Source organism: Martinezella sp. CNPSo 3732 (assembly GCF_057784515.1).
In genome coordinates, this window is the sequence record NZ_JBXSOO010000007.1 from 57,672 (window position 1) to 171,246 (window position 113,575).

A 113,575-nucleotide genomic window follows, 5' to 3' on the forward strand; every position below is an offset into this window, starting at 1 on the left:
GGCAAGCGGTCAGCTGCAGGCGATCGACGCGGTGCCGCCGGCAAATTATCGCTCCGTTCAGGGTAACGGCAAGCTGCAGGTGGTGACGCGGGAAAACCCAGGCGTCAACAGCGCCTATTTCCTGAACACCTCGAAGGGACCATTTCAGGACTTGAAGGTGCGGCAGGCTTTCCAGAGCGCCGTCAATGGACCCGCAGCGGTCAAGGCCGCCTTCTTCGGAACCTTGAAGCCGGCCGACAATATCCTCGGCCCGTCGACGCTCTATTATGACCATGACATCTCCCGCTCATGGGGCTTCGATTTGACAAAAGCCAACCGGCTGCTTGATGAGGCAGGATGGTCGCAGAAGGACGCCGATGGTGTCCGCAAGAAGGACGGCGGCCGGCTGACCCTGCATTATGTCTATGACAGCACCTCGCTTGCCGCGACGGAAGTGACCTTGGCGCAGGCCGTTCAATATCAGGTGCGGCAGGCGGGCTTTGACCTTCAGCTCGATCCGGTCGATTCCGGCGGCTTGACCGCGCGCACCAATGCCAATGATTACGATCTGACCTCGTTCTACTATGTGCGTGCGGAGCCCGATATCCTGCGCACGGTATTCCATTCGGCCTATATTCCTCCAGCCGGTCAGAATGTGACTCGTGTCAAAAGCCTCGACGAAAAGCTGACGAAAGCGGTCGGGGCTTCCGATGCCGAACGCAAGAAGCTTTATGCGGAGGTGCAGAAGGAAGTGATCGAGCAGGCCTATGCCGTACCGCTTTTCGTGGCCGCCTATCAGCTCGGGGCCTCGAAGAGCCTGAATGGCATTTCCTGGGCCACCAATGCGAAGCCGAATTTCTATGATGCCTGGTTGGATCGCTAAGCTCTTCCAAACCGCTGTGCGGCGGACCGGGGTGATCGTTGCCGTGCTTTGGGGCGCGGCGACGATTGCCTTTATCGCCGTGAAGCTCATTCCCGGCGATCCAGTCGCAATATTGGCTGGCGGGGAGAATGTCGTCGATGAGGCGGAACGGGCCGCATTGGTGCATCAGTATGGTCTCGACCAGCCGCTCGCGCTGCAATATGCGCATTATATCGGCAAGGCTATGAGCGGCGATTTCGGGCAAAGCTATCAATATCGTCAGCCCGTTTCCGAGGTGATCTATGAAGCCGCCGGACCGACATTGCAGCTTGCCGGAAGCGCGATCGCGCTTGCTCTTCTTCTGGCGATCAGCGTGGCTCTCGCGACAGCCGGCCGTCGTAGAAGCCTGACATTGCTGTCCTCGGGAATAGAATTGATCCTTCTGAGCACGCCCGTCTATTGGATCGGCATCGTCCTGCTGACGGTCTTCAGCTTCAGGCTGGAATGGTTTCCGGTCACAGGCAATGATGGACCATCGGCGCTTGTGCTGCCCGCCATTGCCTTGAGCCTGCCGCTCGCCGCACTCTTGAGCCAGGTATTGCGCGACGGCCTGGAGGAGGCACTGTCCCAGCCGTTTTCTCTGACCGTTCGGACACGCGGCGTCGGCGAGACGGTCTTGCGTGTTAGGCATGGTTTGCGGCACGCCGCACTGGCGGCCTCGACCCTTACCGGCACATTGCTCGCCAGTACCCTCGGGGGTTCGATCCTGACCGAGACGGTATTCGGCCGTTCGGGAATCGGGCAGATCACGCTTCAGGCGATCAAGACCCGCGACATGCCGTTGATCCTCGGTCTGGTGATGTTGTCCGCCCTTGTCTTCGTCATCGTCAATCTGCTGGTCGATGCTTTCTACCTTGTGATCGATCCACGTCTAAGGAGGATAGGCCTTTGAGCGATGTCGTGCTGGCAGAACGCGGGCAGCAGCGCCGCATCACGCGCAGACGCCCCGTCTGGCTGTCTTTCGGACTGCTTGTTCCCTTCACCTTTGTCGTCCTTCTTTGTGTTGCGGTCTGGGCGCCACAATGGCTCTCTACGCTCGATCCTGAGGCAGTCGATCCGAATGTGATCCTGCTGCCGCCTGATGGGCAACATTGGTTTGGAACGGACGAACTGGGGCGGGATCTGTTTTCACGCGTCGTTTACGGAACCTCGCAGTCCCTCACCATCGGCATCGGGGCGACCCTGATTGCCAGCCTCGGCGGTATCGTATTGGGAACGACGGCTGCGCTGGCTCCGAGGCCGATCGGCCGGCTTCTCTTGCGCATCATCGATATCCTGCTTGCCTTTCCGGAAATGCTGCTTGCGCTGCTGGTGATCGCAGTTCTCGGCCGCGGGCCTGGCAACACGCTGTTGGCAGTTGGGCTTGCCAGCATCGCCGGCTATGCCCGGCTGATCCGCTCGCAGGTGCTTCACATCAGGCTGTCGGGCTATGTCGAACATGCTGTGGCACTTGGCGAGCATCCGTGGACGATCATCAGCCGGCATATCGTCCCCAATGCTATCCGGCCGCTTCTCATCCTTGCGACGGTTGGTGTAGGGAGTTCGGTACTGTCCGCTTCGGCCTTGAGCTTCCTTGGCCTGGGCGTCGTACCCCCGGCGGCGGAATGGGGTGCGCTCCTCGCCAATGGCCGCAATTTTCTCGATATCGCGCCCTGGACCAGCCTGTTGCCGGCAACGGTGGTCGCGCTTTCCGTCATTTCGATCACGCTCCTTGGCCGTCGATTGCAGACCCTTCTCGCAACGGGAGATCTGCGATGAATATTCAGTCCGGCCTGCGAAACTTTCAGACCGCCACTTCCGAGCCGTCCCAGCTGCTTGCGATCAAAGGGTTGAATGTGGCCTTTCAGACCCCGCAGGGCCGAGTGGACGCGGTTCGCGACCTGTCGCTGCAAATCGCACCCGGCGAGATCTTCGCATTGGTTGGCGAATCCGGATCTGGAAAATCTGTGACCGCGCGCGCGATTGTCGGTCTTGCCGGGCCACGTTCGACGATAAAGGCCGAGACGATGGAGCTGGCCGCCCATGATGGTGGCCCGTTGAACCTCCTCGGCCTGTCGGAAAAAGCCTGGCGCCATGTGCGTGGGCGGGAAATCGGTTTCATTCTCCAGGATGCGCTCGTATCGCTCGATCCCTTGAGGACCATCGGTCGCGAAATTGCCGAGCCTATCCTCACGCATCGACTGGCACCACGCTCGCTCGTATCGCAACATGTCGTGCAATTGCTGGAACGCGTCGGTGTTCCCGACCCGGATTTGCGGATGGGGCAATATGCGCATCAATTGTCCGGCGGATTGCGGCAAAGGGCATTGATTGCCTCAGCCCTTGCCGGCCAGCCGCGCTTGCTCGTCGCCGACGAACCGACGACGGCGCTGGATGTCAGCGTCCAGAAAAGAGTGCTCGCCATCTTCAAGGAACTGGCCGCTGCCGGCCACGGCATCCTCCTGATCACGCATGATCTCTCCGTTGCGGCGCAGCTCGCCGATCGGGTCGCCGTGATGCAAAAGGGCCGGCTGGTGGAAACAGGCCCGGCGCACAGCGTCCTGTCAGATCCACAACATGACTACACCCGGCAGCTCCTGGCAGCCGTACCGACAGCGGCCAATCGCGGCCGTCGCCTCAGCGCCCCGGATACGCCCTTGCCTCTCCGGAAGCCTGTTCGCTCGGGCGAGCGTCTGCTGGAGATACGCAACGTATCGATGAGCTTCAGGCACGCGGATGGCAGCCTTCTGCGCGCCGTCAGCGACGTATCGCTTCATATCGATAGTGGCGAAACGCTGGGTGTCGTCGGTGAATCCGGTTCGGGCAAGACGACGCTCGGCAAGATCGCGCTGGCGCTGCAGCAGCCGAATGCGGGGGAGGTGTTCTATGAGGGACGACCGTGGAGCGCGCTTTCCGAACGCATGCGCCGCCCCCTCAGAGCGGGAATACAAACGATCAGCCAGGACCCGCTGAGCTCGTTCAATCCACGCTTCACCGTCGAGCGCATCATCGAGCAGCCCCTGCTGCTTCATGGCGGTCTCGGCAGATCGGAGCGCCGCGAGAAGATTATCGGTCTAATGGATCTGGTCGGGTTGCCGCCGGATTTGCTCGCCCGGAGGCCGACTGCGCTTTCCGGCGGCCAGCGCCAGCGCGTATCGATCGCCCAGGCTCTTGCGGCCGCGCCGAAGCTTTTGATTTGTGACGAGCCCGTTTCGGCACTCGACGTCACGACGCAAGCCCAGGTTCTGGATCTATTGGTCGATCTGCAGGCAAGGCTCGGCCTGTCTATGATGTTCATTTCGCATGATCTGGGGGTAATCCAGCATATCAGCCACCGGATCGTCGTCATGAAGCAGGGAGCGGTCGTCGAGGCTGGATCTGTGGAGGAGGTCTTCGAACGGCCTCGCCATGCCTATACGCGCGAACTTATTGCATCCGTGCCGAGGTTTTCGCGCCAATAAAGATCTGGCCGCAATGTGGTCCGTCTCATTCTTTACGTCTCCTTGCCGCCGGCAAAATAGCCGGTTCCGGCCTAACTGCCGTCGGCGCATTACCCTTGAGAAGCTCACGCTATCAACCTGCTCGACATTAGGTTCATAATATCTGCCAGAACGGACTGGAGCTGCGGCTGCCGACATTGCCGCCGGGATCGTTGGCGGCCAGTGTTTTGCCGGAAAGCGATCGTGCTGATCTTGCCGACACGAGGGTGGCAAGAGAGGTCGTCGATGTGCCTTTCTGGGAGCCGTCATTCAAATGACCTCCGGCCAGCCTCGCTCCAGGCCTTCGTTTCCAGTGCGAGATTGCATCGTCTGCCTATTTGATAATCCGAGCTTGTGCATTGCTCGCTCCATTCGTGAGCGACTTTTGCAATATCATGCACACCTATTTTGTCTGTCATTGTTGTTTTTAATATAAGTAAAATTGAAGTAACAATTAATAATACAAATTAAATGACATATTTTTAGGTCATATGTTCTATGTATAATCTGCAAAAATAGCTTGTTAAGGCCGATGGAGGTTATATCAATTGAACATGATGAAAGTGTAATTCTTGTCGCTACATAAAATCTATGATGCGTTGACGTGAAATTTACGCTATTGTTATCGAGATAACCTTAGGTTGTGAGGAGCGAGAGGTAAGGTGGGGCGCATAATGGTGCGGGGAGCGGAGATGAATGGGAGGGCGTTGTTCGCCCTCATAAGGCGAGCCGATAGACGCTTGCCCATATTGGCAAATCGACCGCGCGGAGGATTGTGATGGTTGGCCGGACTACCATCGCCGCCGGTTCGGGTACATTGCAGGAGCGTTACGGCGACTGGACACTGACCATCGTCAATCAGGGAACTGCCGAGCATGCGCGGCCATATTATGCGATTTCTTATACGCTGTATGATCTGCAGACAAACGCGCCAGTGCTTTCGATCGAGCTTACTCCCGACGGCGGGAGTCTGAGGGGCATCCTGGCCTTGCCGCTGGGGCTGCATCTGCGAAGCGGGCGGCTGCCGCGGGGTGACGAAGCTGCTTTGGGTCTGGCTCAGCCGTTCGGTGCGGCTTCTTCGCGCGGCTGTCCGGTCGAGCTGAAGCTCGATGCAGCCATGATTACCAGCCTAAAGCGGCGGCGTAGCCTCCGCGTGATGCTGGCGGCGACCGACACGGGTCGTGATGTAAGCTACGTCATTTCGCTTAATGGGTTTGCCGAGGCTCTCAGCCGGGCGCTTTCCATTGTCGATCCTTATGCCGCAAGAGCCGGCATCAGATCGGGATCGACCCTTCAGTAGCAGGTCGTTGCGTGTGGTAGATGGCGTCTTTTCTCCGAGCTACAACGGCATAGAAGCGGAATCCAATGGCCGCCCCTTTCCATTGCTTTCGCCGTGGTATCGAATATCGCGAACCCGGTTTCGGTCGTGTTGCCGATGGTTGCCGGAGATCGTCTGCCGACAGCTATTCGAGTGGACTTTTTTCAGGTTTCCCGGGTGATGCTTGCAAGCAATGTCCGGCGCGCCTCGCTCAAATGTGCCGTGCAGGTCTGGCTAATTTTCCTCTGGTCTCTTGAGAGAATCGCATCGATATAAGCCAGATGCTGATAGACAGCCGCTTCGTTGCGAATGCGCTCGTCTTTCTTGTTCCATTGATAATGGTAGAAGAAAATCAGCGAGATGACGTGGTAGAACTCGGTGACGAAGCGATTGCTGGAAGCGCTGTTGATCAAGCGATGCAGTTGCTCGTCGAGAAGCGAGAACCGGTGATAGTCGGTCTCGATCGTCTCCAGCAGCTCAAGATGCTCGGTGCGCAGCCTGCGTAGCTCGTTCCAGCTCGGGTCGCTGTCATCGAGCTCCGCAAAGCGCATGACGGACCGCATTTCGAAAATTTCGCGGATATCGGAAAGCTCGTTGGCGAATTCCAACGTCATGCCGCGGAAGACCCATTTGCCGCCGGCTTCGCGCTCCATCAGGCCAAAATGCCGGAAGCTCTGCAGAAACTCGCGAATCGTCGTCGTCGACACGCCGAACTGCCGCGCGAGCTGAAGCGCGTTGATTGCCTGGCCCGGACCGCTGTCGGATTGGAGTATCCATGTCAGGAAAGCGCGTTCGACAATCAATGTCGGCGGGATGGTCTCTGCTTCATCATAGAGCTCGGAAGGTTCCGTCTGCCGCAGCACTATCCTATCCTTGGAAAGAAGGCCGCTCTCCGTCGCAGCCGCCAGGCACTTGCGAACCGTCGTTCTGCTGGTGCCGAGGGTTCGGCCGATCTCGCGTTCCGAGCCAAGAGGGTGGCCGTGACCGACCGATTGTACGTGGCGCAGGAACTCGTTGAACTGCCGTTTGAAGAGGTTTTCAGAACGCATGCAGATTTGGATTCTCTGGTTTTTTAAACAAAAAATACCACTTTAAATCGATCGCCTCAACCGTGTAGATTCCGTCTCAAGCTAGGGAGGATAGCTCGGGAATGAGACCAGCACATCTCGTTGCTCATTGGCGCTGCCGGGAAGATGGCGTCGCATGAGCTACACGTTTGATTTCGAGGGCCTGCTTCCCTATTGGGATCAGTTTGCCGAAGGCGTCTGGTTGACGATTCAGCTTTCGGTGGCGGCAACTATCGCGGGGTTTGTGCTGGGCACGTTCTGTGCGATCGCACGGACCAGCGGCTCGGCGATGCTGAAGACGGTCGTCGGCGCCTATGTCGACGTCATCCGCAATACGCCGCTGCTGGTGCAGCTGTTCATCATCTATTTCGGCATCGCCACGCTTGGCCTGCGCATTCCGGCCAATGTCGCTGCCACCATCGCGCTCGTCATCAACATCGGCGCCTATGTCTGCGAGATCATGCGTGCAGGCATTGAAGCGGTGCCTAAGGCTCAGATCGAAGCAGCCGAATGTCTTGGGCTTTCGCCGGCGCAAACCTACTGGCATGTCATTCTCCAGCCGGCGGTCGAGCGGGTCTATCCGGCGCTCGTCAGCCAGTTCGTGCTGCTCATGCTCGCGTCGTCGATCACGTCACAGATTTCAGCGGAGGAGTTGACGGCAGTCGCCAACCGCATCCAGTCCGACACCTTCCTGTCCTTCGAGACCTACATCGTCGTCGGTGCTCTCTACCTGGCACTGTCCTTCCTCATGCGAGGGGCGCTTCTTGGAGTAGGTTTCGTGGTTTTCAAGCGCCAGCGCAAGCTCGGCACGGCCTTGTGAGGAAGACCCCATGCCCACCTTCGGCCTGACACAGTTCATCTTCCTCCTCGAGGCAGCCGTCTGGACGCTCGCATTGTCGGCGCTCGGTTTCATCGGCGGCGGTTTGGTCGGCTTCGTCTTGGCTCTGGCACGGATCTCGCCGAGCCGCATCATTCGCTGGACTGCGACGATCTATGTGCAACTGATCCAGGGAACGCCTCTGCTGGTATTGCTTTTCATCGTCTATTTCGGGCTCAGCATTGCCGGGTTCAACAATCTTCCGGCCTTGCTGGCGGCCGGTGTCGCGATCACGCTCTACACTTCGGCCTTTCTTGCCGAGATCTGGCGCGGTTCGATCCGGTCGATTGCCAAGACACAATGGGAGGCCGCGGAATGTCTTGGTCTCTCGCGCTGGCAACGCATGGCGCGGGTCATTCTTCCTCAGTCGCTGCGCATTGCGACGCCACCCACGGTGGGCTTCCTCGTTCAGGTGATAAAGAACACATCGCTTGCCTCGGCGATCGGTTTTGTCGAGCTCGCGCAGGCCGGCAAACTGATCAACAATTCCACCTTCCAGCCCTTCAGCATCTTCATGGTGGTCGCCGCAATCTATTTCGCCATCTGCTTCCCGCTCACGCTCGCCAGCCGGAAGCTGGAAAGGAAACTGAATGTCTCCAATCGTTAGATTATCCGATGTCCGCAAGAGCTTTGGCGCGCTGCAGGTCCTGAACGGTGTTTCCTTCTCGGTCGATGCAGGCGAAGTGGTTGCCATCATCGGACAGTCCGGTTCGGGCAAGTCGACCGCTTTGCGATGCATCGATGCGCTGGAGACCATTCAAAGCGGCGAGATCGAGGTTTGCGGGCACAAGATCCACTCGCCGGATCTCGACAAACGCGCACTTCGCCGCGACGTCGGCATTGTCTTCCAAAGCTATAACCTGTTTCCGCATCTGACCGTCCTGGAGAATGCTTCGCTGGCGCTGACCTGCGTCAAGAGGCTGAGCAAGGCCGAAGCGCGGGATATATCGCTCGACTGTCTCGGTCGGGTCGGACTTGCCGAGAAAGCCTCTTTCTACCCCGAGCAATTGTCCGGCGGCCAGCAACAGCGCGCTGCAATCGCCCGGTCGCTGGCCATGCAGCCGCAAGTCATGCTGTTTGACGAGGTGACGTCCGCGCTTGATCCGCAGCTGACCGGCGAGGTGCTGAAGGTCATCGAAAACCTAGCGCGGGGCGGCATGACGATGATCCTCGTCACCCATGAAATGGCTTTTGCCCGGAAGGTGGCGAGCAACGTCCTTTACATGCATCTCGGCCGGGTTTGGGAGCATGGCCCGGCGGCCCTGCTCGATGCCCCTCAGACCGAGGAACTGCGCAGTTTCGTCGGCAACGGGCTTTGAGGACCACGGGCAGCGAAACGCAATCAAAATTAAATCGGAGGAGAACCATGAAGCGCCGTCATATTCTAGCAGCCACCGCACTTGCGATCCTGGGCACATTCGCCAGCCATGCGCAGGCAGACGCCCTTGCGGATATCCAGGCCCGGAAAAAGGTCCTTATCGCCCTCGATCTCGGCTCGCCGCCGTTCGGCATGATCGATGCCAACATGCAACCCTATGGCTCCGATGTTGAAGTTGCCAAGCTTCTTGCCGAACAGCTCGGTCAGCCGCTTGATATCGTCCAGGTGACCAGCCCCAACCGCATTCCCTATCTGCAGACGGGCAAGGCGGATATGGTCATCGCGTCGCTCAGCGTGACGGACGAGCGCAAGCGGGTCATCGACTATTCAAAGCCCTATGGTGTGATCCAATCGGTCGTCGCGGCACCTGCCGGCCAGACCATCAAGACCATGGCCGACCTGAAGGGCAAGCGCATCGGCACCACGCGCGGCAGCGTCAACGACAAGGAAGTCACGAAGGTCAACGACGGATCGGAAATCGTGCGTTATGATGACGACGCCACTCTGGTCACGGCACTCGTCAGCGGCCAGGTCGATGTGATGGCGACGTCGCCGCAAATCATGAAGGCGGCGAACGAGCGCAATCCAGCGTCGAAATTCGAGGTGAAGATGGTGCTCAAGGTATTCCCCTATGCCATAGGCATCCGCAAGGGAGAGGCTGCCTTGAAGCAGCGGCTCGACAAGTTCGTCGACGAGAACCTTGCGACCGGCAAACTCAACGAGATCTACAAGAAATACAACGGCGTCGACCTGCCGGCCGACATCGCTACCCTGAACTGAACTGTTTCCAGCGAACCGGGCGCAAGCGTCCGGTTCACGCCCCCAAACCGGAAAGGTATCGTCCCGTGAAAGCCCTGTTGATCGAAAGTGAAGGTGTCAGCCGTTTCACCGATGTCACTCGCCCGCAGCTCGGGGAAGGCGATGTCCGTATTTCCGTGCGCCATGTCGGCATCTGCGGGAGTGATCTCAACACGTTTCGAGGTCTCAACCCGCTGGTGGAGCTGCCGCGCATTCCCGGGCACGAGATCGGTGGCGAGATCCTCGAGACGGGCTCGGGCGTTTCGTCCGCCTATCAACCGGGAGGGCGCGTCATCGTTCTTCCCTATACCAGTTGCGGCACCTGCTCTTCCTGCCGCAAGGGTCGCGTGAATGCCTGCCGCTACAATCGGACGCTCGGTGTTCAGCAGGATGGCGGGCTTGCCGAAGAGATCGTTCTTCCCGCGGAAAAGGTGATTCTGAATGACACGCTCGATCCTCGTTTTCTTGCCTTGGTCGAGCCGCTATCGGTAGGCTTCCATGCGGTGGCGCGGGGCAGCGTTTCGTCGAGTGATCGCATCGTCGTGCTGGGCTGCGGCATGATCGGCATGGGCGTGGTCATCGGAGCCGTTGCTCGCGGAGCCGAAGTGATCGCCGTCGATCTCAGCTCGGAAAAGACCGCGCTGGCAAAACAGTTCGGAGCCCGTCACACAATCGATGCCGGTACGGAAGATGTCGCCGCGCGCATTGTCGAACTGACTGATGATCAGGGCGTCGATGTGGCCTTCGAGGCGGTCGGCCTCCCGGAAACCTTTCGCCAGGCGATCGATCTGGCCGGCTTTTGCGGGCGCGTCGTCTATGTCGGCTATGCCAAGGCGCCCGTCACCTATCAGACGCAAATGTTCAATCTCAAGGAGTTGGATATCATGGGGTCGCGCAACGCGACCAGGTCCGATTTCGATGCGGTGATCGCTTACCTCGAGACGATCGGCGATCGTGCCGCCTCGCTCATTTCCAAGGTCATACCTTTCGCCGAGGCCGAAGGTGCATTGCCCTTTTGGGACAAGAACCGCGACGTTTTGAAGGTCATTGTCGAAAGATGAATATGCAAGCAAGTATGAAATCTCCAACCGCGCTTCCCGACTGGCATGGCGCGTTCCGACTGGACGGGCAGCGCGCGCTGATAACCGGCGGAGGTAGCGGACTGGGCCTCGCGATCGCGCGTTGCCTCGCGGCCTCGGGTGCTGAGGTGGTGCTGGCAGGCCGCAGGTCGGATCTCCTCGAGGAAGCAGCGACGTCGATTGGCCCCCTGGCAAAAGCCGCACAGCTCGACCTTCGCGATCTTGCCTCGATCAAGGCTTTCGCGGCCGGAGTGGAGGAGGCGCACGGCCCTGTCGATATCGTCGTCAACAATGCCGGGAATACGGTGAAGAAGCCGTTCGAGGAATCCGATATTGCCGACTTCGACGAAGTCATGGATGTCCATGTTCGCGGCGCGCTGGAACTGACCCGGCAATTTCTGCCTGGTCAGATCGCAAGAGGAAGCGGCTGCGTGCTCTTCACCGCGTCCATGACATCCTTCATCGGCCAGCCATTGGTGATGGGCTATACGACGGCGAAGACGGCGCTGACGGGTGCCGTGCGCGGGCTTTCGGCCGAATTCGCCGGCCGAGGAATCCGTGTCAATGCCGTGGCGCCCGGCTGGATCGATACGGATCTCTTTCAGAAGGCTACGGCCAACGATCCGGCTCGCCGCGCCAAAATCATGGGCCGCATCCAGATGAACCGCCTCGGCTCGGCTGAGGAAATCGGCTGGACATGCGCTTTTCTCGCATCGCCTGCCGCCGGCTATATCACCGGCCAGACCATCATCGTAGACGGCGGCGCCGTCGTCGGTTTCTAAAAATTGCAATGAAGGGAGGTTTCCCGATGGATACCATAGCGACCTATTCAACCGATGCCGATCTGTTCCGCGTGTTGAAAGCCGAGCTCTTTACCGCTGTCGTCGGCGATATCCTTGATACGCTTGGCCATCGTCGACAGTTCCTGCCCGCCGGTATCAAGCCTCTGCGCGACGACATGAAGATCGCCGGCCGCGCAATGCCGGTGCTTGAGGCCGATGTCTTCTCGGATGGGAAGGGCTCCTTCGGCCCGCTCGCTGACAAGCCGTTCGGCATCATGTTCGAAGCGCTGGATTCGCTGAAGCCGGGCGACGTCTATATTGCCACGGGTTCGTCGCCTCGTTACGCACTTTGGGGCGGTCTGATGTCGACGAGAGCCGCTCATCTGCAGGCCGCGGGTGCCATTCTCGACGGTTATGTGCGCGATGCCGGCGAAATCGAGCGGCTCGGCTTCCCGGCCTTTTCCCGCGGGATCTATGCGCAGGATCAGGGGCCGCGCGGCAAGGTCATCGACTACAATACGCCGATCGAAATCGAAGGTGTCCGCATCGAACCCGGAGATCTGCTCTATGGCGACCGCGAAGGCATTCTCGTTATCCCGAAGGCGGTCGAAAAGGAAGCGATTTCGCTTGCCCTGGAGAAGGTGCGTACCGAAAACAAGGTGGCGGAGGCAATCCGCAACGGCATGAGCACAGTCGAAGCCTTCGCGACGTTTGGGGTGATGTGAGGTCATGGGCTCTGGCGCGCCGCTAACACATGCCGATGACCCGCGGCTGTTGCTGCTTTCGGAAAAAGACAATGTTTTCGTCTGCCGTGAGGATATTCCCGCAGGGGAACGTGTTCGCGTCGGGGAACGGGAGGTGACGCTCGCAAAGACGATTTCGCGAGGTCACAAGATCGCCCGGCATGAAGTCGCACCGGGCGCCAAAGTCTACAAATACGGCGCTCCGATCGGCTCTGCCATCGCGCCGATCGCGCCCGGTGACCACGTCCACGTGCACAACGTCAAGAGCGACTACACACCGAGCCACTTCTTCGACATCCAGGAGGTTATCAAAAAATGACCTTGCAAGGCTATCTGCGGCCGGATGGCCGCAAAGGCATCCGCAATATCGTCGCCGTCGCCTATCTGGTGGAATGTGCCCACCACGTCGGACGTCAGATCATCTCGGCTTTCGATGGGCAGGAGGTTCATCTCATCGGCTTCCCCGGCTGTTTTCCCAATGCCTACGCGCAAAGGATGATGGAGCGGCTCTGTACCCATCCGAATATCGGTGCGGTTCTGCTGCTGTCGCTCGGCTGTGAAAGCTTCAACAAATACTCGCTATCCAAGATCATCGAGGAGAGCGGCAGGCCGGTGAAGACCCTGACCATCCAGAACGATGGCGGCACGCGCAGCACGATTGCGGCCGGTCGTGTCTGGGTAAGCAAGCAGCTTGAGGCGCTTGCCCAAGATGAGCGCGTCCCGATGGACATCAGCGAGCTGATCGTCGGAACGGTTTGCGGAGGGTCGGACGGAACGAGCGGGATTACCGGCAATCCGGCGGCGGGCCGGGCTTTCGATTCTCTGGTGGCGGCCGGTGCTACCTGCATTTTCGAGGAAACCGGCGAGCTCATCGGCTGCGAGGAGATCATGGCCGATCGCGCGGTCACGCCCGAACTCGCCAATGAGCTTCGTGCGGCGGTTGCCAAGGCGGCACGTTACTATGCCACGCTCGGCTACGGCAGCTTTGCACCGGGCAATGCCGATGGTGGGCTGACGACGATCGAAGAGAAGTCGATGGGCGCTTACGCCAAGTCGGGGGCATCGCCGATCGCCGGCCTGATCAAGCCCGGTGATATTCCGCCGCGTGGCGGTCTTTACCTGATGGACGTGGTGCCTGATGGCGAGGTGCGGTTCGGCTTCCCGAATATTTCCGACAATGCCGAAATTGTCGAGATGATCGCATCCGGCTGTCACATGGTGTTCTTTGTTACCGGTCGCGGCTCGGTCTCAGGCTCGGCCATCTCGCCGGTGATCAAGATCTGCGCCAATCCGGATACCTACCGCCGGCTGGAGGAAGACATGGATGTCGATGCTGGCCGTATCCTCGAGGGACGAGCAAGCCTTGATGAGGTCGGCCAGGAGATCGTCACGCTTCTGCAGGACGTTGCCGGTGGCAAACCGACGAAGTCGGAAAGCCTTGGCCATCAGGAGTTCATCCTGACCTACAAGTCCTTTGAGCCGATCGGGCCGGCATGCCTGCCGGCCTAGAATCTGCCGGATTTAAGCTGAAGCATATGCGGCGCAATGATGTAGCTCGAAGGCCTCAGGAACTTCGTCGACACGGTGCCATTTTGCATTGCGATCCAGCTAAAAGCTGACGGACTCTGGTAGAGGACAGCCGCAGTCTTCAGTGTGCCACGTCCCGCCATGTCGCGGGCTTCTTACCCATGACATAGCCCGAGCTAAGGCTTTTGGCCCGCGCACCGACATTGTCGCGCCCCGTCCAGCTGGTTGCAACGTAGAAAGAGATTTTCCAATTCCCGTGCCTTCAGAGATCGCTGTTTCTTTTAATCTACTATTTTTATGGACAATATTTGCATTATCGAAAATGCATGCGATCTCCGGAAGGGATGAGAATGAGTGTGCCCAAACTCGTCGGCATTGCCGGCAGCTTCAACAGGCCGTCGAAGACCTACGCGCTGGTCCAGACCGTCGCGGATTTGGCAATTGAGCGATATGGCTTCTCAGCCAAGGTCTATGATCTGCACGATGTTGGTCCATCCCTCGGCGCCGCTCAGTGGCGCAAGGATCTCGATGACCAGGCGAAAGGCGTGATCGACGATATCGTCTCATCGGATGCGCTGATTATCGGTTCGCCGACGTTCAAGGGATCCTACCCCGGGCTGTTCAAGCATCTGATCGACCTTATCGATCCACACGAGCTGCGCGCCAAGCCGATCATCATCACCGCGACCGGCGGCGGAGACAGGCACGCGCTGATGGTGGAACATCAGCTGCGGCCGCTCTTCGGCTTCTTCATGGCACACACCCTGCCAACCGCTGTCTATGCGTCGGATCGTGATTTTGCCGACTACAAGGTCTCATCGGAGCCACTGGCCAACCGGATCAATGAGGTCGTCGGTGAGCTCGCGGCTTTCTTCCCGCATTCGATAAGGGTGCTCGCTGCGGCCGAATGACGGGCTGACGGACAACTTGCCTTCAACCGCCTCGGATCTATCAACCAAATGGAGGGTTACATGAAATGGAATGTCATTAGCCGCCTGAAGTCGATTTTCGCTGGGCGTGCGTTGCGGGATGCGGATGGACGCATCCAGTCCGCCGTTGATCGGCCCGAGCCCGGCGAGCGAGAGCTCTCCGCGCGCGACTACGAGATCTACTATTGGTGTACATCCCCCGCGCCTTGGCATTGAAGGGATGCATTTTTGATTTCCTGTCGCAGGTTTGCATTCGATCGCTTTTCCTCGTGAGGCTTCCATGACCAGAGTACTGATCGTGCCCGGCCTTTTCGGCTCCGCCGAGGGGCATTGGCAGCGCTATTGGCTGCAGGATCATTCCGACGTTCGGCTCGTCGAGCAGGATGACTGGGACTTTCCCAATCTCGGCAGCTGGATGGAGAAATTGGAAGCCGCGCTGGAAGAGGCCGGAGAAGCCTATGTCGTCGCCCATAGCCTTGGCTGTGTGTTGACAGCGAAATTGGCTGGCCGCCAGGCCGCACGAAGGGTCAAAGGCGCTCTACTCGTAGCGCCCTGCGATATTCCGGTGACTGAAACCCTGCATGCCGGACATCTGTCCTTCGGCACCATGCCGACGGAAGCGCTGCCTTTCCCAAGCATGACGATCGGGAGCCTGAATGACATCTATATGAGCCTCGACCGGCTCGGCATGTTCGGACGGCTCTGGAATTCGGATGTTCGCAATATCGGCCTTGCCGGACATATCAACATAGCGAGCGGTTACGGACGCTGGGCGAGCGGCTATCGCTTTCTGGATATGCTTAAGATGCGCAGCCGGCATCGCAGGCCGCAAGGGATTTCAGCGGCAATCGCGGCGTCCATTTGAAACAAGGGCTTTTCATATCCGACATTCGACGCCATTGTGCGACGAATTTTTTTCTCGTTCCCTGGCTGTCACAAATGCACGCCGGGCAGGTTTGGAGGTAAGACAATGAGTTTGCGCATCAACGATATCGCGCCGGATTTTACGGCAGAGACGACGCAGGGCGAGATTCAGTTCCATGATTGGATCGGTAATGGCTGGGCAGTGCTCTTCTCGCATCCGAAGAACTTCACGCCGGTCTGCACGACGGAACTCGGTGCGATGGCCGGCCTCGAAGGCGAATTCCGCAAGCGTGGCGTCAAGATCATCGGCATCTCCGTCGATCCTGTGGAGAGCCATGGTCGCTGGAAGAACGATATCAAGACGGCAACCGGTTTCGATGTCGACTACCCGCTGATCGGCGACAAGGAGCTGAAGGTCGCCAAGCTCTATGACATGCTGCCGGCAGGCGCCGGTGAAAGCTCGGAAGGCCGCACGCCCGCCGACAACGCCACGGTTCGCTCCGTCTTCGTCATCGGCCCCGACAAGAAGATCAAGCTGATCCTCACCTATCCGATGACGACAGGCCGCAACTTCGGCGAAATCCTGCGTGCGATCGACTCGATCCAGCTGACATCCAAGCATCAGGTCGCGACGCCGGCAAACTGGCAGCAGGGCGAAGACGTCATCATTACCGCCGCGGTCTCCAACGAAGATGCCATTACCCGCTTCGGCTCGTTCGACACGGTATTGCCCTATCTGCGCAAGACTCGGCAGCCATCGGCCTGATCGGCGTGGTGATTAAGAGTCTTAGCTGACACGATGCGGCCCTGACGGCCGCGTCGCTTTTACAGGTGAACGTTTTCGCGCAAAAAATCCAGCAAGGCGCGCACGCGCGCTGGCAGCGGCCCCCCCTGGCCGATATAGACGGCGTGGAATTCTTCGCTGTCGCCTGGATTGATCTCTTCCAGCACAGGCTGCAGCCGCCCGGCTGCGATATCCGATTTGACGGTGAAGGCGGCAAGCCGCGCCAGGCCGGCACCGGCAAGCGCAAGATGCCGCATGGCTTCGCCGTCGCCCACTTGCAGGCTGCGTGCGGCGGGGATCGTCGCAACCTCGCCATTATCTAGCAAAGGCCAGCCTTCGATCGCCCGGGAATAGGTAAAGCTGATGCGGCAATGTTTTGCCAATTCGGCGGCGGAGTGAGGCGTTCCGTGTGTGCGTAGATAGTCCGGCGAGGCGACAATGATAATTCGCGTCGCTCCAAGCTTGCGAGCCGTGAGGCTTGAGCTCTTCAGCGGCCCAGCGCGGATGGCAACATCGGCACGCTCCTCCATCAGGTCGACGATACGATCGGTATGGAAGATCTCAAGCGAGACATTCGGGTGCAACGCCATGAAGCTTGGAACGAGCGGAGCCAGCACATGATTGCCGAAGGAGCCGCTGGTGTTGATGCGGATATGGCCGGCCACCTGCTCTCCCGCCGATGCATGGCGTTCGGCTTCGGCAATATCGGCAAGAATGGCGACGCTGCGCTCGAAGAAGGCGCATCCCTCTGGGGTGAGCTGCAATCGCCGCGTTGAGCGGTGGATAAGCCGCGCGCCGAGGCGCTTTTCAAGTCTCGTGACGAGTTTGCTGACGGCTGAAGGCGTCATCCGGCAGGCTATGGCTGCAGCGGTGAAGCCGCCGAGTTCCACGGCGCGCACGAAGACTTCCATTTCACCGGAACGGTTGATCTCTTGGCGGCTCATGATGAATTGAAGTCATAAATGAGTTTCTCTCCGGCAATCTATATCATCTCTATCGCCGCGTCTATCTATCTGAAGAACCAACAGGAGACAGACAATGGAATATAGAAATCTCGGTGCCTCGGGCTTACGCGTTCCGGTTCTCAGTTTCGGTGCAGGCACCTTTGCCGGCAGCGGGCCTCTCTTCAGCGCCTGGGGCTCGACGGATGCGGCGGAAGCGCGGCGCTTGGTCGACATCTGCCTGGAGGCGGGCGTCAATCTCTTCGACACGGCTGATGTCTATTCGGCAGGCGCATCGGAGCAGGTGCTTGGTCAGGCGATCCGTGGCAGGCGCGATGCCGTGCTGATCTCGACAAAGACAGCTTTGCCGATGGGCGATGGCCCGGCCGATTGGGGCAGCTCGCGTTCGCGCCTGATCAGATCGGTCGACGCCGTCTTGCAGCGGCTCGGGACCGATTACATCGACCTCTTGCAACTGCATGCTTTCGACGCTTCGACGCCGATCGAAGAAGTGCTTTCCACTCTCGATAACCTCGTGAAGGCGGGAAAGATCCGTTACATCGGTGCCTCAAATTTCGCCGGCTGGGAGTTGATGAAATCGCTCGCCGTCTCCGAGAAGCATGCCTACGTCCGTCATGTCGCCCATCAGGTCTATTATTCGCTCGCCGGTCGCGATTACGAATGGGAACTGATGCCGTTGGGCCACGATCAGAATGTCGGTGCCCTCGTCTGGAGCCCGCTGGCATGGGGCAGGCTGACAGGCAAGATCCGCCGCGGTCAGCCATTGCCCGAAAAGAGCCGGCTTCATGAGACGGCGTCATTCGGTCCTCCTGTCGATGACGAGACGCTGTTCGATATCGTCGATGTACTGGATGAGATCGCCGGCGAGACCGGGAAGAGCGTGCCGCAAATCGCCCTCAACTGGCTGCTCAGTCGGCCGACGGTCGCAAGCGTCATCATCGGCGCGCGCAATGAAGAGCAGCTGCGGCAGAATCTCGGCGCGGTCGGCTGGACTCTTTCGAAAGAGCAGATCGAGAGGCTGGATAAGGTTAGTGAGACGACGGCGCCCTATCCCTATTTTCCCTATCGGCGTCAGGAGGGCTTCGCCAGACTCAACCCGCCCCTGGTCTGACACGGCAGGCGATCTTAACGACGGCGGCGAAGCAGGCAAATGCTCCGCCGCCGCATGAAACTTAACGGCCACCCTCGATCTTGCGATGGCGCTGGTTCCGGCCGCTTTCGCCATAAGGATAGGCGGCGGGTTGGGGTGCGCTCACCTCGTTCAGCCGATCCATCTCCGCCTCCGTAAGTTTCAGCTTGGCGGCGCCGAGATTGTCGGCAAGCTGCTCACGCGTGCGGGCGCCGAGGATGACTGAAGTCACCGCCGGTCGTGCTGCCGTCCAGGCAAGCGCCACCTGCGCCATGGTCACATCTCGTGCCCTAGCAATTTCCTCGACGGTGGCAATGATTGCCCAGGTCCGCTCCTGCGCATTGCGCGGCGCAAAGGATTCGCTGCCACGATTGGGGTTTTCGCCAAGTCTTGTGGCGCCGGTCGGCATTTCGTCACGCTTGTATTTGCCGGTCAGCCAGCCGCCGCCGAGCGGCGACCAGGGAAGCAGGCCCATGCCGGCATCGAGGCAGGCATCGACGATCTCAAGCTCTATGTCGCGAACGAGCAGATTATATTGCGGCTGCAGCGTCACTGGCCGCGTATAGCCCTGCGCCTTGGCAATCTCGGCTGCCTTGGCGATATGCCAGCCGACATAGTTGGAAAAGCCGTAATAGCCGATCTTACCGGCGCGCACGGCGTCGTCGAGAAACCGCAACGTCTCCTCGATCGGGGTCAGGGCATCCCAGGCATGCATCTGGTAAAGATCGATATGCTCGACGCCGAGACGTCGCAGCGAATCATCCAGGGCTTGACCCAGATGCCGGCGTGAAAGACCGATATCATTCGGACCATTGCCCATTGGAAAGCGGCCCTTGGTGGCGATCACGGCCTGGCGTGCTTCTGTCGGACGCGCCTTCAGCCAGCGGCCGATGATCTCTTCCGACTTGCCGGCGCTGTAGACATCGGCGGTGTCGATGAAGTTGCCGCCCCATGCGAAGTAATCGTCGAGAAGCCCGTGCGACGCGGCTTCGTCTGCCTCCGCGCCGAAAGTCATGGTGCCAAGGCAATAGGCCGTGACGACGGCCCCGCTTGGGCCGAGCTTGCGATAATCCATTCCTGCCTCCTCTGAACGGAGTGCCGGTGCCCGATCGGCAAAGCTGTCGGGAAAGCCGCAGGCTCCGTGATCCATAGCAATTTGGTGCTTGAGACGGCCTCCACCGTCGATGGGGTTCGACGCTCGGCGTTTGACCGTCTTGGCCGCGAGAGGAGCATAACCAATCATCCCATGATTACCAAGCGCATTCATTGCCTGAGTGGCCCGGCTTGCGTAAAATTCTCCGTGATGATTCTTCTCTCGCCGAATGCTTCCCTTCATGGATGAAACGCCGACAAGCCGCATGCTTTCCTGGGCACGCAACTCCACCATCTATCGTCTCGAGCGCCGGATGATGACGGAGAAGCAGCTGTTCGATGCGATTTCCAAGAAAGCGAAGCAGAAATTCGAGGATATCAGCGGCGCACAGATCAAGGCGCTTGCCGATTTCGCGGTGAAATTTGCCTATGAACTGAAGGTGCTTGATGACGTCGCCTTCGCCGAGATCAGCACACGCTCGGCTGTTCGTTCCGGCAAATCGAAGAAAGCCATTGCCTTCAAGCTCGCGTCCAAGGGCATAGATGGTGAAACGGTCGTTGCGGCGGTGGAAGAGGTCGATGATCTCCATTCCGCCGTCATCTTTGCCAGGAAACGCGGTTTCGGGCCTTTCCGGCGCGGTGATCTCGACGAGAAGCGCAAGGCAAAGGAATTGTCTGCCTTCGCCCGCAACGGTTTCAGCTTCGCGATTGGAAAAAGGGTCTTCGAGATGGAGCGGGAGGATGCCGAGGAAGTGCTTGAGGAGAACTCGGCATTTTGAAGCACGCTATCCCCGTTGAAATAGCCGGGGCCAACGGATAGCGTCGCGGCGCCCGAGGCCGTGAATATGAGGATGTTGGTGACAGTGAATTTTCGATTGCTCGCAGTGGCGATGTGCATCGCTTCCTTGCCGATGACGGCCCGCGCCGAGTGGCAGGCGGTCGAGAAGGTCAAGACCTATGCGATTACCGGAACCTCGGGACGCGAGCTTTACGACTCCATCGGGGAGCGCGGCCCCTTGCTCGGACCCAAGGTGAGGGCGATCGCCCATACGGACTTCAAGCTGACTTGGACGCGGAAATATGAGCCGCAGCCGGATGGTGCCTGCATGATCACGGCCAACGTACCGAAACTGATCATCACCTACACATTGCCGAAACCTTCGGCGCAATTGCCGCCATCGACCCGCAAAAGCTGGCAGAAGTTCATCGCCGGGGTCGAGGCGCATGAGCGTGTGCACGGTGGGTTCATCAAGGATATGGTCAAAGAGATCGAAGCTGTGAGCGTTGGCTTCTCCATCCCGGACGACCCGAAATGCAGCAAAATTCGCGTGGAGCTGACGAAGCGGCTCGGTGAGATTTCCAACAAGGAACGGCGGCGCAATAGTGACTTCGACAAGGTCGAATTCAGCGATGGCGGTAATCTCCAGCAGCTCGTTTTGAAGCTGGTCAAGGAAGAATAGCCTTGAGAAACGCAGCCAGCCGCGCGTGACCGGCTGCGTCTATTTAATCAAGCCTTAGCGGCCCTTCTGTTTCCGCCATTCCGCGAACTTCTGTTTCGGCGCGTCGCTGGTCGCCGGATAGAGGCCGATGATGGTCGCGCCATTCATGACTTCTTCGGTGACGAAATCCTCATAGGCCGTCATTTCCACGGTCTCTGTGGCGATCTCGTCGGCGAGATGCGCCGGGATGACGATGACGCCCTCATTGTCGCCGACGAGAACGTCACCGGGAAACACCGCGACATCGCCACAGCCGATCGGACCGTTGATTTCGATGGCCTGGTGCAGCGTCAGGTTCGTCGGCGCCGATGGGCGGTGATGATAGGAGGGAATATCGAGGGCGGCGATTTCCGGGCTGTCGCGGAAGCCGCCATCGGTGACGACGCCGGCCACGCCACGCACCTGCAGCCGCGAGACAAGAATGGAGCCGGCCGAAGCGGCGCGCGCATCCTTGCGGCTATCCATGACCAGTACGAAACCGGGAGGGCATTGCTCGACGGCGGCGCGTTGCGGATGCTCGGGGTTGCGGAAGACTTCCAACGTGTTCAGGTCCTCGCGCGCCGGAATGTAGCGTAGCGTGAAAGCCTGGCCGACCATGTTTGCCTTCTTCGACGAAAGAGGGCGCACATCCTGAATGAACTGGTTGCGCAAGCCGCGCCGGAAAAGCGCGGTGGCGATCGTCGGTGTTGCGACGCCCATCAGCTTGTCGCGCGTCTCTTTGCTCAGCACATAGTTGCTCATGCGATATATTCCTCGTGATTAGTAGATGTCGGGTTCGCCCGGCGTCGGGCCGAAGCTGTTTTCCAGGAAATCGAAATCGCAGCCGGTATCGGCCTGCGCCACATGGCGCGAGAACATCCAGCCATAGCCGCGGCCGAATTTTTCCGCCGGCTTGACCCATGCGTCGCGGCGCCGCTGCAATTCGTCCTCGTCGACCAGCATGTCGATGCGCCGCGCCTCGAGATCGAGGCGGACGATATCGCCATTGCGCAATAGCGCCAGCGGTCCACCCACATGCGATTCCGGCGAGACGTGCAGAATGCAGGCGCCGTAGCTCGTGCCGCTCATGCGGGCATCGGAGAGGCGCAGCATATCCCTGTGGCCCTTTTTCAGAAGCGCCTTCGGGATCGGCAGCATGCCCCATTCCGGCATGCCTGGGCCACCCTGCGGGCCGGCGCCGCGCAGCACCATGACGTGGTCGGGCGTGATATCGAGATTTTCATCGTCGACCGCCGCCTTCATCTCCGGATAGCTATCGAAGACGAGCGCCGGTCCCTGGTGCTTGTGAAAGCGCGGATCGCAGGCGGCGGGCTTGATGACGGCGCCGGTCGGCGCAAGATTGCCCTTCAGCACCGCAAGCGACCCCTCGTGATAGACCGGATTGTCGAGCGAACGGATCACGTCGTCATTGTAGCATTTCGCACCTTCCAGCGTTTCGCCGAGGGTGATGCCGGATACGGTGAGCGCCGAGAGGTCGAGCTTGGAAGATAGCTTCGCCATCAGCGCCCGCAGGCCGCCGGCATAATAGAAATCCTCCATCAGATAGGCCTTGCCGGTTGGCCTGATATTGGCGAGCACCGGCGTCGTGCGTCCGGCCTTGTCGAGATCGTCGAGCGAGAGATTGGTGCCGGCGCGGCGTGCCATGGCAATCAGATGGACGACGGCATTGGTGGAACAGCCCGTCGCCATCGCCACCGCCACGGCATTGTTGACGGCGGCTTGCGTGACGATTTTAGAGGGAACGAGATCTTCCCACACCATCTCGACGATACGCCGGCCGACGGCCGACGACATGCGGATATGATTGGCGTCCGGCGCGGGAATCGAGCTTGCGCCGGGCAGCGTTAGCCCCAGTGCCTCCGCGATCGCCGTCATCGTGCTTGCCGTACCCATGGTCATGCAATGACCATAGGAACGCGCGATGCCGGCCTCGACATCGACCCATTCCTTCTCGGAGATGGTGCCGGCGCGGCGTTCATCCCAGAATTTCCAGGCATCGGACCCCGAGCCCAGATATTCGCCGCGATAATTGCCGCGCAGCATCGGGCCGGCCGGCAGATAGATCATCGGCAGCCCCATGGAGAGCGCGCCCATGACGAGGCCAGGTGTGGTCTTGTCGCAGCCGCCCATCAACACGGCGCCATCGACCGGATGCGAACGCAAAAGCTCTTCGGCCTCCATCGCGAGCATGTTGCGATAGAGCATGGTCGTCGGCTTCACGTAGCTTTCCGACAGCGACAGCGCCGGCAACTCCAGCGGAAAGCCGCCGGCCTGCAAGATGCCGCGCTTCACGTCCTCGACGCGATGCTTGAAATGTGCGTGGCACGGATTGGCGTCGGACCAGGTGTTGAGGATCGCGATGACGGGCTTATCTGTCCATTCTTCGGGCGCATAGCCCATCTGCATGGTGCGTGAGCGGTGTCCCGAACTTCTGAGGTCATCGGGCGCGAACCATCGGGCACTGCGCAAGTCCTGGGGCTTCTTCCTGCTGTTCATCGTAGTTGCGCCTTGTATTCGAATGTTGGTCGAAGGGATAAAAGCATGCGCCGCATCATTCCTTCATGCCCCATTTTAGCAGGGTGCGGCGTTCGATCGTCTGGAAAACCAGGTTTTCGACAATAAGCCCGATGACGATCACAGTCAGCAGGCCGGCAAAGACCGAGGGGATGTCGAGAAGATTGCGGTTTTCGAAGATGAACCAGCCGAGGCCGCCCTGACCGGAGGAGACGCCGAAGACGAGTTCGGCGGCAATCAGCGTGCGCCAGGAAAAGGCCCAGCCGATTTTCAGGCCGGTCAGGATCGACGGAAAGGCGGCGGGGATCAGAATACGGAAGACATAGGAAAGACCCGTCAGCCCGTAATTGGCGCCGACCATGCGCAAGGTACGCGAGACGCCGAGAAAGCCGGCATGTGTGTTCAGCGCGACTGCCCACAGGACGGAATGTATGAGCACGAAGACGAGACTTGCCGGTCCCAGGCCGAACCAGATGAGGGCGAGCGGCAAGAGCGATATGGCCGGCAGCGGATTGAACATCGCCGTCATGGTCTCGAGGAAATCGGTGCCGATGCGGGTATTGATCGCAACGACCGTCAGGACGGCAGCAAGGACTGTCCCTGAGATGTAACCCGTCACCAGTATCTTCAGCGTGGTCCAGATGCGAGCCGGCAGCACACCGTCGGCGAAGCGATCATAAAGCGCGGTCAGCGTGTCGCTGAGCGTCGGAAACAGCAGCGGATTGTCGAGATGCCGGGCATAGGTCTCCCATATGACGGCGAGGATAACGATCAGCAATGATTTGCGAAAAAGGCCCGACTGCCAGAGGAGCTCCATCGCGCCGAGCTTCTGCTCGACGGCTGCGATGTGGCCGGCGGCTTCCGTTGTCTGTGGAGCAAGGATGATCTGTGGCGCGCTCATGGTTACTCCCTGTGTCCCTGCTCGGCAAACAACATGTGATGGATCTCCTGTTCCAATTTGGCGGCGGCTGTGGGGTCGTCGCGGACGGCCTCCACATCGCGTACCTCGGCCTTGACCCGACCGGGATGCGGCGACAGCAGCAGGATGCGATTGGAGATCTTGATCGCCTCGGCGATCGAGTGCGTCACGAAGATGACGGTGAAGCGGGTGTCTTCCCAGAGCTGCAGGAGTTCGTCCTGCATCTGCCGGCGGGTGAGGGCATCGAGCGCTGCGAAGGGCTCGTCCATCAGCAGAATATCAGGCTGCATCGCCATGCCGCGGGCAATCGCGACACGCTGCTTCATGCCGCCGGACAGCATGTGCGGATAGGTATCGACCGCGCGGGTGAGCTTGACCTTGTCGATGTAATCGCGGGCGATCGCCTCCGCTTCGGCGCGGGGCAGGCGGCGGGCCGTCGTCAGCGGAAACATGACGTTTTCCAGCACTGTCTTCCAGGGCAGCAACTGGTCGAATTCCTGAAAGACCATCATGCGGTCGGCGCCGGGTTTCCTGACCGGTTGCCCCTTGATTTCGATGCGGCCCGTCGTCGGTGTCATATAGCCGCCGATAGCCTTCAGCAGCGTCGATTTTCCGCAGCCTGAGGGGCCGAGGAGGACGAAGCGATCGGACTGGGCAACGGAGAAGCTGACATTTTCCGTCGCGGTGATCAGCAGGTTCGGCGTCTTGTAGCGAAGCGTTACCCTGTCGACATTCAAGAGCGGTTTTGCGGTCATTGTTTCCGTCATCGGCATGTCAGTACACGTTTTTGCCTGAAGCATGGACCTTCTCCGTGAGGTGGCTTGAAGGCGGCATTCGCGCCGCCCGCAGGCCTCAGTTGCCATTGAGATCGGCGGCTTCCGGCAGGTAATAGTCGGTCCAGGCCTTGGGCATGGTCTTCAGCGTACCGATCTTGTGGAGGTGCGCCGCGAACTTCATGGTTCCCTGTGGATCCATGCGGAACTCCATCATGTGCGGCTCGTTCAGGATCGCCAAAAGATCCTCGACGCTGGTCTTGTCGCCGCTGACGGTCTTGTAGGCTTCCACGGCCGATTTCGGATCCTTCTTGATGAAGTCGATTGCTTCAGCCGTCGCCTCGCGCACGGCCTTGATGATCGTCGGGTTGGCGCTTGCGAACTGCGTCGTGGTGAAGAAGGTGCCTTGCGTCAGCTCACCGCCGATGATGTCGCGAGAATCGATGACTTTGTGAACGCCCGGCTGCTTCAGCTCCAAATATTGGAAGGGCGGGGCGGAGAAGTGGTTTTTGACTTCATGGGTCTGGTTGGCGAGCGCTGCCATCGCATCGGGGTGACCGAGCTGCACCGTATTGGCGTCGAACTTATGCACCTGGTCGTCGCCATACATTTGCGCGGCAGCCATCTGCAGCAGGATTGCCTGCGTGGAGACGCCGACCGTCGGCACGGCGATCTTGTCGCTTGGCTGAATATCCTTCAACGATTGGATGCGCGGGTCGCGCGAGACCATGATGACCGGCTGGGCCGAATTGGTGACGATGCCCTTGACCTTGCCTCTGGTGCGGTCCCAAAGCAGCAGCAGATTGCCCGTGCCGGTATTGACGATGTCGACATTGCCGGACAGCAGCGCGTCGGTCTGCGCGCCGCCACCGCTGAAGGTCCGCCATTCCACTTTGACGCCCTGAAGGCCATCGGCGGCGGCATGTTTCTCGATCAGCTTCTGCGTCTCCATCACATGGCTGGCGAGATAAAGAATGCCCGGCTGACGCGTTATCGAAATATCGGTCTTTTCGGCCGCACCGGCCGAAAAGGTGCCTGCGACCACCATGCCGACCGCGGTCAGACAGCGAAGAAATCCTCTCATTTGCTCCTCCCGATTGGTCCAACTTTGAAAAACGAAGTTGGCTTGGATCGACTAAAGCACTAATGTATCAGTGCATCAAGTCCCGAATTATGTTTAATGGGCAGACGTTCCTGATCAGAAAGGCCGCCAGTGAAGCTCAATCCGAAAGAATTCGCACTTGATCGCTCCCGCCAGGTGGGGCCTCAGATCCTGGAGATCCTGCGATCGCGCATTCTTTCTATGAGCCTGCCGCCAACGACGGTCTTGTCGCGCATCTCGCTGCAAAGCGAATTCAATGTCAGCCAGACTCCCGTGCGCGACGCCCTGATCCGGCTTGAGGAGGAGGGGCTGGTGGAGGTCTATCCGCAATATGCGACCGTCGTGGCGAGAATCGACATCCGCAACGCGACCGAGGCGCATTTTCTGCGATTGTCGATCGAACTGGAGGCGGTTCGCAGGCTGGCCGTAGAATCACCTGCAGAAACCGCAGCAATCCTCGAAGGCATCCTGGCTCGCCAGAAGCATGTGGTGTCACAGGAAACCTATGATCTCTTCGATATGCTCGACAAGGATTTCCATCGCGTTCTCTATGAACGGGCCGGCATTCTCGGCCTATGGTCGACGGTCCGGCGCCAGAGCGTGCATCTTGACCGGCTGCGTATGCTCAACCTGCCGATGCCCGGCAAGTTGGAACAGATCATCATCGATCATCAGGCGGTCGTCGATGCTGTCCGCTCGGCCGATGCGGAGGCCGCCGTCGCTGCTTTGCGCCGGCATTTGTCAGGCACCTTGTCGATCGTCGATCTCATTTGCGAACAGTATCCAGACTATGTGAGCCGCTAGCTTACTGGCTTTCGCACCGACGTGAGATGTGTGGAGCGCGCCAGCACCCGCATTGGCTTGTGCCTCGCTTCATGCGACAAAGTCCCGGGGAAACAATTCATGGAGTTCGCTTGACCATCGGGCTTGCGCATGCGGAGCTGATCGCGGTTCTGACGGCCGTTACGGGTAGTGATCCCCGGGTGATGACGGTACGGTCGGGCGATGCCTTGCCTTCCGGCCCGTTTGAGCTCGGACATCGCACGCTACAAAGCGGATTGCGCGAATGGGTCCAGGAGCAGACGGCCCATCCCGTCGGCTATCTGGAGCAGCTTTATACCTTTGCCGATCGGGACCGGAACAACGAAATTCTTGGCGGCCGCACGATTTCGATCAGCTATCTCGGGCTCGTGCGCGAACAGGCTGCCCCCGGCGGCGGGGTGCCGGGCTGGCACGGCTGGTACGAGTATCTTCCCTGGGAGGATCATCGAGATGGCCGGCCGCCGATCCTCGACGATATCGCCGCTCGGCTTGAATCCTGGGTCGAGGAGGACGCGATGCGCAGCAGCCAGCGCCGCCGGCGGGCCGACTTCGATTTCGGGCTCAATGGTGCGGCGTGGAACGAGGATCTCGTCCTGCAGCGTTATGAATTGCTCTACGAGGCGCGTCTCGTCGCCGAGGCGGGTTGTGACCTCAAGCACAATTTCGGCCGATCGATGTTTGCCGATCATCGTCGCATCCTTGCGACCGGCATGGCGAGGCTCAGGGCCAAGATCAAGTATCGCCCCGTCGTCTTCGAACTCATGCCCGAAAATTTTACGCTGCTGCAATTGCAGAAAACCGTCGAGGCGTTGGCAGGGCTGACATTGCACAAGCAGAATTTCCGCCGGCTGATCGAGCAGCAGGAACTGGTCGAGGAAACCGGCGGCACTGAAAGCGAGACCGGCGGCCGTCCGGCCAAGCTCTTCCGCTTCCGCCGCGCAGTCCTCGAAGAACGCGAATTCGCCGGAACGAAATTACCACTCTCCCGCAATTGACATATGCTCACAACGAGAATATCTATTTGCTCACGATATACTCAAAATGAGTATAATAAGGAGCCGGCCATGAATCTTCCCGTATCCGCATCCTCTCTTTACGACCGTGTCAGCCGCGTCATCCCGAAAGCCGAATGGCTGACGTTTCAAGATGACGTTGAGGCGATCCTCGACTTGAAGCGGCGGCACAATGCCGTCATTCTCGCGCACAACTATCAGACGCCGGAAATCTTCCATGGCGTTGCCGATATCGTCGGCGACAGCCTCGCGCTCGCCCGCAAGGCCGTGGAGGTCGATGCCGATATCATCGTGCTGGCCGGCGTGCATTTCATGGCCGAGACGGCGAAGCTGTTGAACCCGGAAAAGACGGTGTTGATCCCCGACATGGAAGCCGGATGCTCCCTCGCGGAATCGATCACGCCGGAGGATATCGCTTTGCTACGTCAGGCCCATCCCGGTGTTCCCGTCGTCACCTACGTCAATACGTCGGCAGCCGTGAAGGCTGCCTCCGACATCTGCTGCACGTCGGGCAATGCCCGGCAGGTGGTAGAATCGCTCGGCGTGCCGAAGGTATTGATGCTTCCGGACGAATATCTGGCGCGCAATGTCGCGCGTGAAACCAATGTCGAGCTCATCGCCTGGCATGGGCACTGCGAGGTTCACGAGCTCTTCACGGCAGACGATATCCGCCAGCTTCGCGAGAATTATCCCGGCGTAACTGTGCTGGCCCATCCGGAATGCCCGCCCGATGTCGTCGAGGCAGCGGACTTTGCCGGCTCGACGGCCGTCATGTCCGATTATGTCGGCAAAAGGCATCCATCGCGCGTCGTTCTCCTGACCGAATGTTCGATGAGCGACAATGTCGCCGTGCATCATCCGGATGTCGAATTCATCCGGCCCTGCAATCTCTGCCCGCACATGAAACGCATCACGCTTGGCAATATCCGCAAGGCCCTGGAACAGGGGCAGCATGAGGTGACGGTCGACCCGGCAATTGCCGCAGATGCCCGTCGGGCGGTTGAAAGGATGCTGGCGATATGAGCGAGATTCGTGAAGACTTGAGCGGCCGCATCGTCGTCGTTGGCAGCGGCCTCGCCGGATTGATGACGGCGCTGACGCTGGCGCCTCAGCCGACCGTGATCGTCACCCGTGCTTTGATCGGCGCGGAAACGTCGAGCGCCTGGGCGCAGGGTGGCATCGCTGCCGGTATAGGCGAGGGCGACAGTGCGGCCCTGCATCTTGCCGATACGCTTGCGGCTGGCGATGGACTTTGCGATGCAAAGGTCGCGGCAAGGATCGTCGCCGAAGCGCCCGCGGCCATCGCGGCGCTGGAGCGCTTCGGTGTTGAGTTCGACCGCAACGATGCCGGCGAATTGTCCCTCGGCCTTGAAGCTGCCCATTCGCTTCGGCGCATCGTACATTCCAAGGGTGATGGTTCGGGGGCTGCCATCGTCCGCGCGCTTGCCGAGGCGGTCGTCCGCACGCCGTCGATCACGGTGCTCGAGGGCTATCAGGTGCAGAGGCTGCTGCTGGATGGGGATCGCGTCGCCGGCCTTTTGTGCTTGACTGACAAGGGCAATGTCGTCTTGCCGTCCTCCCGTGTCGTCCTTGCCACGGGCGGCATCGGCGGCCTCTTCGATGCCACCACCAATCCAGTCGGCAATTTCGGGCAGGGGATTGCGCTTGCAGCACGGGCAGGGGCGCGGCTTGCCGATATGGAGTTCGTGCAATTCCATCCAACGGCGCTCGATAGCCGCAGGCGTCCGCTGGCGCTTGTCAGCGAGGCGGTTCGCGGCGAGGGCGCGCTCCTCATCAATGAAAGCGGCGAGCGCTTCATGGCCGATGTCGAAGGCGCCGAGCTTGCGCCGCGCGATGTGGTCGCCCGTGCCATCAGCGCGGAAATCGCGCGCGGCGGACGGGTTTTTCTCGATGCGCGAGCTGCGCTCGGCAATCGCTTTGGCAGCCGCTTTCCGGTGATTGAAGCCCTTTGCAACGAGGCAGGCGTCGATCCAGCGAGCGATCTCATCCCGGTGCGTCCGGCCGTTCACTACCACATGGGCGGCGTTGCGACCGACGAGAGCGGCCGCAGTTCGGTTCCCGGCCTATGGGTGGTGGGCGAGGCGGCTTCCACCGGCCTGCACGGCGCCAACCGTCTCGCCAGCAATTCTCTGCTTGAGGCTGCGGTTATGGGCATGCGGGCAGCGCGCGATATCGCCGGCACGGATGGAGGTGCCACAAGGTTGCCGAAGCATCTTCCCGAGACATTCGCGCCAGACCTGACGCTTGTCCGGCCGATCGTGTCGCGCCATCTCGGTGTGCTGCGTAACGCAGGCGCCATCCATGGCTCGATCGCTGCTCTTCTGCCGCTTTGCGAGAGTGAAGGTCCAGCGACAGATCCCGCGGTGGTGGCTTTGCTGATCGCCGTCTTTGCAAGCCTCAGGACGGAGTCGCGCGGCGCCCATGCCCGCACGGATTTTCCGCTGAAACTGCAACATGCGCAGCGCCGCATGATGAACCTTTCCGACGCCTTGGATATTGCCAGGTCCGTCACCCCCTATTCGCTCGCAAGGAGTGCCTGACATGACGCTTGCTCCCCTCCAGCGCCTGACCGTCGAGCCACTGGTGCGCAATGCGTTGGTCGAAGATCTCGGCCTCGCCGGCGACATCACATCTACGGCCGTCATCCCGGCGGAACATCGGTCCCGCGTTGCTATGGTCACCCGCCAGCCGGGCGTGGTCGCCGGTCTCGATGCCTCCGAACTTGCCTTCGAGCTGGTCGATCCCACTATCGTCATGACCCGGCACGTGCCCGATGGTGCGAAGGTTGATGTCGGCGAGGTCATCGCGACGATCGAAGGGCCATCCCGCGGCCTGCTGACGGCGGAACGCACCGCGCTTAATTTCCTCGGCCATCTCTCCGGTATTGCCTCTGTGACCGGCAGCCTCGTCGAGGCGATCGCCGGTACGAAGGCCTCGATCGTCTGCACCCGCAAGACGACACCGGGACTCAGGGCGCTTGAGAAATATGCAGTTCGCGCCGGCGGCGGCATGAACCATCGCTTCGCGCTCTATGACGCGGTGTTGATCAAGGACAATCACGTCGCGATTGCCGGAGGCATCACTGAAGCCATTCGCCGAGCCAAGGCGGGCGTCGGTCATATGGTCAAGATCGAGGTCGAGGTGGATACGCTGGAGCAGCTTCGCGAAGCGATGCAGGAAGGCGTCGATGCCGTGCTGCTCGACAACATGACGCCGGATCAACTGCGCGAGGCGGTCCATATTGTCGGCGGCCGGGCGATCACCGAAGCATCCGGCCGCATCACGCCGGCGACGGCCGCCGCAATCGCCGCTACCGGCGTCGATCTCATCTCCGTCGGCTGGCTGACGCATAGCGCGCCGACGCTCGATATCGGGCTGGACTGGAAGGCTGCGGCCTAGAGCCGCCGATCGCCGGTCAAACGACGACCGGCACCTGCGCGCCGTCCATGCTGATCACGACGCCGGTGACGTAGCCGGCCTTGGCCGAACTCAGGAAAGCAACGACATTGGCGATGTCGCCCGGATCGGCCATACGGCCGATCGGGATGCGCTTCAGGGCATCGGCTAGCGCTTCCTTCTCGGTCGAGCCGGAAGCCTTCGCGGCCGCCTTCAGGCCCTCGGCGACGCGGTTCGTCTCAGTGAGGCCGGGATTGAGGCCGACGACACGCACACCTTTGCCGGCATAGGCGTTGGCAAGGCCAACGCTTGCGAGCATCAGGGCGGCATTGGCCGATCCACCGGCCAGGTGGACGGGCGAGGCGATCTTGCCGCCATTACCGATGATATTGATGACGGCACCTGAGCCGCGCGCGCCCATGTGTTTGATGACGGGATCGATCACGTTGATGTAGGAAAAATACTTCGCATCCATCGCAGCCCGCCAGATGGCAGGCGTCAGCTCATCCGCCGGCGTGCGGGCCGCGGCACCTGCGCTGTTGACGAGGATATCGATCGGGCCGACATCGGACTCGACCTTGTTCACCACGGCAAGTGCCTGCTCGTCGGAGATCAGGTCAGCGGCGTAGCCGCGCGCACCAGGAAGACGCGAAAGTGCAGTATCGATATTCGACTGTGAGCGCGAGCAGATCGCAACGCGCGCGCCTTCCTGCAGGAAGAGTTCAGCGCAGGCAAAACCGATGCCCTTCGAGCCGCCCGTGATCAGAACGACTTTATCCTTGAGGCCGAGGTCCATGGAATATCTCCGGAATGATTTGCTTGGATCACCAAGCTACGTCCCGAAATCACCACCGTACAGGGTCGCGGTCGTCACAGCTTGGTTACCCGATCGCGATCTTATGAAAGACGCTTGGCCTTCAGCACGGAAACGGCCGTCTCGCTATTATGGACATAGTCGTTGGCATCGGGCTGACGCTGCACCAGGAGAATGAACAGCAGATCGGTCAGCATCAGCTGCGCGTCACGGGCGGTGATCGCCGACGAGCGGACGCGATCCTCATCGCCGACGGTATGAAGGCAGATATCGGCGACGCGCGCGAGCGGATTGTCCTGCAGCCCGGTGACGGCAATGACGGTTGCCTGGCGCTGGCTTGCCAATTCCGCAATCCGCAGCGTCTCGATGCTGGCGCCGGAATAGGAAAGCGCAAAGAGCAGGTCGTCCGGCCCGAGCGTCGACGCGTTTGCCATCTGCACGTGGCTGTCGCTGTCATGCAGCACATTGCGACCGAGCTTCATCAGCTTGTAGGAAAAGTCGCGCGCCACTAGCGAAGAGGCGCCGACACCTGCCAGATGGATACGCCGGGCATCATGAAGCGCCTCGAGCGCCTTTTCGATATCGGCTTCGTTGTTGACCGAGATGGTCTGCTGCATGGCCTGCATCTTGCTGCCGAGCAGCTTCTGCAGGATCGTGAGATAGCCGTCGTCCACCTCGATCGTGCCGTGGATCATGCCGGCCGGCGCCTGCCATTCCTGCGCCTTGGCCTCGCTGACGGCCAGCTTCAGCTCTTGATAGCCAGCATAGCCAAGCTTCTGGCTGAATTTCACGACGCTCGACTGGCTGCGACCCGTTTCGACAGCAAGCGCGGCGGAAGAAAGGCGCAGCATCTGGTCGGGATTGTCGATGATGAACTGTCCGATCTGGCGATCGGCAGGGGCCATGGTTTCGAGCTGCGCGCTGATTTTCCTTAAGATCGACATTTGTCCCTTCTAACCATCCAGGCCGCTTTACCCATCGACACGAGCGAACCAAAAATAGCATCCGGTTCAAGCTCGGCAATCTCGCTTCGTGCGATCGGACATTATCACAGCAGCTTGGAATAAAAAATTCCAAATCTGGTTGACACTCTGGAATGGCCGATTAGTCTTTGGAGGAAACGCGTGAAGGACTCGTGGCGTCCTCACCTTTTCCTCGACGGATTTTCATCATGGACAGACTTCGCATCTCCGGCGGCAAAAGGTTGCAGGGCGCGGTGACCATCGCTGGCGCCAAGAACGCCGCCTTGCCGCAGATCGCAGCGGCGCTCTTGAGCCCGCATCCGCTGGAGCTCACGAACCTGCCGGCCGTCAGCGACGTCGAAAACATGCTCGGCGTTATTGCGCTGCACGGCGCCAAGATCGCACGCTGGCCGCATGGCACGACGATCGATGCGAGCGAGATCGTCTCGAAAGAGACGTCCTACGATACGGTCAGGCGCATGCGGGCGACCGTGCTGGTGCTGGCGCCGCTGCTCGCCCGCTTCGGCCATGCGCGTGTTTCCCTTCCTGGCGGCTGTGCCATCGGCGCCCGGCCCGTTGATATGCACATCAAGGCCCTGGCGACTCTGGGCGCCGATATCGCGATCGAAAGCGGTCTGATCGTCGCTTCAGCCTCGAAGGGGCTGAAGGGGGCGCGGATCGTGCTGAGCTCGCCATCCGTCGGTGCGACGGAAACGGCTGTCATGGCTGCCTGCGCGGCCAAGGGCGAAACCGAGATCCTGAATGCGGCACGCGAGCCGGAAGTGGCTGATCTGGCAGCCTGCCTTTGCGCCATGGGGGCGCGGATCGAAGGAGCCGGCACACATCGTATTCTCATCGACGGCGACACCAGCTGGCGCCCTGCCAAGCATCACGGTATTCCCGACCGCATAGAGGCGGGCACTTATGCCGTGGCGGCAGCGATCACCGGCGGGCAGCTCGAGCTCATTCATGCCAGGCTGGAAAATCTGGCCTCCGTCGTCCAGGCTTTGGAAGCCATGGGTGTGAGCGTCTGGCCGAGCGATCGCGGACTGGTCGTCTCCAGGGACGGCCCACTTAGGGGAGCCGATATCACCACCGAACCCTATCCCGGCTTCCCGACGGATCTGCAGGCACAGTTCATGGCTCTGACCTGCTGTGCGGAAGGCGCGTCGCTGATCCGTGAGACGGTATTCGAAAACCGTTTCATGCATGTACCGGAGCTGACGCGGCTTGGTGCAAACATCACCCTGCAGGGCACGACGGCACTGGTGCGCGGTGGTGCGCCGCTCAAGGGCGCGCAGGTGATGGCGACAGATCTCCGAGCCTCCGTGTCGCTGGTTCTCGCCGCCCTCGTGTCTAAGGGCGAAACTATCGTCAACCGCGTCTATCATCTCGACCGCGGCTACGAGCAACTGGATCGCAAGTTGCGCCTATGCGGCGCTGATATCGAACGGCTGACGTCATGACGGCCGCATCGGAAAACGCTCCCTATTTCCTCGGCATTGACGGCGGTGGCACCGGCTGCCGGGCTCGTATCGAGGATGCTGAAGGTACTGTTTTGGGGCATGGATTGTCCGGCCCGGCAACGACCAGGCTCGGGATAGCCGAAGCATGGGCGTCGATTTCGCGTGCCTTTGACGCAGCAATCGAGGAAGCGGGTTTGGCCGGCTCCGATCTTGGGCGCATCCATGTCGGCGTCGGGCTGGCGGGGATCGGCCGCAAGGGCGCGCTTGATGCGTTGAAGGCGATAAAACACCCATTTGCCAGTATCAATTTCATCAGCGACGGGGAGGGCGCCTGCCTCGGCGCGCATTCCGGTCGCGATGGTGCGATCGTCATCGCGGGGACGGGTTCGATCGGTCTCGGTCTCGTCGAAGGACGGCAATTGCGGGTCGGCGGCTACGGTTTTCCGATTTCGGATGAAGGCAGTGGCGCCTATCTCGGGCTGAAGGCAGTTCAGCTTGGGCTGCGTGCCCATGACGGTCGAGAACAGAAGACCGCATTGCTGGCCGAAATCATGCAGCGCTTCCAGAATGATCCGATGGAGGCGGTCGCCTGGATGGACCGGGCTTCGGCCACGGACTATGCCGCTCTTGCACCCATGGTCCTACGCCATGCCGATCAGGGAGATGCTGCCGCACGGCGGATCGTGCAAAGTGCGGCCGGCCATATCGATACGCTGGTGCGCACCTTGTTCGAGAAAGGTGCGCCGCGCGTCTGCCTGCTCGGCGGTCTTGCAAGTCCGCTTGAGCCGTGGCTCTCGCCCGGTGTGCGCCGTCGCTTGAAACCCGTCGACGGTGACGCCGTATCCGGTGCGATCATTCTGGCAAGACGGACTATTTGCGGTTCTCGAACCGAATGACCACGGGATGCAATAAACGTCTTTTCCTTTCCTCTTGATTCCATCAACGGCAACCCCTATTTTGACTACATATGGTCATTTTAGATTGAGGGCTTGATGTCGACAATCAGCGTAGCCGAGGCAAAGGCAGGCTTTGCCAATCTGGTCGATGAAGCCGCCAACGGTGATTTTGTCACCATCACGCGCCACGGGAAGCCCGCTGCCGTGCTTGTGTCCGTCGAAGCAGCTGAGGCCGCAAAGAAGGCTTTGGAGAAACCAAGGCCGAATTTCGGGGATTTCCTGCTCACCTTTCCCGGTGGTGTCGATCCGGATCGAAACTCCTCAAAAATGAGGGACGTTGATCTGTGACGGGGTACCTGCTCGATACGAATATTATCAGCAGGTTTGCGCCGGATAAGGTGTCGCCGTCCGATGCCATCCGGATCTGGTTCCACAGTCAGGGCGAAGCCGATGCGCTCTTTCTATCGGCAATGTCAGTCTCGGAGATCGAAAAGGGAATACGCTCCCTTCATCGTCGTGGCGGGACTGAGCGAGCCAAGCGCCTCTCGGACTGGCTCGATTTCATCACGGACAGTTTTAGTGATCGTATCCTACCGATGGATACGGTGGTCGCGCGGATTGCCGGTGCTCTGGAAGACGACGCCCTGAGCAAGGGCCACAATCCCGGGCTCGGCGACATTATCATTGCAGCGACGGCACGGGCTTATGACCTGACCGTCATCACCGAGAACTTGCGGCATTTCCAGCCGCTCGAAGTATCGGTTGATCTTCCGGCGGTTTTCAGATCGGAATGATCGCTATCTCCATATTGAATAGCAATCAGCACGATGATGCCATCTCTACGATTAAGCTGACCGATCTGGGCCCGCAGCGCTAGCAGGCGTGGTCGGCAAATCACACTTCCTGCCGTGCGCTGCCGTCGCATAATCGCGGTGGTGAAGTTGCGCGGCAGGAGTGGAATATTTTATTCCTTTTTAGATTGACGAAAGGAATAATCAGACATAGTGTTAACCAAGGTAAACAGGGAATGGGCAGGGAGCGAAGCCGAAAAAGGCCGCCTGAGCCTTGGCTGATTTTGATCGGCCGTCTGACTGAAAGCCGATCCTTGCTGCGGGGTGTTCGATATTGAAGTGATCGAACTTACCACTGCGACTTATTCATATCGAAGCGTTATTTCGCGAGCAGGCCCATGACAGAGCAGAAGTTGATATCCGAACTGGAGCAATTGGTTTCCGAGGGGCGCAATCCGAATACGATGCATATCGATCTGCTGCCGACCTTCGATATCCTGCGTGAAATGAACTATGAGGATCAGACGGTGCCGCTCGCCGTCGAGAAGGTGATCCCGGCCATCGCCGCCGCCGTCAATCAGATCGTCGCCGCCTTCCAGAAGGGCGGGCGGCTGATCTATATGGGTGCCGGCACGAGCGGCCGTCTCGGCGTTCTCGACGCATCCGAATGCCCGCCGACTTTCAGTGTGCCGCCGGACATGGTCGTCGGCCTTATTGCCGGCGGTCCGGATGCGCTGCGGCGCTCGATCGAGGGTGCGGAGGACGATCCCACGCAGGGCCGCCAGGCGCTGGAGGGAATCAAGCTGAGCAAGGATGATGTTGTCGTCGGTATCGCGGTCAGCGGCCGCACGCCTTATGTGATCGGTGGCCTGAATTACGCCAAGAGCATCGGTGCCTTTACGGTTGCGCTCTCCTGTAACCCGAACTCAATGATCGCCGGCATTGCCGATCTGGCGATCTCACCTGTTGTCGGTCCGGAAATCCTGACCGGCTCGACTAGGCTGAAGTCGGGTACGGCGCAAAAACTCATTCTCAATATGCTGACGACGGCAAGCATGATCCGCATCGGCAAGAGCTACCAAAACCTGATGGTCGATGTCAGCGCCAGCAACAAGAAGCTCGTGGCGCGCGCCTCGCGCATCGTCATGCAGGCGACCGGTTGTACTCAGCAGGAGGCACGCCGCGTGCTTGATCTCACCGGTAACGACGTCAAGCTTGCCATTCTCATGGAAATTACCGGGATGGGCATTGAAGAAGCCCGCGTGGCATTGCAAAACGCTGATGGATTCCTGCGCAAGGCCATCAACGCCAGAACAGCTTGAGACAATCAATAGGCTAAAATCGGCCGGGGACATTTAAAAAAATTTGGAGGACTGAAAGTGAAAGGGAATTTTGCAAAGACGCTGATTTCGGGAGTAGCGTTGGCCGTGGGGATTGGTCTGGCGACCGTCGCGATTCCGGCGCAGGCAGCGACGCTGCGTATGGCTTGGTCGCAGGACGCGACCGGGCTCGATCCGCATAAGCAGACGGCCTTCTCGTCCATTCGCCTGCTGGAACTGGTCTATGAGCCGCTCGTTCGCCTCGACAGTAATCTGCAGATAGCGCCCGGCGTGGCCGAGAGCTGGCAGTTCTCCTCCGACGGCAAGCAGCTGACCTTTAAGCTCAATGCCAAGGCCAAATTCCAGAACGGCGCAGCTGTCACCTCGGCCGACGTCAAGGCCTCCTTCCAGCGCATTCTCGACCAGGCGACCGGCGCGGTCGCTCGGGCCAACTTCCTGTCGATTGCAAGCATCGACACGCCCGATGCCAATACCGTTGTCTTCAATCTGTCGCAGCCCGACGTTCCCCTTCTGACGGCCATGACGAGCCTCAACGCGGCGATCGTTCCGGCAAGCGAGATCACCGCCGGCACTATCGGCACGAAGGCGATCGGCTCCGGCCCCTTCAAGCTTGACAGCTGGGTTCCGAATTCCAAGGAAGTCTTGAGCGCCAACAAGGATTGGGCCGGTGGCGCCACCGGCGTCGATGGCATCAATATCAGCGTGCTGCCGGACGAAACGGCGATCCTTGCCTCGCTGCGCACGGGCCAGATCGACTTCGCGCTGTTGAACGATCCGCTGGTGGCAACGCTGGTGCCGAAGGAACCGAAGCTGCAGCTCACCCGCACGCCAGTGCTCTCCTACAACGTTCTTCAGCTCAATCCATCGCGTAAGCCCATGGATCAGCTGGCCGTGCGCCAGGCGATTTCCTGTGCTATCGACCGCAAGGACGTGATGGATACGGCCGCCCTCGGCGAAGGCAAGGTGACCGGGCCGCTGACGATGCCGCTCTATGCGACGGATCCCAGCAAACTCTTCTGCTACACGCGCGATGTTGCCAAGGCGAAGAAGCTGATGGCCGATGCCGGCTTTGCCAACGGCTTCTCTGCGACTGTGATTGCCGCAACCGGCGAGCCGCCGACCGCCACGGCCGAAGCGCAGGTCATCCAGTCGCAACTTGCAGAAATCGGCATCAAGCTCGATATCAAGGTGATGGAACTGAACGTCTATGTCGACACCTGGCTCAAGGGCAATTTCGACATGGCCGTTGCGCTGAACGGCGGTAGTGCCGACCCCTATTCGATGTACAACCGTTATTGGACAAAGACCGGCAACCTGCAGAAGGTCGCCAACTATATCGACGACACGCTCGACAGCTTGATGCAGAAGGGCCGCGCGGAGACCGATCCGGGCAAGCGCAAGGAGATCTTCGCCGAATTCGAAAAGCATCTCGCCGAAGTCTCGCCCTGGATCTGGCTCTATACGGCTTATGGCTATACGGCCGAGCAAAAGAACGTCGAAGGTTTCGTCCCTACACCGACCGGCTCGCTGTTCGGCCTCAGCAAGGTTTCGATCAAGTAGCGATGACCGGAACATAGAGCATTTCCCTTCAATCTATGTCATGGAAATGCTCTATCTCTTTGTTTTTAAGCAATTTCAGCTGTCAGTTCACGTCTTGGTTTAGCTGAAGTTGTTCTAGAGGAATTGCAATGTCATATCTGACGCGCCGGCTGATGACATTCCCGCTGATCATGCTGGGCGTTTCCATCTTCGTCTTCGTCGCCATCCGGCTGGTGCCGGGCGATGCGATCACGGCGATGCTCGGAACCAATGCGGGCCTGCTGACGCCGGAGCAGCGAGAGGCTCTAGCCGCCTATTTCGGCATCGACCAGTCCTGGCCGATCCAGTACTGGCACTGGCTGCTCGGTGTATTTCAGGGCAATCTCGGCATATCGGTTACCTATGGCAAGCCGGTGCTCGACATCATCCTGGAACGCTTTCCGCTGACGCTCGAGCTTGCCTTGCTTTCCATGATGATTGCGCTTGCCATCGGCCTGCCGGCGGGAGTCTTCGCCGCTACGCGGAACGAGAAACTGTCCGACCTTGCCGTGCGCATCGTCGCCATGATCGGACAGTCCACGCCGAATTTCGTTCTCGGACTGCTGCTGATCTATGCCTTGTCGGCGGGATTTGGCGTGTTGCCGACCATGGGTGCATTCACACCCCTTTGGGAGAACCCGCTCGAAAATCTCGGCCAGATGATCCTGCCGGCGCTGACGCTCGGTTTTGCCTTTGCCGCTTCCGTGACACGCGTCGTGCGCTCCGCCATGCTCGATGTCCTGAGCGATGATTATGTCCGCACCGCCCGCAGCCGTGGCGTGCCGGCGCGCGGCGTCATCTGGCGGCATGCTTTGCCGAATGCATTGATCCCGGTGGTGACCTTGAGCGGCGTCGAATTTGGCTATCTGCTTGGCGGTGCCGTGTTGGTCGAGCAGATCTATGCCCTCCCCGGGCTGGGGCGCATGGTACTCGATGCCATCCTGCAGCGCGACTATGCGCTGGTGCAGGGCAGCGTGCTGTTCATTGCCTTCAACTTCATGATCGTCAATCTGCTCGTCGATCTCGCCTATGTCGCGCTTGATCCGCGCGTTCGGTTGGGAGAAGGCTGATGCGGATCGTCAAGGCTATTTTCGGGCATATGAGCGGCCGGATCGGCGGCATCATCGTCCTCTTCTATATCCTGCTCGCCATTCTCGGTACGCTCGGCGTCACGCCGCACAATCCCCTGACGCAGAACCGGATTGATCGGCTACATGCGCCGAGCCTCACCTATTGGATGGGCACGGACCTCTTCGGCCGCGACGTGGCGAGCCGTCTGATGCACGGCGTCGGCGAATCCTTCATCGTAGCCTTCTTCTCCGTTGCTTTTGCAACCTTGCTCGGTACGCTGCTTGGCTTGACGGCGGCCTGGTCTGGCAAGCGCTGGGATGGCGTCATCATGCGCGCGATGGATGTGCTTCTAGCCTTCCCGGCGATCCTGCTTGCATTGCTAATCATCGCCATCGTCGGCCCCGGCACCTGGACCAGCGTTGCCGCGATTGCGATCGTCTATACGCCGATTTTTACCCGCGTGGTGCGAGGCCCGGCCCTTTCGCTGAAGGCACGCGATTTCGTCGATGCCGCCCGCACCTTCGGCAGCAGCCGGTCCTACATCCTGACGCGGCATCTCCTGCTCAATCTCGTCGCACCCTTGACTGTGCAGGTAACGCTGGCGCTTGCCTGGTCGTTGCTGACGGAAGCGGGCCTGAGCTTCCTTGGCCTGGGAACGCAGCCGCCGGCCTCGTCATTGGGCTTGATGCTGAGCGACAGCCGCAATCTCATGGAGACGGCACCCTGGCTGCTGATCTTCCCTGGCGTAACCATCATGATCTCTATTCTCGGCTTCAACCTGCTCGGCGATGCCCTGCGCGATATTCTTGATCCGAAGATGCGGAGGGCGACGGTATGACACCGCTTCTTTCTGTCTCTGATCTCAGCGTCGGCTTTGGGCGCAATCCTGAGGCCAATCCCATCGTGCGCGGCGTCAGCTTCGAACTCGAAGCCGGCGAGACGCTGGCAATCGTCGGCGAGAGTGGTTCGGGCAAATCCGTCACGGCGCTTTCGATCAATCGTCTGGTCGATTTCGGCGGCGGTCGCATTACCGGCGGCTCGATCAAGCTTAAGCACGCCGATAACAGCGTTTTGGATCTGACAAAGGCCAGCGAAGCGGAGCTAACGAAGATCCGCGGTGCCGAGATCGGGATGATCTTCCAGGAGCCGATGACCTCCCTCAATCCGGTTCTGACGATTGGGACGCAGATCGAGGAATCCTTCCGGCTGCACCGCGGCCTGACCGGTAAGCAGGCAAAGGCAGCCGCCAAGGATGCCTTGGATCGCGTGCGCATTCCTGATGCCGCGCGCCGTCTGACCTATTGCCCGAACCAGCTTTCCGGCGGCATGTTGCAGCGCGTGATGATCGCAACGGCGCTTGCCTGCAATCCGCGTCTATTGATTGCCGATGAGCCGACGACGGCGCTCGATGTCACCGTGCAGGCGCAGATCATGGCACTTCTTGCCGAATTGAAGCGCGAGACCGGCATGTCGATGATCTTCATCACGCACGATATCGGCCTCGTCGCCGGCATTGCCGACAAGGTGATGGTGATGCAGGCAGGCCAGGCGGTCGAGCAGGGCGAGCTCAATCAGATTCTTGATCATCCCGCGCATCCATACACCCAGCATCTTTTGCACTCGGTGCCGCATTTCGCCTCCGGACAGGCCGCCCGCGCCGATTTCCAACGCGACGATGCTCATTCCGTGCCGGCGCTGAAAGTGGAAGACTTGACCGTCCGTTTTCCGGTCAAGGGCAGTTTCCTGCGTCGACCGACAGGCGCCGTTCATGCCGTAGAAGGCGTTGGTTTCGACCTGATGCCGGGCGAGACGCTGGCGATCGTCGGCGAGAGCGGGTCGGGCAAGTCCACCACTGCCCGCGCGATCCTCGGATTGGTGAAGTCGATCCGCGGCACGTTTACGACCAATGGCGGTAAGGCCGCAGATCGTACGAGCGCGGTGCAGATGGTCTTTCAGAATCCATATGCTTCGCTCAATCCGAGACTGCGCATCGATAGCATCCTTGCCGAACCGGTGATTGCATCGGGTGTGCGCGTTTCGGTGGAGATGCGCGAACGCATGCTGATGCTGCTGAAGCGGGTGGGGTTGCCGGAAAATGCGCTGGAGCGCTATCCGCACGAGTTTTCCGGCGGCCAGCGTCAGCGGCTTTGCATCGCGCGCGCGCTGATGCTGAACCCATCCGTACTCGTGCTCGACGAGGCGGTTTCGGCGCTCGACGTCTCCGTGCAGGCGCAAGTTCTGGAATTGCTGATCGAACTGCAGCGCGAATACGGTCTCGCCTATCTCTTCATCTCGCATGACATGGCTGTCGTGGAGCGGATCGCCCATCGCATCGCGGTGATCTATGCCGGCCAGATCGTCGAGATCGGCGATGCCGCCTCGGTCTTGTCGGAGCCCAAGCATTCCTATACCAGGCGGTTGATCGCGGCGGTTCCGACGGTTGCGCGGCGCAAGGAAAACTTCACGCTCGATACTCGCCAGGTTCCGTCCCTGGTGCGTCCTTTGGGCTTCGAGCCCGCCATTCCCGAGTGGCGTCGCTTTGCGCCGGATCACATCGCGCTGGCGGAAGCTTGAGCGAGGCCGAGGAGAGGCGAGATGGCAAGCAGGGGGATCATGCAGTTTCAAGAGCGTTTTGATCGAGCCTCCGCGCCGATCGAGCAATCGGTTTCGGCGGCGCGCATCCCCGGCGGCGTGCTTGGCATGGTCGATCTCGATGGTATCAGGCAGGTCCGTGCCGTCGGTTCGGCACAGAAGGTGCCTGATATCAGGCCGATGCTGGCCGATACTTGGTTCGATCTTGCCTCGCTCACCAAGGTTATTTTCACCACGCCGCGCATCCTCGCCCTGGCCGAGGCCGGCACGATCGACCTCGACGCACCGTTGACGACACTTCTGCCTGACCTGCGCCAATACAGCGCCGAGGCATGGGAGCGGAAGGTAACGTTCCGCCAATGCCTCGGTCATCAGACACCATTTCCGGCAGTCGAGCCGATCTATACCTATGGCCGCGATCCCGATCTTCTACGCACCTTCATCCTGCAGCGCGAATGGCGCGCCGGCCCGCCGGTCTATTCCGATATCAACTTCATCCTGCTCGGCTTCGCGCTGGAGCGGCTGAACAGAAAGACAATCCGCGCCATGGATCCGGGGCCGGGATTTGCCTTTTCCGCGCCGCCGGAATTGGCCGCCGCAACGGAAGACTGCACCTGGCGCCACCGTGTTCTGTCGGGTGAGGTTCATGACGACAATTGTTCGGCATTGCAGGGAGCCGGCCATGCCGGTCTCTTCGGAACGGCGGACGCGATTCTCGATTTTGCTAAGGGGTTGCTTGACGGTAGCGGCGCGTCGGCGCAGTCAATCGCGCTGATGCGGACACCGCTTTCCGCCACTCGCACCCATGGCTGGGAACGGCCCCATGACGGCTGGCATGGCGGCACTCTCTGCTCGCCCGGCACGATCGGCCATACGGGGTTTACAGGCGTGGCCCTCTGGGTCGATTTCGACCAAGGCAAAGCCTGGACCCTCCTTACGAACCGCATTCATCCGACACGCCACTTCGACAGCGGCATTCTGGCGCTCCGTCAGACCGTCAGCGATCTCGTCAACGCAGCATAGGAGCCTGACCATGGAACCAATCTGGGCAGTCGGTCTGATGACCGGGACCGTCCTCGACGGCAATATCGATGTCGCGATGCTGAAGACGGACGGCGAGCGGATCGAGGAATTTGGCCCCTATGTTCTGGCTCCTTATCCCAGCTGGATTCGGGAGTTGCTGGAAGAGACGCTGCGGCAGGCACGCGCATGGAATTTCGAGGGATCCGAACCGGCGATCTTCAAGGCGGCCGAGGAGGCTTTGACGCGAGCCCAGTCGGAGGCGGTGAGAGAACTGGTTGAAGGAAGCGGCATGACGATGGCCGATATCGGTGTTGTCGGCTTCCACGGCCAGACCGTGCTGCATCGCGCGCCACAGAAGGATCGGCTGGGGCAGACGCGCCAGCTTGGCGATGGCGAGCTGATGCGATCTATTCTCGGCACGAAGGTTGCCTATGACTTCCGCTCGGCCGACATGCGTGCCGGGGGGCAGGGCGCGCCGCTTGCTGCCGCCTACCATACCGCGCTGTTGCGCGGTGCAGGTGCTGCGGGCGAGGTGGCTATTCTCAATCTCGGTGGTGTCGCCAATGTCACCTGGTGGGATGGAGAGGGCAATTTCGTTGCTTTCGATACTGGCCCTGCCAATGCGCCGCTCAATGATTTCATCAAGTCGTGCGGGCTTGGCGAGATGGACCGCGACGGTGCGCTTGGGGCTGCCGGCAAGGTCGATGAGGCCCGGCTCGAGCGGCTGCTGCAGCATCCCTATCTCACGGCGCCCTATCCGAAGTCGCTGGATCGTTTCGATTTCGGTGCCGCCATGGCGGATGGCCTCAGCCCGGAGGATGGTGCCGCAACACTTTCAGCCTTCACCGCAAGCGCCGTCGGCAAGGCGCTGGATCTTTTGCCGCGCAGGCCGAGCAAGGTCGTGGTCAGCGGCGGCGGCCGGCACAATCCGACGATCATGTCGATGCTGAAGAGCCGGGCAGGCGTCGAGCCGATCTTTGCCGAAGACCTCGGCTGGCGCGGCGATGCGGTAGAGGCTGAATGCTTTGCGTTTCTCGCCGTACGCGTTCTGCGTGGCCTGCCGATCAGCTTCCCCGGCACGACGGGCGTGCCTGCACCGATGCGCGGCGGACGCCTCGCGGAGTAACAGCCTTAGCGCTGGCTGTCGCGCGAGAGGTTTTCGCTTTCGTCCATTGATGATATGAAGTGGCCGCGAATTTGCGATCGGTTGGTCTCGGACGGATATCGCTTATATGGCAGGCAGGCAGTATCGGGCAGGCTTCGTTGGCATCATCGTCGCTTTTGCGGTCGCATTTGCCATTAACGGTTCTGCTGTCAGTCCCGCGAGAGCTCAACCGGAATGGAGTGTCGCGCCACTTGTTTGCATTTCCGGACCGCTGACGACGGAGACGGGTCAGACGCTGTGCCTGCGCAAGGACAGCTACAATCGCGATCTCTGCACGGCCATCGAATATTTCGCACATGCCAACCATTTACCACCGGATTATCTGGCACGGTTGGTCTGGCGCGAAAGCCTGTTTCGCTCTGATGCAGTCAGCCCTAAAGGCGCTCGTGGCATCGCGCAATTCATGCCGGGAACAGCCAGGCTGCGTGGCGTGCGTGACAGCTATGATGCGCTCGAAGCGCTCGGCAAGGCGGCCACCTATCTTGATGAATTGCGGGACCGCTTCGGCAATTTGGGATTGGCGGCGGCTGCTTATAATGCCGGCGAGGCTGGGCTTGCCAATTTCCTCAATTCCGGCGGTCTTCCCTATGAGACGCGCAACTATGTGAGCGCGATCACCGCCCACAGCGTTGAGGAGTGGCGCGACGATCCGCCAGATACCGCAGCCCCCGTGCTGGATAAGAGCAAGCCGTTTGTCGATTCCTGCGTCGCGCTTGCGCAGAGCCGGCGGCTGAAGCCCATTCCCTTGGAGCAGGAGCGGCCCTGGGCGCCTTGGGGCGCACAATTGGCCGAGCATTTCCAGGTGGATGCCGCTCGCCGTCTGTTTACCGCAAACATAAGAAAACTGCCGTCACCGCTGAATACGGAGAAGCCGTTGATCGTGCGGCAGCGCAATGCCGACTTCGGCCGCCGTGTCCGTTATGCGGCGCGCATTCCGCGGCAAACGCGGGAGGAAGCGGATGCCGTTTGCACGCAGGTCCGGCAGCAGGGCGGCTCCTGCCTGGTCTTCAAGAACTAGTGCAAGCGCATAGCTCCAGCACGCTTGGTGATTGTTTGATTTTCTGTCGCTTGATTGTGCTTTACTCCCTGATCTCGCAAGCCTATTCCTTGTAGGCCCGACCTTTGGGAGGAAGCCGTTTGGGTAGCCAAAGGAGCGTATGATGGCGCAAAAGCGTGAAGTCCCCGGTATCCGTCCCTATAACAGCCCGGCCGGCGGTTGGGGCGCGCTAAAAGCCACTGCCAAGGCGGTTCGCGACCAGATGGATGTCACCGAGGCGCCCGGTCTTCTCCTGCGCACCAACAAGCCCACGGGCTTCGATTGCCCAGGCTGTGCCTGGCCAGACAAGGAGCATACCTCCACCTTCCAATTCTGCGAAAACGGCGCCAAGGCAGTCACCTGGGAAGCAACAAACAAGCGCGTGACGCCGGAATTCTTTGCCGAGCACACGGTCAGCGAACTTCTGACCTGGAGCGACTATGAGCTGGAAAATTCCGGACGGTTGACGCATCCGATGGTCTACGACCGGGCATCCGACACCTACCGGCCGATTGCCTGGGAAGACGCCTTTGCCCGCATCGGCGAGGTCATGCGCAGCCAGCCCGATCCGGATATGGTCGAGTTCTATACATCCGGCCGTGCTTCCAACGAAGCTGCCTTCCTATTCCAGATCTTCGCCCGTGAATACGGCACCAACAATTTCCCTGATTGCTCGAACATGTGCCACGAGGCGACCAGCGTCGGCCTGCCGCAATCGATCGGCATCGGCAAGGGCACCGTCTCGCTCGATGACTTCGACGAATGCGATCTGATCATCTCCATGGGGCACAATCCCGGCACCAATCACCCGCGCATGATGGGTACGCTGCATGAATGCTCGCGCCGCGGCGTGCCGATCATCGTCTTCAACCCGCTGAAGGAGCGGGCGCTGGAGCGTTTTGCCGATCCGCAGGATCCGATCGAGATGGGAACCTTCAGCTCGACCCGGATCGCCTCGTCCTATTATCAAGTGAAGATCGGCGGCGATGCCGCCGCGCTCAAGGGCATCATGAAAGCGGTTCTGGCGCTGGCTGAAACGTCACCTGATGTTCTCGATCATGCCTTCATCGCTGAACACACCACCGGCTTCGATGCCCTTGTTGCTGATATCAACCAGACGGAGTGGGCCGATATCGAGCGGGTCTCTGGTCTTGCCCGCGCTGATCTGGAGCGGGTAGCAGAGATCTATGCCAAGTCGAAGGCAACTATCGTGGCCTATGGCATGGGCATCACCCAGCATGCCAAGGGCACGGCGAATGTTCAGCAGATCGCCAATCTCTTGCTGCTGCGCGGCAATTTCGGCAAGCCCGGCGCCGGCATCTGCCCGCTGCGCGGTCATTCCAACGTGCAAGGCAATCGTACCGTCGGGATTACCGAAAAACCCACTCCTGCGCTGATCGAAGGCATCGAACGTGCCTTCGGTTTCACCTCGCCGGCTCATCATGGTCACGATGCCGTTGCCGCCATGCAGGCGATGGCGGAGGGACGCTCCAAGGTGCTGCTATGCCTCGGTGGCAATTTCTCGATCGCGCTTCCCGATCCGGAACTTTGCGCGCAGGCAATGCGTAAGCTCGATCTTGCGGTTCATATGAACACCAAGCTCAATCGCTCCAATCTGCTTATTGGCAAGGAATCCTTCTTGTTCCCCGTGCTCGGCCGCACCGAGCAGGACGTTCAGGCGACCGGCGCGCAATCGGTGACGATCGAGGATTCGATGTCGATGGTGCATGCGTCGCGCGGCAGGCTGAAACCGGCCTCCGACCAGCTGCGTTCGGAGCCGGCCATCGTTGCCGCTATGGCGCAGGCCACCCTGCCGACCAGCAAGGTCGCCTGGATGGAGCTCATCACCGACTACGATCTGATCCGCGACAAGATCGAAATCGTCTATCCGGATTTTGCCGATTACAATGAGCGCATCCGCGTGCCGGGCGGCTTTCGCCTACCGATCGGACCGACGGAGCGCGTCTGGAAGACGCCTTCCGGCAAGGCGGAGTTCAAGCTGTTTTCCGGCCTCAATGAGGACATCTCGCTTTCGGACGGGACCATCCTCAAGCTCGCCACCATCCGCAGCCATGATCAGTACAATACGACGATCTATGGCCTCGACGACCGTTATCGCGGCGTCTTCGGCCGCCGTGACGTGCTGTTCATGAACGATAGGGATTTGAAGGCAAAGGGGCTGGAACACGGCGATCTCGTCGAGATCGAGACCGCGCTGCCCTCAGGCGGCAAGCGACTTTTGAAGCTGACGGCGATTTCCTACGATATTTCCGAGGGCTCCGTCGCAGCCTACTATCCCGAGGCAAATTGCCTGATCCCGATCGACTACCAGGATAAGGAAAGCGGCACGCCGTCTTATAAATCCGTTCCGGTGCGGGTCAGCAAGGCGGCTTGATTTTCACACGATCATCCAGCCAACGTTTGTTGCCTTGTTGGCTGGGTAAAGCGTCTACCGCAGCCTTCCTCCCTGCTTGTCGAAATAGCGCCGCCGTTCGGGCGGGCAATACAGATGGAGCGTGTCGCCGCGCTCGATCTCCGGCCCGTCGCGATATTCGGCGATGATCGCCTGGCCGTCCTCTGTCTGGCAGTAGAGATAGCGGGTGCCGCCCAGATATTCGATGACGTCGACCGTGACCTGCAAGGCATCGTCCGCGCCAGACGTGACGATGAGATGTTCGGGGCGCATGCCAAGCAGGATCTTTTCGCCCGCTGATGGCTTAGTCTGTGAGAGGTCGACCTTGATGCTGCCGTTGCCGACGCTCGCTGTCTCATCACCGGACCATGTCACTTCGATCATGTTCATCCTCGGCGAGCCGATGAAGCCGGCGACGAAACTGTTGGCCGGATCTTCATAGACTTCTCGCGGGCTGCCCACCTGCTCGATCCGGCCGTCCCTCAGCACGACGATCCTGTCGGCGAGCGTCATGGCCTCGGTCTGGTCGTGCGTGACATAGATCATCGTATTGCCGAGTTCGCGGTGAAGCCGGGCAATTTCGATGCGCATGGAGACGCGCAGTTCCGCGTCGAGGTTGGAGAGCGGTTCGTCGAAGAGAAAGACATCCGGCTCGCGAACGATAGCGCGGCCGATCGCGACACGCTGGCGCTGGCCGCCGGAAAGCTGTCCCGGCCGGCGGTCGAATAGATGGTCGATCTTGAGGATCGCGGCGGCGGAGCGCACACGTCTTTCGATTTCGGAGGCATCGGTTCGGACCATTTTCAGCCCGAAGCCGAGATTGTCGCGAACGCTCATATGCGGATAGAGCGCATAGGACTGGAACACCATGGCAATGCCGCGCTCTGATGGGTCGAGATCAGTGACGTCTCGCCCCTTGATGGCAATCTCGCCGTCGGTGACTTCCTCCAGCCCGGCAATCATCCGCAGCAGCGTCGACTTGCCGCAGCCGGACGGGCCGACGAAGACGACAAAGGCGCCTTCGGGTATGTCAAGATCGATGCCATGGATGACCTCAAGCCCGCCGAAACTCTTGCGGACGCCGGTCAGGCGCATTCCCTTCTTCGTCATCTCAGGCTCCGCGCTGCAGCTGATCGGCGCGGATCCAGACCAGCATCTCGCCGGGATCGCGATTGTCCCAGAGATGATAGGGCACGAAACGCGCGGTGGAGGCAGCCCTTTTCGGGGGTGTCGTCCGGTAGAGGTCGGAACCCCAGTTCGCCTCATCGCGCGTGACCGAAACATCGAGCGCCACCGCACCCTCCAGTGCGGCAATTTCCGTCGTCTTGGCGGAGGCCGGATCGCTGGAAAGCGAAATGCCGTTGAGGTCATGACCATTGTCGGTGGTTTCGACGCAATAGACGAGCGGGCCGCGCATCAGGGCCGCGCGCCCGGCATCCTGGCGGACTTTCGGATTGGCAAACAGCGTGCGCGGGATCAGCGGAAGGGTCAGGTCGACGCTGTCGCCCGCCTGCCACTCGCGCTCGATGCGAGCATAGCCATCAACGGTGACCGTTGCGGGATCGACCGGTGCGCCATTGACTGCGAGCGTCGCGCCCTCGGCCCATTCGGGAATGCGCAATGAAATGGCAAATCTAGCCGAGCGATCCGGATCGACCTCGAAGTGAATCGCGCCGTCCCACGGATAGCGCGTCTCTTGGGAAAGCTGCACGGTCAGACCACCGGCGAGAGGGACGCGGGCTTTGCTCTCGCCGTAGAGATGAACGGCGATCTCGTTGTCGGCTGCGGCATACATATAGGAGCCGACGGAGGCGAGCAGACGCGCGATATTGGGCGGGCAGCAGGGGCAATGATGCCAGGTCCAGCGATGATGCTTGCCGGCGCTTTCCAGAGGGTTTTCGTAGAAGAAGGTTTTGCCGTCCTGTGACAGGCCTGCCATCGCGCCGTTATAGAGCGCCACTTCCATGATGTCGGCATAGCGGCGGTTCGGTCCGCGCCCGAGCATGCGGTTGGCCCAGAAGACCAGGCCGACGGAAGCGCAGGTCTCGGCATAGGCGCTTTCGTTCGGCAGGTCGTAATAGTCGGTAAAGCCCTCATTGGAGGCAGCCGGCCCGATGCCGCCGGTCACATACATCTGCTTGGTCGTCAGGTCGTCCCAGAGCGTCTCAAGGGCCGAGGTCAGCGTATCGTCGTTATATTCGGTGGCGATATCGGCCATGCCCGAATAGAGGTACATCGCGCGCACCGCATGGCCGACGACTTTGGTCTGTTGGCGTACCGGCAGATGCGACTGACTGTATTCGTAGGTCTTCTGTACGAAATTCTTCGGATCGCGGCCGTCGCGAAGCGCTTCCTCGGTGAAGAAATGCGGTTCCTGGCCGCGCTCGTCGATGAAGTATTTGGCGAGATCGAGATATTTCTTCTCGCCGGTGACGCGGCCGAGCTTGACGAGGGCGAGTTCCACCTCTTCGTGACCGCAATAGCCGCGCAGCTGACCTTCGCCATGGCCGAAGACGGTGATCATGTAATCGGCAAAGCGGCTCATGATATCGAGCAGCTTGCGCTTGCCCGTTGCCTGGTAATAGGCGACGGCCGCCTCGATCAGATGGCCTGCGCAATAAAGTTCGTGATGATCGCGCAGGTTAGTCCAGCGCCGGCCGGGCTGAACGCGCTGGAACCAGGCGTTCAGATAGCCGTCTTCCTGCTGCAGCTTCTCATACATGTCGATGATGGCGTCCGCACGCGCCTCCAATTCGGCATTGGGACGGCGATAGAGGGAATAGGCGATGGTTTCGATCGACTTGCCGAGATCGCTGTCCCAGAACATCTGTGTCGAGCCCGACCAGGTCTGCAGGGGGATAACGATGCCGGGGCTTGGCTGGCTGACGTCGATCGCCTGGATCATGCCAGCTTCGACGCAGCGGTCGAGCAGGGTTGCCGCGGTGGAATTGCAGATGGCATCCTGGCGGGCGCCGAAGAGGCCAGCCAGTTCGACATTCGGAACGGGCAGGGGGCGAAACTGGCGGTTTTGCTTGTCAGACATGGCTTTGATCCTTGCTTAAAAGGTTATTTCACCGCGCCGGCCATCAGCCCGCGCATGTAGTAGCGTTGCAGAAGCAGAAAGACGATGACGCAGGGGATGGTCATGACGGCGATGCCGGCCTGGACCGCGCCCCAGTTGACGGCGCCAAGGCGGCCGGTCCTGACGGCGATCATCAGCACCGGCAGGGTGAATTTCTCGTTGCTCGACAGGAGCACCAATGCGGCCAGGAACTCGTTCCAGGCATTGAGGAAGGCGAAGATCGCGACGGTTGCGACACCCGGCAGCACCAATGGGAAGAGAACGCGGAAGAGAAGCTTCAGATCGCGCGCACCATCGATGCGCGCCGCCTCCTCGATTTCCTTCGGCACCGCGTCGAAGGCATTGCGCATCATGAAGACCGAGAAGGGAAGCTGCAGCGTCACGTAGACGAGGGTCAGCCCGATCAGCGAATTGTTGAGGCCGAGCCTTGCCAGGATAATGAAGAGCGGTGTCAGGATCGACTGGAAGGGGATCATCAGCGTCGCGATGATCAGGATGAAGAGCGCGCCCTTGAAGGGAAAATGATAACGCGAGAAGCCGTAGCCGGCGAGCAGGCTGACGATGACGGTCAAAAGAACTGTGGCGACCGAGACGAAGAGCGAGTTCAGCGTATGCTGGATGACCCCGGCGCCGAAGCCATTGAGCGAACGGTATGCATCGAAGCTGAAGCCGGTTGTCGGCCATGGCGGCAGCGGCGGCAGGCTCGCCTCGGTTCCATGCCGGAACGACGACAGCAGCGCGATCGCGAACGGCGCGAAGAAAAAGATGACGATGACGACGCCGATGCCGTGATAGCCGATGCCATCTAAGAGCTTGCGCCGCGCGCGGCGTTCCTTTGCCGCAGTCACGGTTTGGGTCATGGCTTGTCCTCCCCGACACGCAGCAGCCAGAGCTGGACGATGCTGATCAGCACCAGGATGACGAGGAGGGCGATCGAGAGCGCCGCACCATAGCCGAGGTTGAAGGACACGAAGGACTGGTTGAAGATGTAATAGACCACCGAAATCATGCGGTTCTGCGGGCCGCCTGATGTCATGATGTAGAACTGGTCGAAGGCGAGCACCGAGCCGGTGATGGAGATGATCAGCGCAAGCGCAATCGTGCGGCGCATCAGCGGCAGGGTCAGATGCCGAAAGCGCTGCCAGCGCTTCGCACCGTCGATGCGGGCGGCCTCGGTCAGTTCTGAGGGGATCGCCTGCAGGCCTGTCAGCAGGATGATCATGGTGAAGCCGGCGATCTTCCAGACCACCATGACGATGATCGTTGCGAAGGCCATGTCGAAATCGGCAAGCAGGTTCGGCCTTTTGTCGACGAGGCCGAGCGCCAGCGCGACCGGTGCGAAGAAGCCGGCGTCGACATTGGCGAGCCAGACCCAGAGCAGCGACGCCGTTGCAAGTCCGACGACGACGGGAAGGAAGATGATCGTGCGGTAGAAGCCGACGAACGGCCGGTGCTTTTCGACGAAGAAGGCGAGCGGGAAGGCGACTGCGAAGATCGCGATGGTGACGATGACGGTGTAATAGGCGGTGAAGCGTAAAGCCGCCATGAAGCGCACGTCCGAGACCATGCGGATATAGTTTCCGAAGCCTATCCAGCGGGGATTGCCGAGCAATGGCCAGTTGTGGAAGCTCATCCAGAAGGTAAAGACCACGGGTAGCACGAAGAAGACGATCACGAGCGCCATGGCCGGCGCGATATAGACAAACCCGTGCCAACTGGCACGTCGTCGCCGCTTTCGGGGACGTGCGGTTGCGATAGCTCCAGGGCCAGCCATGGAATGCTCCCGATATTACGATGGAGGAACCGGGGAGCCCAAAGCTCCCCGGCGCGGGTGAGCTTACTATTGTTGGGCGTTGTCGATGATCGACTGCATCTCCGACTGGGCATTGGAGAACGCGCCATCGACGTCGCTTCCGAAGATGGCTGCGTTGGTGAAACCTGCCCAGGGACCGTTGGCGCTGTTGATCAGGTCGTTGAACTGCAGCGTATAGGGCGTCTTGGCGACGGCGATCGCCTTCAGCCCGACCTGCATGCGCGGATCGAGGCCCTGAAGCACCTGGTCGGCGATATCGCCGCGCGTCGGCAGGCTGCCGTACTTCGCCATGATCTTCTGTCCGTCGAGCGAATAGGTATATTCGAGGAACTTCTTCACCGCATCGAGCTTCTTCGTGCCCTTGGAGATGACGAAATTGTCGCCGCCGGCAAAGGAAGACGGCTTGCCATCGGCGCCCGGGATCAGCGTCACGCCGAAATGGATATCGGGATATTGCGTGATCAGCGTACCGATCGAAAAGGCGCCGATGCTCTGCTGGCCGATCTTGCCGTTGCTGATGCTGAGGAAGTTGGCGCCGGTGTCGCTTGCGGCTCCCGCCGGCACCAGATCCTTCTTCACCAAATTGCGGTAGATGTCGACCGCCTTGCGCATCTGCGGCGTGTCGAGCGTCGCTTTCTTGCCGTCTTCCGAGAGAATGTCGGCGCCCGCACCCCAGACGAGCGGCGTGAAGGTGAAGATCATGCAGCCGCCGCAACCGCCACCGGAGAAATAGAACCCATAGGTATCGCCGCCGAGTGCGCGGATCTTTTCGGCGTTGCTCGTAATCTCCTCCCATGTGGTCGGCGCCTTTTCAGGGTCGAGGCCGGCCTTTTTGTAGAGATCCTTGTTCCAAGCAAAGACCGAGGTCTCGACGGAGAGAGGCAAGCCATAGATGTGACCGTCATAAGTGCCGAGCTTCACGTGTGAGGGCGACAGGGAATTGAAATAGGGCAGGCTCTTTGCCCAGTCCGTCAGGTCTTCAAGCTGGCCGGCGGCGGCAAAAGCCGGTGTATAGATGAGGTCCATCGACAGGGCGTCCGGTGCCTGACCGCCGGCAATGGCCGTCGCATATTTCTGCACGAGTTCGGCAAAAGGCACTTCGGTCAGCGTGACCTTGTCCTCATGGCCGGCATTATAAGCCTCGACGACCTTCTTGAAGGAATCGCCGATGCCGCTTCGAACCCACATGGAGATGTTTTCGGCGGATGCGGCGGATGCAAGGCACAAGGATATAAGGCCGGTTGCGGCCAGAAATCGCTTCATCATGTTCTCCTCCCATGGGGCTACTCCCGTCAGCCCCTTTTCCTTTGATCAACGACCGGGGCTTCCCCCGCATGATTGCCGAACGATAAGCTCGCAGGGCAAAGTTCTGATGCCGGGTTCGACGCTGCGTCCTTCCGCAAGCGCGAGAACCGTCAGCCCGGCCTCGCGGCCAAGCGCCTTGAGATTCATATCGACCGTCGTCAGCGGCGGCCGGGTCTGGGCGGCGACGATCTCCCAATTGTCGAAACCGACCACCGAGACATCCTCCGGCACCCGCACGCCACGCTCGCGCAGCGCATCGACGACGGCGCGGGCGATCTGGTCGTTGCCGCAGAAGATTGCGTCCGGCTTTGCTCCGGCCGCGCTCCAGAGCTGTGCGACGGCCTCGTGTCCCCAGGCCTCGGACCACATGCCGTACATGACCGGCAGTTCGTCTCCGGCGAGGTCGCGATAGGCCTTGGCGCGCTCACGCACTGAAACGAAGCTTTCAGGACCGGTCACATGGGCAATCCGGCGTCGGCCAAGCCCCTGCAACCATTCGACAGCAAGGGCAGCCCCCTGATAGTCGTCCGCGCAGAAGGTGACGCTTCCCGGTGCGCCCTCGGTGAATGCATAGATGACCGGGATCGGCAGATTGGACAGATCTACCGGCAGGCGGCGGTCGATCCGCTTTCCCGAGGCGATGATACCATCCACATGCTTGTCCAACATGGCGTCCACATGAACCTTTCCAAGTGCCGGGTCGTCCTCGATCGTGCAGAGGAAGACCGACACGCCGTGATCGACGAGTGCCTCCGTGATACCGGCCATGACGGGCAGCGTGAAGCGACCATATGTATCGTTGGTCAGAAGACCGATCGTGAAGGTGCGATTGCTGAGCAAACCCTTGGCCAAGGCATTCGGACGGAAGCCGATATCGGCGGCGGCGCGCTTGACCCTTTCGCGGGTCTCGTCGCCCATGCGGCCGGTATTGTTCAAGGCCTTGGATGCCGTTGAAATGCTCACGCCCGCAGCCGCCGCAACGTCATGGATCGTTGCGCGTCCGCTTTTCGCACGCTGATTTTCCAGATGTCTTCTCCCAGTCAGTTTTTATGAGAAAAGCTTTTCTCAGTGCAAGAGTCAACTAGAGAAAAGCTTTTCTCAAAAATTTCTCCATTGACCATTGAAGAGAATGAGGCGGCGAAATGCAGGGCGCGGTCTTTCATCACCCGCCCTCGTGGTTCGAGGCTCCGGCCCTTCGACAAGCTCAGGAGCCTGCGCACCTCACCATGAGGTCTAACCTTCTGCGCAAGACCGCACACAGAGTTGGCTTGCTACCGCGGGAACCGGTGTTATGTGGAGATGTGCGCTCCATCCTCACCCTGAGGTGCGAAGCCTCGAAGGGCGAGGATGGCCCGGGTTTTCCGATAAAAATGGCAGCCGAAACCTTCCGGTCCGGCCACCGCGTCAATTTCAGATCGTTGGTGGTGTTAGCCGATCGTCATCAGGCTGGCATTGCCGCCGGCAGCCGCCGTGTTGATCGATGTCGTCACCTCTTCAAGCAGCCAGTTGAGGCAATAGGCATCGGCGTTCTCAGCAATTTCCTCGCTCGACGCAGCCTGTGTGAGAATCAGCGGGCCGGGGATAGCCGAGATCGTCTTGATCGCCTGCTGGACGCGCGCAGCTTCACCTTCGATGAGAGCGCCGGCAAACGGTCCATCCGCTGTCCAGTCTTTCGTCCAGGAAATGCGGTTTGCGACCTGCGCAGGCAGACCATGAAGCTCACCCTGCAGGCCCGATGACGCATCGATGACGATTGAATTGCCTGTCGCAAGTGCTGCGGCGATTTGGACATGCAAGCCAAGTGCCGTCTGCGGAGCGAGCAGGATTCTCCCTCGCGGATGCAGCGCATAGAGGTTCAGCTCGCCGACCGGGCCTTGCAGCTCGGTATTGAAGCCGAGCGACGACTGGCTGGCGACCGCGCGGGCGTGTTTGGCCGTATCCGCGGCGCCTTTGTTTTCGAGCCAGGCGATGAACTGTTGTGCCGCCGGATCGCGTTGCACCGAGGCATCACGCAATGGTTCGGTCGGCGAGGCGACGAGGCGACGCAGATACATCGGACCGCCGGCCTTCGGGCCTGTGCCGGAAAGGCCGCGGCCGCCAAAGGGCTGGACGCCGACGACTGCGCCGATGATGTTGCGGTTGACGTAGAGATTGCCGGCCCGCACGCGCTCCGTGACATGGGCGATCGTGTCGTCAAGCCGGGTATGCAGGCCGAAGGTCAGGCCGTAGCCGGACGCATTGATATCGGCAATCAGCTTGTCGAGCCCCTTGCGCTGATAGCGCATGATGTGAAGGACCGGGCCGAACACTTCGCGCTTCAGATCGCTCAGCTTCTTCAGCTCGATGATGGTGGGAGCGACGAAGGTGCCCTTGGCTGCGCTTTCGGGAAGGTCGAGCTGTTCGACATTGCAGCCGAGCTTGCGCATGCGTTCGATATGCTCGTCGATGCCGCGCTTGGCATTGTCGTCGATAACAGGGCCGATATCGACGGCAAGCCGGTCGGTCCTGCCGACCGAGAGCTCGCGAAGAGCGCCGCGCAGCATGGTCAGCGTGCGATCGGCGACTTCCTCCTGCAGGCAGAGGACGCGCAGGGCCGAGCAGCGCTGGCCGGCGCTGTCGAAGGCCGAGGCGATGACGTCACCGACCACCTGTTCGGCAAGGGCCGAGGAATCGACGATCATGCCGTTCTGCCCGCCGGTTTCGGCGATCAGCGGGATCGGCTTGCCGAATTTGGAAAGCCGTTCGGCAAGCTGAGCCTGGATCAGGCGGGCGACTTCCGTCGAGCCTGTAAACATGACGCCGGCGGTTTCAGGTGCGCCGACGAGGGCTGCGCCCATTCTGCCGCTGCCGGGAGCGAACTGCAGAACATCGCGCGGGATGCCGGCCTCATGCAGGATGCGGACGCCCTGGGCCGCAATCAGCGGCGTATTGCCGGCCGGCTTGGCAACGACAGGATTGCCGGCGACCAGAGCGGCCGCAACCTGTCCGGTGAAGATCGCCAGCGGGAAGTTCCACGGGCTGATGCAGACGACAGGGCCGAGCGGCACGCTTTCCGGCTTCAGTACCTGGCGGGCCTGAGCGGCATAATAGCGAAGGAAGTCGATCGCTTCCCGGATTTCGCCGACGGCATTTGCGGCCGATTTGCCGGCTTCGCGGATGGTCAGGCCAACGAGAGCGGGCATCTCGCTCTGCATGAGATCGGCGGCGCGCTCAAGGATCGCGGCGCGCTCGTCAGGGTGCACGGCTGCCCAACGCTCGGCTGCTGTGGCGGCAAGCCGCATGACGTCGGGGGCATCTTCCGGCTCGAGCTCGAGGACATGGCCAACGAGGTCCGCATGGTCGGCAGGATTGAGAACTGCACGGGCCACGCCGCGTTCGGAGCCGTCGGCGAGAAGTGGCTTGGCGGTCCAGTCTTTGGCTGCCGAGGCTTGCAGCTGCGCAGAGAGATCGTTGAGCGCCGTTTCATTTGAGAGATCGACACCAGCGGAATTCCGTCGCGCGCCGCCGAACAGATCGGCCGGGAGAGCGATCTTGTCGTGCTGCGCGCCGACCACGGTCATGGCGCGCACGATCTCGACGGGATCGGCAATCAGCTCGGAAACGGGCACGGCTGGGTCGGCGATCTTGTTGACGAAAGAGGAATTGGCGCCGTTTTCCAGCAGGCGCCGGACAAGATAGGCGAGCAGCGTTTCATGCGTGCCGACCGGCGCATAGATCCGGCAGGGGCGATTGAGATTTTCGGCGCCAACCACCTCTTCATAGAGCGGCTCGCCCATGCCGTGCAGGCACTGGAATTCGTATTTGCCGACTGCAAAATCGTCTCCAGCCATACGGTAGATGGTGGCCAGGCTCTGCGCATTATGGGTGGCGAACTGCGGAAAGACCACGTCGGTCGCGGCCAGCAGCTTTTTGGCGCAGGCAATATAGGAGACATCTGTGTAGATCTTGCGGGTATAGACAGGGAAGCCTTCGAGTCCATCCAGCTGCGCGCGCTTGATCTCGGCGTCCCAATAGGCGCCCTTGACGAGGCGGACCATGAGGCGATGCCCCGAGCGGCGGGCAAGATCGATGATGAAATCGAGGACGAACGGGCAGCGCTTGCCATAGGCCTGGACGACGAAGCCGATGCCGTCCCAGCCGGAAAGATCCGGATCGAGGCACAGCTCTTCCAGCAGATCGAGCGAGAGTTCCAGCCGATCTGCCTCCTCTGCGTCGATGTTCAGGCCGATATTGTAGCCCTTGGAGAGCAGCGCCAACGCCTTCACCTTCGGCAGAAGCTCGCCCATCACCCTGTCGGCCTGCGAGCGTGAATAGCGTGAGTGCAGCGCGGAGAGCTTGATGGAGATGCCGGGGCCTTCATAGATGCCGCGGCCAGCCGATGCCTTGCCGATTGCATGGATGGCGTTTTCATAGTCGCGATAATAGCGTTCGGCATCGGCATGCGTCGTGGCCGCCTCGCCGAGCATGTCGTAGGAATAACGGAAGCCCTTTGCTTCGAGTGCACGTGCACGCTTCAATGCTTCGTCGATCGTCTCACCGGTGACGAACTGTTCGCCCATCATGCGCATGGCCATGTCGACGCCACGCCGGATGACCGGTTCGCCGGCGCGCGCGATCAGCTTTGTCAGCGCGGCGGAAAGGCCACCTTCGTTGACGGTGGAGGTCAATTTGCCTGTCACGACAAGACCCCAGGTCGCGGCATTGACGAACATCGAGCGGCCACCGCCGATATGCGACTTCCAGTCGCCGCCGGCAATCTTGTCGCGGATCAGCGCATCACGGGTTGCAGTGTCAGGAATGCGCAGCAGCGCCTCGGCAAGGCACATCAGTGCGACGCCTTCCTGGCTGGAAAGGGAATATTCCTGCACCAGCCCCTCGACGCCGTCGCCCCTGTGCTTGGCGCGCAGCGCTTCGATCAGTTTTTTGGCTGTCTTCTTTGCCGCTTCGCGCGTGGCGCCCGGCAAGGTCGCCGCTTCCACGAGAAAGGGCAGGCATTCCGTTTCGGGGCGTCTGTAGGCGGCGGTAATTGCCTGGCGAAGCGGACTCTGGGCGCGGATGGGCGGAGCGAAATGCGAAAATGGGGCAGCGTCTGGAGCTGGTTCCTCAGTTGCGAGCTTGGCAGAGACAGTCATGATAACCTCAAGGTGCAAGGGGCCTAATGGTTTGAGCTGAGGTCAGCGATATCGCCATGCACAGCCCTCCCGTTGCTTCGGCCAGAACATACTTCATTCCAAGAAAGCATTCCGCCTTGAAACTGCGGCTTTCCAGTCATATTGAACTTCAATAGCGCTTATTTCAAATGGGAATGCCTGCGAAAATGACCAAATCCAGTGAAATTGACCAGTTCGACCAGAAGATCCTCGACGCCCTGGTGGAGGATGGTCGTATGTCGATCACGGAGCTTTCCGAGCGAGTCGGTCTTTCCAAGACTCCCTGCCAGGCACGCCTCAAGAAACTGATCGATTCCGGTTATATCGATGGCTTCAAGGCCATTCTCAATCCGATCAAGCTTGGCCTCGATCACGTCGCCTTTGCCGAAGTGAAACTCACGGATACTCGTGAGGAGGCCTTGCTCAGCTTCAACAATGCCATCAAGAAAATCAAGGAAATCGAAGAGTGCCACATGATCGCCGGTCGCTTCGATTATCTCCTGAAGGTCCGCACGTCTGACATTCGCCGCTACCGCATCGTTCTCGGCGAAAAGATTTCCAGCCTGCCTTTCGTCGCAAGCACTTCGACCAATGTGGTGATGCAGTCGGTCAAGGAAAACTGGTCGTAATTCCGCTTCTCACTTCATCTGCCTCCATTCGCCGGGTGAGGCTTCGCCGCTCGATCCATCTTGCCGGCTAAACAATGACCTAGATTTCGCCATTCGAATCGGATCATTGCGAGACGCTAAAATAAGTAGGATGGAGTACGCATGGAGACCAGTGCAGGCGACCGCGACCTTGTCGAAGTCATGAAACGGTACTTTGCGGTGAAGGCCGAAGTCGAGGAAATGAAGCTTCACCTAGAGGCGGCAAGGCGAGAGAGCGGCGAAGAAATCGACGCATTCTACAATCCGCGCAGCAATCTGAGCCACGCCGCCGATATTATCCGTTCGCATGCTCTCAAGCAGGAGATGGCGCGTCTGATGGATTGGGCCGAAGCCTGGGGGCGGCAGAGCTTGGCGCCAAACGAGGCCTGACGGTCGAATAAAAACCGCCAGGCCGCGATCACGAAATCGGGTCGTTTCAGCTATCCGATTTCAGCTTTCCTGCCACCGCCCAAGACTCCTTCGAAATCTCGGTGATGATGATTTCCACTGATTCCGGCGGGCAGACGAGCGTTTCCACGGCGGCTTTGGTCGCTTCTCGAACGAAAGCACGCTTCTGGTCTTGTGTGCGGCCGGGATGCATTTCCAAGCGTAGGATGGGCATGGTGACTCCTTGAGTAATTGTCGCCGGATGTTCGACGCCTATGGACTATCTTGCAAAACCACCTGACGATAAATACGCTCCTATTTGCTTCATTCCGAACCTATGGGTATGCAATCATGGACAAGTTGGCCGGCATGGCAATGTTCGTCAGAGTGGTCGAACAGGGCAGTTTTGCCGCTGCTGCCGACATAAGCCGCGTGTCGCCAGCCATGGTCGCGAAGCATATCAGGACGATCGAACAGCGGCTTGGCGCGCGTCTGCTTCATCGCACCACACGCCGCCATCAGCTGACCGAGGTCGGCAAGCTTTATTACGAGCGCTGCAAGACGGTGCTGGCGGAGGTGGAGCTTGCCGAGCAATCGGCCTCCGAACTTCAATCCGCGCCGCGTGGGCGCCTGCGGCTCGTCGCCCCTGTCAGTTTCGGAACGCAAAGCCTCGTGCCGGCGCTTGTCGACTATCTGCATGAGAATCTCGAGGTCAGCGTCGATCTGGCGCTCGATAATAATCCGCATGATCTGATCGGCGAAGGCTACGAACTCGGCATCCATATCGGCGATCTGGCGGACACCAATCTCGTGGCGCGTCCGTTGAAACCCTATCGACGCATTCTTGCGGCGTCGCCGGATTATCTGGATCGCTGCGGCAGGCCGCAAAGTCCCGAGAATCTCGTCGATCACATGTGTCTCGGCCATTCCTACTGGCGTCTTCAGGGGCGTTGGCATCTCGTCGGTCCAGACGGGGAAACGCGTGAGATCGCCATCAAGGGCAGGTTCACCGCCAATCAGGGCGGCGCTCTGCGCGTTGCCGCTCTGCACGGAGCCGGCATCGTGCTGCAGCCGGAACTGCTTCTGGCCGCCGATCTCGATGCCGGCCGGCTTGAGCCAGTATTGCCTCTGTGGTCGTACCAGCCGACACCGATGCATCTTGTCTATGCGCCGGATCGGCGCCCGACGGCGATGCTGCGCAGCGCCATCGATTTTCTCGTCGCTCGCTTCGGCTGATATTCCCCCTCTTTCATCTGCCGCGAATCCATGATCAAATCTGATCATCGGGTTGGAAAATGAGGAAAGCGTGGCCAAGGTTACGTTGAAGGATGTGGCGGCGGCCGCGGGTGTGGGAGCGGCCACCGTCGAGCGTGCGCTCAATGGCCGCGGCAATGTTTTGCCGGAAACGGCGGAAAAGATCTTCATAGCGGCCAAGCGGCTCGGCTACCGCACGCCGCCTGCGGGGATCAGGCACGGTCTGGTGCGCATCGAGGTCGTGCTGCTGCGGCCTGAAACCTATTTCTATTCAAGGCTCAATCGCGCCTTCGAGCGCATCGCCGCCTTGCTCGACAAGAATATCCAGATCCAGCGGACTTTCGCCAGAGAAGACGATCCCGCCGATTTTTCGCGTCATATCGCCAATCCACAGGCACGGCGCTCCGCCCTAATCGTCGTTGCGCCCGATCATCCCGATGTGGTCGGCAGCATCCGCAAGGCTGCAAGCGGCGGCATTCCTGTCGTGCAGATCATGACGCGGCCAGCACTGGAACTGCCTTACGTCGGCATCGACAATGAGGCGGCCGGTCGCACTGCTGCCTTCTACATGGCGCGCATGCAGTCGAATATCTCCGGCATTTTCGTCGCACTCTGCCACAGCGGCGCTTACGAGAACCACAAGGCGCGTATCCGCGGCTTTTCCAACTATCTGCTTGATCATGCGAACCCATCGCATCGCTTCGTCGAAGTCATGCTCGATGAGGACGATGAAATGAAGACGATCGAGCTGCTGACCAACGCCTTTGCCCGGTATCCCGATATTATCGGCCTTTATAGCGCCGGCGGCGACAATGCCGCGATTGCGACGGTTCTGCGCCGATATCGCCAGCGGTCGGTATTCTGGGTCGGGCATGAATTGTCCGATGCGACGCGCGGTTATCTGAAGGAGGGTTTGATGACGATCGTTCTCGACCAAGCTCCGGAAGTTCAGGCCCGGCGTGCCATCGATCTGACGCTGAAGCGGCTCGGCCTGATCGATGCCGACGTTGATCTCGAACCGGTGCGCTTTCTGACCGTAACCCCTGAAAGCCTTTGAGAACGTTAGCGAGTTGGCTCAGATATCTCCAGCCAACCAGCGCTCGTGGCTTAAACTGCATAGGCGCCTGTGGGAGCGATGTCTTGATTTTTCATGCCTACAGAGCTAAGTATATCCCAATTGCATATCCCAAATCAGGAGCCGGACATGACGAGTTCGACTGTATTCATCAGCAACAGAAGCCAGGCTGTGCGTCTGCCCAAGGCTGTGGCATTCCCCGAGGACGTACATCAGGTTGATATCCTGAAGATCGGCCGCAGCCGCGTGATTGTGCCCCAAGGCAAACGATGGGATGATCTCTTCCTCCATGGCCCCCGTGTCAGTGACGACTTTCTGGACGAGCGTGAACAGCCAGTGGCGGAAGAACGCGAGTCCTTCTGATGCTGACCTATATGCTCGATACGAATATTTGTATTTATGTAATGAAGACTTATCCGCCCGCCGTGCGGGACAAGTTCAACGCGCTGGCGGAACAGCTTTGCATATCGAGTATAACGCTTGGTGAGCTGTACTACGGTGCAGAGAAGTCGGCTCGGCGCGTGGAAAACTTGACTGCCATCGAACATTTCGTGGCGCGTCTGGAGGTTCTGTCGTTTGGCGACAAGGCGGCTGCGCACTACGGACAAGTGCGAGCTGAGCTGGAACGCGCAGGGACCCCATGTGGTCCGCATGACATGCAGATCGGAGCCCATGCCCGCAGCGAGGGACTGATCGTGGTGACGAACAACATGAAGGAGTTCGCCCGCATGCCCGGCGTTCGGGTGGAGAATTGGGTATAGCCGTCGCCGCCATGATCTTGGCGAGGGGCAGTTCGAGTCGTCCAGATTGACGCCTAAGCGATTGCGGCATTGGCAGCAATCAGCCAGTTGCGAAACATTTCAGCATCGTTGGAAAGATGGTTACCTTCGATCAGCCAATAAGATTTATCGGTGTCCAGAGCCGTATTGGATAGGGCAACCAGCGTTCCATTGTCCAATTCTTCTGCAATTAAGGCCGAGGGGCAGAGACCTACACCTTGCCCGCCGATAACGGACCCGATCATCAAGCCGAAATCGGCAAAGATCGGGCCGGCCCTTGGAGGCTGGTGGATACCTTCGAGGGCGAACCAGCGTGTCCATGCGGCCGTCGTTTCATCGTGCAGGAGGTCGAGATTAAGGAGATCGGCTGGCGTCCCGATCGGTCCGTGACGGCGCTCATATTCTCTCGAACAGGTCGGCCGCGTTTCGGCCGTCAATAGCGAGATGGCATGCGTTGAAGGTCTTGGTCCGTGACGGATCAGAAGATCGACGCTTGCCTCCTCCGGTGTCCTCGCATCCAGTGCATAGACGATATTGATCTGGATTTCGGGGTATTCTTTCTTGAATGCGGGCAACCGGGGTATCAGCCAACGGGTGGCGACGGAGGCGATACAGGCCACGCTGACCGGCCTGTTGCTTCCGGCAAGCCGCAGTTGCCGGGCGGCGATATCGATATGTCCGAGAGCGCTTGCCACCGCTGCCCCGAAACTGCGGCCGGCCATGGTCGCCGTGACGCCACGGGCATGTCGCGTAAACAGCTTAGTGCCAAGCCATTCCTCGAGGGCGCGCACATGCTGGCTCACACCCGCGGCCGTGAGATTGAGTTCGGCCGCCGCCTTTGCAAAACTCTCATGGCGAATGGCAGCCTCGAAGGCGCGAAGGGAGGCAAGCGGGACATGTTGCATTCCAATAGGCTAAGTAAGACTTGGTCAAAGCGCAAGCGCGATCACCGTTGCGCAAGGAGCTGGTATCCTTACAGTGCTGCGGAGACGAATGTCTTCTTGTCAGATCGGTGAGGAATGAAAGCCGCCATGAACAGTATTTTCGATATGCCAGCACCCACCGATGCCGAAGAGCGGCGCGGCAAGCCACCCGTTGTCGTCTATCCGAACGGAACGCTGCCGCCGGCCGATATGGATGTGCTGCGGGCGGCAAGGCAAACCATGACCAAGATTGCCGAGATCATCGTGCCCCCGCGCGAAGGTGGCAGTTTTCGCGTGCCGAAGGGACATTTCTTTCGGATCGTCAGCATCGAGGGCGCGCAGGTCGGCGATCTCAATCTGTGGAATGCTGCCGATCTTTCCGAGCGCTTTTTCAGCGGCAAGACGCGGGCTTTGCATGCCACCCATGTCGGTGTCGGCGATCGGCTGTGGAGCACATTGCCCTATCTGCGGTCAATGGCGACGATCACGCATGATACGCTTGGCTGGTATGGCTGGGACGCGGATGGAGCCGGCGTCCACGATGTCATCGGCACGCGCTGCGATCCCTATACGAACCGGCTGCTGAAAGGCGACGACTATCACCATTGCTGCCATTCGAACCTGTCGCGCGCGCTCGCCAAGGAAATGAACATCCCCATTCAGGAGGCGGAGTTCCATGTTCACGACGTGCTGAATGTCTTCATGTGCACGGGCTTTACCCGCGACACGCACCAATACTTCATGAAGGCAAGCCCGGTGCGGCCGGGCGACTTTATTGAGTTCTTCGCGGAGATCGATCTTGTCGGCGCGCTTTCAGCTTGTCCCGGTGGCGATTGCGGCAGCGAGCATTCGAGCGATTCGGTGCCCTGCTATCCATTGCTGGTCGAAATCTGGCGGCCCGAGCCGCAAAGCCTCGTCGGGCGAATATACCCGGAGCGTAATCCCTATCCGAGGACGCACGGCCTATAATTCGCCAGCCTCAAACAGTTTTGCCGGCGGTTTTGGCCGCCGGCAAATCCAAATCGCCCATGAAACGATGCGTCCATTCAGGCAGATGCATCGCTTATCGCTTAGTTACAAACGCGAATGCGCTCGTAATGCCAGCCATAGTCATACTCGTTCTGGACGCGGCGATCCTCGTACCAGCATCTCGGCGGCGGTGGGGCGACTTCGTAAACCGGGCCTCTGTTGGCAAGGGCGCCGCCGACGATCAGCCCGCCGAGTAGACCGGCGGCAACACCGCCGGCGATCGCGCCGCCATTGCCATGGTGGTGGCGACGCCAATCATCATGGCCGCGCCAGTCGCCGCGATGGCCGTCGTAATACTGCGCCTGTGCGCTGCTGACGGGCGCCAATGCGCCGCCTACGACCGTAGCGGCCAGCAAAACCGTAAGAACCGTCTTCTTTATCATGACTACCTCCAAAGCAGTCTTTGTGCTCAGCGAATGCGCGAGTCATCTAATTAACGTCTTCAGCATGATTATGTTCAGCTGAATATTCTATGAATGGCCCGTTCATCGGGCAATAGCAGCTGAAATAACCCCTTGCATGGGCTCCTGAGGCGCGATCTTGTCAATTTGGAGGCATCTGCCGGGTCGCCGCCACCCATTCGAGCGTTCGCGATTCGGGGTCAGGATTGCGGGTGATGTCGGTTACGACCGCTGCAACATCAGCGCCGTGTTCGAATACACCGGCAAGGCGTTCGACCGTCAGGCCGCCGATTGCGACGAGTGGCCGATTCCCGATGTGAGCTTTCCACTCGCCAATCCGCTCGAGACCCTGGGGTGCCCAGGGCATGACCTTGAGCACGGTCGGATAGATCGGCCCTAGCGCTATATAATCGGGTTCAGCAGCAAGCGCCGTCTTCAGCTCCGCCTCGTCATGTGTCGAAAGCCCTAGTTTCAATCCGGCATTCCGTATGGCGGAAAGATCGGCGGAAGCGAGATCTTCCTGGCCGAGATGGATGAAGTCGCAGCTCTCCTCGATCGCCAGTTGCCAATGGTCGTTGACGATCAATTGGCATCCATGCACGGCACAAACTGCCTTCGCTTCGCGAATTTCCGCGCGAAGCTCTGTCTCGGTGCGATCCTTGATGCGCAACTGCACCAGTTTGACGCCGAGCGGCACCAACCGCCGAATCCAAGCCGCACTATCGACAATGAGATAGAAGGGATCGAGCGTCACGCGAACACCGCCTTTCCGATCACTGGTGTCGATGGCACGGCCATATCGCGCGGCTCCAGCATGCCGGCGCCAAATGCCTGTCTGCCGGCGTCGATCGCCTTGGCGAAGGCCTCAGCCATCACGGCCGGATCGCCAGCCCCGGCAACCGCTGTATTAAGTAGCACCGCATCGAAGCCGAGCTCCATGACGGTCGCCGCATGCGAAGGCCTGCCGATGCCGGCATCCACGATTAGCGGCACCTCGGCAAAATGCGCCCGCATCGAACGCAGAGCGGAGAGATTGAGCGGTCCCGCCGCCGTTCCGATCGGCGCGCACCAGGGCATCAGCACCTTGCATCCGGCTTCCAGCAGCCGCTCGGCGACGACGAGATCGTCCGTCGTGTAGGGAAAGACCTCAAATCCCTCGTCGGCAAGGATTTTCGCCGCTTCCACCAGCGCGAAGACGTCGGGTTGCAGTGTATCGTGGTTGCCGATTACCTCGAGCTTGATCCAATTGGTCCGAAACACTTCGCGTGCCATTTTCGCCGTCAGTACCGCCTCGGATACGCCGTGGCAGCCGGCGGTATTGGGAAGGACATGAACGCCGAGTTCGCGAATCATCTCGAAGAATGCGCCCCCGTTGCGCCCTCCCGCGGTTTCCCGGCGTAGCGATACGGTCACGATCCCGGTTTGCGAACGTTTGACGGCCTCCGCCAGCACCGCCGGGGAGGGGTAGCGTGCCGTGCCGAGAAGGAGGTGCGATGTGATTTGGGTCCCATAGAGTTCAAGCACGGGTCAACCTCCTTGCATTGGAGTGAGGATTTCGATCCTGTCGTCGTCGGTTAGGGTATGGTCATCACGCTCGTCGCTATGGATGAGCTCGCCGTTGACGGCGGTTGCCAGCCATTCGCCCTCATATTCGAGCGCGGCGAGAAGCTGCGAGAGCGTGGTTGCTTCGACAATCTGGGTCTCGCCATTGATGATCAGGCGCATTGGCGGCTCCTGTTGTTGTGTCCGGAAAAGATGAGATCGGCTGCTTCTTCGGCCATCGCCGGCGCGAGCAGAAAGCCGTGACGATAAAGACCGTTGACGAAAACGGTCCCTCCCTCGCGCGCTACGCGGGGAAGATTGTCGGGAAAGGCAGGTCGGATGCCGGCGCCGGTTTCGATCACGGCGGCTTCGGCAAAGGCCGGGTGCAGCGCATAGGCTGCGTTCAAGAGTTCCATCAGCGAACGGGCGGTGATCGGCCCTTTGAAGTCGGTCTCGATCATCGTCGCGCCGACCATGAACAGACCTCCGTCGCGCGGTACGATATAGACGGGAAAACGTGGATGCAGCAGGCGGACGGGCCGCGTAAGCGAGACCTCGTCGCTTTGCAGATAGAGCATTTCGCCCCGAACCCCACGTAAATCGTGGATGCGGCCGATGCGGGCAGCCCCCGTGCAGTCGACGATCTCAGAGAAGCTATGGTCATCCACGAGCTTGTCGATAAAGGCGACGCCTTTTGCAGATAGATCGTCCTTCAATGATTGCAGGACCTCGCGCGGATCGAGATGCGCTTCCCGTTGAAAGAGCAGGCCTTGGCGGAACCGACCGGCGAGCGAAGGCTCAAGGGAGGCGATTTCGTCGTCGTCCACCCAGCGATAGCCCGTCGTGCGGCTGGCGAATCGCTTCAGCTCGTTTTGATCACGGTTCGGCGCGACGACGAGCGTTCCATTGCGGGTGATCTTGCCCGGCAGAATCGCTTCCCATCGATCGGCTGAATTACGGCCGAGCGTCAGTACAGCCTCGTCGGCGCTTTCCCGCTCGCACCAAGGTGCCAGCATGCCGCCGGCGAGCCAGGAGGCGGCGCGCTGAAAATTCCGGCTTGGATCGGAGATCGTGACCTCCGCTCCGCGCCGGATCAGCTCGTGAGCGACCGTGAGGCCGGCAACGCCGGCCCCTTTGACAAGGATGCGCATCTCACTCGGCCGTCTGGGCAGGGGCTTCGACCGGCATATAGAGATCGCCGCCCTCCCGATATTTCGCCGCCATCGCTTCCAGCCCTTCCTTCTGTGCCTCGGCGCGGATGTCGTGCGAAATCCGCATCGAGCAGAATTTAGGCCCGCACATCGAGCAGAAATGCGCGACCTTGTGAGCTTCCTTCGGCAGGGTTTCGTCGTGGAAGCTGCGGGCAGTATCCGGATCGAGCGACAGGTTAAACTGGTCCTCCCAGCGGAACTCGAATCTTGCACGCGACAATGCGTCGTCGCGGACTTGAGCGGCCGGATGCCCCTTGGCGAGGTCGGCCGCATGAGCGGCGATCTTGTAGGTTATGACGCCGGTCTTGACGTCGTTGCGATCAGGCAGACCAAGGTGCTCCTTCGGCGTGACGTAGCAGAGCATCGCCGTGCCGAACCAGCCGATCATTGCGGCGCCGATGCCCGATGTGATGTGATCGTAGCCAGGCGCGATATCCGTCGTCAGCGGTCCGAGCGTGTAGAAGGGCGCCTCGCCGCAGACGGCCAGCTGCTTGTCCATGTTCTCCTTGATCTTGTGCATCGGCACATGGCCGGGGCCTTCGATCATCACCTGGCAGTCTTTTGCCCAGGCGATCTTCGTCAACTCGCCAAGCGTCTCGAGTTCGGCAAATTGGGCGGCGTCGTTGGCATCGGCAATCGAGCCCGGTCGCAGGCCATCTCCGAGCGAGAAGGAGACGTCATAGGCCCGGCAGATATCGCAGATTTCCTCGAAATGCTCGTAAAGGAAGCTCTCGCGATGATGATGAAGACACCATTTGGCCATGATCGACCCGCCGCGCGAAACGATGCCGGTGACGCGGTTGACGGTCAGCGGAATGTAATGCAGCCGCACGCCGGCATGGATGGTAAAATAGTCGACGCCCTGTTCGGCCTGCTCGATCAGCGTATCGCGATAGACCTCCCAGGTGAGCTCCTCGGCAATGCCGCCGACCTTTTCCAGCGCCTGGTAGAGCGGCACCGTGCCGATCGGCAGCGGCGAATTGCGGATGATCCACTCACGGATATTATGGATGTTGCGGCCGGTCGAAAGGTCCATGACGGTATCGGCGCCCCAGCGCGCGGCCCAGACCATTTTCTCGACTTCCTCCGCCATGGAAGAGGTGACGGCGGAATTGCCGATATTGGCGTTGATCTTCACCAGGAAATTCCTGCCGATGATCATCGGCTCGCTTTCCGGATGATTGATGTTGGCCGGGATGATCGCGCGGCCGGCGGCAACCTCCTGGCGGACGAATTCCGAGGTGACATGATCCGGAATATGGGCGCCGAAGCTTTCGCCATCGCGGATCAGGGCTTCTGCCTTCGCCTTGCGGCCGAGATTCTCGCGGATGGCGATGAATTCCATTTCCGGGGTGATGATGCCGGCGCGCGCATAGGCAAGTTGGGTGACCGCTTTGCCGTCTTTTGCCCGCAGGGGCTGCCGTTTGGCCGGAAACTCCGGCGTCAGCCGTTCGCCGGTGACGAAACCGTTGTCCTCAGGGCGCACATGCCGGCCTTCATAAGCCTCGACATCGCCGCGGGCGAGAACCCAGTCGCGGCGTAGCTGCAACAGACCCTGCTCGATGCGAATATCGGCGCCCTCGATCGTATAGGGGCCGGAAGAATCATAGACAACGACAGGCGGTTCGCCCGAGGTCGGATGGACGCTGATTTCGCGCATCGGCACGCGGATGTCTGTGTGGATTTCCCCGGGGATATAGATTTTCCGGGATGCCGGCAGCGGGCCGGTGGTGACGGTCGGAGTGAGATTCTTTGCGGCAATATTCATGGTGTGAGGCTCCAAGTTGCAGTTGGAGACCCAGTCAATCAGCCGGAATGATGAAAAGACGCCGGCATGGAATCCAGGCGGAAATCCGAAGCCATCGAGCGCTTGCACCGTCCCTACGCCAGTATGAACTGGATCAGGTTCAACGGGTCACTGCGCCCACAATCGGCAAAGCCGTATTGTCCAGCAGTATCTCAGCCCCTTGCCGGGACCCCCCTGGTGAATGTCAAAAGGCTATGCCTTACTCTTGTCCTCTGTCAACCCCGTAGCGATGGCCGCATTTTCGGGAGATTGACCATTGCCGCGCCCGCCGAATTACAACTTTATCGTGCCGATCATCGCACTGACTTGCCGCGCCTCAGTAACGCGGTGTGGTATTGCCGACGAAGCGATGAGGGCCGGTATGGGACAGCTTGCTCGCGGTATCAAGCCAGATCTTGCCGCCGAGGGCTCGCCAGCGGTGACAGAAGGCGAAGTCCTCGCTGAGATAGATTCCCGTTCCCTCCTCGACCATGCATTCGAACAGGGCGTATTGGGTGCCGGGCGAGCGTTTGGTGCTGGGATAGGCGTGGATTGCGTTGTAGCGCAGCTCCGGATAGGCCGCGATCATTCTTTCTATGACGCTGCGCTTGATCAAAAGCATGCCGGTGCCTGCATAGACTGCGCTGACGAAATCGCCTTCACGTTCTGCAACCTCGCCGACAAGTGGGGTCCCGACATAGTGAAGTGCGGCAGCCGCAAGTGTTTCGCCGTCGGCTGAATTGATGCGGGCCGCCGTCTCCCAGTCATAATCCTTGATCGGATACATGGCGGCGACCACATCCTTATCGGCTTCCAGCAGCCTCATGACCTGATCAGGCTCGAAGCTGATGTCGGCGTCGATGAAGAGCATATGGGTCGCCGTCGTATCGTTCAGGAAAGACGAGACAAGTGTGTTTCGGCTGCGGGTAATCAGGGCGTCATTGCCGAGCAGGGCCAGCGTCAGCTGTATGCCTGCCTGCGCGCCCGTCTGCATCAATGAGAAAATGGACTGCATATAGTCCTTCGTGACGAGGCCGCCGAAGCAGGGGGTCGCTATGAAGATCAGCCGGTTCTCATTCATTCGTGATTTTCCCTCTCCGATGGCGCGAGTCGCCGGAATCTAGGAAAATTCAACATTTCTGTGTGTAGCGAATTGTTGAAATTCATTGCTGATCTTTGCTCAAGCCGACCGGTCATTTGCCGCGGAATTCCCGATGGCCATGCCATGACCAGATTGGCCTGCCATGGCGTCATCGACCGCCGACATCGCGCTGGCTTAAATGCGATGACGACCAGACTGGCAGGCGTTCTTGTGAACAGGGACATCTTTGCCATCCTTGCCGGATGCCGCCATGGCCCGCGGTCGCGAGTTGCATTTAAGCAACAGCAGCCAAGACTAACGCCTCAGCGCCCTTCATATAATTGACAAACATACGGGCTGTTTGTAAATCCAATGTCAGGACATAAGTTGTCTTACGGTCGAGCAATCGGCCGGATCGGTAGAGGCATTTCAAAGCCTTTTACCGCGGGGGTAATCATGAAGGTTCGAGGGGACTCAAGCCAACATCAGGTGCGTATTTGCCGGGCTGCCCGGTCGTGTTTAGACCAAACCGATCTCCAGGGTGATGCTCCAGTTCTGCGCTCGCGGTAAAATAGAAATGCATAATACAACCAGGAGTTTAAAATGAACATCAAGAGCCTTCTTCTCGGCTCCGCTGCTGCGCTGGCAGCAGTATCCGGTGCCCATGCAGCAGACGCGATCGTCGCTGCTGAGCCGGAGCCGCTGGAATACGTTCGCATCTGCGACGCATACGGTGCTGGCTACTTCTTCATTCCGGGCACGGAAACCTGCCTCAAGATCGGCGGCCGCGTCCGTACCGAAGGCGAATGGTACGATGCCTACAACCCGAACAGCAAGAGAACAGCAAGAACGGCACGCTCTGGCACACCCGCGCCGAGCTGAGCGTCGACACCGCGACCGACACCGAATACGGCCCGCTGAAGACCAATACGGTCATCCGTTGGGACTGGAACGACGGCAACTCGACCTCCACCAAGCTGCTGTTCGCCAACATCAGCCTCGTCGGTAAGGCCGACTCGCAGTATAACTACTACATCGGTTATGCCGGCGACGTCATCAACGACGACGTGATCTATGACGGCCCGTACGAACTCAACCAGTTGACCTACAGCTACGATGCCGGCAACGGCTTCACGGCTGTGGTCTCGGTTGAAGACAGCAACTCCAGCGGCTCGGGCGCTTCCTATGGCTCCAGCTGGTGGTCCGACGACAAGGGCAATCACTACGCTCCTGACGTCGTTGCCGGTGCTGGCTTCAAGTCCGGCGCATGGGGCTTCAAGGTCGTCGGTGGTTACGATTCGATCGTCGAAGAAGGCGCCATCAAGGCTCGTGTCGATGCTGACTTCGGTACCTTCTCGGCCTTCTTGATGGGCGGCTGGAACACCGATGGCGACAAGCTCAACAAGTACGCAGGCACCAACCTCGATCGTTCGGCTTGCCCAGTTAACGATGCATCGAAGTGCGGCTGGGGTGACTGGGCTGTCTGGGGCGGCGTTGGCGTTCCGATCAACGAAAAGCTGAAGTGGAACCTCCAGCTCGCCTACACCGACTCGAAGATCTTTGCCGCCACGACGAACGTCAAGTGGAACCCGGTCAAGAACCTGCTCATCGAGCCGGAAGTCTCCTACACCAACTTCGATTCTGTGAACCAGGATCAGTGGGCTGGTATCCTGCGCTTCGAGCGTAGCTTCTAATATTGAATTACCCGGCCTAGCGCCGGGTATGAGAAGCCTGGCGTTCCAATCCGTCAGGCTTCTTTCATCGATCGGTTGACCTCCGATCAAAGCAAAGGATCTGGCTTTCCCTCCGGATCCTTTTTTATTTCCAGCTTCTGGCAATCGATTCGGCTCCCAGCAGAAGCTTGAAACCGCTATCGTTGGTTCTCTTCAATTCCGAAGGGGAAACCGTTGTACGCTTTTTCCGGTATCGTCAGATCGCCGTAATCGCCAGCTCCTGCGTCTGTGCCAGCGGGAACCAGGTCTTCAGCACCATCTTTATGAACATCTGTCCACACGGAACCAGTTCGAAACTGCCCCGGTCGAGCGTCCATTCGGTGATCAGGCCGCCGATGACTGCTGTCAGAGCGGAAGCGGCCGTATCCGGCGTCCAGGGAGCCGGAAGTTTCGTCTTTTCATCCATCAGGGTGAAAATGCGTTCGAAATTTTCATGCATGTCGTGCCGGAACGAGCTCGCCCGGCTTGTCGTCCCGTCGCAAAATGCCATGTCGAGATGCATCATCACCTTCAACATGCTGCGCTTGCGCGGATCGCTGTGAATGTCGTCGAATATCGCAGCTATGGTATCGGCGATGAGATCAAGCGGATTGGGCGGCAGTTCTTTCGACATCCGCTCCGCCAGATCCTTGAACGGCTGCTGGGCCTCGTCGCGAATCGCAAACATCAGACCTTGCTTGTTCTTGAAATGCCAGTGCACTGCCCCCCGTGTGACACCGGCGACTACGGCTATCTCTTCCAGGCTCACATTCTCGTAGCCCTTGTCGAGAAACAGAGCTTTTGCGGATTGCAAAATCTCGCTCCTCGTTTCCGCCGCCTCCTCCTTAGTTCGCCTCATTCACCTCTCCACAGAAACCGATGTTCAAGCTGTGCCCCTCTTCTTCGTATTCTTTTCCATCAATGCCGCTCAGTGCTGGAGCCCATATACCAGCAATGCCTCAACAGAGTGGCGGAATTTATATATTCCCTAAAAATCGAGGAAGGAAATCGCAACAGGATGTGTTCGTCAAGCGTCTATAAGCCACGCGCAAGTTTCCTTGTGCAATTTCCCCACGTTGGGAAGTGAAAATCGAAAATGTGCAGATGCCAATATAGCCATGATGGCGACATACATATTGGCGGGGTGATCCCGGGACGCCTGCTCTGGAAAAGATGCATCGGTCAAGTTGGGGCGCAAGATGCGTTTGATCGGCGGCGTTCGCAAGTCCATCCGCACATATCGATTGTCGAAACCATGCTCCCGCCTTCACGCGGTCGGGTCTGGTATCGATCGTGTTCAAGTCGCGTACGCATAAGTCATCCGAGTTCCTCTCAACGCTCGTATCTGGAGGCCCCAATGACGAGCATCTACTCGATCTCATCGAGCAATTATTATCAATACCAGACCTCGCGCTCTACAGCGTCGACGGCTGATGATTCCATCGCGTCCTTGCTGTCCGACAGCTCCTCCGGCAATTCGTCGGGCAGTTCTTCCGGCACGAGTTCCTCTTCGTCTTCAGACGATCAATCTCAGATCGCTTCGGCAGAACAGCTCGTCGCGCAGCTGATGAACATGATTCTCAACATGCAGGCCGGCATCGGCAGCGATGGCTCGACATCGGATTCCAACAGCAACTCCACCAGTTCGACGTCAAGTACGCAGCAGACTTCCGCAACCGGCAGCCAGGATGGCAGCCAAAGCGATACGATCAGCGCCATGGACACCAATGGCGACGGCAATATCAGCGAAGCGGAATTCGTGGCCGCACGCCCGTCGGACGTCAGCGAAACCCAGGCGCAGCAATTGTTCCAAAGCTTCGACACCGACAATGCCGGCTCTCTCACGGAGGCGCAGCTTGCAAAAGCCATGCAGGCAGGCCATCACGGCCGTCCCGCGCCGGGCGGCGGGCAGATGAGCGATGACGAGCTCTCCGCCGCATTTTCCTCCATGGATACGAACGGCGACGGCAACGTCAGCCAATCCGAATTCGTGGCCGCCCGTCCTTCGGATGTAAGCGAAGACCAGGCAACGTCGCTGTTCAAGAGCCTCGACACATCCGGCTCCGGATCGTTGACGCAGAGCCAGTTCGAGCAGGCCATGAAGGCGCAGCAATCGCAGATGCCGGATTTCGGAAGCTTCTACGCGAACAATGAACAGGATCTGACGACGAGCGACCTGTTGACGCTCTGATCGAGCCTGAGCTTTCGCATTCCGCCATGCGAAGTGCCGGCAAGCCCGGGTGAGGAAGGTTGAAACTCCTGTCTCCGGGTGAGCCGGCTCTTTTGTGTTTGCTTGATAGAGGGCCTTTGGGCTCGAAAGAAAATTCGAAACCCCTCGACCTGAAAGCGACGGAATTCGGCAGATGCGGCGTTCAATCCTTGTGAGCCTGTGTTTGATGTCGAAGGATGATACGCTGACCGAGATACTGCGATCTAAGTCGCGTTGCTTGCCGAAGTTGAGGGCGAGGCGGGGTTTACCGGCCGGGAGCTCAAGGCCCACGTGCCATGGGGGTATCGCAGGAAACTGGAGCGGTAGCGATTGTCGATGAAGTGGGATCGCACGCCCAAGAGTGGCGACCCGGATGAAGACCTGCTCGGTCGCATCGCTGCGGGCGACGTTCCGGCGATGCGCATGATGATAGCACGGCAGTTGCCGCGCATCGTTGCCGTTGCAACACGCATGCTTGGCGATGCGACTGAGGCCGAGGATGTGGCGCAGGAAACATTGCTGCGCGTCTGGCGCAATGCTGGCGGCTGGCGCCAGGGCAATGCCCGTTTCAGCACCTGGGTGCATCGGGTAGCGACCAACCTTTGTTATGATCGCCTACGGCGTCGCAAGGACGTTCTTGCCGAGCATCCAACCGATGTCGAGTATGAAGGTCCGGCGCCGGATGCGGGCTTGATGAGCGAGGACGATCCGTCCAGGCGCGTGGAGCGGGCCATGCAGATGATCGCGCCCAGGCAGCGCGAGGCGATCATTCTGGTTTACTATCAGGCGCTGTCGAATGCCGAGGCAGCTGAGATCATGGACGTCAGCGTCGACGCACTGGAAAGCCTGCTTGCGCGCGGAAGGCGCTCCTTGCAGGCGCTTTTGTTGAAGGATGAGGGCGATGGTTGAGAATATCGCGGGTCCGATGAATGCCGAACGGTTCGAAGCGCTGACCGCGGCCTATGGCGGCGATATCGGCCGATGGCCGCAGGCTGAGCGCGCGGCCGCACGGGATTTTGCCAAGAGCCATGCCGCCGCCGAAACGCTTGCGCGCGCGGCCGATCTGGATGCATTGCTCGACACCTACGTCGTGAAGCCTCGTCACGCCGGCCTTGAAGAGCGAATTCTCGCAAAGCTCGTTCGCCGCCTGACGATAAGAAACTGGTTTCGCTTCGGCTCGGCCGGCATCGGCCTCGTGGGGGTCGGCGTAGCCGGTGCGCTTGCCGGCAGCATCGCCATTGCCGTCTTGGCCCCGAGCTTGACGTCCGATACCTCAGTCGTCTCCGAAGGAACCGCGACCATGTTCGGCGATATAGGGCCGGACGCGGGTTTAGCGCAGCAGGACAGCCAATGACGGAACGCAGCTTTCGAATAGTGGTCATTTTTCTTTTGGTGCTGAATACGTTCCTGGTCGGAGCATTGGCCGGGGGCGGGCTGACCTGGATACGCAAGACGCAGGCGCGGGCCGGAATGATGCCGCTAGCCGGCGAGCAATTGCCTTCTGCGCAGAAGAAGGCTCTGCGTGCGGCACTCGACGAAGCCCGCAAGGATGAACGTCAGATCATTCTCGAGGCGCAGCAGGCCAAGGTCGACGCCGCCTCCATTCTTGGGCAGCCGACGCTGGATAAAGAGGCGCTCTCAGCCGCGCTGGCGAGGGCGCGCGATGCCGACATCGCTTTGAGGGCGAAGCTGGAGCAGCGTGCCGTCGATTTTGCAGCAGGGCTTTCCTACGACGAGCGTCGGGCGCTGGCGGAAAGCCTGGTCCGCCGCAGCATGCCCAAGGCCGCCGCCACAAAATGATCATAGTTGCGGAGCGACGGATCGAAACCAGGTCTGCGTTAAAGGAGCATGTTTGATGCAGGAGTTGGCAAGGTCATGGCCCAGCAGTCCAATGATGTTTATGCCGCGCTCGCCCTTTCCCGCTTTGGGCTAGGGGCGGACCACAACGGCACCACGTCGATCGCATCGGATCCGCGCGGCGCGTTGCTGGAAGAAATCACCGAGCGCTTCGTTCCGGTTCCGGTCGGCCCGCAGCTGCAATCGACCGCCGATCTTCTCGTTTCCCTCTACGCATTCCAGGAACAGCGCAAGGAGGCCAGACAGCAGGCCGCAGCCGCTGTCGCCGCCGTGCCTCAGGACAAGCAGATGCAAGGCCCGCCGTCGCCGCAGAAGCCACCGGTGCAGCCTCCGGGCGCCATGCCAGGGCAGCAGAACAATCAGGCAATGGCCACTCAACCGAACAATCAGGCCCAGCCGAATAACCAAGCCATGGCGGTTGCCATCGGCAAGGCAGTCGAGAAGCTGGAAAAGCCCGCAATGCCTTACCTTCCACAGCAGGTCCTGCTGGCGGAAGTGGATGCCCGCTTCAACGGCACTATCCGGCAGCCATTGATCGGATTTGGCGAGCGGCTTGCCATGTTCTGGGCAAACCATTTCGCGGTCGCCGTGTCGAAGAGCGAGGAGGTGCATATCGTTGCCGGCGCCTTCGAGCGCGAAGCGATCCGGCCGCACGTCTTCGGGCGTTTCGCCGATATGCTATTCGCCGTCGAGACCCATCCGGCGATGCTTGCCTATCTCGACAACCAGCAATCGATCGGACCGAACTCCAAAGCCAATGCCAACAAGAAGCGTGGTCTCAATGAGAATCTCGCCCGCGAGACGCTGGAACTCCACACGCTTGGCGTCAACGGCGGCTACACGCAGACCGACGTGACGACGCTTGCCAAGATCATCACCGGCTGGACGGTGGCGCGCGCCGACGGCAAGCTCGGGACGCCCGGCACCTTCGTCTTCAATGCCGGCGCGCACGAGCCTGGCGATCAGACGCTGCTCGGTCTCACCTATGCCGACAATGGTGTGGGGCAGGGGCGTGAAGCGCTACGTGATCTCGCCCGCCACCCGGCGACGGCGCAGCATATCGCCACCAAGCTTGTCCGGCATTTCGTCGCCGATACGCCGCCGCCAGGGCTTGTGCAGACCGTCGCGGCGACCTTCAGCAAGACGGATGGCGATCTTTCGGCCGTCTATCGGGCGCTCGTCGGCTCCGAGGATGCATGGAACCCGACACTTTCGAAGGTTCGCTCTCCGCTCGAATTCATGACCGCTCTTTTGCGGGCAAGCGGCGAGACGCCGAAGCCGAATGTCATTCTCGGCGCCTTGACTGCTATGGGCCAGCCCTTCTGGGCGCCCGCCGGCCCCAATGGTTTTGCCGACACCGCCGATGTCTGGGCCTCCAGCGAGAGCCTGAGCATGCGCATGGATGTCGCCAATATGATCGCGAATGCGGTGCCACCCCAGGTCGATCCCCGCAGTTTCGTGTCCGACAGCCTGGGACCGCTTCTTTCGAACGAAACGCTACAGGCGGTATCGCGTGCGGAAACCCGCAAGCAGGGCCTGACGATCGCTTATCTTTCCCCCGAATTTCAAAGGCGCTGACCATGACCTGCGAACTCATGACCCCCACCCGTCGTGCCGTGCTTGGCGCTTCCGGCGCCCTGTTTGCCTGGGCCTTCATCCCGCGCTTCGCTCACGCCGCCGGCGGGAGCGACCCGCGTTTCGTCACCATCATTCTGCGTGGCGCACTCGATGGTCTGACAGCTGTCCCGCCCGTCGGCGATCCGGACTACGCGGCATTGCGGCAGGCGATCGCCATGACGACGAGCGGCCCCGGGGCGGCGTTACCGCTGGACAGTTTCTTTGCGCTGCATCCGTCGATGCCGAATTTCAACAAGCTCTATCGTGCAGGGCAGGCGGCCGTCGTCCATGCCAGTGCGACGCCCTATCGTGACCGGTCCCATTTCGACGGTCAGGACGTGCTGGAGTCCGGTTACGAAATGCCCGGTCGAGTCGAATCCGGATGGCTGAACCGGATGATCGAGGGACTGCCGAAGGGCGATAAGGTTTCGCCGGGTACTTCGGAGATCCGAGGCCTCTCGGTCGGCGCCAATGCACCGCTCGTCATTCGCGGCAAGGCGCCGGTCCTCGGCTGGTCGCCATCGACCCTCCAGCCGGTGAGCGATGATCTACCGCCGCGGCTGATGGATCTCTACAATCACACCGACCCGCTTTTCGCGAAAATCCTCGCCGAGGGCATTTCGACCGGCAAGATCGCCGCCGGCCTCGATGTCAAGGCGAAGGGAGGCCCCGGCGACCCCACTGGCATGGAACAGATGGCCAGAGGCGCCGCGCGCCTGTTGGCTCAAGACGACGGTCCTCGCGTTGCGGCACTGGCTTTCGAAGGATGGGATACCCATGCCGGCGAGGTGGATCGCCTGAACAAGCTCCTTGTCGGGCTCGACAATTCCTTTGCCGCCTTCCAGCAGGAGCTTGGTCCGGCCTGGAAGGATACGGCCATTCTTGTTGCAACCGAATTCGGGCGGACGGCGCAGGTCAACGGCACCCAGGGCACCGACCACGGCACCGGAACAGCCGCCTTCCTCGCCGGCGGCGCAATCAAGGGCGGGCGAGTGATTGCCGACTGGCCCGGTCTCAAGCAGGCGCAATTGCGCGATGGTCGTGATCTTGCCGCCACGACGGATCTGCGCGCCGTCGTCAAAGGGATCGCGGTCGATCTGCTTGGCGCGTCACCGACGCTATTGACGCGTGATGTCTTCCCGGGCTCAGATCACGTCCTGCCCATGAAAGGGCTGATCGCCTGACTTGTGTGTCGGCGGCCCCGGTGTTAAGGGCCGCCGCCTTCCAATAGAAATTACGTAAGAGCCGCATTGGGAGGAACTGCGCCGCTGCGCCTTTCGCGCGCCGCGGAGAGGATGGCAACCACGCAGGCCAGGGCAAGCGTGATCGCGCCGAGCACCGGCAAACTGCGATAGCCATATCCACTCTCGAGCAGTGCGGCACCGACGCTTGCCGCGATCGCAATCCCGATATTGAACCCGGACGGAATGAGTGAGGAAGCAAGACCTGGCGCATCAGCAGTCCACATCAGGATGCGGGCCTGGATGGGGGTACCGATGGCGAAATTTAGGGCGCCCCAAACGAAGATCGCCACACTCATCGGCAAGGGGTAGGGGCTGACCAGGTATAGAATGACGAGTATAGCGGACTGGATGGCGAGCATGGCGATAAGCGAGGGCATCAGCTTCCAGTCCGACAGCCGGCCGCCAATAAAGACACCCAATGTCGCTCCGACGCCATTGAGCAGGAGAACCCACGGAATAAGCATAGCATCCAGGCCGGTCACCTCACGCAGAAGCGGCGTTATGTAGGTGAACGGCACCATCTGACCGATCATCAAAGCGAGCATCATGATGAGGGAGGTCCAGACCTGCTGGCGGCCGAGAACGCGCACTTCTCCGCTCAAATGGCCGGATTGCTGAGATTCTGCCTTCGTCTGCGGGATCAGGACCCATATCGCGGCCAGCGCGACCACACCGACCAAGGTCATTGCCCAAAACGTCGTCCGCCATCCCCACAATCCACCGATCGCCGCGCCAAGAGGAACGCCGACAATATTGGAGACCGTCAGTCCTGCAAGGATCACGGACACGGCGCGACCGCGAAATGCCTGCGGCACGAGGCCGACCGCGACCACCATGGCGATGCCGAAATAGGCGCCGTGGGCGACGGCGGTCGCAACACGGAAGAGGAGCATGGCAGCAAAATCAGGTGCGAGCGCGCAGGCGATCTGGCCCATGCAAAAGGCGATCGTCAGAGCGATCAGAATGGTTCGGCGCGAAATCTGTCGTGTCGCCATGGTCAGAAGCGGCCCGCCAAGTGCAATTCCCAGCGCATAGCCGGAAACCAGATAGCCGGCAAAGGGGATCGAGACACTAAGACCCTGCGCCACGTCCGGAAGAATGCCCGCGATAACAAACTCGGTCGTGCCGAAAGCAAACGCAGCCAAAAACAAGGCGAAGAGGGGTAAGGGCACATCCAGCTCCGATATAAAGGAATAAGGATTTCTTTATATTGCCATGAAGGAGACATCAAGCAGGAGTTGCCGTCGATGACATTCTCCACATAACGCCAGTTCCTTCGGATGGCTTTGAGCCAGGCGGACGCGCACCAATTCGTGACCCGATCCTTGACAAGCGAAAAATGTTTGTGAAGTTTGGCTGTCATGAGTGAGGTGGCTGATTGGTTATCTTATACAAGTCCGATCAGTCGGAAAAACGCTGCCGAGGCAGTGTTTGAAGATATTCGTTCGGCGATAACATCGGGACGGTTGGCGGTCGGGACACGGCTGCCCGCCGAGTCGCAGCTTGCCACGCGTTACGGTGTCAGCCGCCCGATCATCCGCGAGGCGCTCCGTTCGCTTCAAACGCTCGGCCTGACCCAGACACGCACCGGCAGCGGTACCTATGTCGTCACCGCGACGCCAGGTCCGGAGCTGCGTTATGGCGGCTATTCCGCGCGCGACCTGATCGAGGCGCGTCCCTTCATCGAAGTTCCTGCCGCCGGCTGGGCGGCGCTGCGGCGCACGGAGCAGCAATTGGCGCGCCTGCTTGAACTTTGCGATGAGATGGACCGGGAAGAAGACCCTTTGAGATGGGTGACTCTGGACTCGGAATTCCATTCAACGATTGCGGAATCCTCGGGAAATGCCGTCTTTGCCAAGATCGTCGCGGATGCCCGCGATGCGCTGATGCGGCAATCGGAACTGGTCAATATGATGGCGCAGCGCCGCGTGGCCTCGAACGTCGAGCACCGCCGCATCGTCGAGGCGATTGCGGCGGGATCGGAAGAGGAGGCCATCGCGGCGATGGAAACCCATCTCGGTCAGGTCAAGCGGGTGGTGACCACCATCATCGGCGAGGGTCAGCCGACCCATTGAGAGCGGCTGGCAGGTTGGCGAGTCGTTCCGGCCGCAGCGCCTCGAAGAGCTCCTCCGCGGTCAGATATCCGTGATCCAGCACGATTTCCGGCACTGTGCGTCCGGTTGCCAGCGCCTCGCGCGCAACCTTTGTCGCCGCCTGGTAGCCGATCAACGGATTGAGTGCCGTCGCAAGGCCGATCGATTCCTGCAGGCGTTGTGCCATCAGAGCCGGATTGGCCGTGATGCCGTCGACGCAGCGTTCGGCGAGGATATGGCAGGCTGCGGTCAGATGCATGATGCTTTCCGATAGCGAGCGCACGATGATCGGTTCGAAGGCATTGAGCTGCAGCTGACCCGCTTCCGCCGCCATCGTCACAGTGATGTCGTTGCCGATGACGGAGAACGCCACCTGGTTGACCATTTCGGGAATCACCGGATTGACCTTGCCGGGCATGATGCTCGAACCGGCCTGCATCGCCGGCAGCGTGATCTCGCCGATGCCGGCGCGAGGGCCGGACGACAAAAGGCGCAAATCGTTGCAGGTCTTGGATAGCTTGACCGCGACGCGCTTCAGTACGCCGGAAAGATGGACGAAGGCGCCAGGATCCTGCGTTGCTTCGATAAGGTCACTGGCGGTAACCAGCGGGCGGCCCGTCAGCCGGGCGAGGTGGCTGCAGGCAAGGGCGGCATAGCCGACGGGCGCATTGAGGCCGGTGCCGATGGCAGTCGCGCCGAGATTGACCTCATGCAGAAGGGCGGCCGATTCGATCAGGCGGGATCGATCTTCCCCGAGCATCACGGCAAAGGTTCTGAATTCCTGGCCGAGCGTCATCGGCACGGCGTCTTGCAGCTGCGTGCGGCCGATCTTTAGAATGCTGTCGAATTCCTTGGCCTTACGTTCGAAGGCTTCCTGCAGCGTTTCCATTGCCGCCGCGAGATTGTCGATCGCTTCGATGAGCGCAACATTGACGGCCGTCGGATAGGCGTCGTTGGTGGATTGGCTGAGATTGACGTGATCGTTCGGGTGAAGGTGAGCATAGTCGCCTTTGGCATGGCCGAGCAGTTCGAGCGCGCGGTTGGCGATGACCTCATTGGCATTCATATTGGTGGACGTGCCGGCGCCGCCTTGAATCACGTCGACGACGAACTGGTCGTGAAGCTCGCCAGCGCGGATTTCGCGGCAAGCGCGCACGATTGCATCGAGCTTGTCTTCGCTCAGCAATCCCAACTCGTAATTGGCAAGAGCCGCTGCTTCCTTGACGAAGGCCAAGCCTCGAATGAGATGCGCATAGCGGCCGATCGGTGTCCCCGTCACCTGGAAATTTTCCGCGGCTCTTGCCGTGTGTACCCCCCAATAGACCTCAGCCGGAATATCCTTCTCGCCCAGCAGGTCATACTCGCTTCGCGTCTTGACCACATTATCCTCCTACATAGAAATCAAGCTAATCTGTCAAGCTGTATGACAGATTTAGAAATCTGTTATCCCTTAGCTCATGCCGCGTCAATAAGCGTCGCTTGGCTTGACCTGTCGTTATTTCTGTGTCTAAGAGGAAATCTGTCATACAGCATTACAGCATGACCGGCGATCGCTAAACTCGATCGACGGCCAGATTAAGGCAGCGGCATCCCTCGGGTGCAACATCAGCATCCCGGATCCGCTCATGGACAAATGGCTCGAGGGAGGAGCAATGTCAGTCGAACCTATTCAGAATATTCCGGCAGACCGCCGGCCGCCGGTCAATGAGGACCTTGGCTATCACAAGGCTTTGAAGCCGCGGCAGATCCAAATGATCGCCATTGGCGGCGCGATTGGCACCGGTCTTTTCCTTGGCGCAGGCGGACGCCTTGCCGCGGCCGGTCCGGCGCTCATCTTCGTCTATGCGCTCTGCGGTTTCTTCGCCTTTTTGGTGCTGCGCGCGCTTGGCGAACTGATCATGCACCGCCCGAGTTCCGGCTCCTTCGTTTCTTACGCCCGCGAGTTCTACGGCGAGAAGATGGCCTTTGCTGTCGGCTGGATGTACTGGCTGAACTGGGCCATGACATCGGTTGCCGATGTGACGGCCGTCGCCCTCTACATGAATTTCTTCAAGCACTATGTTCCCTGGCTCGCAGGAATCGACCAGTGGGTTTTCGCGCTGATCGCGCTGCTGGTCGTGCTGGCCATGAACCTCCTGTCGGTGAAGGTCTTCGGGGAGCTCGAATTCTGGTTCAGCCTTGTCAAAGTTCTGGCCCTAGTCAGCTTCCTCGTGATTGGCATCTATTTCGTCGTCTCCGGTACGCCGATTGCCGGTCATTCGGCAGGCTTCAGCATCATCACCGATAGCGGTGGCTTCTTCCCCAATGGCATCTTGCCGGCCTTCGTCATCATACAGGGGGTGGTTTTCGCCTATGCGTCGATCGAGCTGATCGGCACGACCGCCGGCGAAACCGAAGATCCGCGCAAGGTGATGCCGGGTGCGATCCGCACGGTAGTCGCCCGCCTGCTGATCTTCTATGTCGGCTCGGTCCTGCTTCTGTCGCTGCTTCTGCCCTATACGGCCTACAAGGCCGGTGAGAGCCCGTTCGTCACCTTCTTCGGGACGATCGGTATCCAAGGTGCCGATATCATCATGAACCTCGTCGTGCTGACGGCCGTTTTGTCCTCGCTCAATGCCGGCCTTTATTCGACCGGCCGCATCCTGCATTCGATGGCGGTTTCGGGCTCGGCGCCGGCAGCGCTCACCAAGATGAACAAGGCTGGCGTGCCCTATGTCGGCATCGCCGTGACGGCTGTCGTGACCATCATCGGCGTGGCGCTGAACGCCGTCGTGCCGTCGGCCGCTTTCGAGATTGCCCTCAATATCTCGGCGCTCGGTATCATTTCGGCTTGGGGTGTGATCGTATTGTGCCAGTTGAAGCTCTGGAAGCTCTCCAAGCGTGGCGAGATGGCCCGTCCGGATTTCCGCATGTTCGGCGCGCCCTATACCGGTATCCTGACGCTCATCTTCCTCTTTGCGGTACTGGTACTGATGGCGCTCGACTATCCGGTCGGCACGTGGACGATCGCGTCCCTCATCCTGATTGCACCGGCTCTGGTCATAGGCTGGTATCTGTTGCGTGACCGCATCTATCGGCTGGCGGCCGAACGGGGCCAGTCGTGACGGCAGGGCAAGCCAATCCGCTGGTGGCAGCCATTGCCACCGGCGGCACCATTGCAAGCGAGCGCACCGATAGCGGCGCCAGCATACCCTCACTGACGGGTGAGAGCCTGCTGGCGCTGCTCCCCGACATGCCTGTCGCCCTCCGACCCATCGAGCTGATGGCAAAGGATTCGGCGAGCCTGACGCTCGCCGACATGCAGGAGATCAGCGATAAGGTCGGCGAACTGCTTGCCGATGATACTATTAGCGGCATCGTCGTCCTGCACGGCACGGACGCTATGGAAGAGACGTCGCTGCTCGTCCATCTGCAGCATGGCCTGAATAAGCCCGTCGTATTTACCGGTGCGCAATTTACCGCTGATCATCCCAAGGCAGACGGACCTGGCAATCTTGCCGCTGCCGTTGCCACCGCCATCGATCCGGCCAATGCGGGACGCGGCGTGCTCGTCTGTTTCGGTGGCCGCTTGCTGCCGGCCTGGGGACTCTATAAGCACTCTTCGGATATCGCCGATGCGTTCCGGCAATCGCGGCCGCTCGAAAATCCCCCAAGCCCGCGCCTTGCGGCGCCGCTCGATAACGTGCGGATTGATGTCGTCGCAATCTACCCTGGCTGTGATTCCGTGCATGTGGATGCGAGCCTCAGGGCCGACGCCCATGGCATCGTTCTGGCGGCTCTCGGTTCCGGCAATGCCAATCCGCGTCTGGTCGAAGCCGTCAGGCGGTGTGCCGATGTCGGCGTACCCGTCGTGGTTTCCAGCCGCGTGCCGGATGGATTGCTCGTTTCCAGCTATGGCGGCGGTGGCGGCGGGCATGACCTTGCTGCGGCCGGTGCAATCCATTCTTCGACGCTGCGCCCGGGGCAGGCGAGAATCCTGCTGGCAGCCCAGGTTGCCTCTGGAGCCACTGCAGACGTCGTCAAGCAGGCCTTCTCTGATTTCGCAGACATGAAGTCCTGAGCAAGGGCTTTCTTGGAAAAGCAATCTTGTGTCGTTGGATTCAGCGGGCTTGAAATCAGGTCTGTTATCTTGCATATACATGTGGATATGCAAAAAGGAGATCAGCATGCGCCGTCTCCGACATAACGAACCTAGTCCGCCACGAGAAGCCAAGCTGTTTCGCAACAACAAGAGTCAGGCCGTACGCATCCCGGCGGACTTTGAGCTTCCCGGCGATCGGGTGATGATCCACCGCGACGGAGATCGGCTTATCATCGAGCCGGTGCGCCGCAAGAGCTTGCTTGATGTTTTGGCAAGTTTGGAGCCTCTCGGACCAGAGGATCAGTTTCCCGATATAGATGATACTCTGCTGCCAGCGAAGGAAATTGAGCTTTGAGTAAGCTCTACATGCTGGATACCAATATCGTATCTGAACTTGCGCGAAACCCACAGGGTACCGTTGCCAGACGCATCGCCGATGTCGGGCCAGATGCAATTTGTGTCAGCATCATCACAGCCGCAGAGTTGCGCTATGGCTGCGCTAAAAAGGGATCGCCGAAACTGCTGGCACATATCGAGGCCATCCTGGGAAGCATAGCGGTACTCGCGCTCGATGTTCCTGCCGATGCCGAATACGGCGCCATCAGGGCTGAGCTGGAAGTTGCCGGCAAACCTATCGGTCCAAACGACCTGCTGATTGCTGCTCACGCCCATGCGGTAGAGGCAGTCCTGGTAACGGCCAATATCGGGAAGTTCAAGCGCGTCCGCGATCTCCGTGTCGAAAACTGGCTGGACTAAGTGGCGGGCCGGCCGTCGATGACGGCGCGGCCCGAACATTCGGTCAATACTGTCTTTGTCAAGACTGATGCGTAGCCTTGGCGACGACGACGGGGATTAGCAGATCGCCCCAGTTGCCATTGCCGCCGTGGTGGCGGGCCGAGCGGACGAGCTCGACGGAAACGCCGGCCTCGACCGCATTCATGACGGTCTGGTTGAGACGATGCAGCTCATTGGCCAGCATGCGGATGACCGCCTGCTGATCGGCATTCATGGTGAGAGATTGCTCCTCGGCTCTCTCACGAACGCGTGCTATCGATGCCATGTCATTCTCCTCCTATAGATCCTGATATCACTCTGCTGCCGGTTTGAATTGGGCATGCTCTGTCGATCCGTGCATGGCCGTTGTCGATGACTGGCCGCCGGTGATCGCCAGCGACACCGCATCGAAATAGCCGGTGCCCACTTCGCGTTGATGCTTGGTGGCGGTGTAGCCATTGGCCTCGGCCGCAAATTCGGCCTCCTGCAGCTCGGAGTAAGCGGCCATCTGGCGAGCCTTGTAGCCGCGGGCGAGCTCGAACATGCCGAAATTCAGCTGGTGGAAGCCGGCAAGAGTGATGAACTGGAACTTGTAGCCCATCGCACCCAGCTCGCGCTGGAACTTGGCGATCGTCGCGTCATCGAGGTTCTTCTTCCAGTTGAACGAGGGCGAGCAATTGTAGGCCAGCAGCTTGCCGGGATGGATGCGATGCACGCCCTCGGCAAATTTACGCGCCTGCTCGAGATCCGGCTTCGAGGTCTCGCACCATATGAGATCGCAATGCGGCGCATAGGCGACAGCACGGGCGATGCAGGGCTCGATGCCGTTCCTGACCTGATAGAAGCCTTCGACCGTGCGGCCGGCGTCGTAGTCGACGAAGGGCTGGTCGCGCTCATCGATGTCCGAGGTCAGAAGCTTGGCGGCCTCGGCGTCGGTGCGCGCAACCACGAGAGTCGGCACGCCCATGACGTCGGCGGCAAGCCGCGCCGCGTTGAGATTGCGGATATGGGCCGCCGTCGGAATGAGGACCTTGCCGCCGAGATGGCCGCATTTCTTCTCCGATGCCAGCTGATCCTCGAAATGGACGCCCGCGGCACCCGCCTCGATATAGGCCTTCATGATCTCGAAGGCGTTCAGCGGACCTCCGAAACCTGCTTCGGCATCGGCGACAATCGGCGCAAACCATGTGTCGACGGAAAGCCCTTTGCCTTCGGCAGTCTCGATCTGGTCGGCGCGTTGCAGCGTGCGATTGATGCGCTTGGCCAGCTCCGGGCCTGCATTGGCGGGATAGAGCGATTGGTCGGGGTACATGGCCGAGGCCGTATTGGCATCGGCTGCGACCTGCCATCCAGAGAGATAGATCGCCTTCAGACCGGCGCGAACCATTTGCATGGCCTGATTACCCGAAAGCGCGCCGAGCGCATTGACGAAATCTTCCTCATGAATGAGCTGCCAGAGGCGGTTTGCACCCATCTCGGCCAGTGAATGGCGGATGCTGACCGACCCGCGCAACCGCTCCACATCCGCGGCCTCGTAGGGGCGCTCGATGCCATCGAAACGCTCAGTGGGTGCGCTGGGAACCAGTTTGTAAAAGTCTGTCATACAAGTCTCCCCGATACTTCCTCTCGATCCTCAGATCGATTTCGATTGCATGACTATTTTTACAATATCAACGCTGCAAGAGCGAGAAAAACTAGAAAATGCCGTTAGATAAAAGGGTTATGATGTGCTATTGTTGACATTGGCCTTCGGTAAAATTGTAAATCTTGTAAAAGATTGACGACACGAGAATTGTAAAAGGTATGACACATGGTTGAGCGCAAGATCTTTGCAGGCCCGAAGATTCGGCGCATTCGCATGGGCCTCGGTCTGACACAGACGACGATGGCGCAGGCGCTTGATATCTCGCCGTCCTATCTCAATCTCATCGAGCGCAATCAGCGGCCACTGACCGTGCAGCTGCTTTTGAAGCTGTCGGCTGTCTATAAGGTAGACCTCGACGAACTGCAGGGTGAACAGGGCGGCAGTGCAGGGCAATTGCGTGAAATCTTTGCCGATCCATTGCTGGCAGGCGAGATCCCCGGCGATCAGGAGCTGATCGAGCTCGCCGAAGCAGCGCCGAATGCGGCAAACGGCATGATCCGGCTTTATCGCGCCTATCGCGAGCAGGCCGCAAGACTGTCCGATCTCGCCGAGCTTCTAGCCCGCGAGGGCAGGGTTGCCGAGGTTGCCGGACCGCGCCTGCCGCTCGACGAGGTTCACGATCGCCTGCAGTCGCGTCCGAATTTCTTTGCCCGCATCGAAGATGCTGCGGAGACCTTCCATGAACGCCTGTCGCCCGGTGACGACCTGGCTGGCGCATTGAAAGCATGGCTGAAGGCCGGGCATGGCATCGCGGTACGCCTGTTGCCGGTGCACGCCATGCCCGGCTTGCGTCGGCGCTATGACCGGCATTCGATGCGGCTTTTCCTGTCGGAGCGTCTGTCGCCCTTCGATCAGATCCGGGAGATTGCGACAGAAGTCTCTCTTTTGGCCTTGCGCGAGGAGATCGCCGCCGAGCTGAGCTCCCTTACGCTTTCGGCACCAGAAGCCAACCGCATCACTCGTTTCGAGCTGGCGCGCTACGCGTCCCATGCGCTTCTGATGCCATACGGAGCCTATCTCTCGGCAGCGCAGCGACTGCATTATGATATCGAAGCCCTCGGCGCTCGCTTCGGCGTCTCCTATGAGCAGGCAGCCACGCGGCTGACCAGCCTGCAGCGTCCGGGTGCATCCGGCATCCCGTTTTTCCTGATGGAGATCGACAATGCCGGCCATCGCCTGCGCAAGGCGGGCTCCCAAGGCTTTCCGCAGGCTCGCTTCGGTGGCGCCTGTCCGAAGCTCAATATCCATGCTGCTTTTGCACAGCCCGGACAGATATTGGTGGACGCTACCCAGATGCCTGACGGTGCTGGCTTTCTGACCGTATCGCGAACGATCGAGGGGCCTCGGGCCGATTTCGGCGAAAGGGTGCGCCGCACGGCACTTCTCATCGGCTGCGATATCGCCCATCGCGACGAGGTGACATATGGGAAGGCGCTGGGTAACAATCAGATCATGATCGGTCCTGCCTGTCGCCTATGCGAACGGCAGGGCTGCCTGGCGAGAGCCGAACCACCGGTCACGCGTCCGCTTGGTCTCGACGAAATGGCGACAGGCTTGAGCGTGTTCGATTTTCAGTGATTGCATCGATCGTCGTCATCGGAAGAGGGCGGACACCCGCCCCGGCTCTTTTTGCCCTTCATGCAGCCAAGTCGGGCATAGAGCCCGAATTGTGCGTCATGCAGCCGCGTGTAAGCGCCGCGTCCGGGCTTTCAAAGTGAATAGGATCGGCGGATCACGTCGGCTCGCGTCGGTGCTCCGGATCTTCCACCAAACGACTCGCACTTGATGGCGGCAGCGATAGAGGAAAAGCGGATTGCGTCCGCGGGTGCCATTCCTTCCGCGAGTGCGAGCGCGAAGGCGCCGTGGAAGATGTCCCCTGCGGCGAGCGTGTCGACGGCTTTGACGGTAATGGTCGGGCAATACGCGACGTCGTTGTTTTGTTCGTCGAACCAGTAGCTGCCGGCCGCCCCTGCCGTCACGCAGATGAAAGCGTGATCGAAGCGCTGTTTCAGAAGATACGTCATCTCGGACACATCGCTTATTCCCGTCAGGCGCTGCGCAGCCGGTTCGGAGAAAACGATATGGGTTGCTTCCGGCGCCAGTTGTTCGATGATGCCGTCAGGAGCCACGTCGCCGTCGAGAATGGCCGGCTTGCCCATCGCTCTGGCAGCTTTGAGGACCTGCCGCGCCAGCGCCGGCCAGCGCACGTCGACCAAGACGGCATCGAATGCAGCCATATCATCGGCCGTGAATTCCTTCACCGTATGATGCAGTTTCGCATCATAGAAGGGGACGATCAGCCTTTCGCCGTCATCGTCCACCAGAATCGTCGAGACGGCAGAGCGTGCGCCGTCTACCCGTAGCATGCCCTCGACATGGATGCCGGTGGCATCCAGATCGCGGATAATGCGCTCGCCGGTATCGTCGTCGCCAACGGCTCCCCACAGGCTCGCCTCGCCACCGAGCTGGACGATGGAATCGGCGGCGCTGGAGGCCATGCCTTCCGCGATCTGCAGCATGTCATAAGACAGAACCTTTCCCTGGCCTTGGGGAAGGGTGTGGATGCGGAAGAGCGTATCCAGAACGGCAGCGCCGACACAAAGAATGTGCCTGGGCGCGCCGAAGGGCGGATCGAAGACGGATGGAGCGGTCAAAGGCGCTTTCCGCTCGCCTTGTCGAAAAGATGGATGCTGGACGGGTCGATCGCGATTTCGATCTTGTCGCCGAAGCGGATGTTCAGCCGCTCGCGGAACAGGCAGGAGATTTCCTCGCCGCCGCAATCGAGTTTGGCATAGATCTCAGATCCGGTGCCTTCGACGATGCCGACTCGGGCCGGCAGGCCACTTGCCGCTGCGCGGATATGTTCGGGCCGGATGCCGTAGACAAGTGGGCGTCCACCCTGCTCTTCGATCGGAAAGCCTTCCGGCAGGGGCAAGATGAGGCCCTTGTCGCTGCGGAAGACGCCTTCCTCTATCCTGCCGTCGATGAAGTTCATCGAGGGCGAGCCGATGAAGCCGGCGACGAAGAGATTGGCCGGTCGGTCATAGAGATCGAGCGGCGCGCCGACCTGTTCGATAAAGCCGCCATGCAGCACGACGATCTTGTCGGCCATGGTCATCGCCTCCACCTGGTCATGCGTCACGTAGATCGTCGTCGTGCCGATGCGCTGATGCATGGACTTGATCTCGCCGCGCATCTGCACGCGCAGCTTTGCATCGAGATTGGAGAGCGGCTCGTCGAACAAGAAGACCTGAGGATCGCGCACCAGTGCGCGGCCCATGGCGACGCGCTGGCGCTGACCGCCGGAAAGCTGACGGGGCAGGCGATCCAGCAGGTTCTCCAGGCCGAGGATGGCAGCGGCCTTCTGCACCTTGGCGGCGATTTCGGAAGCGTCCGCCTTCTTCAGCTTCAGCGCGAACCCCATGTTTTCGGCCACCGTCATATGCGGATAGAGCGCGTAATTCTGGAAGACCATGGCGATGTCGCGGTCTCGCGCCGGCAGATGGCTGACTTCGCGCCGGCCGATATGGATCTCGCCGTCGCTCACCTCCTCGAGCCCGGCGATCATGCGCAGCAGCGTGGACTTACCGCAGCCCGAAGGGCCGACGAGGACGACGAATTCGCCGTCGGCGATGTCGACGCTGATATCGCGAATGACCTTCACCTGGCCGTAGCGTTTCTGGATGCTCTGTATATGGACGGGTGCCATGAATGTGATCCTATCCAAACGATAAAGGCTGCGTCATTTGACGGCGCCGGCCGTCAGACCGGCGATGATCTGTCGCTGTGCGAACATCGTTAGCACGAGCACCGGCAGCGTCACGATGAGGGCGGCCGCCGCAAGCGGTCCCCAGCTCACCTGCTCGAAGGAGAGCATGTTATAGACGGCCACCGGCAATGTGCGGGTCTCGCGGCTCGCAAGCACGATGCCGAAGACGAAATTGTTCCACGAGAAGATCACCGAGAGAATGAAGGCGACGACGATGCCGGGCCGGGCGATCGGCAGGGCGACGAGGCGGAAGACCTGCCAAGGTGTCGCGCCATCGATGCTTGCAGCCTCCTCCAGTTCCATTGGAGTCGTTTCGAAATAGCCGATCATGATCCAGACGACGATCGGCACGGTGACGACAAGATGGATGATGATCTGCGGCCAGAGCGTTCCCAAAAGATTGAGCCATTGAAACAGCAGGAACAGCGGGATGAGGAAGGATAGGCCCGGCGTCATGCGGGCGATCATGATGACGATGGCCGACTTCTCTGCCTTCAGCCGAGCAATGCCGTAGCCGGCCGGCACGCCGATGACGAGCGCGAGCAGGGTAGCTGCCCCCGTCACGAGAATGGAGTTCCAAAAATAGAGGAAGAAGTTGTTTTCCTGGAAGACATTGACGTAGTTCGTCCAGGCGAAACGATCTGGAATGAGGATCGGCGGATAGGCGCCGTTGTCGATTTCGTATTTCAGCGACAGCGAGATCATCCAGAGGAAGAACAGAATAACGGGCGAGACGATGATCAGGGCCACGAAGAACAGGCCGATGCGGTTGAGTGTCGAACGCTTCATCTCAATGTCCCTCCGCGTCGGTCCATTTCGTCCGCTGCCGCATCATCAGGAGGATGAAGGAAAGCGCGACGATGATGATGAAGAACACCACTGCCATGGCCGAGCCATAGCCGATGTCGTAGTAGGAAAAGGCGGTGTTGTAGAGGTAGATATTGATGGTCTCGGAGGCAGTTCCAGGGCCGCCCTGCGTCATCGCATAGATAATATCGAAGCTCTTGATCGCATCGATGCCACGGATGATGACGGCGATCATCAGGAAAGGCGAGATCATCGGCAGCGTCAGATAGCGGAACTTCTGCCAGGCGTTGGCGCCGTCGATTTCGGCGCTTTCATAGGGTTCGCGCGGCACGGAGGCGAGGCCGCCGAGCACGATCAGCATGACCAGCGGCGTCCACTGCCAGACCTCGACGAGGACAAGCGAGGGGATGACGCTCGCCTGATTGTAGATCCACTCCTGCGGTCCGATGCCCACAAGCGATAGCAAGTAGTTGAGCACGCCGAGTTGCGGATGGAACATCATGGTCCAGACGAGCGCGACGGCAACAGGCGTCGCCATCATCGGCATGACGAAGATGCCGCGCAGGAACCCGCGCAGCGGAAAGTTCGCATCGAAGATCAGTGCCGCCAGCGTTCCGAAGATCAAGGGGCCGACGACGGAGAGCACTGTATAGAGAACGGTGTGCCAAAGGGATTCCCAAAAACGCGTGTCGGTCGCCAGCCGGACATAATTGTCCAAGCCGACGAAACTCTGCGATTGACCGAGCGTCCACTTGTTCACGCTCATCCAGAGGGTGAAGACCCATGGGAAGACGATGACGGCGGCAATGACGATCAATGCGGGGATGACGAAGGGCCAGTAGTTGGGAGCAAGCCTTCGCGGCTTGCCCCTTTCTTTGGTTGCCTTCGCGGCGGTCTCTTCGATGCTCACGGAGGCCATTATCCCTCGCTTCGTGCCAGAACCGGCTCGAACTGGGCGGTTGCCGTCTTCAGTTCGGCTGCCGGATCTGCGCCGCCGATCATGTTCGTCAGCGCGACACCATAGATGTCGCGGAACTCAGTGACCGGGATGATAACGGGTAGCGCCAGCTGAGAGACCTTCGCGGAGCCGGCGACGGCATCGAGCCAGGCGCCCGGCATCTTCACGCCCTCGCGGACCTTCTGATCCTCCAGGATAGACTGGCGGAAGGGAACGCCGGCGCCGGCCTGCAGGAGGCGTGCGCCCATGTCGTGCGAGATCGCCCATTGGCAGAAGAGATAAGCGGCTTCCTTTTTCTGGCTGGCAGCCGTCACGCCGAGGCCGTCGCCGGTCGTCGCCGCTGCCTGCGCGTTCGGTCCCTTCGGCATGACGCCGTAGCCGACTTGCCCGACGACACGGGATTTTTCCGGGTTTTCGATCGGCGGCGCAAAACCGACGCCATCCACCCACATGCCGATCTTGCCCTGCAGGAAGGCCGATTGCGCTTCGGCCCAGTTGAAGCCGGAAACGCCGGGAGGTGCCGATTTCGTCATCAGGCGCTGATAGAGCTTGGCGGCATCTACGGCCCCCTGCGACTCCGTCTGCAGCTTGCCGTCAGCCGAAAGCGGCGTCGTGCCATAGCCGAGCATGAAGGTCGTCCACACCGGCGCGTTGGCATTCTTGAGGCCACGGGCGACGAAGCCGTAGGTGTTGGTCGATTTATCTGTCAGCGCCTCGGCGGCTTTCGCCATATCTTCGAAAGTTTCCGGATAGGCGAGGCCCTTCTTCTCGAACAGGGCCTTGTTCCAGTAGACGATCCAATAGTCTACCGAGAAGGGCAGGGAGCGCATGACGCCTGTGGAATCCTTGGCGAACTTCAGGCCAGCCTCGGCGAAATCGCTTTCCGTCAGCGACGGATCGGTGAGCGACGGGTCCTTCATGAAGCCGCTGATATCGGCGAGCCAGCCGCCTTTTTCGAACTGGCGCTTCTGGACGTGGTAGCTCAGATGGACGACGTCGAAGCTTGGCTTGCCGGAGCTGAGCTCGATCGTGGTCTTCTGGCGCTGCTGCTGCTCGGGCGTCGCCTCGGCATTGACCTTGATGCTGGTCAGGGCTTCGAACTCGCTTAAGTATTTGAGGATCGTTTCGCTGCGCGGGCTCTTGACCAGATTGACCTCGAGCGTCGTGCCGGCAAAGCGCTTCCAGTCGACGGCTGCCGAGGCGGTGCGCACGCCCAGAAGGCTCGTTGCGCCTAGTGCGGCGGTGCCGGCCATGAAGCCGCGACGTGTCGGATTGAAAAATGGCGATGACATTGCGTTCCTCCTCCTTTGGCCGAAAATCTCCTCATTCGCGGCCTGTTATCTAAAACTGTTTACATCTTCAACGCGCGATCCCGCGCTCCGCCGATATGAGCTACCAGCGCGGTAACCGCCTCTTCAGCTGAGCGCCTCTCAATGGCTTCAAGCACTTTCAGATGCTCTTCCATGACCGGGCCGACATGACCGTTGATGCGGAACCTATCCTGGCTGATCAGCCGCATCTTGATCGAATTGACCCGATAGGCATTCGAGATAATCGTGTTGCCGAGCGCGTCGATGAAGGCATCGTGCATGCCCCAATCCACCGATTGCGCGTGAAGTTCTAGCTCCGGTGAACTGTCACCGGCCCGAATGGCATCTGCGATATCGCGATGGTCCTTCAAAAGCTTGGCAATCGTCTCGTCCGATGCTGAATGGGTAAAGAGCGCGACGGCTTCCTTTTCCAGAAAAAGACGAAGCTGGAAGGCCTCGCGGATCAGATCCAGATCGATATGGGCGATCTGCAATCCGCGCTGCGGCACCGTCTTGATCAGCCCTTCGGCCTCCAGGCGCGGGATCAATTCGCGGATCGCACCGAGCGTCAGTCCCGTCAGTTCGACAAGCCGCCGCTGCGAGATGAATTGCCCGGGACGAACATCGCGCGCCAAAAGATGGCGTGTGAAGCTCTCATAGGCTTTCTCTCTCAACGTCGTCTGTTCGCCTGGTCCGTCCATCGGCAGCTCCGGCTGATCGGTTAGGCTGCTTTGGCGCGAAACAGTGCGCCGAAAGCAGCAAAGAGCGTGTCGGAATCTTGGCTGTTCAATGCCACGAGCGGCGGACGTACAGCGAGCCAGCTATCGTTGTCAGTCAAACGGGCGAGAATGGCCTTGATCGAGGGGATGACCGGATAGTTCAGCAGTTGCCCGACGAAGCGCTCCACATTGGCGTCGTCGATGCCCTTTTCCGCCATGGCCTGAACTTCGCGAGGAAGGAGATTTGCCATGCCGGAGATTGCTCCCTGTCCGCCGAGCCGAACGCCGCGGGCCAGATGCCGCTCGTCGCCGATCAGAATGATGAGATCGCCATGCGTCTTCAGCAATTCCTCGGTATAGGGCCAATCGCCGGAGGAGTCCTTGACGCCGACGACCTCCGGAAATGCGTCGCGCAGGCGACCAACGAGGGAAATGGAGAGCGGCACCATCGTCACCGACGGAATATTGTAGACGATTACGTCACGGGCATGGGTGCCGAGCATGGTGAAAACGGCCGAAAACCATTTGAAGAGGCCGTCGTCGCTGACATTCTTGAAGTAGGAGGGCGGCGCGAGGAGAATGTTGCGGACACCCTGCGCCAGGGCCTGTCCAGCCTGTGCAGCAGCATCCTCGGCGGCATCGACCAGTACGCCCATGACGATCTGCCTGGGCTTGATGCCGGCGGCGATCATGGCGGCCAGAACCTGTTTGCGCTCCTGCATGCCGATCGACGCGCCTTCGCCTGTGGTGCCGAAAAGGGTGACGCTCTTGCAGCCATGGGCAAGGCAATGTTTCGCCTGCTCGATTACTCCTGAGATCGCAATCTCGCCATCCGCATCGAAGGGTGTTGCCAAGGCGGCCGACAGGCCAAAATTCTCACTCATCCGATCCTCCCGATCTTATGGGATCAGTGCGTAGCATACTGACATGTTAGTTGTAAAGCGAAGTTTATGTCAGTTACGCATATGTGATTTACGCGGACGTGGGATTAGCGGGAATAGGCAATGGAAAGTAGTTGGTGTGTGGGAATTCACAGAGTCTGTCGGCGCGGGATCAAGCAACGAGAGCGCTGCGAGATCCCGCCATGCGGTAAGAGCAGAATCCAAGCCCCGAGATACTTCGTCGTCGCGGAGGTGATCCGTTAGCCCGCTGCCGGAACGTAATCGAGTCCGCCATCGATCTGTGAGGGACGGCCATCGAGGAAGAGCTCGCCGATGCGCGGCGCGGAGCGGGCGATCACCTTGCCGCGTTTGACGACGGCGAGGCGGTTGGGTTTCAGGCGCAGCGCTTCCAGCGTGTCGACGGCCTGCAGCACGACGAAATCGGCATTGCAGCCCTTTTCCAGGCCGTAGCCTTCAAGGCCGAGCGTCTTGGCGGAGTTGACGGTGAGTGCGTCGAAGATCTTCTTCTTGTCTTCGATGCCGGCCATCTGTGCGACGTGGATGGCCATATGGCCGACCTCGAGCATGTCGCCCGAACCCATCGAATACCAGGGGTCCATCACGCAATCATGGCCGAAGGAAACGTTGAGCCCGGCATCCATCAGTTCGCGCACGCGCGTCATGCCGCGCCGTTTGGGATAGGTGTCATGGCGGCCTTGCAGCATGATGTTGATGAGCGGGTTGGGGATGACGTTGATCTCAGCCTCTGCCATCAATGGGATGAGCTTGGAGACATAGTAATTGTCCATCGAATGCATCGAGGTCAGGTGCGAGCCGGCAACGCGGCCCTGCAGCCCGAAGCGGATGGTTTCCGCCGCCAGCGTCTCGATATGGCGCGACATCGGGTCGTCGGTTTCGTCGCAATGCATGTCGACGGGAAGGCCGCGGTCGGCGGCGATCCTGCAAAGCGCCTCCACCGACGCCCGGCCTTCATCCATCGTGCGTTCGAAATGCGGGATACCGCCGACGATATCCACACCCATGTCGAGTGCGCGGGCGACGGAAGCCACGCCGTCTTTGGCGCGGTAGTATCCATCCTGCGGGAAGGCGACGAGCTGCAGGTCGATATAGGGCTTGACCCTGTCCTTCACCTCAAGAAGCGCCTCGGCTGTCACCAGCTTCGGATCGGAGGTGTCGACATGGCTGCGGATGAAGAGCAAGCCTTGGGTGACGGCGAGATCGCAGTAGCGCAATGCGCGATCGACAAGCTCCTCCTTCGTCACGATCGGGCGCAGCTCTCCCCAAAGCGCGATGCCCTCCAGAAGCGTGCCTGATATATTCATGCGTGGCAGGCCAAGCGAAAGCGTCGCGTCCATATGGAAATGCGGATCGACAAAGGGTGGGCTCACCAGCCGGTTGGTCGCATCGATTTCGTCCTTCGTCTCGGCGGTGATCGAGGTTTCGACCGCTGCAATCTTGCCATCCTTGACCGCGATGTCGATGCCTTTGCGGCCATCGGGCAGATTGGCGTTACGAATGATCAGATCGAACATGGAAGCTCCTCGAATTATCTTTCGCCACGGCGATAGGGTTGCATCAGCGCCTGTGGCACGCGCGCTCGCCTGCTCATGACGGCAAGGGCGACGATGGACAGAATATACGGCGTCATCAGGAAGATCTGGTAGGGCACACCCTGCACCGCCGTCTGCAGGCGCAGCTGGAATGCGTCGAAGAAGGCGAAGAGCAGGGCGCCGAACAGCGCCCGGCCCGGCCGCCAGGACGAAAAGACGACGAGCGCGATGCAGATCCAGCCGCGGCCCTGCACCATCGTCGGAAAGAAGCTGTTGAAGGCGGAAAGCGTCAGGAAAGCGCCGCCCATGCCCATCAGCGCGCTGCCGGTAATGATGGCGCCGTAGCGGATCTTCATCGGGTTGAGGCCTTGAGCCTCGGCCGCATGCGGGTTCTCACCCGTCATGCGGATCGCAAGTCCGATGGGCGTGCGAAAAATCAGATAGGCCATGACCAGCGCGACCAGGATTGCGAGATAGGTCGGCGTCGTCTGTGTGAAAAGCGCCGGGCCGATGAAGGGCAAGGTGGAAAGCCCGGGAATGGCGATCGGCTGGAACGGCGTGATGGTCGGCGGCGTCCCAGCGACCGGAACGATCAGCCGGAAGACGTAGTAACTGAAACTGGATGCAAACAACGTCACACCGAGACCTGAAACATGTTGCGACAGGCCGAGCGTCACCGTCAGGGCCGAATGCAGAAGTCCGAAAATGCCGCCGGCGATTGCCGCGATCAGTAGGCCGGTCCATAAATCGGCGCCGTGATAGACGGAGAGCCAGCCGATCATTGCACCGAATGTCATGATGCCCTCGATGCCGAGATTGAGGACGCCGGCTCTCTCGCAAAGCAGCGCGCCGAGCGTGCCGAAGATCAAGGGCGTCGCGATCCGCAGCACGGCCGCCCAAAGTCCGGCTGAAGCAATGATATCGACCAGCGAGCTCATCGGCGGATCCTGTACTGCGTGAAAAACAGCGCGATCAGCATGGTCAGCAGCGACAGGGCGACCGTGACGTCGGCGATGTAAGTGGGGATGCCGAGACTACGACTCATACCGTCGGCGCCGACGAACATGGTGGCGGTGAAGATCGCCGCAAGGACGACGCCGAGCGGGTTGAGGTTTGCAAGCATGGCAACGACGATGCCGGCATAGCCGAAGCCGGGCGACAGATCGGTCGTGACGTAACCTTTGACGCCCATCACTTCGATCGCACCGGCAAGGCCGGCAAGCCCTCCCGAAAGACAGGCGACCTTGACGAGCGTCGAGCCGAGGCGAACGCCGGCGAAGACGGCGCCTGACGGATTGAGGCCCGCCGCCCGCGACTGCATGCCGAAGACCGTGCGCGACTGGACGAAATAGACGAGCGCCGCAATGATGATCGCAATTGCAAAGCCGATATGAAGGCGCGATCGGGCAATCAGCTTCGGCAGCATGGCGTGATCGCCAAGCGCCTGGGATTGCGGCCAGCCGAATGCCGTCGGATCCTTCAGCACGCCGTCGATCAGCATGGAGACGAAGAGGACGGCGACGAAATTCAGGATAAGGCTCGTCACGACCTCGTCGACGGAAAAGCGCAGCCGCAGCCATAGCGGCACGAGGATCAGGATCATGCCGGCGATGGCGCCGATGATCATCAATAACGGAATGAGGATCGGGCCGGGCAGCCCGGCGAGCATTTTCGACCCGAAGGCTGCAACGGCAATGGCGCCGAAATAGAATTGCCCCTCGGCGCCGATGTTCCAGAGGCGGGCACGAAAGGCGACCGCCGCGGCCAATCCCGTCAAGATCAACGGTGTCGCGCGGGTCAGCGTCTCCGTTGCCGAAAGCCTAGAGCCGAAAGCACCGAGCAGAATCCGCCGATAGGCTTCAAAGACCGGCGCACCAGCAATCGCGATTAGGATGCCGGCGAGCGCCAGGGCCGCCATGACCGCAAGCGGGGGCGCCAGGACCATCATGTAGAGTGGGCGGTGTTCGCGCCGTTCAAATCGCATGTTCGGCCCCGCTTCTTTCCTTCCACTCACCAGCCATCATCAATCCCAGCAGGCGTGCATCGGCCTCACCGGCATCGATCGGTGCCGAAAGGCGACCGCCGACGATCGCCTGGATGCGATCGGCGAGCGCAATGATCTCATCCAGATCCTCCGAGATCAGCAGGACGGCGGTGCCTTGCTGACGTGCTTCCAGAATGCGTCCGTGAACGGCGGCTACGGCCCCTTCATCCAGTCCGCGCGCCGGCTGGGCGGCGATGAGGATTCGTGGTCGCTCATGGAGATTGCGGCCGAGGATCAGCTTCTGCATATTGCCGCCAGACAGCAGCCGGGTGCGGCTTGCCGCACTGCCGCCGCGCACATCGAATGCCTCGATGATATCCTGCGCGAAGGCCATACCGGCACCGCGGTCGACCAGACCATGTTTCGAATAGGAAGACAGGCGCTCGAGCACGGTATTCTCCCAGATCGCCATTTCGCCGATCGCACCATCACGATTTCGGTCTTCCGGAATGCGACCGATGCCTGCATCGATGACCGCAGCCACATCAAGATCGCCGACGGGCTTGCCGAACAGAAGGAGTTCACCGGAGGAACGGTTTGCGGTGCCGGACAGGATTTGCCCCAGGGGCGCCTGGCCGTTACCCGACACGCCGATAATGCCCAGAACTTCGCCGGCGCGGACATGAAAGCTGATCTTCTTCAGGCGCTCGACGCCGCCGCTTTTGAGCGTGATGTCGCGGGCTTCGAGCGCAATAGCGCCGGGGATGCTTTTCTCGCGAGTTGGGCGCGTGACGCGATGTCCGACCATAAGTTCGGCAAGCTCGGCCTTGCTGGTCTGAGATGCCTGCCTTTCGGCCGCAACCTTGCCGCCACGCAGGACGACGATACGGTCGGCCGTGGCCATGACTTCATCGAGCTTGTGGGAGATGAAGATCAAAGACAGGCCTTGTGCGGCCATCTGTTTCAGCGTCGAGAAGAGCTTTTCCGCCTCGATCTGGGTGAGAACGGCGGTCGGCTCATCGAGGATCAGGATGCGCGCATCATTGTAGAGCGCTTTCAGGATTTCCACCCGCTGCTGCTCGCCGACCGAGAGATCGCCGAGGCGGGCATCGGGGTCGACCTTCAGGCCGAAACGTTCGGAGATCGCCAGAAGCTTGTTGCGGGCCGCCGCCTTTTGGGACTTGAGCGACCATAGTCCCTCCGTGCCCGTCATAATATTCTCGAGCACTGTCAGGTTCGGCGCCAGCGAGAAATGCTGATGCACCATACCGACACCAGCCCGAATTGCGGCGCGAGGCTTGCCCTGTGGCAGTTCCACATTGTCGATCAGGATGCGGCCGGTATCGGGCACATAGTGGCCGAAGAGGATACTCATTAGCGTCGTCTTGCCGGCGCCGTTTTCTCCGAGCAGGGCAACGATCTCGCCTTTTGCTAGGGATAGCGAGATATTGTCATTGGCGAGGGTGCTGCCGAAGTGCTTGCTGACACCTTCGATGGTAAGAACGGCTGTGGTCATGTCGCGAAGCCTGCAATCGGGAAGCGGTGTTGCCACCGTTGCTCGGCCTCGAGCGCAGATGCAAGCTGCAGCAACAGCTTATCCTTACCCATGGGCGCCATCATCTGGATCGGCAGCGGCAATCCCTCTGTATCTTCACCGAAAGGAAGCGTGATTGCCGGAAAGCCGGATATGTTGGCGAGAGAGGCAAGAGGCGCAAAGGAGGCCATGCGCTCAAGGTGCAAATCGGTGTCCGAATGGTCCGTGGGGAAAGACCCGATCGGCGGTGGAGCCGAGGCTAGCATGGGCATGACGATGACATCGACCCTGTCGAAGACATCCCATAGAGTACGGCTTGCCCTCACGGCGCCATTGAGGGAGCTCCAAAGGGCTGCTGCCGGCATGGCGCGTCCACACATGATAAAGGCCTGCGTCATCGTCTCCGTGAGGCGCGCGTCCAGTTTGAGATCGTCAATCAGGCTGGCGATATTGACGGAAATGACATCGCCAAAGGCACGGGCGCTGGCCTGAACGGCACTTTCAACCTCGTCCCAACGGAGGGATAGCAGCTCGTTTCCTTGGCTTTCCAGAGTGTGGGCTGCGGCTTCGACAGCTTGAGCTCGGTCGGCTGCGATGGGATAATGCTGTCCGGTATCGGTAAGCAGACCGACGCGAAGTTTGCCCGTTTTGGCCGGGTGTTGAACGATGTCCGCGTACGGCCCCCTTGCCCTTCCCCGGACAATATCGAAGATCGCTGCGGTGTCGCGCACGGAGCGGGTGACCGCGAGTTCGCTGGCGATGCCGCCGAGATGATTGCCGAAGGAGGGGCCGGCGGGCACAGCGCCGCGTGTCGGCTTCAATCCGACAAGGCCGCAGCAGGCGGCCGGCACCCGGATCGAGCCGCCCGCGTCCGTTGCGTGCGCGATCGCCACGATACCGGCGGCGACCGCTGCCGCGGCACCGCCTGATGAGCCGCCGGCAGTTCTGCTAGGATCCAACGGATTTCGGCAGATCGGGCCGATTGCCGGTTCGGAGGCCAGTGAGAAGCCGAATTCCGGGCTGGTGCTCAAGCCGAAGGCGCAGAGGCCGGCATCGCGAAAACGTCGCGCTAAATCGCTGTCCTCGCCCCGACCGGTGTGGGCGAACAGGCGAGAGCCAGCCGTCACCGGCAACCCCGGGAAGGGGCCGCCGAGATCCTTGGCGACCGTCGGCACGCCGGCAAAGGCGCGCTGCGCAAAGCGCTCGGCATGCGCCGAAGCCTCCTGATCCAGGGCGAGCGCTGCCGCAAGCCCTGTTTCAGGATTGACATAGGTAATGGCGCCAAGCTCACCTTGCTTGGCGCAGGCATCAAGCGCAGCCTGCATGGCATCCACGCAGGTAAGCGTGCCGGACTTGATGGCGCCAGCCAGCTCCGTGGCATCGGCGTATGACGGGCTGCCCATGATCGCGCCGCGCAATTACTTCGGCTGATCCGCTACCTTCGGCACTTCGAAGGTCCCGGCCTTGATGTCGGCACGGACCTTCTCCATTGCAGCTTCGGCCTCTGCAGGCGCTGTGCCCTTCACATAGACGATGTCGCTGCCGCCTTCCTTCATCAGGCCATAGGCCGTGTAGTTGCGGCCGACCGGCTTACCGGCGGCAACGTCGGCGATTGCGGCATTGAGAATGGGACGGAAGTACCACATGGCATTGGCAAACACGGTGTCGGGGTAGCGCGGTGTGTAGTCGATCAGAGATCCCACCGATTTGATATGCCGCTCCTTGGCGGCATCCGCAGTGCCGATGCGCTCACCGAAGAGAATGTCGGCGCCGGCGTCGATCTGCGCGAGACCGGCTTCGCGTGCCTTCGGCGGGTCGAAGAAGGTGCCGATGAAGGAGACGAGATGCTTGCAGTCAGGATTGACCGCTTTGACGCCGGCAGCAAAGGCGTTGATCAGCATGTTGACTTCCGGGATCGGGATGGCGCCGACCGAGCCGACAACATTCGACTTGGTCATCTTGCCCGCCAGCATGCCAGCGAGATAGGCGCCGTCATAGTTCCAGGTGCCGAAGACGCCGAAATTGCTGCCGGCTGCCTCGCCGCTGGAGCCGAGAACGAAAGCCGTATCCGGGTAGTCTGCGGCAACCTGGCGTGCTTCCTTCTCCACGGCATAGGCCTCGCCGATAATCAGCTTGTTGCCCTGTTCGGCATATTCGCGCATGGCACGCGGATAATCCGTGCCGGAAACGCCTTCGGAAAAAACGTATTCGATAACGCCTTCCTTGGCGGCATCCTGGAGCGCCTTGTGAAGACAGGAATTCCAGGCGTTCTCGACCGGCGAGGCGTGAATGCCTGCCACTTTGAGCGGCGCGGCTGCACGCGCAGCAGGCGCAAGAGCACTGACGCCGAGAGCGATGCCCGATGCAATGACGGCACGGCGTGAGAGTATGATTTCATTGGCCATTTTTAGTTCCCCAGCTTTTTGATCAATTGGTAAAAAATCATAGGAGGGGGCTAAAAAAGTGTCAAGCGACCCGGGTGCTCAAATAATATGCGGACGACAAGTATCTGCCAGTTGCCGGTGGCTCCAGGCAGCCGGCTAGGTTGCTATTTCATCGCTCCACGCACAACGGTCTGGTAGAGGTTGACGAATGAGCGCGTCAGTCGGCAATCCGTTCGATCATATGGCCGATTGCCTGACGGTAGCGGTTAGCGTCGCCGCCGGCATCGATCGCAAGAGCGGCCCGATCGAAGGCGGCCGATAGAATATCGGCAAGCGCGTCGACCGGAGTACCAGATTTGCGGCCGTGACTGAGCGCTACTTCCAATCCCTCCTTTAGGGCGAGGGCCGTCGTTTCCTCGTCCAGTTGTTTCATTTCCATAAAACCCAGCACGGTCGGCCCCTCGATCAGTAGAAGCCGGGTGCGGCCGTTAATTTGCATGGCGTCGAGATATGCATTGCTACCGGCAATAAGAGCAGCGCGTGGCGCAAGTTGATCAGGGGTCGCCTTCTCTATAGCGGCTTTCACGGCGAGGGCTTCCTCTCTGACGACAGCGCGAAAGAGCGCGCGCTTGTCCTCAAAATGATGATAGAGCGCGCCGCGGGTAATGCCGGCTGCCGCAACGATCTCTGGCGTTGACGTCTCGGCATAGCCCTTTTCCACGAACAAGACCCGTGCAGCCGCGATGAGTGCGGCCTTGGTCTTTTCGGTTCTTTCACGATTGGAGCGCGGATCTTGCATGCATGCAGCCTGTATGTTATCCGAAATAATACAGGCAGATTGTATGTCTTTTGGGGGAGGAAGTGAAGCATGAAGGTAACGAGCTATTATCCGGTGATCATGACGGAGCGCGTCGAGGAGACGGCGGCCTTCTACGTGAAGCATTTCGGCTTCCAGGAGAATTTCACCAGTGATTGGTACGTCCATCTGCAGTCGGCTGAAGACAGCACTATTAATCTCGCCATTCTAAACGGGCAGCACGAGACGATTCCGCTGCGGGGACGCGGTAAGGTCGCAGGCTTATTGCTCAACTTCGAAGTAGACGATGTCGATGCCGTCCATGAGCGCTTGCGGGCGGCTGGCCTGCCGATCCTGCTTGCCATCCGCAACGAGGATTTCGGTCAACGTCATTTCATAACATCCGATCCGAACGGTGTTTTGATCGACATCATCGAGCCGATATCGCCGAGTGCTGAGTTTGCATCTCTCTATGCCGAGAATGCCTTGTCGCAGGATCGTTAAGGCGTTGGGTGCAATCGATAAAATCGAGCGATGCAACTCTATCTTTGATTAACTAGGTCGCTTCACCCAATATTTCGCTTTTCATGCGACAAAACCGGCAAAGGTAAGGTGACCCATGCAAGAGCTTCCGGTTTCGTCAAAAATCATCAAATCAGTCTATTTCCGCCCGGATGACGGGCGGCTTTATATCCGCTTCAGAAATGGCGAAGAACGTCAATTCACCGGCGTTCCGCAGAAGGCGGCGATCGCCATGGTGAAGGCGCCATCGCCCGGCCAGCACTATATCGAGCATATCCGCACCCAGTTCGAACGCGTCGCCTGAGACGCGAGCCGCCGGCTGATCGGCATTCTCGTCACGAAAGAGCTGACTCGTTGTTTCCGTCGCGAATTCCATCGGCGGAACGACCTTTATGTCTCGGCGCATTGATAAACGCTGAGTTGCGCTATCTATATCAATCATAACCATCTTTCAGGGAGGAAGAGGCGTGATTGATGAGAAGCAGCTTATTTCCAAGATCACTTGGAGGCTTATGCCCTTTCTGGGCATCCTCTATCTGATCGCCTATATCGATCGTCAGAATGTCAGTTACGCCAAGCTCGATATGGTCGGTGCGCTTGGCATGAGCGAATATGCCTATGGTCTTGGTGCGTCGCTGTTCTTTATCGGCTATTTCATCTTCGAGGTGCCGAGCAACCTGCTTCTCGACAGGTTCGGAGCCAGCAGGTGGTTTGCGCGCATTCTGATTTCTTGGGGAGCGGTCACGGTCGCGCTGGCCTATACGCAGAATGCGACCATGTTCTATATTCTCCGCTTCTTGCTAGGCGCCTGCGAGGCCGGATTCTTTCCAGGGGTGCTCTATCTGTTGACCCTTTGGTATCCATCTGCCTATCGCGGCAGGATGGTCGGGCTTTTCATGATTTTCAGCGCCTTTGCCAATGCGATCGGTGCGCCGCTCGGCGGCGTGCTGCTGGACTTGAATGGGCTTTATGGAATTGCGGGCTGGCAATGGGTTTTCCTGGTGACCGGTGTTCCCGCCATCCTTGCCGGCTTCATCACCCTGTTTTATCTGCCGGACCTGCCGTCTAAGGCGCCGTTCCTCGACGATACGGAAAAGAAATGGCTGAAGGACCGGCTCGCGGTGGAAAATTCGGATATGGAGCAGAACGCCGCTGATGGCTTCAAGGCACTGGTCAATCCACGCGTGCTGCTGATGGCGCTTTGCTATATCGGTTTTCCGCTCGCCGCCTATGGTCTCAGCTATTGGCTGCCGACCATTGTCAAGAATTTCGGCGTCAGCAATACGACGAACGGCTTCCTGAACATCATTCCATGGCTTCTCGTTGCAATCGCTCTCTATGCTGTGCCGGCGGCGGCGGACAAGACCGACTCCAAGACGCCTTATATCGTCATTCCCGCGTTGGTCGGTGCCGTAAGCCTGGTTCTATCAGCCATTATTCCCGACCATACGCTGCAGTTTGCTTTCCTCTCTATCGCAGCGGCCGGTATCTTCGCAGGCCAGCCGGTGTTCTGGAGCCTGCCGTCGCGCTTCCTGCAGGGAGCGGGTGCGGCCGCCGGCCTTGCTGCGATCAACTCCGTTGGTAATCTAGGCGGCTTCATCGCCCAGAATGTCGTGCCTTGGATCAAGGATTCCACGGGAAGTACGATCGCACCGATGTTCTTCCTCGCGGCCTGCCTGCTGGCAGCGGCACTTTTGGTTCTAGTGGTGGGGCGCATGGTACCGCGCACGCCACGAACAGGGGATCTCGGCAATCCGGGCGCAGCTCGCGTCAAATGATTGCGCTCACGCGAGCAAAAGCACTCTTCGACTGAAAGGGGCGGCCTGATGGCCGCCCCGATTTTTTCAGGTGATGCTGATACTAAGCTCACGCAAAGGCATACGAACCATCCGGGCGCTTCGGCACGCGCCGCTGCCAATGGATGTAGCCTTCCTCTTCCATGGCCTTTTCATCCATCTCGACACCCCAGCCGGGCCGGTCGGGCCGAAGCTCGAGATAGCCATCCTTCGGCAGATAGGGATCGACGACATAGCGGGTTTCGCCTTGCCGCTGCTCGACTTCGTTGCCACCATAGACATAGGCCTGGCCTTTCGGCAGCCTGTATTCGAGGATTTTGAAGTTCTGCGCGGCGGCCGAGAAATGCACATTGACGGCAGTCGCGAGCGGTCCCATCGGGTTGTGCGGAGCAACGCCGACGAAATGCGCCTCGGCGAGCGTCGCGATGCGCCGCATCTCGCTGATGCCGCCGACCACGCAGATATCCGGCTGGATGAGGTCGGCGCCCTTGACCTGCAGCAGGCGCAGGAACTCGTTGCGATTATAAAGGGATTCGCCGGTCGCGAGCACGCAATTGAGGCCTTGTTTCAGCTCGCCCCACATCTCGATGTTTTCGGGCCGCAGCGGCTCCTCGTAGAAAAGCGGATCGTAAGGAGCCAGCGCATTACCGAGCTGGCGAGCGGCGACCGGCTCGAAGATTTTCGCATGGGCGTCGAAGGCGATCTCATAGTCGTCGCGCACGGTCTCGCGCAGCGAACGGAAATAGTCGGCCGATGCCTTGACGACATTGCCCCAGCGATGGGCGTGCATGTCGATGCGCCATGGGCTGAGCTTGAAGGCGGTAAAGCCCCATTCAGCGTTCAACCGGTCGAGCTCGTCGCGGGCAGCCGGCGCATCCGGTGCGGTGTAGACGCCGGCATAGACCTTGATGCGATCGCGCACCGCGCCGCCGAGCAGCTTGTAGACCGGAACATTGAGCGCCTTTGCCGAGAGATCCCAGAGGCAATGATCGAGCGCGGAAATCGCCGAAAGCCCAAGCGCACCCGGCGGGAAGCGGCTCTGCTGGATCAGCAGGTTGACGAGATAGTCGACGCGGCTTGGATCCTGCCCGGCGAGGAAACCGTAGAGATAGTCGAGGATCGGCGGCAGTGCCAAATCCGGGCCGTGATTGTAGCACTCGCCCCAGCCCGTCAGTCCGTCATCCGTATCCAGCGCCACGATAACGCGCGGGCGATCCTTGTCGCGGGTCACGAATACCCGCATGCGGTCGATCTTCATCATTTCTTCCTTCTATCGATTGACATGAATGCGGCATGGGAGCTGCCGCAGGTGGGGAAATCGTTGCGCGCATCGCGGCGAAGCCTGGCTCGTGGAAAATGGGCGTTGCGGCGATATCGAGGGAAGGCATCACGCAGCGCTCCCGTTCTTCACGGTTTCGGGCTCGATATAGCGAAAGCGTCGCGAGCGATCCCGATCGCGAGGGTCGGGGCGCGGGATCGCAGAGATCAGCGCTTGCGTATAGGCATGTTCGGGTGCGTTGCAGACCTTGTCGGCATCGCCGACCTCGACAAGGCGCCCTTTGTACATGACGCCGACGCGGTCGCACATGTAGCGGATGACGCCGATATCATGACTGATGAAGATATAAGCGAGGCCAAGTTCGTCCTGCAGCCGCATAAGGAGATCGAGTACCTGCGAGCGGACGGAAACATCGAGAGCCGAGGTCGCCTCGTCGGCGACGATCACGCGGGGATTGAGTGTAATGGCGCGGGCAATGCCGATGCGCTGGCGCTGGCCGCCTGAGAAGGCATGCGGATAGCGCTCGCGCGCCCTCGGATCGAGACCGACTTGCTCCATCAGATGGCAGACGCGCTCGTCCAGCGCCCGGCCCCTGGCGATGCCGTTGACGAGCAATGGCTCACCGATGATCTGTGAGACGGTCATGCGCGGATTGAGCGAGCCGAATGGGTCCTGGAACACCATGCGCAGCTCGCGGCGCGCTGCCGCAAGGGCCGCCCCCTTCGCGCTTGCGAGATCGGTGACGTCGCCATCGGCGCGGCGATAGAGAATTTCGCCCGCACTCGGATCGATAAGGCGCATGATCGAGCGACCCATCGTGGTCTTGCCCGACCCGCTCTCCCCGACAATGCCGAGCGTTTCGCGCGGCAAAAGCGAGATCGAGACATCGTCGAGGGCACGGACCTCGCCAAAGGCCATCGAGACATTGCGCAATTCGAGGATCGGGGCTGCGGATCTGTCGAGCGGCGGTCGCGCCAGCCGGATTTCGGCTTTCCTTTCGAGCTTCAGCACCGAGCCGATCAGCATGCGCGTATAGTCATCCTTGGGCGCGTGGAAGATCTGCTCGACGGAGCCGTATTCCTTGACCACGCCATTGTGCATGACGAGCACGTCGTCAGCGATCTGGGCGACCACGCCCATGTCGTGAGTGATGAACAGCACCGCCATGCCGTTGGCCTTCTGCAGCCGGGCAATGAGATCGAGGATTTCGGCCTGCGTGGTCACGTCGAGCGCTGTCGTCGGCTCGTCGGCGATCAGAAGCTGCGGCCTGCAGGCAAGCGCCATGGCGATCATGGCGCGCTGGCGCATGCCGCCCGAATATTGAAAAGCGTAACGGTCGATCGCTTTTTCCGGAGAGGGGATTTCCACCTGCTTCAGAAGCGAGATCGCCTCGGCGCGTGCCTCGGCCTTGCTCATCTTCGTATGGAGGCGCAGCGCCTCCATGATCTGGTCGCCGACCGTGTGGACCGGCGAAAGCGATGCCATCGGCTCCTGAAAGATCATGGCGATATCGCGCCCGCGGATCGACCTGATCTGCCGCCCGCGCGGATTGAGCTTGACGAGATCGACCGATTTGCCGCTGGTGTCATTCAGGATGATAGAGCCGCCGGTGATGCGGCCGGGGGCATCGACGATCTGCAGGATGGAGCGGGCGGTCACCGATTTGCCCGAGCCGCTCTCGCCGACGACGCAGAGCGTCTTTCCCGGTTCGATGGCAAAGGAGAGATTGTCGACCGCGCGAAACGTGCCGGTTCGCAAGGGAAAGTCGACGGTGAGGTTCTTGACCTGCAGCAGAGGGTGAGCGGTGTTCATGGAAACGATATCGGTCATGCCCGCCTCATTTGTTGTAGGGATCGGCTGCGTCGCGCAGGCCATCACCGAGAAGATTGAGAGCCATGACGGCAATGACGACGGCGACGCCAGGCAGAAAGAGCCATGGTGCGGTTGCGATCGAGCGGATGTTCTGCGCCTCGCGCAGCAACACGCCCCAGGAAATGGTCGGCGGCTGCAGGCCGAGGCCCAGGAAGGAGAGGGATGTCTCGGCCAGGATCATCGCCGGTACTGCAAGCGTGATCGAGGCGATGATATGGCTGGCGAAGCTCGGCAGCATATGGCGGAAGATGATCCGTCCCTCGCTGGCGCCATCGAGCCTGGCCGCGGCGACGAATTCTTCCGTTCGTAGCGACAGGAAACGGCCGCGCACGACACGGGCAAGCTGCGCCCAGCCAGTCAGCGACAGGATGATGGTGATCATCATATATTGCAGCGCCGCCGGCCAGCCTTGCGGCAGGGCCGCCGCCATGGCGAGCCAGATTGGGATTGTCGGTAGCGACAGCACGAAGTCGATCAAGCGCTGGATGAAGAAGTCGAGCTTGCCGCCGTAATAGCCTGAAATTCCTCCAAGAACGATACCGAGTAGAAGCGAAAAGAACACGCCGACAAGGCCGATCGACAGCGAAATCTGGGCGCCCTGAACGGTACGGCTGAAAACGTCACGGCCGAGCCGATCTGCGCCGAACAGCAAAAGTGGCGTCGACTTGTCCGAGGATGCCAATAGATGGATGTCGCTCGTGAAGAGACCGAGCACGGAATACTCATAGCCGCGCCCGAACAGGCTGATGGAGACGCGCTTGGTCGTATCTTCCTTGAAGATCGGCGCAAGCGTCTCCGGATCGCGGGTAAGCTTCAGCGGATAGTAGTGCAGCCCGAAAGAAAAGCCGTTGTCCGTATCGAAGAAATGCACCCTTTGCGGCGGATGGAAGGTTGCGCGAGCATTCTGCTGATTGGGGTCATTGATTGCAAAGAATCCGGGCGCGATCGCAACGATATACATCAACACGGTAACGACGAGGGCGACCATGGCGAGCTTATGGCGGCGGAAGGCCCACCAGATCAGCTGCCATTGCGATGCCACCGCGTTGCGGTCAGGGCGCAGGTTTGTGACGGCGATATCGGCCATGGGCTGCTCCTATTCCAACCGGATGCGGGGATCGACGAGGGCAAGCAGAATGTCACTGATGAGTGACCCGATCAGCGTCAGCGCGCAGATCAAAAGCACGAAGGCACCGGCGAGATACATGTCCTGCGCCATCAGGGCCTGGAGAAGCAGTGGAGCCGCCGTCGGCAGGTTGAGGACGATCGCGACGACGACGGATCCGGAAATGAGATTGGGCAGCAGCCAGGCGATGGTCGAGATGAACGGATTGAGCGCGATGCGCAGCGGGTATTTCACCAGTAACCGAAACTCAGAGAGGCCTTTTGCCCGAGCCGTTGTCACATAGGGCTTCGGCAGCTCGTCGAGCATGTTCGCGCGCATGACGCGAATGAGGCTTGCGGTCGACGAAACGGCAAGAATGACGACTGGCAGCCACAGATGCGACAGGAGGTCCAGCATCTTGGCGATACTCCAGGGTGCCGTCTCGAATTCGGAGGAGAACAGACCGCCGACATCCTGGCCGAACTCGACGGCGGCGACATACATCAGCACGAGCGCCAGCAGGAAGGAGGGAATGGCAAGTCCGAGAAAGGTGAAGGCGGTAAAGAAATAATCGCCGATCGAGTATTTCTTGACAGCGGAATAGACGCCGATCGGCAGCGCGATTGCCCAGGTGGCGATCAGCGCGGCGAGCGCCAGAATGAGCGTCAGCGCCATGCGCTCCCAAATGAGGCCGGAG

The 113,575-nt window shown here is 60.2% G+C and carries 111 protein-coding genes, 1 pseudogene and 1 riboswitch (2 of these 113 only partly in view); of the genes and pseudogenes, 62 read left to right on the top strand and 50 right to left on the bottom strand.

Annotated elements, in window-relative coordinates:
* The 4 genes in view from AC13RM_RS14865 to AC13RM_RS14880 are tightly spaced (each overlapping or abutting the next) and all read left to right on the top strand, a layout consistent with a single transcriptional unit that may run on beyond the window.
* On the top strand, window positions 1-862 hold the 3' portion of the coding sequence (locus AC13RM_RS14865) for an ABC transporter substrate-binding protein (RefSeq protein WP_374819249.1). 770 nt of this gene lie to the left of the window's left edge; only the last 862 of its 1,632 coding nucleotides appear in the window; its start codon lies off the left edge, out of view; its stop codon occupies window positions 860-862.
* Window positions 840-1,793, top strand: coding sequence for an ABC transporter permease (locus AC13RM_RS14870; protein ID WP_374819251.1), 954 nt, complete (start codon window positions 840-842; stop codon window positions 1,791-1,793). Before AC13RM_RS14865 ends, AC13RM_RS14870 begins: the two co-directional genes overlap by 23 nt.
* Window positions 1,790-2,659, top strand: coding sequence for an ABC transporter permease (locus AC13RM_RS14875; RefSeq protein ID WP_374819253.1), 870 nt, complete (start codon window positions 1,790-1,792; stop codon window positions 2,657-2,659). The genes AC13RM_RS14870 and AC13RM_RS14875 overlap by 4 nt, the downstream gene beginning before the upstream one ends.
* Window positions 2,656-4,341, top strand: coding sequence for a dipeptide ABC transporter ATP-binding protein (locus AC13RM_RS14880; protein ID WP_374819255.1), 1,686 nt, complete (start codon window positions 2,656-2,658; stop codon window positions 4,339-4,341). Before AC13RM_RS14875 ends, AC13RM_RS14880 begins: the two co-directional genes overlap by 4 nt.
* Window positions 4,342-4,474: 133 nt before the next feature.
* Here AC13RM_RS14880 and AC13RM_RS14885 read toward each other — a convergent pair whose 3' ends face one another.
* Window positions 4,475-4,633, bottom strand: a complete 159-nt coding sequence (locus AC13RM_RS14885) for a hypothetical protein (RefSeq protein ID WP_374819257.1) — start codon at window positions 4,631-4,633, stop codon at window positions 4,475-4,477.
* A gap of 504 nt (window positions 4,634-5,137) precedes the next feature.
* Here AC13RM_RS14885 and AC13RM_RS14890 point away from each other — a divergent pair.
* Window positions 5,138-5,659, top strand: a complete 522-nt coding sequence (locus AC13RM_RS14890) for an invasion associated locus B family protein (RefSeq protein ID WP_440479635.1) — start codon at window positions 5,138-5,140, stop codon at window positions 5,657-5,659.
* A gap of 182 nt (window positions 5,660-5,841) precedes the next feature.
* Here the strand turns inward: AC13RM_RS14890 and AC13RM_RS14895 are convergent, their stop codons facing one another.
* On the bottom strand, window positions 5,842-6,726 hold the full coding sequence (locus tag AC13RM_RS14895) for a GntR family transcriptional regulator (RefSeq protein ID WP_285171874.1): 885 nt from the start codon (window positions 6,724-6,726) through the stop codon (window positions 5,842-5,844).
* A 154-nt stretch (window positions 6,727-6,880) separates the two neighbouring features.
* Here AC13RM_RS14895 and AC13RM_RS14900 point away from each other — a divergent pair, with 154 nt between their 5' ends.
* From AC13RM_RS14900 to AC13RM_RS14960, 13 genes are all read left to right on the top strand, one after another.
* Complete coding sequence (locus AC13RM_RS14900) at window positions 6,881-7,564, top strand: amino acid ABC transporter permease (RefSeq protein ID WP_374819261.1); 684 nt, start codon at window positions 6,881-6,883, stop codon at window positions 7,562-7,564.
* Window positions 7,565-7,574: 10 nt separating this feature from the next.
* Complete coding sequence (locus AC13RM_RS14905; RefSeq protein ID WP_374819263.1) at window positions 7,575-8,228, top strand: amino acid ABC transporter permease; 654 nt, start codon at window positions 7,575-7,577, stop codon at window positions 8,226-8,228.
* A complete protein-coding gene (locus tag AC13RM_RS14910) occupies window positions 8,212-8,940 on the top strand; it encodes an amino acid ABC transporter ATP-binding protein (protein WP_374819265.1) in 729 nt (242 codons plus the stop codon). Before AC13RM_RS14905 ends, AC13RM_RS14910 begins: the two co-directional genes overlap by 17 nt.
* Before the next feature lie 47 nt (window positions 8,941-8,987).
* Window positions 8,988-9,779 carry a transporter substrate-binding domain-containing protein gene (locus AC13RM_RS14915; RefSeq protein ID WP_285171877.1) on the top strand — a complete coding sequence of 264 codons (792 nt, stop codon included), beginning with the start codon at window positions 8,988-8,990 and terminating at the stop codon, window positions 9,777-9,779.
* Between the two features lie 65 nt (window positions 9,780-9,844).
* Complete coding sequence (locus tag AC13RM_RS14920) at window positions 9,845-10,858, top strand: zinc-binding alcohol dehydrogenase family protein (protein WP_374819267.1); 1,014 nt, start codon at window positions 9,845-9,847, stop codon at window positions 10,856-10,858.
* 14 nt (window positions 10,859-10,872) lie between these two features.
* Window positions 10,873-11,658, top strand: coding sequence for an SDR family NAD(P)-dependent oxidoreductase (locus AC13RM_RS14925; RefSeq protein WP_285171879.1), 786 nt, complete (start codon window positions 10,873-10,875; stop codon window positions 11,656-11,658).
* A 26-nt stretch (window positions 11,659-11,684) separates the two neighbouring features.
* On the top strand, window positions 11,685-12,383 hold the full coding sequence (locus tag AC13RM_RS14930) for an RraA family protein (protein ID WP_488555228.1): 699 nt from the start codon (window positions 11,685-11,687) through the stop codon (window positions 12,381-12,383).
* A 4-nt stretch (window positions 12,384-12,387) separates the two neighbouring features.
* Window positions 12,388-12,720, top strand: a complete 333-nt coding sequence (locus AC13RM_RS14935; protein ID WP_374819270.1) for a UxaA family hydrolase — start codon at window positions 12,388-12,390, stop codon at window positions 12,718-12,720.
* Window positions 12,717-13,910, top strand: a complete 1,194-nt coding sequence (locus AC13RM_RS14940) for a UxaA family hydrolase (protein ID WP_285171882.1) — start codon at window positions 12,717-12,719, stop codon at window positions 13,908-13,910. The genes AC13RM_RS14935 and AC13RM_RS14940 overlap by 4 nt, the downstream gene beginning before the upstream one ends.
* A gap of 368 nt (window positions 13,911-14,278) precedes the next feature.
* Window positions 14,279-14,839, top strand: a complete 561-nt coding sequence (msuE, locus tag AC13RM_RS14945; protein WP_374819272.1) for an FMN reductase — start codon at window positions 14,279-14,281, stop codon at window positions 14,837-14,839.
* A gap of 60 nt (window positions 14,840-14,899) precedes the next feature.
* Entirely contained in the window at window positions 14,900-15,073 is a 174-nt protein-coding gene (locus tag AC13RM_RS14950) for a hypothetical protein (protein ID WP_374819274.1), read from the top strand.
* 64 nt (window positions 15,074-15,137) lie between these two features.
* A complete protein-coding gene (locus AC13RM_RS14955) occupies window positions 15,138-15,722 on the top strand; it encodes an RBBP9/YdeN family alpha/beta hydrolase (RefSeq protein ID WP_374819276.1) in 585 nt (194 codons plus the stop codon).
* 105 nt (window positions 15,723-15,827) lie between these two features.
* Window positions 15,828-16,487, top strand: a complete 660-nt coding sequence (locus AC13RM_RS14960) for a peroxiredoxin (protein ID WP_374819279.1) — start codon at window positions 15,828-15,830, stop codon at window positions 16,485-16,487.
* 59 nt (window positions 16,488-16,546) lie between these two features.
* On the opposite strand, the gene AC13RM_RS14965 is transcribed toward AC13RM_RS14960, so the two are convergent.
* Window positions 16,547-17,449 (bottom strand): LysR family transcriptional regulator, encoded by a 903-nt coding sequence (locus tag AC13RM_RS14965; protein ID WP_113231018.1) that lies wholly within the window; start codon window positions 17,447-17,449, stop codon window positions 16,547-16,549.
* Window positions 17,450-17,543: 94 nt separating this feature from the next.
* Here AC13RM_RS14965 and AC13RM_RS14970 point away from each other — a divergent pair, with 94 nt between their 5' ends.
* Entirely contained in the window at window positions 17,544-18,578 is a 1,035-nt protein-coding gene (locus AC13RM_RS14970; protein ID WP_113231019.1) for an aldo/keto reductase, read from the top strand.
* 61 nt (window positions 18,579-18,639) lie between these two features.
* Here the strand turns inward: AC13RM_RS14970 and AC13RM_RS14975 are convergent, their stop codons facing one another.
* Window positions 18,640-19,671 carry an aldo/keto reductase gene (locus AC13RM_RS14975; RefSeq protein ID WP_440479639.1) on the bottom strand — a complete coding sequence of 344 codons (1,032 nt, stop codon included), beginning with the start codon at window positions 19,669-19,671 and terminating at the stop codon, window positions 18,640-18,642.
* Between the two features lie 259 nt (window positions 19,672-19,930).
* Here AC13RM_RS14975 and recX point away from each other — a divergent pair, with 259 nt between their 5' ends.
* Window positions 19,931-20,467 carry a recombination regulator RecX gene (gene recX / locus AC13RM_RS14980; protein WP_113231264.1) on the top strand — a complete coding sequence of 179 codons (537 nt, stop codon included), beginning with the start codon at window positions 19,931-19,933 and terminating at the stop codon, window positions 20,465-20,467.
* Window positions 20,468-20,539: 72 nt separating this feature from the next.
* The gene (locus tag AC13RM_RS14985) at window positions 20,540-21,148 is read left to right on the top strand and encodes a DUF922 domain-containing Zn-dependent protease (protein ID WP_374819289.1); all 609 of its coding nucleotides are present in this window, start codon (window positions 20,540-20,542) and stop codon (window positions 21,146-21,148) included.
* Between the two features lie 54 nt (window positions 21,149-21,202).
* On the opposite strand, the gene AC13RM_RS14990 is transcribed toward AC13RM_RS14985, so the two are convergent.
* Genes AC13RM_RS14990 through AC13RM_RS15010 form a run of 5 tightly spaced genes read right to left on the bottom strand, consistent with a single transcriptional unit; the run spans window position 21,203 to window position 26,477 of the window.
* Complete coding sequence (locus tag AC13RM_RS14990) at window positions 21,203-21,928, bottom strand: ribonuclease activity regulator RraA (protein ID WP_440479640.1); 726 nt, start codon at window positions 21,926-21,928, stop codon at window positions 21,203-21,205.
* 18 nt (window positions 21,929-21,946) lie between these two features.
* Window positions 21,947-23,683, bottom strand: a complete 1,737-nt coding sequence (gene araD, locus AC13RM_RS14995; protein ID WP_488555229.1) for an L-arabinonate dehydratase — start codon at window positions 23,681-23,683, stop codon at window positions 21,947-21,949.
* A 55-nt stretch (window positions 23,684-23,738) separates the two neighbouring features.
* Entirely contained in the window at window positions 23,739-24,602 is an 864-nt protein-coding gene (locus tag AC13RM_RS15000) for an ABC transporter permease (RefSeq protein ID WP_440479642.1), read from the bottom strand.
* Window positions 24,603-24,604: 2 nt separating this feature from the next.
* Window positions 24,605-25,420 (bottom strand): ABC transporter ATP-binding protein, encoded by an 816-nt coding sequence (locus AC13RM_RS15005; protein WP_440479643.1) that lies wholly within the window; start codon window positions 25,418-25,420, stop codon window positions 24,605-24,607.
* Window positions 25,421-25,472: 52 nt separating this feature from the next.
* The gene (locus AC13RM_RS15010; RefSeq protein ID WP_440479644.1) at window positions 25,473-26,477 is read right to left on the bottom strand and encodes an ABC transporter substrate-binding protein; all 1,005 of its coding nucleotides are present in this window, start codon (window positions 26,475-26,477) and stop codon (window positions 25,473-25,475) included.
* A 129-nt stretch (window positions 26,478-26,606) separates the two neighbouring features.
* Between AC13RM_RS15010 and AC13RM_RS15015 the strand changes: the two genes are divergently transcribed.
* The 5 genes from AC13RM_RS15015 to nadC all read left to right on the top strand — a co-directional run bounded on the left by AC13RM_RS15015 (window position 26,607) and on the right by nadC (window position 31,750).
* Window positions 26,607-27,299 carry a GntR family transcriptional regulator gene (locus tag AC13RM_RS15015; protein ID WP_113231027.1) on the top strand — a complete coding sequence of 231 codons (693 nt, stop codon included), beginning with the start codon at window positions 26,607-26,609 and terminating at the stop codon, window positions 27,297-27,299.
* Window positions 27,300-27,409: 110 nt separating this feature from the next.
* Window positions 27,410-28,312 (top strand): NUDIX hydrolase, encoded by a 903-nt coding sequence (locus AC13RM_RS15020; RefSeq protein WP_440479645.1) that lies wholly within the window; start codon window positions 27,410-27,412, stop codon window positions 28,310-28,312.
* Window positions 28,313-28,381: 69 nt separating this feature from the next.
* Window positions 28,382-29,353: a quinolinate synthase NadA gene (nadA, locus tag AC13RM_RS15025; protein ID WP_440479646.1), complete on the top strand. Its 972-nt coding sequence runs from the start codon at window positions 28,382-28,384 to the stop codon at window positions 29,351-29,353.
* Complete coding sequence (locus AC13RM_RS15030) at window positions 29,350-30,891, top strand: L-aspartate oxidase (protein ID WP_488555230.1); 1,542 nt, start codon at window positions 29,350-29,352, stop codon at window positions 30,889-30,891. The genes nadA and AC13RM_RS15030 overlap by 4 nt, the downstream gene beginning before the upstream one ends.
* A gap of 1 nt (window position 30,892) precedes the next feature.
* The gene (nadC, locus tag AC13RM_RS15035) at window positions 30,893-31,750 is read left to right on the top strand and encodes a carboxylating nicotinate-nucleotide diphosphorylase (protein ID WP_095436843.1); all 858 of its coding nucleotides are present in this window, start codon (window positions 30,893-30,895) and stop codon (window positions 31,748-31,750) included.
* Window positions 31,751-31,766: 16 nt separating this feature from the next.
* Here the strand turns inward: nadC and AC13RM_RS15040 are convergent, their stop codons facing one another.
* Both AC13RM_RS15040 and AC13RM_RS15045 read right to left on the bottom strand, forming a co-directional pair.
* Complete coding sequence (locus tag AC13RM_RS15040) at window positions 31,767-32,543, bottom strand: SDR family oxidoreductase (RefSeq protein WP_374819304.1); 777 nt, start codon at window positions 32,541-32,543, stop codon at window positions 31,767-31,769.
* 101 nt (window positions 32,544-32,644) lie between these two features.
* Window positions 32,645-33,505 (bottom strand): MurR/RpiR family transcriptional regulator, encoded by an 861-nt coding sequence (locus AC13RM_RS15045; RefSeq protein ID WP_374819306.1) that lies wholly within the window; start codon window positions 33,503-33,505, stop codon window positions 32,645-32,647.
* Window positions 33,506-33,732: 227 nt separating this feature from the next.
* Here AC13RM_RS15045 and murA point away from each other — a divergent pair, with 227 nt between their 5' ends.
* The 13 genes from murA to AC13RM_RS15110 all read left to right on the top strand — a co-directional run bounded on the left by murA (window position 33,733) and on the right by AC13RM_RS15110 (window position 48,876).
* Window positions 33,733-34,989 (top strand): UDP-N-acetylglucosamine 1-carboxyvinyltransferase, encoded by a 1,257-nt coding sequence (gene murA, locus AC13RM_RS15050; RefSeq protein ID WP_488555231.1) that lies wholly within the window; start codon window positions 33,733-33,735, stop codon window positions 34,987-34,989.
* Complete coding sequence (locus AC13RM_RS15055) at window positions 34,986-35,885, top strand: glucosamine kinase nucleotide-binding domain-containing protein (protein ID WP_374819310.1); 900 nt, start codon at window positions 34,986-34,988, stop codon at window positions 35,883-35,885. Before murA ends, AC13RM_RS15055 begins: the two co-directional genes overlap by 4 nt.
* A 96-nt stretch (window positions 35,886-35,981) precedes the next feature.
* Window positions 35,982-36,233, top strand: a complete 252-nt coding sequence (locus tag AC13RM_RS15060) for a type II toxin-antitoxin system Phd/YefM family antitoxin (protein ID WP_113231037.1) — start codon at window positions 35,982-35,984, stop codon at window positions 36,231-36,233.
* Window positions 36,230-36,679 (top strand): PIN domain-containing protein, encoded by a 450-nt coding sequence (locus AC13RM_RS15065; RefSeq protein WP_488555232.1) that lies wholly within the window; start codon window positions 36,230-36,232, stop codon window positions 36,677-36,679. The genes AC13RM_RS15060 and AC13RM_RS15065 overlap by 4 nt, the downstream gene beginning before the upstream one ends.
* A 395-nt stretch (window positions 36,680-37,074) precedes the next feature.
* Window positions 37,075-37,998 (top strand): N-acetylmuramic acid 6-phosphate etherase, encoded by a 924-nt coding sequence (gene murQ / locus AC13RM_RS15070; RefSeq protein WP_285171911.1) that lies wholly within the window; start codon window positions 37,075-37,077, stop codon window positions 37,996-37,998.
* A gap of 57 nt (window positions 37,999-38,055) precedes the next feature.
* Window positions 38,056-39,576, top strand: a complete 1,521-nt coding sequence (locus tag AC13RM_RS15075; RefSeq protein WP_374819314.1) for an ABC transporter substrate-binding protein — start codon at window positions 38,056-38,058, stop codon at window positions 39,574-39,576.
* 128 nt (window positions 39,577-39,704) lie between these two features.
* Complete coding sequence (locus AC13RM_RS15080) at window positions 39,705-40,664, top strand: ABC transporter permease (protein WP_374819316.1); 960 nt, start codon at window positions 39,705-39,707, stop codon at window positions 40,662-40,664.
* Window positions 40,664-41,503, top strand: a complete 840-nt coding sequence (locus AC13RM_RS15085) for an ABC transporter permease (protein WP_374819318.1) — start codon at window positions 40,664-40,666, stop codon at window positions 41,501-41,503. The genes AC13RM_RS15080 and AC13RM_RS15085 overlap by 1 nt, the downstream gene beginning before the upstream one ends.
* On the top strand, window positions 41,500-43,239 hold the full coding sequence (locus tag AC13RM_RS15090) for an ABC transporter ATP-binding protein (RefSeq protein WP_374819320.1): 1,740 nt from the start codon (window positions 41,500-41,502) through the stop codon (window positions 43,237-43,239). The genes AC13RM_RS15085 and AC13RM_RS15090 overlap by 4 nt, the downstream gene beginning before the upstream one ends.
* A gap of 21 nt (window positions 43,240-43,260) precedes the next feature.
* Window positions 43,261-44,280 carry a serine hydrolase domain-containing protein gene (locus AC13RM_RS15095; protein ID WP_374819322.1) on the top strand — a complete coding sequence of 340 codons (1,020 nt, stop codon included), beginning with the start codon at window positions 43,261-43,263 and terminating at the stop codon, window positions 44,278-44,280.
* Between the two features lie 10 nt (window positions 44,281-44,290).
* Window positions 44,291-45,406 carry an anhydro-N-acetylmuramic acid kinase gene (locus tag AC13RM_RS15100; RefSeq protein WP_374819324.1) on the top strand — a complete coding sequence of 372 codons (1,116 nt, stop codon included), beginning with the start codon at window positions 44,291-44,293 and terminating at the stop codon, window positions 45,404-45,406.
* Between the two features lie 106 nt (window positions 45,407-45,512).
* Entirely contained in the window at window positions 45,513-46,463 is a 951-nt protein-coding gene (locus tag AC13RM_RS15105) for a lytic transglycosylase domain-containing protein (protein ID WP_374819326.1), read from the top strand.
* Between the two features lie 142 nt (window positions 46,464-46,605).
* Window positions 46,606-48,876, top strand: coding sequence for an FdhF/YdeP family oxidoreductase (locus tag AC13RM_RS15110; protein ID WP_488555233.1), 2,271 nt, complete (start codon window positions 46,606-46,608; stop codon window positions 48,874-48,876).
* A gap of 54 nt (window positions 48,877-48,930) precedes the next feature.
* Here the strand turns inward: AC13RM_RS15110 and AC13RM_RS15115 are convergent, their stop codons facing one another.
* The 7 genes from AC13RM_RS15115 to putA form a co-directional block, all read right to left on the bottom strand.
* On the bottom strand, window positions 48,931-50,004 hold the full coding sequence (locus AC13RM_RS15115) for an ABC transporter ATP-binding protein (RefSeq protein ID WP_374819330.1): 1,074 nt from the start codon (window positions 50,002-50,004) through the stop codon (window positions 48,931-48,933).
* Between the two features lies 1 nt (window position 50,005).
* Window positions 50,006-51,937, bottom strand: coding sequence for a glycoside hydrolase family 127 protein (locus AC13RM_RS15120; protein WP_374819332.1), 1,932 nt, complete (start codon window positions 51,935-51,937; stop codon window positions 50,006-50,008).
* Between the two features lie 23 nt (window positions 51,938-51,960).
* Window positions 51,961-52,836 (bottom strand): carbohydrate ABC transporter permease, encoded by an 876-nt coding sequence (locus tag AC13RM_RS15125; RefSeq protein WP_374819334.1) that lies wholly within the window; start codon window positions 52,834-52,836, stop codon window positions 51,961-51,963.
* The gene (locus AC13RM_RS15130) at window positions 52,833-53,750 is read right to left on the bottom strand and encodes a carbohydrate ABC transporter permease (protein WP_374819336.1); all 918 of its coding nucleotides are present in this window, start codon (window positions 53,748-53,750) and stop codon (window positions 52,833-52,835) included. Before AC13RM_RS15130 ends, AC13RM_RS15125 begins: the two co-directional genes overlap by 4 nt.
* A gap of 66 nt (window positions 53,751-53,816) precedes the next feature.
* On the bottom strand, window positions 53,817-55,055 hold the full coding sequence (locus AC13RM_RS15135) for an ABC transporter substrate-binding protein (RefSeq protein WP_285203239.1): 1,239 nt from the start codon (window positions 55,053-55,055) through the stop codon (window positions 53,817-53,819).
* A gap of 45 nt (window positions 55,056-55,100) precedes the next feature.
* Complete coding sequence (locus AC13RM_RS15140; protein WP_488555234.1) at window positions 55,101-56,057, bottom strand: LacI family DNA-binding transcriptional regulator; 957 nt, start codon at window positions 56,055-56,057, stop codon at window positions 55,101-55,103.
* Between the two features lie 464 nt (window positions 56,058-56,521).
* Window positions 56,522-60,226: a trifunctional transcriptional regulator/proline dehydrogenase/L-glutamate gamma-semialdehyde dehydrogenase gene (gene putA / locus AC13RM_RS15145; RefSeq protein WP_488555235.1), complete on the bottom strand. Its 3,705-nt coding sequence runs from the start codon at window positions 60,224-60,226 to the stop codon at window positions 56,522-56,524.
* 185 nt (window positions 60,227-60,411) lie between these two features.
* Here putA and AC13RM_RS15150 point away from each other — a divergent pair, with 185 nt between their 5' ends.
* Entirely contained in the window at window positions 60,412-60,873 is a 462-nt protein-coding gene (locus AC13RM_RS15150) for an Lrp/AsnC family transcriptional regulator (protein ID WP_015342703.1), read from the top strand.
* A gap of 141 nt (window positions 60,874-61,014) precedes the next feature.
* A complete protein-coding gene (locus AC13RM_RS15155) occupies window positions 61,015-61,281 on the top strand; it encodes a hypothetical protein (RefSeq protein WP_488555236.1) in 267 nt (88 codons plus the stop codon).
* 46 nt (window positions 61,282-61,327) lie between these two features.
* On the opposite strand, the gene AC13RM_RS15160 is transcribed toward AC13RM_RS15155, so the two are convergent.
* Complete coding sequence (locus AC13RM_RS15160) at window positions 61,328-61,513, bottom strand: 4-oxalocrotonate tautomerase (protein WP_095436818.1); 186 nt, start codon at window positions 61,511-61,513, stop codon at window positions 61,328-61,330.
* Between the two features lie 116 nt (window positions 61,514-61,629).
* Between AC13RM_RS15160 and AC13RM_RS15165 the strand changes: the two genes are divergently transcribed.
* The 4 genes from AC13RM_RS15165 (at window position 61,630) to vapC (ending at window position 64,368) form a co-directional block, all read left to right on the top strand.
* Window positions 61,630-62,514, top strand: coding sequence for a LysR family transcriptional regulator (locus AC13RM_RS15165; protein WP_113231056.1), 885 nt, complete (start codon window positions 61,630-61,632; stop codon window positions 62,512-62,514).
* A 70-nt stretch (window positions 62,515-62,584) separates the two neighbouring features.
* Window positions 62,585-63,589 (top strand): LacI family DNA-binding transcriptional regulator, encoded by a 1,005-nt coding sequence (locus AC13RM_RS15170; RefSeq protein ID WP_113231266.1) that lies wholly within the window; start codon window positions 62,585-62,587, stop codon window positions 63,587-63,589.
* Between the two features lie 147 nt (window positions 63,590-63,736).
* Window positions 63,737-63,970 (top strand): type II toxin-antitoxin system VapB family antitoxin, encoded by a 234-nt coding sequence (gene vapB / locus AC13RM_RS15175; RefSeq protein WP_095436815.1) that lies wholly within the window; start codon window positions 63,737-63,739, stop codon window positions 63,968-63,970.
* Window positions 63,970-64,368: a type II toxin-antitoxin system tRNA(fMet)-specific endonuclease VapC gene (vapC, locus tag AC13RM_RS15180; RefSeq protein ID WP_095436814.1), complete on the top strand. Its 399-nt coding sequence runs from the start codon at window positions 63,970-63,972 to the stop codon at window positions 64,366-64,368. The genes vapB and vapC overlap by 1 nt, the downstream gene beginning before the upstream one ends.
* Before the next feature lie 53 nt (window positions 64,369-64,421).
* Here vapC and AC13RM_RS15185 read toward each other — a convergent pair whose 3' ends face one another.
* Complete coding sequence (locus AC13RM_RS15185; RefSeq protein WP_113231057.1) at window positions 64,422-65,291, bottom strand: LysR substrate-binding domain-containing protein; 870 nt, start codon at window positions 65,289-65,291, stop codon at window positions 64,422-64,424.
* Between the two features lie 126 nt (window positions 65,292-65,417).
* Between AC13RM_RS15185 and AC13RM_RS15190 the strand changes: the two genes are divergently transcribed.
* Window positions 65,418-66,278: an urea carboxylase-associated family protein gene (locus AC13RM_RS15190; RefSeq protein WP_488555237.1), complete on the top strand. Its 861-nt coding sequence runs from the start codon at window positions 65,418-65,420 to the stop codon at window positions 66,276-66,278.
* Between the two features lie 101 nt (window positions 66,279-66,379).
* Here AC13RM_RS15190 and AC13RM_RS15195 read toward each other — a convergent pair whose 3' ends face one another.
* The 7 genes from AC13RM_RS15195 to AC13RM_RS15225 all read right to left on the bottom strand — a co-directional run bounded on the left by AC13RM_RS15195 (window position 66,380) and on the right by AC13RM_RS15225 (window position 72,359).
* Complete coding sequence (locus AC13RM_RS15195; protein ID WP_488555238.1) at window positions 66,380-66,721, bottom strand: hypothetical protein; 342 nt, start codon at window positions 66,719-66,721, stop codon at window positions 66,380-66,382.
* A gap of 160 nt (window positions 66,722-66,881) precedes the next feature.
* Entirely contained in the window at window positions 66,882-67,493 is a 612-nt protein-coding gene (locus AC13RM_RS15200; RefSeq protein WP_374819347.1) for a thiamine phosphate synthase, read from the bottom strand.
* On the bottom strand, window positions 67,490-68,263 hold the full coding sequence (locus tag AC13RM_RS15205) for a thiazole synthase (RefSeq protein ID WP_374819349.1): 774 nt from the start codon (window positions 68,261-68,263) through the stop codon (window positions 67,490-67,492). The genes AC13RM_RS15200 and AC13RM_RS15205 overlap by 4 nt, the downstream gene beginning before the upstream one ends.
* Before the next feature lie 3 nt (window positions 68,264-68,266).
* Entirely contained in the window at window positions 68,267-68,464 is a 198-nt protein-coding gene (thiS, locus tag AC13RM_RS15210) for a sulfur carrier protein ThiS (protein ID WP_113231062.1), read from the bottom strand.
* Window positions 68,455-69,432, bottom strand: coding sequence for a glycine oxidase ThiO (gene thiO / locus AC13RM_RS15215; RefSeq protein ID WP_374819351.1), 978 nt, complete (start codon window positions 69,430-69,432; stop codon window positions 68,455-68,457). Before thiO ends, thiS begins: the two co-directional genes overlap by 10 nt.
* Before the next feature lies 1 nt (window position 69,433).
* Window positions 69,434-71,260 carry a phosphomethylpyrimidine synthase ThiC gene (thiC, locus tag AC13RM_RS15220; protein ID WP_374819353.1) on the bottom strand — a complete coding sequence of 609 codons (1,827 nt, stop codon included), beginning with the start codon at window positions 71,258-71,260 and terminating at the stop codon, window positions 69,434-69,436.
* Between the two features lie 92 nt (window positions 71,261-71,352).
* Window positions 71,353-71,485, bottom strand: a riboswitch (TPP riboswitch).
* 130 nt (window positions 71,486-71,615) lie between these two features.
* Window positions 71,616-72,359: a hypothetical protein gene (locus AC13RM_RS15225; protein WP_285171934.1), complete on the bottom strand. Its 744-nt coding sequence runs from the start codon at window positions 72,357-72,359 to the stop codon at window positions 71,616-71,618.
* A gap of 603 nt (window positions 72,360-72,962) precedes the next feature.
* On the opposite strand from AC13RM_RS15225, the pseudogene AC13RM_RS15230 reads away from it, so the two are divergent.
* Window positions 72,963-74,053 (top strand): annotated as a pseudogene (locus tag AC13RM_RS15230) (porin).
* Between the two features lie 235 nt (window positions 74,054-74,288).
* Here the strand turns inward: AC13RM_RS15230 and AC13RM_RS15235 are convergent.
* Entirely contained in the window at window positions 74,289-74,930 is a 642-nt protein-coding gene (locus AC13RM_RS15235) for a TetR family transcriptional regulator (protein WP_285171936.1), read from the bottom strand.
* Window positions 74,931-75,428: 498 nt separating this feature from the next.
* Between AC13RM_RS15235 and AC13RM_RS15240 the strand changes: the two genes are divergently transcribed.
* The 6 genes from AC13RM_RS15240 to AC13RM_RS15265 all read left to right on the top strand — a co-directional run bounded on the left by AC13RM_RS15240 (window position 75,429) and on the right by AC13RM_RS15265 (window position 80,938).
* Window positions 75,429-76,262 carry an EF-hand domain-containing protein gene (locus tag AC13RM_RS15240; protein ID WP_285171937.1) on the top strand — a complete coding sequence of 278 codons (834 nt, stop codon included), beginning with the start codon at window positions 75,429-75,431 and terminating at the stop codon, window positions 76,260-76,262.
* A gap of 354 nt (window positions 76,263-76,616) precedes the next feature.
* Complete coding sequence (locus AC13RM_RS15245; protein WP_285171938.1) at window positions 76,617-77,189, top strand: RNA polymerase sigma factor; 573 nt, start codon at window positions 76,617-76,619, stop codon at window positions 77,187-77,189.
* Window positions 77,182-77,634, top strand: a complete 453-nt coding sequence (locus AC13RM_RS15250) for a hypothetical protein (RefSeq protein ID WP_285171940.1) — start codon at window positions 77,182-77,184, stop codon at window positions 77,632-77,634. Before AC13RM_RS15245 ends, AC13RM_RS15250 begins: the two co-directional genes overlap by 8 nt.
* A complete protein-coding gene (locus AC13RM_RS15255) occupies window positions 77,631-78,080 on the top strand; it encodes a periplasmic heavy metal sensor (protein WP_113231070.1) in 450 nt (149 codons plus the stop codon). Before AC13RM_RS15250 ends, AC13RM_RS15255 begins: the two co-directional genes overlap by 4 nt.
* Before the next feature lie 75 nt (window positions 78,081-78,155).
* Window positions 78,156-79,715, top strand: a complete 1,560-nt coding sequence (locus tag AC13RM_RS15260) for a DUF1800 domain-containing protein (RefSeq protein ID WP_440477719.1) — start codon at window positions 78,156-78,158, stop codon at window positions 79,713-79,715.
* Between the two features lie 2 nt (window positions 79,716-79,717).
* Window positions 79,718-80,938 (top strand): DUF1501 domain-containing protein, encoded by a 1,221-nt coding sequence (locus AC13RM_RS15265; RefSeq protein ID WP_374818377.1) that lies wholly within the window; start codon window positions 79,718-79,720, stop codon window positions 80,936-80,938.
* Between the two features lie 50 nt (window positions 80,939-80,988).
* Here the strand turns inward: AC13RM_RS15265 and AC13RM_RS15270 are convergent, their stop codons facing one another.
* Window positions 80,989-82,170, bottom strand: coding sequence for an MFS transporter (locus tag AC13RM_RS15270; RefSeq protein ID WP_113231072.1), 1,182 nt, complete (start codon window positions 82,168-82,170; stop codon window positions 80,989-80,991).
* Window positions 82,171-82,359: 189 nt separating this feature from the next.
* Between AC13RM_RS15270 and AC13RM_RS15275 the strand changes: the two genes are divergently transcribed.
* Entirely contained in the window at window positions 82,360-83,073 is a 714-nt protein-coding gene (locus AC13RM_RS15275) for a FadR/GntR family transcriptional regulator (RefSeq protein ID WP_113231073.1), read from the top strand.
* Here AC13RM_RS15275 and aspA read toward each other — a convergent pair.
* Window positions 83,045-84,472: an aspartate ammonia-lyase gene (gene aspA / locus AC13RM_RS15280; RefSeq protein WP_113231074.1), complete on the bottom strand. Its 1,428-nt coding sequence runs from the start codon at window positions 84,470-84,472 to the stop codon at window positions 83,045-83,047. The two genes, AC13RM_RS15275 and aspA, sit on opposite strands and share 29 nt — an antisense overlap.
* A 271-nt stretch (window positions 84,473-84,743) precedes the next feature.
* On the opposite strand from aspA, the gene AC13RM_RS15285 reads away from it, so the two are divergent.
* From AC13RM_RS15285 to AC13RM_RS15300, 4 genes are all read left to right on the top strand, one after another.
* Window positions 84,744-86,195 (top strand): amino acid permease, encoded by a 1,452-nt coding sequence (locus AC13RM_RS15285; RefSeq protein ID WP_488555239.1) that lies wholly within the window; start codon window positions 84,744-84,746, stop codon window positions 86,193-86,195.
* Window positions 86,192-87,151 (top strand): asparaginase, encoded by a 960-nt coding sequence (locus tag AC13RM_RS15290; protein WP_488555240.1) that lies wholly within the window; start codon window positions 86,192-86,194, stop codon window positions 87,149-87,151. The genes AC13RM_RS15285 and AC13RM_RS15290 overlap by 4 nt, the downstream gene beginning before the upstream one ends.
* A 106-nt stretch (window positions 87,152-87,257) precedes the next feature.
* Window positions 87,258-87,527 (top strand): AbrB/MazE/SpoVT family DNA-binding domain-containing protein, encoded by a 270-nt coding sequence (locus tag AC13RM_RS15295; protein ID WP_113231269.1) that lies wholly within the window; start codon window positions 87,258-87,260, stop codon window positions 87,525-87,527.
* Window positions 87,524-87,928: a type II toxin-antitoxin system VapC family toxin gene (locus AC13RM_RS15300; RefSeq protein WP_113231077.1), complete on the top strand. Its 405-nt coding sequence runs from the start codon at window positions 87,524-87,526 to the stop codon at window positions 87,926-87,928. Before AC13RM_RS15295 ends, AC13RM_RS15300 begins: the two co-directional genes overlap by 4 nt.
* Window positions 87,929-87,986: 58 nt before the next feature.
* Here the strand turns inward: AC13RM_RS15300 and AC13RM_RS15305 are convergent, their stop codons facing one another.
* Both AC13RM_RS15305 and aceA read right to left on the bottom strand, forming a co-directional pair.
* Complete coding sequence (locus tag AC13RM_RS15305; RefSeq protein WP_113231078.1) at window positions 87,987-88,232, bottom strand: SMc00767 family acetate metabolism repressor; 246 nt, start codon at window positions 88,230-88,232, stop codon at window positions 87,987-87,989.
* Between the two features lie 27 nt (window positions 88,233-88,259).
* Window positions 88,260-89,549 carry an isocitrate lyase gene (aceA, locus tag AC13RM_RS15310; protein ID WP_113231079.1) on the bottom strand — a complete coding sequence of 430 codons (1,290 nt, stop codon included), beginning with the start codon at window positions 89,547-89,549 and terminating at the stop codon, window positions 88,260-88,262.
* 207 nt (window positions 89,550-89,756) lie between these two features.
* Here aceA and AC13RM_RS15315 point away from each other — a divergent pair, with 207 nt between their 5' ends.
* A complete protein-coding gene (locus tag AC13RM_RS15315; RefSeq protein WP_488555241.1) occupies window positions 89,757-91,169 on the top strand; it encodes a helix-turn-helix domain-containing protein in 1,413 nt (470 codons plus the stop codon).
* A gap of 131 nt (window positions 91,170-91,300) precedes the next feature.
* On the opposite strand, the gene AC13RM_RS15320 is transcribed toward AC13RM_RS15315, so the two are convergent.
* The 14 genes from AC13RM_RS15320 to AC13RM_RS15385 form a co-directional block, all read right to left on the bottom strand.
* Entirely contained in the window at window positions 91,301-92,245 is a 945-nt protein-coding gene (locus tag AC13RM_RS15320; RefSeq protein WP_374818357.1) for a sugar kinase, read from the bottom strand.
* Window positions 92,242-93,300 (bottom strand): ABC transporter ATP-binding protein, encoded by a 1,059-nt coding sequence (locus AC13RM_RS15325; protein WP_374818355.1) that lies wholly within the window; start codon window positions 93,298-93,300, stop codon window positions 92,242-92,244. Before AC13RM_RS15325 ends, AC13RM_RS15320 begins: the two co-directional genes overlap by 4 nt.
* A 33-nt stretch (window positions 93,301-93,333) precedes the next feature.
* A complete protein-coding gene (locus AC13RM_RS15330; RefSeq protein ID WP_374818353.1) occupies window positions 93,334-94,149 on the bottom strand; it encodes a carbohydrate ABC transporter permease in 816 nt (271 codons plus the stop codon).
* Between the two features lies 1 nt (window position 94,150).
* The gene (locus AC13RM_RS15335; RefSeq protein ID WP_374818351.1) at window positions 94,151-95,086 is read right to left on the bottom strand and encodes a carbohydrate ABC transporter permease; all 936 of its coding nucleotides are present in this window, start codon (window positions 95,084-95,086) and stop codon (window positions 94,151-94,153) included.
* Window positions 95,086-96,417 carry an ABC transporter substrate-binding protein gene (locus AC13RM_RS15340; protein ID WP_374818349.1) on the bottom strand — a complete coding sequence of 444 codons (1,332 nt, stop codon included), beginning with the start codon at window positions 96,415-96,417 and terminating at the stop codon, window positions 95,086-95,088. The genes AC13RM_RS15335 and AC13RM_RS15340 overlap by 1 nt, the downstream gene beginning before the upstream one ends.
* A 59-nt stretch (window positions 96,418-96,476) precedes the next feature.
* Complete coding sequence (locus AC13RM_RS15345) at window positions 96,477-97,136, bottom strand: GntR family transcriptional regulator (RefSeq protein WP_113231087.1); 660 nt, start codon at window positions 97,134-97,136, stop codon at window positions 96,477-96,479.
* Between the two features lie 20 nt (window positions 97,137-97,156).
* A complete protein-coding gene (locus AC13RM_RS15350; RefSeq protein WP_374818346.1) occupies window positions 97,157-98,038 on the bottom strand; it encodes a dihydrodipicolinate synthase family protein in 882 nt (293 codons plus the stop codon).
* A gap of 257 nt (window positions 98,039-98,295) precedes the next feature.
* Window positions 98,296-99,588: an amidohydrolase family protein gene (locus tag AC13RM_RS15355; RefSeq protein ID WP_374818343.1), complete on the bottom strand. Its 1,293-nt coding sequence runs from the start codon at window positions 99,586-99,588 to the stop codon at window positions 98,296-98,298.
* A 14-nt stretch (window positions 99,589-99,602) separates the two neighbouring features.
* Complete coding sequence (locus AC13RM_RS15360) at window positions 99,603-100,544, bottom strand: ABC transporter permease (protein ID WP_488555242.1); 942 nt, start codon at window positions 100,542-100,544, stop codon at window positions 99,603-99,605.
* Window positions 100,541-101,590 carry an ABC transporter permease gene (locus tag AC13RM_RS15365; protein WP_488555243.1) on the bottom strand — a complete coding sequence of 350 codons (1,050 nt, stop codon included), beginning with the start codon at window positions 101,588-101,590 and terminating at the stop codon, window positions 100,541-100,543. The genes AC13RM_RS15360 and AC13RM_RS15365 overlap by 4 nt, the downstream gene beginning before the upstream one ends.
* Window positions 101,580-103,106: an ABC transporter ATP-binding protein gene (locus AC13RM_RS15370; protein ID WP_440477627.1), complete on the bottom strand. Its 1,527-nt coding sequence runs from the start codon at window positions 103,104-103,106 to the stop codon at window positions 101,580-101,582. The genes AC13RM_RS15365 and AC13RM_RS15370 overlap by 11 nt, the downstream gene beginning before the upstream one ends.
* On the bottom strand, window positions 103,103-104,527 hold the full coding sequence (locus tag AC13RM_RS15375) for an amidase (RefSeq protein ID WP_440477628.1): 1,425 nt from the start codon (window positions 104,525-104,527) through the stop codon (window positions 103,103-103,105). Before AC13RM_RS15375 ends, AC13RM_RS15370 begins: the two co-directional genes overlap by 4 nt.
* 15 nt (window positions 104,528-104,542) lie before the next feature.
* Window positions 104,543-105,529, bottom strand: coding sequence for a BMP family protein (locus tag AC13RM_RS15380; protein WP_440477629.1), 987 nt, complete (start codon window positions 105,527-105,529; stop codon window positions 104,543-104,545).
* Window positions 105,530-105,725: 196 nt separating this feature from the next.
* Entirely contained in the window at window positions 105,726-106,307 is a 582-nt protein-coding gene (locus AC13RM_RS15385) for a TetR/AcrR family transcriptional regulator (RefSeq protein ID WP_285171964.1), read from the bottom strand.
* Window positions 106,308-106,376: 69 nt separating this feature from the next.
* Between AC13RM_RS15385 and AC13RM_RS15390 the strand changes: the two genes are divergently transcribed.
* The 3 genes from AC13RM_RS15390 (at window position 106,377) to AC13RM_RS15400 (ending at window position 108,604) form a co-directional block, all read left to right on the top strand.
* Window positions 106,377-106,808 carry a VOC family protein gene (locus tag AC13RM_RS15390; protein WP_374818331.1) on the top strand — a complete coding sequence of 144 codons (432 nt, stop codon included), beginning with the start codon at window positions 106,377-106,379 and terminating at the stop codon, window positions 106,806-106,808.
* A gap of 115 nt (window positions 106,809-106,923) precedes the next feature.
* Window positions 106,924-107,130, top strand: a complete 207-nt coding sequence (locus AC13RM_RS15395; RefSeq protein ID WP_113231097.1) for a KTSC domain-containing protein — start codon at window positions 106,924-106,926, stop codon at window positions 107,128-107,130.
* A 163-nt stretch (window positions 107,131-107,293) separates the two neighbouring features.
* A complete protein-coding gene (locus AC13RM_RS15400; protein ID WP_374818328.1) occupies window positions 107,294-108,604 on the top strand; it encodes an MFS transporter in 1,311 nt (436 codons plus the stop codon).
* Between the two features lie 88 nt (window positions 108,605-108,692).
* On the opposite strand, the gene AC13RM_RS15405 is transcribed toward AC13RM_RS15400, so the two are convergent.
* From AC13RM_RS15405 to AC13RM_RS15420, 4 genes are all read right to left on the bottom strand, one after another.
* Complete coding sequence (locus tag AC13RM_RS15405; protein WP_440477636.1) at window positions 108,693-109,880, bottom strand: galactarate dehydratase; 1,188 nt, start codon at window positions 109,878-109,880, stop codon at window positions 108,693-108,695.
* A gap of 129 nt (window positions 109,881-110,009) precedes the next feature.
* Window positions 110,010-111,731 carry an ABC transporter ATP-binding protein gene (locus AC13RM_RS15410; RefSeq protein ID WP_440477630.1) on the bottom strand — a complete coding sequence of 574 codons (1,722 nt, stop codon included), beginning with the start codon at window positions 111,729-111,731 and terminating at the stop codon, window positions 110,010-110,012.
* A gap of 7 nt (window positions 111,732-111,738) precedes the next feature.
* Window positions 111,739-112,860 carry an ABC transporter permease gene (locus AC13RM_RS15415; protein ID WP_374818321.1) on the bottom strand — a complete coding sequence of 374 codons (1,122 nt, stop codon included), beginning with the start codon at window positions 112,858-112,860 and terminating at the stop codon, window positions 111,739-111,741.
* 9 nt (window positions 112,861-112,869) lie between these two features.
* Window positions 112,870-113,575, bottom strand: the 3' portion of a protein-coding gene (locus AC13RM_RS15420) for an ABC transporter permease (protein ID WP_113231102.1). It continues 281 nt past the right edge of the window; only the last 706 of its 987 coding nucleotides appear in the window; its start codon lies beyond the right edge, outside the window — the gene reads right to left on this strand; it ends in the stop codon at window positions 112,870-112,872.

Coding starts and splice junctions, on each gene's coding strand:
- AC13RM_RS14870 (WP_374819251.1), top strand. CDS start 840: ATGATGCCTGGTTGGATCGCTAAGCTCTTCCAAACCGCTGTGCGGCGG.
- AC13RM_RS14880 (WP_374819255.1), top strand. CDS start 2,656: ATGAATATTCAGTCCGGCCTGCGAAACTTTCAGACCGCCACTTCCGAG.
- AC13RM_RS14890 (WP_440479635.1), top strand. CDS start 5,138: ATGGTTGGCCGGACTACCATCGCCGCCGGTTCGGGTACATTGCAGGAG.
- AC13RM_RS14895 (WP_285171874.1), bottom strand. CDS start 6,726: ATGCGTTCTGAAAACCTCTTCAAACGGCAGTTCAACGAGTTCCTGCGC.
- AC13RM_RS14900 (WP_374819261.1), top strand. CDS start 6,881: ATGAGCTACACGTTTGATTTCGAGGGCCTGCTTCCCTATTGGGATCAG.
- AC13RM_RS14905 (WP_374819263.1), top strand. CDS start 7,575: ATGCCCACCTTCGGCCTGACACAGTTCATCTTCCTCCTCGAGGCAGCC.
- AC13RM_RS14910 (WP_374819265.1), top strand. CDS start 8,212: ATGTCTCCAATCGTTAGATTATCCGATGTCCGCAAGAGCTTTGGCGCG.
- AC13RM_RS14915 (WP_285171877.1), top strand. CDS start 8,988: ATGAAGCGCCGTCATATTCTAGCAGCCACCGCACTTGCGATCCTGGGC.
- AC13RM_RS14925 (WP_285171879.1), top strand. CDS start 10,873: ATGAAATCTCCAACCGCGCTTCCCGACTGGCATGGCGCGTTCCGACTG.
- AC13RM_RS14930 (WP_488555228.1), top strand. CDS start 11,685: ATGGATACCATAGCGACCTATTCAACCGATGCCGATCTGTTCCGCGTG.
- AC13RM_RS14935 (WP_374819270.1), top strand. CDS start 12,388: ATGGGCTCTGGCGCGCCGCTAACACATGCCGATGACCCGCGGCTGTTG.
- AC13RM_RS14940 (WP_285171882.1), top strand. CDS start 12,717: ATGACCTTGCAAGGCTATCTGCGGCCGGATGGCCGCAAAGGCATCCGC.
- msuE (WP_374819272.1), top strand. CDS start 14,279: ATGAGTGTGCCCAAACTCGTCGGCATTGCCGGCAGCTTCAACAGGCCG.
- AC13RM_RS14950 (WP_374819274.1), top strand. CDS start 14,900: ATGAAATGGAATGTCATTAGCCGCCTGAAGTCGATTTTCGCTGGGCGT.
- AC13RM_RS14955 (WP_374819276.1), top strand. CDS start 15,138: ATGACCAGAGTACTGATCGTGCCCGGCCTTTTCGGCTCCGCCGAGGGG.
- AC13RM_RS14960 (WP_374819279.1), top strand. CDS start 15,828: ATGAGTTTGCGCATCAACGATATCGCGCCGGATTTTACGGCAGAGACG.
- AC13RM_RS14965 (WP_113231018.1), bottom strand. CDS start 17,449: ATGAGCCGCCAAGAGATCAACCGTTCCGGTGAAATGGAAGTCTTCGTG.
- AC13RM_RS14970 (WP_113231019.1), top strand. CDS start 17,544: ATGGAATATAGAAATCTCGGTGCCTCGGGCTTACGCGTTCCGGTTCTC.
- AC13RM_RS14975 (WP_440479639.1), bottom strand. CDS start 19,671: ATGGATTATCGCAAGCTCGGCCCAAGCGGGGCCGTCGTCACGGCCTAT.
- recX (WP_113231264.1), top strand. CDS start 19,931: ATGGATGAAACGCCGACAAGCCGCATGCTTTCCTGGGCACGCAACTCC.
- AC13RM_RS14985 (WP_374819289.1), top strand. CDS start 20,540: ATGTTGGTGACAGTGAATTTTCGATTGCTCGCAGTGGCGATGTGCATC.
- AC13RM_RS14990 (WP_440479640.1), bottom strand. CDS start 21,928: ATGAGCAACTATGTGCTGAGCAAAGAGACGCGCGACAAGCTGATGGGC.
- araD (WP_488555229.1), bottom strand. CDS start 23,683: ATGAACAGCAGGAAGAAGCCCCAGGACTTGCGCAGTGCCCGATGGTTC.
- AC13RM_RS15000 (WP_440479642.1), bottom strand. CDS start 24,602: ATGAGCGCGCCACAGATCATCCTTGCTCCACAGACAACGGAAGCCGCC.
- AC13RM_RS15005 (WP_440479643.1), bottom strand. CDS start 25,420: ATGCTTCAGGCAAAAACGTGTACTGACATGCCGATGACGGAAACAATG.
- AC13RM_RS15010 (WP_440479644.1), bottom strand. CDS start 26,477: ATGAGAGGATTTCTTCGCTGTCTGACCGCGGTCGGCATGGTGGTCGCA.
- nadA (WP_440479646.1), top strand. CDS start 28,382: ATGAATCTTCCCGTATCCGCATCCTCTCTTTACGACCGTGTCAGCCGC.
- AC13RM_RS15030 (WP_488555230.1), top strand. CDS start 29,350: ATGAGCGAGATTCGTGAAGACTTGAGCGGCCGCATCGTCGTCGTTGGC.
- nadC (WP_095436843.1), top strand. CDS start 30,893: ATGACGCTTGCTCCCCTCCAGCGCCTGACCGTCGAGCCACTGGTGCGC.
- AC13RM_RS15040 (WP_374819304.1), bottom strand. CDS start 32,543: ATGGACCTCGGCCTCAAGGATAAAGTCGTTCTGATCACGGGCGGCTCG.
- AC13RM_RS15045 (WP_374819306.1), bottom strand. CDS start 33,505: ATGTCGATCTTAAGGAAAATCAGCGCGCAGCTCGAAACCATGGCCCCT.
- murA (WP_488555231.1), top strand. CDS start 33,733: ATGGACAGACTTCGCATCTCCGGCGGCAAAAGGTTGCAGGGCGCGGTG.
- AC13RM_RS15055 (WP_374819310.1), top strand. CDS start 34,986: ATGACGGCCGCATCGGAAAACGCTCCCTATTTCCTCGGCATTGACGGC.
- AC13RM_RS15060 (WP_113231037.1), top strand. CDS start 35,982: ATGTCGACAATCAGCGTAGCCGAGGCAAAGGCAGGCTTTGCCAATCTG.
- murQ (WP_285171911.1), top strand. CDS start 37,075: ATGACAGAGCAGAAGTTGATATCCGAACTGGAGCAATTGGTTTCCGAG.
- AC13RM_RS15080 (WP_374819316.1), top strand. CDS start 39,705: ATGTCATATCTGACGCGCCGGCTGATGACATTCCCGCTGATCATGCTG.
- AC13RM_RS15085 (WP_374819318.1), top strand. CDS start 40,664: ATGCGGATCGTCAAGGCTATTTTCGGGCATATGAGCGGCCGGATCGGC.
- AC13RM_RS15090 (WP_374819320.1), top strand. CDS start 41,500: ATGACACCGCTTCTTTCTGTCTCTGATCTCAGCGTCGGCTTTGGGCGC.
- AC13RM_RS15095 (WP_374819322.1), top strand. CDS start 43,261: ATGGCAAGCAGGGGGATCATGCAGTTTCAAGAGCGTTTTGATCGAGCC.
- AC13RM_RS15100 (WP_374819324.1), top strand. CDS start 44,291: ATGGAACCAATCTGGGCAGTCGGTCTGATGACCGGGACCGTCCTCGAC.
- AC13RM_RS15105 (WP_374819326.1), top strand. CDS start 45,513: ATGGCAGGCAGGCAGTATCGGGCAGGCTTCGTTGGCATCATCGTCGCT.
- AC13RM_RS15110 (WP_488555233.1), top strand. CDS start 46,606: ATGGCGCAAAAGCGTGAAGTCCCCGGTATCCGTCCCTATAACAGCCCG.
- AC13RM_RS15115 (WP_374819330.1), bottom strand. CDS start 50,004: ATGACGAAGAAGGGAATGCGCCTGACCGGCGTCCGCAAGAGTTTCGGC.
- AC13RM_RS15120 (WP_374819332.1), bottom strand. CDS start 51,937: ATGTCTGACAAGCAAAACCGCCAGTTTCGCCCCCTGCCCGTTCCGAAT.
- AC13RM_RS15125 (WP_374819334.1), bottom strand. CDS start 52,836: ATGACCCAAACCGTGACTGCGGCAAAGGAACGCCGCGCGCGGCGCAAG.
- AC13RM_RS15130 (WP_374819336.1), bottom strand. CDS start 53,750: ATGGCTGGCCCTGGAGCTATCGCAACCGCACGTCCCCGAAAGCGGCGA.
- AC13RM_RS15135 (WP_285203239.1), bottom strand. CDS start 55,055: ATGATGAAGCGATTTCTGGCCGCAACCGGCCTTATATCCTTGTGCCTT.
- putA (WP_488555235.1), bottom strand. CDS start 60,226: ATGACTGTCTCTGCCAAGCTCGCAACTGAGGAACCAGCTCCAGACGCT.
- AC13RM_RS15150 (WP_015342703.1), top strand. CDS start 60,412: ATGACCAAATCCAGTGAAATTGACCAGTTCGACCAGAAGATCCTCGAC.
- AC13RM_RS15155 (WP_488555236.1), top strand. CDS start 61,015: ATGGAGACCAGTGCAGGCGACCGCGACCTTGTCGAAGTCATGAAACGG.
- AC13RM_RS15160 (WP_095436818.1), bottom strand. CDS start 61,513: ATGCCCATCCTACGCTTGGAAATGCATCCCGGCCGCACACAAGACCAG.
- AC13RM_RS15165 (WP_113231056.1), top strand. CDS start 61,630: ATGGACAAGTTGGCCGGCATGGCAATGTTCGTCAGAGTGGTCGAACAG.
- vapB (WP_095436815.1), top strand. CDS start 63,737: ATGACGAGTTCGACTGTATTCATCAGCAACAGAAGCCAGGCTGTGCGT.
- vapC (WP_095436814.1), top strand. CDS start 63,970: ATGCTGACCTATATGCTCGATACGAATATTTGTATTTATGTAATGAAG.
- AC13RM_RS15185 (WP_113231057.1), bottom strand. CDS start 65,291: ATGCAACATGTCCCGCTTGCCTCCCTTCGCGCCTTCGAGGCTGCCATT.
- AC13RM_RS15190 (WP_488555237.1), top strand. CDS start 65,418: ATGAACAGTATTTTCGATATGCCAGCACCCACCGATGCCGAAGAGCGG.
- AC13RM_RS15195 (WP_488555238.1), bottom strand. CDS start 66,721: ATGATAAAGAAGACGGTTCTTACGGTTTTGCTGGCCGCTACGGTCGTA.
- thiS (WP_113231062.1), bottom strand. CDS start 68,464: ATGCGCCTGATCATCAATGGCGAGACCCAGATTGTCGAAGCAACCACG.
- thiO (WP_374819351.1), bottom strand. CDS start 69,432: ATGCGCATCCTTGTCAAAGGGGCCGGCGTTGCCGGCCTCACGGTCGCT.
- thiC (WP_374819353.1), bottom strand. CDS start 71,260: ATGAATATTGCCGCAAAGAATCTCACTCCGACCGTCACCACCGGCCCG.
- AC13RM_RS15225 (WP_285171934.1), bottom strand. CDS start 72,359: ATGAATGAGAACCGGCTGATCTTCATAGCGACCCCCTGCTTCGGCGGC.
- AC13RM_RS15235 (WP_285171936.1), bottom strand. CDS start 74,930: ATGAGGCGAACTAAGGAGGAGGCGGCGGAAACGAGGAGCGAGATTTTG.
- AC13RM_RS15240 (WP_285171937.1), top strand. CDS start 75,429: ATGACGAGCATCTACTCGATCTCATCGAGCAATTATTATCAATACCAG.
- AC13RM_RS15245 (WP_285171938.1), top strand. CDS start 76,617: ATGAAGTGGGATCGCACGCCCAAGAGTGGCGACCCGGATGAAGACCTG.
- AC13RM_RS15250 (WP_285171940.1), top strand. CDS start 77,182: ATGGTTGAGAATATCGCGGGTCCGATGAATGCCGAACGGTTCGAAGCG.
- AC13RM_RS15255 (WP_113231070.1), top strand. CDS start 77,631: ATGACGGAACGCAGCTTTCGAATAGTGGTCATTTTTCTTTTGGTGCTG.
- AC13RM_RS15260 (WP_440477719.1), top strand. CDS start 78,156: ATGGCCCAGCAGTCCAATGATGTTTATGCCGCGCTCGCCCTTTCCCGC.
- AC13RM_RS15265 (WP_374818377.1), top strand. CDS start 79,718: ATGACCTGCGAACTCATGACCCCCACCCGTCGTGCCGTGCTTGGCGCT.
- AC13RM_RS15275 (WP_113231073.1), top strand. CDS start 82,360: ATGAGTGAGGTGGCTGATTGGTTATCTTATACAAGTCCGATCAGTCGG.
- AC13RM_RS15285 (WP_488555239.1), top strand. CDS start 84,744: ATGTCAGTCGAACCTATTCAGAATATTCCGGCAGACCGCCGGCCGCCG.
- AC13RM_RS15295 (WP_113231269.1), top strand. CDS start 87,258: ATGCGCCGTCTCCGACATAACGAACCTAGTCCGCCACGAGAAGCCAAG.
- AC13RM_RS15305 (WP_113231078.1), bottom strand. CDS start 88,232: ATGGCATCGATAGCACGCGTTCGTGAGAGAGCCGAGGAGCAATCTCTC.
- aceA (WP_113231079.1), bottom strand. CDS start 89,549: ATGACAGACTTTTACAAACTGGTTCCCAGCGCACCCACTGAGCGTTTC.
- AC13RM_RS15315 (WP_488555241.1), top strand. CDS start 89,757: ATGGTTGAGCGCAAGATCTTTGCAGGCCCGAAGATTCGGCGCATTCGC.
- AC13RM_RS15325 (WP_374818355.1), bottom strand. CDS start 93,300: ATGGCACCCGTCCATATACAGAGCATCCAGAAACGCTACGGCCAGGTG.
- AC13RM_RS15330 (WP_374818353.1), bottom strand. CDS start 94,149: ATGAAGCGTTCGACACTCAACCGCATCGGCCTGTTCTTCGTGGCCCTG.
- AC13RM_RS15335 (WP_374818351.1), bottom strand. CDS start 95,086: ATGGCCTCCGTGAGCATCGAAGAGACCGCCGCGAAGGCAACCAAAGAA.
- AC13RM_RS15340 (WP_374818349.1), bottom strand. CDS start 96,417: ATGTCATCGCCATTTTTCAATCCGACACGTCGCGGCTTCATGGCCGGC.
- AC13RM_RS15345 (WP_113231087.1), bottom strand. CDS start 97,136: ATGGACGGACCAGGCGAACAGACGACGTTGAGAGAGAAAGCCTATGAG.
- AC13RM_RS15350 (WP_374818346.1), bottom strand. CDS start 98,038: ATGAGTGAGAATTTTGGCCTGTCGGCCGCCTTGGCAACACCCTTCGAT.
- AC13RM_RS15355 (WP_374818343.1), bottom strand. CDS start 99,588: ATGTTCGATCTGATCATTCGTAACGCCAATCTGCCCGATGGCCGCAAA.
- AC13RM_RS15360 (WP_488555242.1), bottom strand. CDS start 100,544: ATGAGCTCGCTGGTCGATATCATTGCTTCAGCCGGACTTTGGGCGGCC.
- AC13RM_RS15365 (WP_488555243.1), bottom strand. CDS start 101,590: ATGCGATTTGAACGGCGCGAACACCGCCCACTCTACATGATGGTCCTG.
- AC13RM_RS15370 (WP_440477627.1), bottom strand. CDS start 103,106: ATGACCACAGCCGTTCTTACCATCGAAGGTGTCAGCAAGCACTTCGGC.
- AC13RM_RS15375 (WP_440477628.1), bottom strand. CDS start 104,527: ATGGGCAGCCCGTCATACGCCGATGCCACGGAGCTGGCTGGCGCCATC.
- AC13RM_RS15380 (WP_440477629.1), bottom strand. CDS start 105,529: ATGGCCAATGAAATCATACTCTCACGCCGTGCCGTCATTGCATCGGGC.
- AC13RM_RS15385 (WP_285171964.1), bottom strand. CDS start 106,307: ATGCAAGATCCGCGCTCCAATCGTGAAAGAACCGAAAAGACCAAGGCC.
- AC13RM_RS15390 (WP_374818331.1), top strand. CDS start 106,377: ATGAAGGTAACGAGCTATTATCCGGTGATCATGACGGAGCGCGTCGAG.
- AC13RM_RS15395 (WP_113231097.1), top strand. CDS start 106,924: ATGCAAGAGCTTCCGGTTTCGTCAAAAATCATCAAATCAGTCTATTTC.
- AC13RM_RS15405 (WP_440477636.1), bottom strand. CDS start 109,880: ATGAAGATCGACCGCATGCGGGTATTCGTGACCCGCGACAAGGATCGC.
- AC13RM_RS15410 (WP_440477630.1), bottom strand. CDS start 111,731: ATGACCGATATCGTTTCCATGAACACCGCTCACCCTCTGCTGCAGGTC.
- AC13RM_RS15415 (WP_374818321.1), bottom strand. CDS start 112,860: ATGGCCGATATCGCCGTCACAAACCTGCGCCCTGACCGCAACGCGGTG.